Origin of the sequence: Candidatus Regiella endosymbiont of Tuberolachnus salignus, from assembly GCF_964020115.1 — a bacterium.
Classification (GTDB): Bacteria; Pseudomonadota; Gammaproteobacteria; order Enterobacterales; family Enterobacteriaceae; genus Regiella; species Regiella insecticola.
The window spans coordinates 343,363-458,705 of sequence record NZ_OZ026542.1 but is presented as its reverse complement, the minus strand read 5'-3'; the positions used below and the strand labels follow the sequence as shown (position 1 = coordinate 458,705).

At 43.7% G+C, this 115,343-nt stretch carries 99 protein-coding genes, 1 tRNA gene and 14 pseudogenes (2 of these 114 only partly in view); 64 read left to right on the top strand and 50 right to left on the bottom strand.

The features are described from left to right. Nucleotides 1-465: pseudogene (rcsB, locus tag AACL30_RS02410) on the bottom strand (response regulator transcription factor RcsB); its annotated part reaches 162 nt to the left of the window's first position; the annotation flags it as partial. A 222-nt stretch (nt 466-687) separates the two neighbouring features. After that, nucleotides 688-1,653: a lipopolysaccharide heptosyltransferase RfaC gene (rfaC, locus tag AACL30_RS02405; RefSeq protein ID WP_339057695.1), complete on the bottom strand. Its 966-nt coding sequence runs from the start codon at nt 1,651-1,653 to the stop codon at nt 688-690. A 1,482-nt stretch (nt 1,654-3,135) separates the two neighbouring features. On the opposite strand from rfaC, the gene AACL30_RS02400 reads away from it, so the two are divergent. The 4 genes from AACL30_RS02400 (at nt 3,136) to AACL30_RS02385 (ending at nt 7,296) form a co-directional block, all read left to right on the top strand. Continuing rightward, nucleotides 3,136-3,321 (top strand): hypothetical protein, encoded by a 186-nt coding sequence (locus tag AACL30_RS02400; RefSeq protein WP_339057694.1) that lies wholly within the window; start codon nt 3,136-3,138, stop codon nt 3,319-3,321. A gap of 15 nt (nt 3,322-3,336) precedes the next feature. Beyond that, nucleotides 3,337-3,723 (top strand): hypothetical protein, encoded by a 387-nt coding sequence (locus tag AACL30_RS02395; protein WP_339057693.1) that lies wholly within the window; start codon nt 3,337-3,339, stop codon nt 3,721-3,723. Between the two features lie 125 nt (nt 3,724-3,848). Beyond that, a complete protein-coding gene (locus tag AACL30_RS02390) occupies nt 3,849-6,605 on the top strand; it encodes an inverse autotransporter beta domain-containing protein (protein WP_339057692.1) in 2,757 nt (918 codons plus the stop codon). A gap of 271 nt (nt 6,606-6,876) precedes the next feature. Continuing rightward, the gene (locus AACL30_RS02385) at nt 6,877-7,296 is read left to right on the top strand and encodes a hypothetical protein (protein WP_339057691.1); all 420 of its coding nucleotides are present in this window, start codon (nt 6,877-6,879) and stop codon (nt 7,294-7,296) included. A gap of 351 nt (nt 7,297-7,647) precedes the next feature. Here AACL30_RS02385 and AACL30_RS02380 read toward each other — a convergent pair whose 3' ends face one another. After that, complete coding sequence (locus tag AACL30_RS02380) at nt 7,648-8,637, bottom strand: transposase (protein ID WP_339057690.1); 990 nt, start codon at nt 8,635-8,637, stop codon at nt 7,648-7,650. 545 nt (nt 8,638-9,182) lie between these two features. On the opposite strand from AACL30_RS02380, the pseudogene AACL30_RS16290 reads away from it, so the two are divergent. Continuing rightward, nucleotides 9,183-9,323: pseudogene (locus AACL30_RS16290) on the top strand (IS5/IS1182 family transposase); the annotation flags it as partial. Next, nucleotides 9,322-9,630, top strand: a complete 309-nt coding sequence (locus AACL30_RS02375; protein ID WP_339057689.1) for a hypothetical protein — start codon at nt 9,322-9,324, stop codon at nt 9,628-9,630. The pseudogene AACL30_RS16290 and the gene AACL30_RS02375, both read left to right, overlap by 2 nt. Here AACL30_RS02375 and AACL30_RS02370 read toward each other — a convergent pair. Further along, nucleotides 9,559-9,864 carry a hypothetical protein gene (locus tag AACL30_RS02370; protein WP_339057688.1) on the bottom strand — a complete coding sequence of 102 codons (306 nt, stop codon included), beginning with the start codon at nt 9,862-9,864 and terminating at the stop codon, nt 9,559-9,561. The two genes, AACL30_RS02375 and AACL30_RS02370, sit on opposite strands and share 72 nt — an antisense overlap. Before the next feature lie 278 nt (nt 9,865-10,142). Here AACL30_RS02370 and AACL30_RS02365 point away from each other — a divergent pair, with 278 nt between their 5' ends. Both AACL30_RS02365 and AACL30_RS02360 read left to right on the top strand, forming a co-directional pair. Continuing rightward, the gene (locus tag AACL30_RS02365) at nt 10,143-11,195 is read left to right on the top strand and encodes a hypothetical protein (RefSeq protein ID WP_339057687.1); all 1,053 of its coding nucleotides are present in this window, start codon (nt 10,143-10,145) and stop codon (nt 11,193-11,195) included. A 140-nt stretch (nt 11,196-11,335) separates the two neighbouring features. Continuing rightward, a complete protein-coding gene (locus tag AACL30_RS02360; RefSeq protein WP_339057686.1) occupies nt 11,336-11,497 on the top strand; it encodes a hypothetical protein in 162 nt (53 codons plus the stop codon). On the opposite strand, the gene tpiA is transcribed toward AACL30_RS02360, so the two are convergent. From tpiA to ptsH, 5 genes are all read right to left on the bottom strand, one after another. Then, nucleotides 11,463-12,242, bottom strand: coding sequence for a triose-phosphate isomerase (gene tpiA, locus AACL30_RS02355; RefSeq protein WP_339057685.1), 780 nt, complete (start codon nt 12,240-12,242; stop codon nt 11,463-11,465). The two genes, AACL30_RS02360 and tpiA, sit on opposite strands and share 35 nt — an antisense overlap. A 119-nt stretch (nt 12,243-12,361) precedes the next feature. Beyond that, nucleotides 12,362-13,105 carry a ferredoxin--NADP(+) reductase gene (gene fpr, locus AACL30_RS02350; protein ID WP_339057684.1) on the bottom strand — a complete coding sequence of 248 codons (744 nt, stop codon included), beginning with the start codon at nt 13,103-13,105 and terminating at the stop codon, nt 12,362-12,364. Nucleotides 13,106-13,546: 441 nt separating this feature from the next. After that, nucleotides 13,547-14,062, bottom strand: coding sequence for a PTS glucose transporter subunit IIA (crr, locus tag AACL30_RS02345; RefSeq protein WP_339057683.1), 516 nt, complete (start codon nt 14,060-14,062; stop codon nt 13,547-13,549). Between the two features lie 50 nt (nt 14,063-14,112). Continuing rightward, the gene (ptsI, locus tag AACL30_RS02340) at nt 14,113-15,831 is read right to left on the bottom strand and encodes a phosphoenolpyruvate-protein phosphotransferase PtsI (RefSeq protein ID WP_339057682.1); all 1,719 of its coding nucleotides are present in this window, start codon (nt 15,829-15,831) and stop codon (nt 14,113-14,115) included. Nucleotides 15,832-15,876: 45 nt separating this feature from the next. Continuing rightward, complete coding sequence (ptsH, locus tag AACL30_RS02335) at nt 15,877-16,134, bottom strand: phosphocarrier protein Hpr (protein WP_339057681.1); 258 nt, start codon at nt 16,132-16,134, stop codon at nt 15,877-15,879. A 788-nt stretch (nt 16,135-16,922) separates the two neighbouring features. Between ptsH and zipA the strand changes: the two genes are divergently transcribed. Both zipA and ligA read left to right on the top strand, forming a co-directional pair. Further along, a complete protein-coding gene (gene zipA, locus AACL30_RS02330; RefSeq protein WP_339057680.1) occupies nt 16,923-17,783 on the top strand; it encodes a cell division protein ZipA in 861 nt (286 codons plus the stop codon). Between the two features lie 181 nt (nt 17,784-17,964). Then, nucleotides 17,965-19,983 carry an NAD-dependent DNA ligase LigA gene (gene ligA, locus AACL30_RS02325; protein WP_339057679.1) on the top strand — a complete coding sequence of 673 codons (2,019 nt, stop codon included), beginning with the start codon at nt 17,965-17,967 and terminating at the stop codon, nt 19,981-19,983. 71 nt (nt 19,984-20,054) lie between these two features. Here ligA and ubiA read toward each other — a convergent pair whose 3' ends face one another. Further along, nucleotides 20,055-20,921: a 4-hydroxybenzoate octaprenyltransferase gene (gene ubiA, locus AACL30_RS02320; protein WP_339057678.1), complete on the bottom strand. Its 867-nt coding sequence runs from the start codon at nt 20,919-20,921 to the stop codon at nt 20,055-20,057. A gap of 237 nt (nt 20,922-21,158) precedes the next feature. Next, nucleotides 21,159-21,752, bottom strand: a complete 594-nt coding sequence (ubiC, locus tag AACL30_RS02315) for a chorismate lyase (RefSeq protein ID WP_339057677.1) — start codon at nt 21,750-21,752, stop codon at nt 21,159-21,161. Nucleotides 21,753-22,258: 506 nt separating this feature from the next. Here ubiC and AACL30_RS02310 point away from each other — a divergent pair. Beyond that, nucleotides 22,259-22,348, top strand: a tRNA-Ser gene (locus tag AACL30_RS02310). Nucleotides 22,349-22,724: 376 nt separating this feature from the next. On the opposite strand, the gene AACL30_RS02305 is transcribed toward AACL30_RS02310, so the two are convergent. Further along, entirely contained in the window at nt 22,725-23,918 is a 1,194-nt protein-coding gene (locus AACL30_RS02305) for a hypothetical protein (RefSeq protein ID WP_339057676.1), read from the bottom strand. Nucleotides 23,919-23,997: 79 nt separating this feature from the next. Between AACL30_RS02305 and murQ the strand changes: the two genes are divergently transcribed. Beyond that, nucleotides 23,998-24,915 (top strand): N-acetylmuramic acid 6-phosphate etherase, encoded by a 918-nt coding sequence (gene murQ, locus AACL30_RS02300; RefSeq protein ID WP_339057675.1) that lies wholly within the window; start codon nt 23,998-24,000, stop codon nt 24,913-24,915. Beyond that, nucleotides 24,908-26,362: a PTS N-acetylmuramic acid transporter subunit IIBC gene (gene murP, locus AACL30_RS02295; protein ID WP_339057674.1), complete on the top strand. Its 1,455-nt coding sequence runs from the start codon at nt 24,908-24,910 to the stop codon at nt 26,360-26,362. Before murQ ends, murP begins: the two co-directional genes overlap by 8 nt. 260 nt (nt 26,363-26,622) lie before the next feature. Here murP and AACL30_RS02290 read toward each other — a convergent pair whose 3' ends face one another. The 4 genes from AACL30_RS02290 to AACL30_RS02275 all read right to left on the bottom strand — a co-directional run bounded on the left by AACL30_RS02290 (nt 26,623) and on the right by AACL30_RS02275 (nt 33,567). After that, nucleotides 26,623-31,179, bottom strand: coding sequence for a calcium-binding protein (locus tag AACL30_RS02290; protein ID WP_339057673.1), 4,557 nt, complete (start codon nt 31,177-31,179; stop codon nt 26,623-26,625). Nucleotides 31,180-31,333: 154 nt separating this feature from the next. Next, nucleotides 31,334-32,131, bottom strand: coding sequence for an IS21-like element helper ATPase IstB (gene istB, locus AACL30_RS02285; protein WP_339058365.1), 798 nt, complete (start codon nt 32,129-32,131; stop codon nt 31,334-31,336). Beyond that, the gene (gene istA / locus AACL30_RS02280) at nt 32,128-33,306 is read right to left on the bottom strand and encodes an IS21 family transposase (RefSeq protein ID WP_339056344.1); all 1,179 of its coding nucleotides are present in this window, start codon (nt 33,304-33,306) and stop codon (nt 32,128-32,130) included. Before istA (AACL30_RS02280) ends, istB (AACL30_RS02285) begins: the two co-directional genes overlap by 4 nt. A 75-nt stretch (nt 33,307-33,381) precedes the next feature. Continuing rightward, the gene (locus AACL30_RS02275) at nt 33,382-33,567 is read right to left on the bottom strand and encodes a helix-turn-helix domain-containing protein (protein ID WP_339057672.1); all 186 of its coding nucleotides are present in this window, start codon (nt 33,565-33,567) and stop codon (nt 33,382-33,384) included. Nucleotides 33,568-34,216: 649 nt separating this feature from the next. Between AACL30_RS02275 and ltrA (AACL30_RS02270) the strand changes: the two genes are divergently transcribed. Beyond that, on the top strand, nt 34,217-35,521 hold the full coding sequence (gene ltrA / locus AACL30_RS02270) for a group II intron reverse transcriptase/maturase (protein ID WP_339057671.1): 1,305 nt from the start codon (nt 34,217-34,219) through the stop codon (nt 35,519-35,521). 659 nt (nt 35,522-36,180) lie between these two features. Here the strand turns inward: ltrA (AACL30_RS02270) and AACL30_RS02265 are convergent. Further along, the gene (locus AACL30_RS02265; protein ID WP_339057670.1) at nt 36,181-37,425 is read right to left on the bottom strand and encodes a hypothetical protein; all 1,245 of its coding nucleotides are present in this window, start codon (nt 37,423-37,425) and stop codon (nt 36,181-36,183) included. An 854-nt stretch (nt 37,426-38,279) separates the two neighbouring features. Here AACL30_RS02265 and AACL30_RS02260 point away from each other — a divergent pair. Next, nucleotides 38,280-38,834 carry a leucine-rich repeat domain-containing protein gene (locus tag AACL30_RS02260; RefSeq protein WP_339057669.1) on the top strand — a complete coding sequence of 185 codons (555 nt, stop codon included), beginning with the start codon at nt 38,280-38,282 and terminating at the stop codon, nt 38,832-38,834. An 83-nt stretch (nt 38,835-38,917) separates the two neighbouring features. Then, entirely contained in the window at nt 38,918-39,694 is a 777-nt protein-coding gene (locus AACL30_RS02255; RefSeq protein WP_339057668.1) for a hypothetical protein, read from the top strand. A gap of 332 nt (nt 39,695-40,026) precedes the next feature. Here the strand turns inward: AACL30_RS02255 and AACL30_RS16285 are convergent, their stop codons facing one another. Both AACL30_RS16285 and AACL30_RS02250 read right to left on the bottom strand, forming a co-directional pair. Next, nucleotides 40,027-40,131, bottom strand: coding sequence for a group II intron maturase-specific domain-containing protein (locus AACL30_RS16285; RefSeq protein ID WP_422389588.1), 105 nt, complete (start codon nt 40,129-40,131; stop codon nt 40,027-40,029). Beyond that, complete coding sequence (locus AACL30_RS02250) at nt 40,082-40,258, bottom strand: hypothetical protein (protein ID WP_339057667.1); 177 nt, start codon at nt 40,256-40,258, stop codon at nt 40,082-40,084. Before AACL30_RS02250 ends, AACL30_RS16285 begins: the two co-directional genes overlap by 50 nt. Before the next feature lie 54 nt (nt 40,259-40,312). On the opposite strand from AACL30_RS02250, the pseudogene AACL30_RS16280 reads away from it, so the two are divergent. Next, nucleotides 40,313-40,409, top strand: a pseudogene (locus AACL30_RS16280) (helix-turn-helix domain-containing protein); the annotation flags it as partial. A gap of 60 nt (nt 40,410-40,469) precedes the next feature. On the opposite strand, the gene AACL30_RS02245 reads toward AACL30_RS16280, so the two are convergent. Further along, entirely contained in the window at nt 40,470-40,616 is a 147-nt protein-coding gene (locus AACL30_RS02245; RefSeq protein ID WP_339057666.1) for a hypothetical protein, read from the bottom strand. Between AACL30_RS02245 and istA (AACL30_RS02240) the strand changes: the two genes are divergently transcribed. From istA (AACL30_RS02240) to istB (AACL30_RS02225), 4 genes are all read left to right on the top strand, one after another. After that, nucleotides 40,615-41,793, top strand: coding sequence for an IS21 family transposase (gene istA, locus AACL30_RS02240; protein WP_339056344.1), 1,179 nt, complete (start codon nt 40,615-40,617; stop codon nt 41,791-41,793). The genes AACL30_RS02245 and istA (AACL30_RS02240) overlap by 2 nt on opposite strands. Next, entirely contained in the window at nt 41,790-42,587 is a 798-nt protein-coding gene (istB, locus tag AACL30_RS02235) for an IS21-like element helper ATPase IstB (RefSeq protein ID WP_339058365.1), read from the top strand. The genes istA (AACL30_RS02240) and istB (AACL30_RS02235) overlap by 4 nt, the downstream gene beginning before the upstream one ends. Before the next feature lie 78 nt (nt 42,588-42,665). Further along, entirely contained in the window at nt 42,666-43,463 is a 798-nt protein-coding gene (gene istA, locus AACL30_RS02230; RefSeq protein ID WP_339057665.1) for an IS21 family transposase, read from the top strand. Further along, on the top strand, nt 43,460-44,233 hold the full coding sequence (gene istB, locus AACL30_RS02225) for an IS21-like element helper ATPase IstB (protein ID WP_339057054.1): 774 nt from the start codon (nt 43,460-43,462) through the stop codon (nt 44,231-44,233). Before istA (AACL30_RS02230) ends, istB (AACL30_RS02225) begins: the two co-directional genes overlap by 4 nt. Before the next feature lie 39 nt (nt 44,234-44,272). Here istB (AACL30_RS02225) and AACL30_RS02220 read toward each other — a convergent pair. Continuing rightward, nucleotides 44,273-44,776 (bottom strand): annotated as a pseudogene (locus AACL30_RS02220) (helix-turn-helix domain-containing protein); the annotation flags it as partial. A gap of 464 nt (nt 44,777-45,240) precedes the next feature. On the opposite strand from AACL30_RS02220, the gene AACL30_RS02215 reads away from it, so the two are divergent. The 12 genes from AACL30_RS02215 to AACL30_RS02160 all read left to right on the top strand — a co-directional run bounded on the left by AACL30_RS02215 (nt 45,241) and on the right by AACL30_RS02160 (nt 55,158). Further along, entirely contained in the window at nt 45,241-45,555 is a 315-nt protein-coding gene (locus AACL30_RS02215; RefSeq protein WP_006705547.1) for a type II toxin-antitoxin system RelE/ParE family toxin, read from the top strand. 5 nt (nt 45,556-45,560) lie between these two features. Beyond that, complete coding sequence (locus AACL30_RS02210) at nt 45,561-45,872, top strand: addiction module antidote protein (RefSeq protein ID WP_039908873.1); 312 nt, start codon at nt 45,561-45,563, stop codon at nt 45,870-45,872. Between the two features lie 170 nt (nt 45,873-46,042). Next, nucleotides 46,043-46,399 (top strand): plasmid pRiA4b ORF-3 family protein, encoded by a 357-nt coding sequence (locus AACL30_RS02205; protein WP_422389563.1) that lies wholly within the window; start codon nt 46,043-46,045, stop codon nt 46,397-46,399. After that, the gene (locus tag AACL30_RS02200; RefSeq protein WP_339058378.1) at nt 46,399-46,938 is read left to right on the top strand and encodes a DUF4158 domain-containing protein; all 540 of its coding nucleotides are present in this window, start codon (nt 46,399-46,401) and stop codon (nt 46,936-46,938) included. Before AACL30_RS02205 ends, AACL30_RS02200 begins: the two co-directional genes overlap by 1 nt. Before the next feature lie 251 nt (nt 46,939-47,189). Continuing rightward, nucleotides 47,190-47,429: a hypothetical protein gene (locus AACL30_RS02195; protein ID WP_339057664.1), complete on the top strand. Its 240-nt coding sequence runs from the start codon at nt 47,190-47,192 to the stop codon at nt 47,427-47,429. 167 nt (nt 47,430-47,596) lie between these two features. After that, a complete protein-coding gene (locus tag AACL30_RS02190; RefSeq protein WP_339057663.1) occupies nt 47,597-48,937 on the top strand; it encodes a Tn3 family transposase in 1,341 nt (446 codons plus the stop codon). 505 nt (nt 48,938-49,442) lie between these two features. Next, entirely contained in the window at nt 49,443-50,774 is a 1,332-nt protein-coding gene (gene ltrA, locus AACL30_RS02185; RefSeq protein ID WP_339057662.1) for a group II intron reverse transcriptase/maturase, read from the top strand. Between the two features lie 155 nt (nt 50,775-50,929). Beyond that, on the top strand, nt 50,930-51,427 hold the full coding sequence (locus AACL30_RS02180) for a type IV secretory system conjugative DNA transfer family protein (RefSeq protein WP_422389562.1): 498 nt from the start codon (nt 50,930-50,932) through the stop codon (nt 51,425-51,427). After that, nucleotides 51,424-52,296 (top strand): TcpQ domain-containing protein, encoded by an 873-nt coding sequence (locus AACL30_RS02175; protein ID WP_339057661.1) that lies wholly within the window; start codon nt 51,424-51,426, stop codon nt 52,294-52,296. Before AACL30_RS02180 ends, AACL30_RS02175 begins: the two co-directional genes overlap by 4 nt. A 1-nt stretch (nt 52,297) precedes the next feature. Then, on the top strand, nt 52,298-54,001 hold the full coding sequence (locus AACL30_RS02170; RefSeq protein ID WP_339057660.1) for a PilN family type IVB pilus formation outer membrane protein: 1,704 nt from the start codon (nt 52,298-52,300) through the stop codon (nt 53,999-54,001). A 41-nt stretch (nt 54,002-54,042) separates the two neighbouring features. Further along, a complete protein-coding gene (locus AACL30_RS02165; RefSeq protein ID WP_339057659.1) occupies nt 54,043-54,261 on the top strand; it encodes a hypothetical protein in 219 nt (72 codons plus the stop codon). Between the two features lie 12 nt (nt 54,262-54,273). After that, nucleotides 54,274-55,158, top strand: coding sequence for a hypothetical protein (locus AACL30_RS02160; RefSeq protein ID WP_339057658.1), 885 nt, complete (start codon nt 54,274-54,276; stop codon nt 55,156-55,158). 16 nt (nt 55,159-55,174) lie between these two features. Here the strand turns inward: AACL30_RS02160 and AACL30_RS02155 are convergent. From AACL30_RS02155 to AACL30_RS02145, 3 genes and pseudogenes are all read right to left on the bottom strand, one after another. After that, a pseudogene (locus AACL30_RS02155) lies at nt 55,175-55,273 on the bottom strand (PIN domain nuclease); the annotation flags it as partial. Between the two features lie 70 nt (nt 55,274-55,343). After that, nucleotides 55,344-55,646 carry a type II toxin-antitoxin system RelE/ParE family toxin gene (locus tag AACL30_RS02150; protein ID WP_339057657.1) on the bottom strand — a complete coding sequence of 101 codons (303 nt, stop codon included), beginning with the start codon at nt 55,644-55,646 and terminating at the stop codon, nt 55,344-55,346. Beyond that, nucleotides 55,643-56,095 (bottom strand): hypothetical protein, encoded by a 453-nt coding sequence (locus AACL30_RS02145; RefSeq protein WP_339057656.1) that lies wholly within the window; start codon nt 56,093-56,095, stop codon nt 55,643-55,645. The genes AACL30_RS02150 and AACL30_RS02145 overlap by 4 nt, the downstream gene beginning before the upstream one ends. Before the next feature lie 117 nt (nt 56,096-56,212). Between AACL30_RS02145 and pilO2 the strand changes: the two genes are divergently transcribed. Continuing rightward, on the top strand, nt 56,213-56,986 hold the full coding sequence (pilO2, locus tag AACL30_RS02140) for a type 4b pilus protein PilO2 (protein WP_339057655.1): 774 nt from the start codon (nt 56,213-56,215) through the stop codon (nt 56,984-56,986). Between the two features lie 34 nt (nt 56,987-57,020). Here pilO2 and istB (AACL30_RS02135) read toward each other — a convergent pair whose 3' ends face one another. Both istB (AACL30_RS02135) and istA (AACL30_RS02130) read right to left on the bottom strand, forming a co-directional pair. Further along, complete coding sequence (gene istB, locus AACL30_RS02135) at nt 57,021-57,818, bottom strand: IS21-like element helper ATPase IstB (RefSeq protein WP_339058365.1); 798 nt, start codon at nt 57,816-57,818, stop codon at nt 57,021-57,023. Beyond that, nucleotides 57,815-58,993 carry an IS21 family transposase gene (gene istA, locus AACL30_RS02130; protein ID WP_339056344.1) on the bottom strand — a complete coding sequence of 393 codons (1,179 nt, stop codon included), beginning with the start codon at nt 58,991-58,993 and terminating at the stop codon, nt 57,815-57,817. Before istA (AACL30_RS02130) ends, istB (AACL30_RS02135) begins: the two co-directional genes overlap by 4 nt. Between istA (AACL30_RS02130) and AACL30_RS02125 the strand changes: the two genes are divergently transcribed. Then, a complete protein-coding gene (locus tag AACL30_RS02125) occupies nt 58,992-59,171 on the top strand; it encodes a hypothetical protein (protein WP_339057654.1) in 180 nt (59 codons plus the stop codon). The genes istA (AACL30_RS02130) and AACL30_RS02125 overlap by 2 nt on opposite strands. Here the strand turns inward: AACL30_RS02125 and istB (AACL30_RS02120) are convergent. The 7 genes from istB (AACL30_RS02120) to AACL30_RS02090 all read right to left on the bottom strand — a co-directional run bounded on the left by istB (AACL30_RS02120) (nt 59,131) and on the right by AACL30_RS02090 (nt 65,692). Further along, nucleotides 59,131-59,928 carry an IS21-like element helper ATPase IstB gene (istB, locus tag AACL30_RS02120; protein WP_339058365.1) on the bottom strand — a complete coding sequence of 266 codons (798 nt, stop codon included), beginning with the start codon at nt 59,926-59,928 and terminating at the stop codon, nt 59,131-59,133. The two genes, AACL30_RS02125 and istB (AACL30_RS02120), sit on opposite strands and share 41 nt — an antisense overlap. Further along, a complete protein-coding gene (istA, locus tag AACL30_RS02115; protein WP_339056344.1) occupies nt 59,925-61,103 on the bottom strand; it encodes an IS21 family transposase in 1,179 nt (392 codons plus the stop codon). Before istA (AACL30_RS02115) ends, istB (AACL30_RS02120) begins: the two co-directional genes overlap by 4 nt. Nucleotides 61,104-61,436: 333 nt before the next feature. Next, the gene (locus AACL30_RS02110; RefSeq protein WP_339057653.1) at nt 61,437-61,667 is read right to left on the bottom strand and encodes an ogr/Delta-like zinc finger family protein; all 231 of its coding nucleotides are present in this window, start codon (nt 61,665-61,667) and stop codon (nt 61,437-61,439) included. Between the two features lie 83 nt (nt 61,668-61,750). Beyond that, nucleotides 61,751-62,827 (bottom strand): phage late control D family protein, encoded by a 1,077-nt coding sequence (locus tag AACL30_RS02105; RefSeq protein ID WP_339057652.1) that lies wholly within the window; start codon nt 62,825-62,827, stop codon nt 61,751-61,753. Further along, nucleotides 62,824-63,288 carry a phage tail protein gene (locus AACL30_RS02100; protein WP_339057651.1) on the bottom strand — a complete coding sequence of 155 codons (465 nt, stop codon included), beginning with the start codon at nt 63,286-63,288 and terminating at the stop codon, nt 62,824-62,826. The genes AACL30_RS02105 and AACL30_RS02100 overlap by 4 nt, the downstream gene beginning before the upstream one ends. Nucleotides 63,289-63,300: 12 nt before the next feature. Further along, a complete protein-coding gene (locus AACL30_RS02095; RefSeq protein WP_339057650.1) occupies nt 63,301-65,394 on the bottom strand; it encodes a phage tail tape measure protein in 2,094 nt (697 codons plus the stop codon). Continuing rightward, nucleotides 65,351-65,692 (bottom strand): hypothetical protein, encoded by a 342-nt coding sequence (locus tag AACL30_RS02090; RefSeq protein WP_339057649.1) that lies wholly within the window; start codon nt 65,690-65,692, stop codon nt 65,351-65,353. Before AACL30_RS02090 ends, AACL30_RS02095 begins: the two co-directional genes overlap by 44 nt. Between AACL30_RS02090 and istA (AACL30_RS02085) the strand changes: the two genes are divergently transcribed. Next, nucleotides 65,691-66,869, top strand: coding sequence for an IS21 family transposase (gene istA / locus AACL30_RS02085; RefSeq protein ID WP_339057648.1), 1,179 nt, complete (start codon nt 65,691-65,693; stop codon nt 66,867-66,869). The genes AACL30_RS02090 and istA (AACL30_RS02085) overlap by 2 nt on opposite strands. After that, a complete protein-coding gene (gene istB / locus AACL30_RS02080; protein ID WP_339058365.1) occupies nt 66,866-67,663 on the top strand; it encodes an IS21-like element helper ATPase IstB in 798 nt (265 codons plus the stop codon). Before istA (AACL30_RS02085) ends, istB (AACL30_RS02080) begins: the two co-directional genes overlap by 4 nt. A 39-nt stretch (nt 67,664-67,702) precedes the next feature. Here the strand turns inward: istB (AACL30_RS02080) and AACL30_RS02075 are convergent, their stop codons facing one another. Beyond that, nucleotides 67,703-74,236: a C80 family cysteine peptidase gene (locus AACL30_RS02075; RefSeq protein ID WP_339057647.1), complete on the bottom strand. Its 6,534-nt coding sequence runs from the start codon at nt 74,234-74,236 to the stop codon at nt 67,703-67,705. Nucleotides 74,237-75,202: 966 nt separating this feature from the next. Here AACL30_RS02075 and nadC point away from each other — a divergent pair. From nadC to AACL30_RS02060, 3 pseudogenes are all read left to right on the top strand, one after another. Further along, nucleotides 75,203-76,111, top strand: a pseudogene (nadC, locus tag AACL30_RS02070) (carboxylating nicotinate-nucleotide diphosphorylase); the annotation flags it as partial. A gap of 10 nt (nt 76,112-76,121) precedes the next feature. Further along, nucleotides 76,122-76,364 (top strand): annotated as a pseudogene (locus AACL30_RS02065) (transposase); the annotation flags it as partial. Nucleotides 76,365-76,415: 51 nt separating this feature from the next. After that, nucleotides 76,416-77,464 (top strand): annotated as a pseudogene (locus AACL30_RS02060) (IS481 family transposase). A gap of 109 nt (nt 77,465-77,573) precedes the next feature. Here AACL30_RS02060 and AACL30_RS02055 read toward each other — a convergent pair. From AACL30_RS02055 to AACL30_RS02040, 4 genes are all read right to left on the bottom strand, one after another. Further along, nucleotides 77,574-78,461 (bottom strand): tyrosine-type recombinase/integrase, encoded by an 888-nt coding sequence (locus AACL30_RS02055; protein WP_339057646.1) that lies wholly within the window; start codon nt 78,459-78,461, stop codon nt 77,574-77,576. A 332-nt stretch (nt 78,462-78,793) separates the two neighbouring features. Then, nucleotides 78,794-78,982 carry a hypothetical protein gene (locus tag AACL30_RS02050; protein ID WP_339057645.1) on the bottom strand — a complete coding sequence of 63 codons (189 nt, stop codon included), beginning with the start codon at nt 78,980-78,982 and terminating at the stop codon, nt 78,794-78,796. Between the two features lie 600 nt (nt 78,983-79,582). Then, on the bottom strand, nt 79,583-79,720 hold the full coding sequence (locus tag AACL30_RS02045; protein ID WP_339057644.1) for a hypothetical protein: 138 nt from the start codon (nt 79,718-79,720) through the stop codon (nt 79,583-79,585). Between the two features lie 288 nt (nt 79,721-80,008). Beyond that, nucleotides 80,009-80,941, bottom strand: coding sequence for an IS5 family transposase (locus tag AACL30_RS02040; protein ID WP_339057292.1), 933 nt, complete (start codon nt 80,939-80,941; stop codon nt 80,009-80,011). A gap of 210 nt (nt 80,942-81,151) precedes the next feature. Here AACL30_RS02040 and hldE point away from each other — a divergent pair, with 210 nt between their 5' ends. Further along, the gene (gene hldE / locus AACL30_RS02035; protein ID WP_339057643.1) at nt 81,152-82,594 is read left to right on the top strand and encodes a bifunctional D-glycero-beta-D-manno-heptose-7-phosphate kinase/D-glycero-beta-D-manno-heptose 1-phosphate adenylyltransferase HldE; all 1,443 of its coding nucleotides are present in this window, start codon (nt 81,152-81,154) and stop codon (nt 82,592-82,594) included. A gap of 40 nt (nt 82,595-82,634) precedes the next feature. Here hldE and dusA read toward each other — a convergent pair whose 3' ends face one another. Beyond that, nucleotides 82,635-83,666, bottom strand: a complete 1,032-nt coding sequence (dusA, locus tag AACL30_RS02030) for a tRNA dihydrouridine(20/20a) synthase DusA (protein ID WP_339057642.1) — start codon at nt 83,664-83,666, stop codon at nt 82,635-82,637. 95 nt (nt 83,667-83,761) lie between these two features. Here dusA and AACL30_RS02025 point away from each other — a divergent pair. The 4 genes and pseudogenes from AACL30_RS02025 to AACL30_RS02010 all read left to right on the top strand — a co-directional run. Further along, nucleotides 83,762-84,482, top strand: a pseudogene (locus AACL30_RS02025) (site-specific integrase); the annotation flags it as partial. A gap of 103 nt (nt 84,483-84,585) precedes the next feature. After that, the gene (gene istA / locus AACL30_RS02020; protein ID WP_339056344.1) at nt 84,586-85,764 is read left to right on the top strand and encodes an IS21 family transposase; all 1,179 of its coding nucleotides are present in this window, start codon (nt 84,586-84,588) and stop codon (nt 85,762-85,764) included. Then, nucleotides 85,761-86,558 (top strand): IS21-like element helper ATPase IstB, encoded by a 798-nt coding sequence (istB, locus tag AACL30_RS02015; RefSeq protein ID WP_339058365.1) that lies wholly within the window; start codon nt 85,761-85,763, stop codon nt 86,556-86,558. Before istA (AACL30_RS02020) ends, istB (AACL30_RS02015) begins: the two co-directional genes overlap by 4 nt. 57 nt (nt 86,559-86,615) lie before the next feature. After that, nucleotides 86,616-86,810 (top strand): annotated as a pseudogene (locus AACL30_RS02010) (site-specific integrase); the annotation flags it as partial. A 56-nt stretch (nt 86,811-86,866) separates the two neighbouring features. On the opposite strand, the gene istB (AACL30_RS02005) reads toward AACL30_RS02010, so the two are convergent. Beyond that, nucleotides 86,867-87,664 (bottom strand): IS21-like element helper ATPase IstB, encoded by a 798-nt coding sequence (istB, locus tag AACL30_RS02005; RefSeq protein ID WP_339058365.1) that lies wholly within the window; start codon nt 87,662-87,664, stop codon nt 86,867-86,869. After that, entirely contained in the window at nt 87,661-88,839 is a 1,179-nt protein-coding gene (gene istA, locus AACL30_RS02000; RefSeq protein WP_339056344.1) for an IS21 family transposase, read from the bottom strand. Before istA (AACL30_RS02000) ends, istB (AACL30_RS02005) begins: the two co-directional genes overlap by 4 nt. A 101-nt stretch (nt 88,840-88,940) precedes the next feature. Between istA (AACL30_RS02000) and AACL30_RS01995 the strand changes: the two are divergent. From AACL30_RS01995 to AACL30_RS01950, 10 genes and pseudogenes are all read left to right on the top strand, one after another. Next, a pseudogene (locus AACL30_RS01995) lies at nt 88,941-89,126 on the top strand (tyrosine-type recombinase/integrase); the annotation flags it as partial. A gap of 544 nt (nt 89,127-89,670) precedes the next feature. Further along, a complete protein-coding gene (locus AACL30_RS01990) occupies nt 89,671-89,937 on the top strand; it encodes a hypothetical protein (RefSeq protein WP_339057641.1) in 267 nt (88 codons plus the stop codon). Between the two features lie 267 nt (nt 89,938-90,204). Further along, on the top strand, nt 90,205-90,414 hold the full coding sequence (locus tag AACL30_RS01985) for a hypothetical protein (protein ID WP_339057640.1): 210 nt from the start codon (nt 90,205-90,207) through the stop codon (nt 90,412-90,414). 171 nt (nt 90,415-90,585) lie between these two features. Then, the gene (locus AACL30_RS01980; protein WP_039908350.1) at nt 90,586-90,789 is read left to right on the top strand and encodes a hypothetical protein; all 204 of its coding nucleotides are present in this window, start codon (nt 90,586-90,588) and stop codon (nt 90,787-90,789) included. A gap of 389 nt (nt 90,790-91,178) precedes the next feature. Beyond that, on the top strand, nt 91,179-91,493 hold the full coding sequence (locus tag AACL30_RS01975; RefSeq protein ID WP_339057639.1) for a phage tail protein: 315 nt from the start codon (nt 91,179-91,181) through the stop codon (nt 91,491-91,493). Between the two features lie 422 nt (nt 91,494-91,915). Next, entirely contained in the window at nt 91,916-93,280 is a 1,365-nt protein-coding gene (locus AACL30_RS01970; protein WP_339057638.1) for a hypothetical protein, read from the top strand. A gap of 86 nt (nt 93,281-93,366) precedes the next feature. After that, on the top strand, nt 93,367-94,821 hold the full coding sequence (locus AACL30_RS01965) for a hypothetical protein (protein ID WP_339057637.1): 1,455 nt from the start codon (nt 93,367-93,369) through the stop codon (nt 94,819-94,821). A gap of 54 nt (nt 94,822-94,875) precedes the next feature. Next, entirely contained in the window at nt 94,876-95,319 is a 444-nt protein-coding gene (locus tag AACL30_RS01960) for a hypothetical protein (protein ID WP_339057636.1), read from the top strand. Nucleotides 95,320-95,750: 431 nt separating this feature from the next. Further along, nucleotides 95,751-95,912: a TraY domain-containing protein gene (locus tag AACL30_RS01955; protein WP_235950074.1), complete on the top strand. Its 162-nt coding sequence runs from the start codon at nt 95,751-95,753 to the stop codon at nt 95,910-95,912. 566 nt (nt 95,913-96,478) lie between these two features. Continuing rightward, complete coding sequence (locus AACL30_RS01950) at nt 96,479-101,086, top strand: inverse autotransporter beta domain-containing protein (protein WP_339057635.1); 4,608 nt, start codon at nt 96,479-96,481, stop codon at nt 101,084-101,086. A gap of 155 nt (nt 101,087-101,241) precedes the next feature. Here the strand turns inward: AACL30_RS01950 and AACL30_RS01945 are convergent, their stop codons facing one another. Further along, nucleotides 101,242-101,493 (bottom strand): hypothetical protein, encoded by a 252-nt coding sequence (locus tag AACL30_RS01945; protein WP_339057634.1) that lies wholly within the window; start codon nt 101,491-101,493, stop codon nt 101,242-101,244. A 728-nt stretch (nt 101,494-102,221) separates the two neighbouring features. Then, nucleotides 102,222-102,437, bottom strand: a complete 216-nt coding sequence (locus AACL30_RS01940; RefSeq protein WP_339058377.1) for an IS1096 element passenger TnpR family protein — start codon at nt 102,435-102,437, stop codon at nt 102,222-102,224. Between the two features lie 129 nt (nt 102,438-102,566). Here AACL30_RS01940 and AACL30_RS01935 point away from each other — a divergent pair. From AACL30_RS01935 to AACL30_RS01920, 4 genes and pseudogenes are all read left to right on the top strand, one after another. After that, a pseudogene (locus AACL30_RS01935) lies at nt 102,567-102,905 on the top strand (LuxR family transcriptional regulator); the annotation flags it as partial. A gap of 35 nt (nt 102,906-102,940) precedes the next feature. Beyond that, nucleotides 102,941-103,171, top strand: a pseudogene (locus tag AACL30_RS01930) (reverse transcriptase domain-containing protein); the annotation flags it as partial. Nucleotides 103,172-103,243: 72 nt separating this feature from the next. Further along, entirely contained in the window at nt 103,244-103,570 is a 327-nt protein-coding gene (locus AACL30_RS01925; protein WP_339058376.1) for a group II intron maturase-specific domain-containing protein, read from the top strand. A gap of 988 nt (nt 103,571-104,558) precedes the next feature. Continuing rightward, nucleotides 104,559-104,813, top strand: coding sequence for a helix-turn-helix transcriptional regulator (locus AACL30_RS01920; protein ID WP_006704793.1), 255 nt, complete (start codon nt 104,559-104,561; stop codon nt 104,811-104,813). A 225-nt stretch (nt 104,814-105,038) separates the two neighbouring features. Here AACL30_RS01920 and AACL30_RS01915 read toward each other — a convergent pair whose 3' ends face one another. The 5 genes and pseudogenes from AACL30_RS01915 to AACL30_RS01895 all read right to left on the bottom strand — a co-directional run bounded on the left by AACL30_RS01915 (nt 105,039) and on the right by AACL30_RS01895 (nt 107,520). Continuing rightward, nucleotides 105,039-105,464: a DUF1640 domain-containing protein gene (locus tag AACL30_RS01915; protein WP_339057633.1), complete on the bottom strand. Its 426-nt coding sequence runs from the start codon at nt 105,462-105,464 to the stop codon at nt 105,039-105,041. A 2-nt stretch (nt 105,465-105,466) separates the two neighbouring features. Next, nucleotides 105,467-106,078, bottom strand: coding sequence for an IS3 family transposase (locus AACL30_RS01910; RefSeq protein WP_339057632.1), 612 nt, complete (start codon nt 106,076-106,078; stop codon nt 105,467-105,469). Nucleotides 106,079-106,093: 15 nt separating this feature from the next. After that, nucleotides 106,094-106,216, bottom strand: coding sequence for a hypothetical protein (locus tag AACL30_RS01905; RefSeq protein ID WP_339057048.1), 123 nt, complete (start codon nt 106,214-106,216; stop codon nt 106,094-106,096). Nucleotides 106,217-106,968: 752 nt separating this feature from the next. Continuing rightward, the gene (locus AACL30_RS01900) at nt 106,969-107,253 is read right to left on the bottom strand and encodes a HigA family addiction module antitoxin (protein WP_006704720.1); all 285 of its coding nucleotides are present in this window, start codon (nt 107,251-107,253) and stop codon (nt 106,969-106,971) included. Further along, nucleotides 107,253-107,520 (bottom strand): annotated as a pseudogene (locus AACL30_RS01895) (type II toxin-antitoxin system RelE/ParE family toxin). The gene AACL30_RS01900 and the pseudogene AACL30_RS01895 overlap by 1 nt, the downstream one beginning before the upstream one ends. 220 nt (nt 107,521-107,740) lie before the next feature. On the opposite strand from AACL30_RS01895, the gene AACL30_RS01890 reads away from it, so the two are divergent. The 5 genes from AACL30_RS01890 to AACL30_RS01870 all read left to right on the top strand — a co-directional run bounded on the left by AACL30_RS01890 (nt 107,741) and on the right by AACL30_RS01870 (nt 113,396). Further along, nucleotides 107,741-108,976, top strand: a complete 1,236-nt coding sequence (locus AACL30_RS01890) for an acetate kinase (protein WP_339057631.1) — start codon at nt 107,741-107,743, stop codon at nt 108,974-108,976. Then, nucleotides 108,961-111,126, top strand: a complete 2,166-nt coding sequence (gene pta / locus AACL30_RS01885) for a phosphate acetyltransferase (RefSeq protein ID WP_339057630.1) — start codon at nt 108,961-108,963, stop codon at nt 111,124-111,126. The genes AACL30_RS01890 and pta overlap by 16 nt, the downstream gene beginning before the upstream one ends. A gap of 93 nt (nt 111,127-111,219) precedes the next feature. Then, nucleotides 111,220-111,366: a hypothetical protein gene (locus tag AACL30_RS01880; RefSeq protein WP_339057629.1), complete on the top strand. Its 147-nt coding sequence runs from the start codon at nt 111,220-111,222 to the stop codon at nt 111,364-111,366. Between the two features lie 133 nt (nt 111,367-111,499). Beyond that, a complete protein-coding gene (locus AACL30_RS01875; protein WP_339057628.1) occupies nt 111,500-111,943 on the top strand; it encodes a PTS sugar transporter subunit IIA in 444 nt (147 codons plus the stop codon). Between the two features lie 196 nt (nt 111,944-112,139). Continuing rightward, nucleotides 112,140-113,396: a PTS ascorbate transporter subunit IIC gene (locus tag AACL30_RS01870; protein WP_339057627.1), complete on the top strand. Its 1,257-nt coding sequence runs from the start codon at nt 112,140-112,142 to the stop codon at nt 113,394-113,396. A gap of 154 nt (nt 113,397-113,550) precedes the next feature. On the opposite strand, the gene rlmB is transcribed toward AACL30_RS01870, so the two are convergent. Together rlmB and glmS are read right to left on the bottom strand one after the other, a co-directional pair. Beyond that, nucleotides 113,551-114,315 (bottom strand): 23S rRNA (guanosine(2251)-2'-O)-methyltransferase RlmB, encoded by a 765-nt coding sequence (rlmB, locus tag AACL30_RS01865; protein ID WP_339057626.1) that lies wholly within the window; start codon nt 114,313-114,315, stop codon nt 113,551-113,553. Nucleotides 114,316-114,319: 4 nt separating this feature from the next. Then, nucleotides 114,320-115,343, bottom strand: the 3' portion of a protein-coding gene (glmS, locus tag AACL30_RS01860) for a glutamine--fructose-6-phosphate transaminase (isomerizing) (protein ID WP_339057625.1). The gene runs 809 nt beyond the window's last position; 1,024 of the gene's 1,833 nt are visible here — the last part of the coding sequence; the start codon falls outside the window, past its right edge; it ends in the stop codon at nt 114,320-114,322.

Here is a 115,343-nt window from a genome sequence, read left to right as displayed (position 1 = left end):
TTTTGGTGATAACGGTTTATTGCTGTAATTATTCACATTCATACTGTCTATCAGTTTGATAACGGTTTTTGGAATATATCTTTGTCCTTTTTGTAAAGCAGCAAATAACTGAGCTAAATCTGTTGGGGCACCTTGTTTTAATACCATGCCAGCAATATCTAGTCCTAAAACATTATTTAGGATCGCTGGATTATTATTGAGAGTAAGGATGATGATCATTAGGTGTGGATAATGACGTTTGATGTATTTAATAAGTCTAATGCCATCACCATATTTCCCACCAGGCACCGAGAGATCCGTAATCAAAATATTGGCACTAAGTTTAGATAAATTATTGATTAATGTTGTTGATTCTTGAAATTCAGCGACTATATTCACTTGCTCAAGATCTTCAAGCGACTTGCGAATGCCGAATAATACGATGGGATCATCATCGACAATAATGACATTAATAATTTTATCCATGACATCCCTCAATAAAAACACAGCGAGCACTGCGCCGCCGTCGAGTATACTCTTTGTCTTTCAAGTTACGGCTTTGTTGTCTGCGGGTGTTCGCCTCATGGTATGTCTACGCTCATCGGTCGGTCGCCCTGGCCGCCTTGCCGTAACGCGAAATTCATTGGGTATAGATTTTGCAAAAAATCGAGTGATAACAATTTTAAACAGGCGCTACGATCAGTACTTTCATGAAATAATTTTTTCCAGTTCCGTTATGATAATAGAGGCGGTAAGCGTATGCATCTTTTTATGCTTGGAGGTAAGCGCGATCTGGTTTTTTCCATAACCACCGATTAAAGCCGGATCCGTTGGGCCAAATAACGTGATATTAGGACGATCTAATGCCGCAGTAAGATGACTTAGTCCAGTATCAACAGAAACCACCGCCGTGGCATTGAATAAAATTTCGGCTATTTGTTGCAATGGAAGTTTTGGCAACACCTCGACATGAGGGAAATCGCCTGCCAAACGTATCGCTCGCTGATGTTCATGCTCATTTCCCCAAGGTAGTTTGATCTTCAGGTCTGTTGCCTGTACCCATTGAATCAGTTGGATCCAATGCGCTTCTGGCCAATATTTATTGCTGCGGGTTGTCGCATGTAAAAATACTAAATAGGGCGCCGTCGTTGCCTCTGATCGATAGAGAAAATGTTGGGCAATGCCATAATCCCCCTTGCTTTGAGGTCGTTCATAATTAAAACTCTTAGCAAAGAGCTGGCGGGTACGCTCTACCGCATGCTGTTGATTATCGATGGCATGGCGACAGTGATAAAACCAGCTAGCAAATGACTCGCGGGCACTTTTATAATCCGGGCCATGTTTGTTCCCTTTAGCAAAACGTGTCACTAACGCAGCACTTTTCAATAACCCTTGTGCATCGATTATCAGGTCATAGTGCCGCTGCTGTATCTTGTTTATAAAGGCGTAACGCTCCTGACGAATATGACGAGCGAACCAGTTTTTGCGCCACCGACGGATGGCAACAGGAATGACTTGATCAACGATTGGGTGCCAACTTGGGATTTGAGAAAATTGCTCTTCGATGACCCAATCGATACGGAGATCGGGTATTGCTTTCATTGCATCGGTTACGGCGGGCAACGTATGTAACACATCCCCCATTGAGGAAGTTTTTACTAGCAAAACATGCATCAATCTGTCTCTCTTGCGGGCTATTTGGCGAATAGCTGTTCAAAAATAAAATAAATTAAATTATTTAAAACAAGTAGATGTATTATTTTAGATAAAATAACAGGCAACGAAAGGCAATGTTTTGGTCATTATTTATCAATTATCTCGTCTTTTCATTTTGACCTGTTATTTTTGTCATTGTACATCAATATTCTCGTTGCTTGTCTAATAAAATTCTTTTTTATTAGGCAACAGATATAAGGTTATTCTCTAAAAGTCAGTCATGTTATTTCGTGTCTTTTCCACAGCTATCTCCGTAAATACTGCCTGCCCATTTGAGGTAATCTAGAGACTGGTACTGAGTATAGCCAAATCAGTTTAATTTGATTTTGTGTTGTCGTCGCTTACCGTACTATACCCTTCGCCTTTGAATGGCCGCCTAGCGGCAACTTCAAGGGCTGTGGGTATATTTGTACTGTCTGTGCTCCTGTCGCCTTGAATCAAATTAGACTGATTCAGCTATATCGTCAATGAAAGAGCGGCGATTACCTAGAGATGGGGTCATATACCCAATGAATTTCGAGTTATGGCAAGGCGGCAATCAATCGAATCCCCGAAGTGTACAATACGCTTTCGGAAGTGCTCCTCATCAATTATCTTGCAATGAAAATGTTCACAATTAAAGTCGCGATTTGTATTTTCTTCATAGGATTTTCTCCCCACTTTTTTATGTTTTCCTTATATATTTTCCTGTCTGTTGACCCGTAGAAAGAAAGCTCAATACATTGTTAATGTAAAGAAATTCAAAACTACATAAAAATAATTGGAATAAAAATTTGTAACAATAATAAACTCAATCTATAGTAATTTCACAAGTTTCACTACGTATTATTATATAGAGATGGTGAATGACTTAGATATTGGTTTGGATAATCAGCCTAATGTTATAGCCGAGTCAGTTTAATTTGATTCAAGACGACAGGAGTACAGACAGTACAAATAGTACGGTAAGCGACGACAACACAGAATCAAATTAAAATGATTTAGTTATATCCGTCTGTAAAGGATAAGCAGGGTTAGGCATATAACTGAATATAAAAAGATACATCTTAGATAATTAGGAGGAAGGTATTATGACAATATCAATATGTAATCCAGTGATCTTAGTGGCAGTTGGTCAAATTCAAACAAAAAATTCAACCCATGTTAAATCTTAATGGACTTTATTAACCCGCGTTCGTCGAAAATTTCGGAAAGGTAACTTATAAAATTAAGGATTTTATTTTTAGAATTTTATAAATCATCGAAAAATCCGGTTTTAGAACGAATCATCTATAAACAGCAATAAGCAATAAAATAGCTGATTTGTCGAAAAAATAATGATTGGGACTAAGTGGCACAGGTCAGGACTAAAAATAAACTACCCATTCAGAGGTAGATTTACATGAAAATGTATACCCACTGTCCTTCAAGTTGCAGCGTCGCGGTCAGGGCGTGAGACCGATGAACGTCGGACGACTCCCCCGCAACCAACAACGCGGCGGCTTTAAAGGCAAAGGGTACAAATGCATTTCAGTATGTGTTGACATACGCCTTTCAGGGCGTCTAAAACGGGCAGCGTTGTTGCCGGCCACTATTACTCATTTTTTGCTCCAGGGAAATAGTTTTGTACTTTTTCACTTAACCTAATTTTGAGGAACATATATGCCGACATTACCGCAACGTTTTATTTCACTTTCCGTTTTGGCTCTCGTTACTATGACCATTCTTCCCGGTTGTGCCCCGAAAGCAAATAAAACTGTGCAACCTTCCCGTCCTACCACTGAAACGGGTAGCAGCAACCAATGCATGAACAATTTCACCCTACTCAAAAAGCTTAACCCGTCTGCCTATACTAAGTACAAGGCTCAGTTCGGCAAAATAGATGAGTCTTATACCTATTACCAAAAAAATCGGGGGCTGCTGGAGAAAGACCCCTCAGAGTTGATAGAGCTGAACCTGAACGACAAACTAAACATGATATGCGAGCGAGTGAAGAGTCAAACGTTTATCGAACATCATCAACGGATGAAAGTGATTTCAACCATCTGAAAAACATCACCTGCATTTCTGAAGTGATTTCAATCATCTGAAAAACATCATCTGTATTTCTTAGATGGAAGGCTTTTTTTCGCCTGACTGATTAAATATCCGATTGACTTTAAGGGAAAAGCATCATGAACTGGTTGTCCCCCCTTGTTAAAAAAAGAATATCTTTCTGGCTGCTTATTAACTGGTTTTTCACCTCTCTGATACTGCCTCTTTATATGCCGTTGGCACAGGCCGCAGAAACCAGTGAGATGAGGAAACTCATGGCAGAAAGCGCTCTCGACACAGACAGCAATATGTCTGTAACAGAAGGAAACAAACACCTGGCCAAGAAAAAGGCTATTCATCCCCGCCATGCTAAAAAGAGTAGCTCTCACTCTAAAAAGAGTAGCTCTTCGCGAAAAGTACATTCACTGCCTTCATTGGGTACTGATACGGCAAAATCTGAAGTGCCTAATACGACACGTAACCATGAAGAAACTGACGTGCAACGTTGGCAGGGAAACTTCGAGAATCTATGGGGCGTCATGTCTTCGCCTGATACTAACCGTGCAACCAGAGACTTCGCTACGAGTCAGGTGACGGGTATGGCGAACCGGATGGCTGAAGATGCTGTCCGTGACTGGTTATCCCATAAGGGTAATGCCCGAGTGTCTTTTAGCTATCCGGCGAAAGGCAGCGCAGATGTGCTGATCCCTGCATGGGATACCAAAAATCACCTTATCTTCGGGCAAGCAGGTGTTCGACTTGACAGAGAGCGAAATACCTGGAATGCCGGGTTAGGCTGGCGATATTACCCCAGCAAACAATGGATGCTAGGGGTGAATAGTTTCTACGACTATGACCACACCGGCGGGAACGCACGATGGGGCGCCGGTGTTGAAGCAAGAACTGACTACCTGAGCCTGTCAGCGAACCGCTACTTCCGCATAACGGACTGGCATCAGTCTCCACTGAAAAATATGGAAGACTATGATGAGCGTCCGGCAAACGGGTATGATCTGCGCGGGAAGTTCTGGCTTCCGTCCTTTCCGAAAATTGGCGGAGAGTTGGCATACGAGAAATATTTTGGCAAAAATGTCTCAATAAAAAGAGATGCCTCCCCTGACTCCCTGCACGATGCACCCTATGCTTTGACCAGTTCGGTGAATTATACGCCGTTCCCGCTTGTCACCATGAGTGTAGGACATAAATCGGGTTCGATCAGTGAAACCATAGCGAAGCTGCAGCTTAACTACCAGTTTGGGCAGCCACTGAGTGTGCAGTTTGACGGGGAAAATGTGAAGTTGATGCGCAGCCTTGCGGGCAGTCGCTATGATTTTGTCGATCGTAACTACAACATTGTGATGCAATACCGTAAGCAGCCGATGATTTCACTGACTTTGCCTGCCTCCTTGACCGGTCAAGCACGATCTATAGTACGGGTTAATGCGACCGTATGGGCTAAGCATGGTATCAAGAAAGTAGACTGGCAGTCACCGGACTTGCTAGCTGCCGGAGGCGCAGTTACGTCTGGCGACTCAGTGACACAGGCTAAGGTCAAGCTTCCAAAATGGAAGGCGGGAGGAAACAATACTTACCGTTTGACAGCGGTGGCAACTGACGTGAAAGGAAACAGTACAGAGCAGGCAGAGACGCTGCTGCATGTGGAAGAGAGTACTGCCAACATCTATGGTAATCTGACGGTGGACAAAGAAAGTGCCCCAGCAAGTGGCACTGACATCGTCACCTATACCGCGTCGGTAACAGATGCTAAGGGCAATCCGGTTGAGGGTCAGGATGTGAACTGGAAGACTGATCTGGGCAAGCTGAGTGGGTCTTCGAGCGTTACCGACAAAGACGGTAAGGCGACCATCCAGCTGACCTCAACGGTGATGGGCATTGCCAAGGTGAGCGCCAACACCAACGAAAAGCCAGCAGCGAACGCGCCTGAGGTGAAATTCACAGCAGACATCACATCTGCACATATAGCCAGCGGCGACCTGAAGGTGGACAAAAAAGAGGTTGTTGCCGACGGCACTGAGGTGGCGACCTACACGGCGAAGGTCACAGACGCCCGCGGCAATATTCTTCCCGACTATGAGGTTGTCTGGAGTACCGACGTAGGCACGCTGGAAAAGGGCACCAGTACAACGGACGAGAATGGTATCGCCACCATTGAGCTGAGCCACACGGTAGCGGAAAAAGCGACCGTGACGGCAACAGTCAGGAAGAAGGACAGGAAGGCGCCTGTGGTGCAGTTCATCGCCGATGTGAGCACTGCGGAGATAACGGTGGTGTCAGCCAAGCAGAAGATTACCGGCACGGGCGTGGAAACCACCAAGCTGACGGCAACGGTGATGGATATGAACAAAAACCCGATATCCAATTATTCCCTGAAATGGGAAACCTCACTGGGCACAGTAACTGTCGGCAAAGACCCCACGGACAGAAAGGGCAGAGCAACAGCCACGCTGAAGGCTCCGCTATTCGAGTCTCCCGAACACACCTCAAATGGTGAGGCATTAGTCACGGCAACAGGAAATGCAAAAGGAATCACAGTAAACGGGGAAACCACCGTCACCGTGCGTGCAGTCCTTAATGTAGGAGGGAAGCATTACTGGACGATGCTCACAGATCATCCAACAAACAATGAGAAAATCGCGATGAGTAACTGTAGTCGATTCGGCGGCGGTAGGGTGGCTAGCGAGAAGAATGTAAATGATGACTTCGTAAGTGTAAATGGTAAGGGTGATTTTAAGGACATGACTGTATCCGGTGAATTTGTAAACCAATGGTATTACCTTGCCGGCTTCAAGATGGGGGGAGATTTCCATTCAGATACGAATATGAATAAACCAGCAGTCGCCGTCTTCGGGACGTCAAATTATGTCTGCGTCAAATAAATTCAACTTGCTAAGGAGGCGATAGTAGAACGCACCGACAGAACACGGTAGCGTGCTTAAAAACCCCATGTTGATACATGGGGTTTTTTTATGTGTAGGCCGCCTAGCGACAACTTGAAGGACGATGAAATGTAAATGCATTTGTATGTGTTGACATACGCTTTTCAGGGCGCTTTAATTGGCGGCGTTATCGCCAGCCACGATTACTCATTTTTCGCTCCAGGGAAATAATTCCGTACTTTTTTCACTTAACCTATTTTGAGGAACATATATGCCGACGTTACCGCAACGTTTTATTTCACTTTCCGTTTTGGCTCTCGTTACCCTGATCACGCTTTCCGGTTGTGCCCCAAAAGCAAATAAAGTTGTGCAACCCCTTTCCCCTTCCAGCGCAGCAGTAGAGGGTGATAAGGGTACTACTGCCCCTAAAACTGATAGTAGCCAGTGCATGGACAACTTCACCCTACTCCAAAAACTTAACCCGTCTGCCTATTCTAAGTACAATGCTCAGTTCGATAAAATCCGTAATTCTTACTCCTATTACCAAAAGCACCGGGATCTGCTGGAAAAAGATCCGGCAGAATTGATGAGTCTGACGCTGAAAGACAAACTAAACCTGATATGTGAGCGAGTGAAGAGCCAGACGTTTATCGAACTCAGTCAACGGATGAAAGTGATTTCAACCATCTGAAAAAAACATCACCGGTATTTTTGAGATAAAAGGTGCTTTTTCGAGATTTGTCGCATTAAGCAGCAGGGGGTTAACATGTTGCTTTTTTTGCGGTGTTATTGGGTGATCGTTCTGATGATAATACGCACAGTTCGAGAGGATATAGCCGAATCAGCTTAATTTGATTTGATGCAAGGCAGTGGAGCACAGACAGTATAAATAGTACGGCAAGCGACGATAACACAGAATCAAATTAAGCTGATTCGGCTATTAATGTGGCTATTTTGCGAATAGCTACTGTATTTTATTTACAATAAAAATCAATCGAAATTAGGTCAAAATGCCGAGCAAAGTATTTCGTATCCTAACATCTTACTTGGTCAGTTTGCACCCTACATTAAGCGCCGGGCACAAAGTCAGTAACTTCTGGACAAATCGTTGAACCCATGTCGCCGCTCCGCTCTTGTCAAGATTTAAAGGAGAGGTCAGCCATTGCATAACCTGTTTTAGCCTTGGCATAGGCGGATACTGGAGTACTTCTGCCGAAGTATACCGCCACTGACTTACCAAGGAGCGGACTGTTGCGCTTCCCCCAACATAGCCTCGTGTTTTCAGTTTGCGGAACAGTAACGCAGCATTATGACAACCGCTATTCCCTTGTTCTCTGAGCCAGGTTTGCTCATTGAAGCCAATGACTTGACGTGGACGAGGTCGTTTACCGCATAATGGAGAGCCGCCTGTCTGTAGCCATCGGCGAACCGTCTTGTCACTGATACCGGCTGTTAACGCAATTTCTGTTTGTGCCATGCCTTTATTTTTCAGTACGCTGACATGCTCAAACAAGAGACGGCGTTGTTGCTGGGTGGCTGTCTCCTGCTGTGGAGAAACCGTGATGATAGGCGCTGATTGCAAAGCAGCCAGCGCCTGGGTTTTTATGGCGTGGTAGGTTTCCTTCACAGCGACCCAGTGACGTTTCAGAAAACGTTCAAAATGATCACTCGCATTGCGGATAAGATGCCAGCGGTCGGCAATCTGTATCGTCTGTGGAGCACCGGTTTTGGCGCCATCAGCATAAGCCACCGCCCTGTCACGAGTAATTATTTTTATTTCCGGTCTTGTTTTCAGCCATTCCGCCAGAGAGGTAGCTGAACGACCAGAAAGTAACGCAACCGGCCGGTGCGTGCTCTGAGCAACAATAATAGTCCCATAGTGATGCCCCTTCTTCCATGCCCAGTCATCCACACCAATATGGGTAAGTTGCTCAGGCTCCGAGAGCGGAAGTTGCATTATTCTGCGTATGAGGGTATCTCCACTGACTCTGACCCCGAATGAATAAGCCAGACGGGTTGTCAGTTCTACCAACTGCCTGGAACTTCGTTGCCATCGGGGTGCCAGTGTCGAGATTGATTCCTGAAACGTTCATTGCCGACATCTGCTGTTGGTGCAACAAAATCGCTGAAGACGAAAGCATAGTATCAGGGTCTTTCCTCCACAGGGTAAATGCTGAAGTCGTCGGTGAGTAAAGCCGTAACGACAGCGGCTTTTCATATTGCATTGGGGACAATACGCAGAATGTTTGCGATGTTGAAGCAACAGTTCAACCCGCCGATCACTTAAAGAATAATCGGCGATCCCCCACTTTCGAGGGAGAGCGAGTAATTTTTTGAGCATGATCATTTTCAATAGATAAAAAGTCAGAAAATGATTTATATCTCAGTTAGCTACGACGTTCAGCACCAACATTATTTGCGGAAGAGCCCATTTTAAAGTAGCAAAAAAATGGTCAATCTAAAGTATGGAAACCCTGAAAAACCGCTAAAAGTAGTCTATTCTGTTAGCAATAATTTTTTTAGGTTAATAGTGAAATGAAAACGAAATCGACGAGACGAGCCGACTTTTAAGCGCAAATGAATAGGATAGTTCCCTGGGAAAAGATTCTGGCCAAACTCAGTCGTCATTACCCCAAGGCAAGCTCTAAAGGCGGCAGACCGGCGAAACCGTTAGAAGTGATGCTGCGGATTTATTTTTTACAGAATGGATTTAATTATGCTGATTTATCGATGGAAGAAGCGTTATACGACATCCCCTTATTACGTCAATTTGCGGGGGGTATGTGTCGATGCCATTCCCTCCGATCCCACTATCCTGCATTTTCGTCATTGGCTGGAAAAACATCATTTAAGCGAAGCGCTGTTTGAAGAAATTAATACGCATTTAGCTTCGCTTCAGCTATTTATCAAACGGGGTAGCATTGTCGATGCTACGATTATTGATGCACCCAGTTCAACTCAAAACCGGCAAAATACTCGTGAGCCAGACATGAAAGCCACCCGTAAAGGTAATCAGTGCTACTAATACGGCGCAATTATTCAGCTTATTTGCTTTGACCAATCTCTTTCTCGCTAGAAAAATCCTGCTCTGTAACCCCTGATTTTCCATTGATACTGAAAAAAAGTGTATCCGCCGTCTCTTATACCCTTCGCCTTTCAAGTTACGGCTTTGTTGTCTGCGGGTGCTCGCCGAATCACGTAGTATGTCTACGCTCATCGGTCGGTCGCCCTTGCCACCTTGCCGTAACTCGAAATTCATTGGGTATATACCGTAAAAAAAGAGTGCATTAATTTCCTTTTTTATTACATGACGTTAAGAATTAACGCTATTAGCTCAAAATATAGCATTCATTATCGGTTCTTCAGGGTTTCCATATATCCCCCCAATCAATCGTCTCATGGACTATCAGGATCCGATTCACCATGCCCATTTTCATAAAAAGTCATTTTCTATTAGATATGAACAAGTAATTATTACTTATTACGGCTATCTACTACCCTTAAATATAACGAGGCTTTTTTGGGAAGGGGCTTATTATGATTAATATGTCAGTGAGTTTGCCTATATTATCCATTCCTCAAACCGGTGAAGGGGGTCATTCTAGCGAGTCAAATAAGATCTTACTTTGTATCGGTGATGAAGGATCTCGCACTTCAATAAGAGAGCCACATTTTTCAACAAGTAGCGTCACCGATTCCCTCGTTAACAAAGGGTTAATAAGAAATGAAATGATTGAACCAATACAATACACGCTAGAAGAATATAAAAAAAATAATAGACTGGCAGTAATCAAATGTCATGGCTCTACGAGTCCTTGCCTAGAGCTTTTTAGTCGTACTCGCGGAGAGTTTGGTGATACCACAACATTAGAAAAAAGTATTAATCTTAGTGATTATCAATTTCATCAGTCAATGGTAGATTATGATAATGAAGATTTTGTGAGTATCCACTTTGATGAAAATGCTAACACTACAGATACAGAGCATTTATTAACAAAAACAAACGCTAAAAATGGTATTGATGATTGTTATATTAAAAACGTTCTATTAAAAGAAGTGAATCGTTATGGCAAACCAGTGATCAGGTTAAAGCTTATCGCTTGGCTGGCTGAAAAATTATTTGGTATTTATGGTGTAGGACAAACTAACTCTGCCTCTTGTGCTAAATCAGTGGTTGATACCGTGCAAACAAAAATATTACACCGTGCCATGCCTAAGGCGAAAGGGGCTGACGCTACCGAGCTCGGAATAAAAAATATGGAGCTTAAGTGTTGTGGTTCTATTCAACAACTTGCTATCAAACTCGCAAAAAATAAAAAGAATATAAATGGCGTCCTAGTGATCCCACAGAACACAAGCTGGGGGCGTTCTTTTTTCCGCCCGACACGCGAGCATATCTGCAATGTTGTGACCATCAATAATCAAGCCTATTTGATTGATAGCCAAAGGCGAAAACATTGTAAAGTTGATCTTTCTGATCCACATGAAAAATTAATTCAAACACTCAAGGGGTTTATCGGCTCTATAGGAGAGGGGGATATTAGCCTATATGACGCGGGATTTGTTGCTAAAAAATCCACTTTCTCTTAACGCTTCTCGCAATCTCTTGTACTCATTACGAAGGTTGCTGTGTACCGTGCGCATTAACTTCACTCCCTCTCTACCCTTCGCCTTTAAAGCTGTCACGTTGTTGGCTCCGGGTGTTCGCCGAATCAGGTAGTCTATACCCAATGAATTTCGAGTTACGGCAAGGCGGCAAGGGCGACCGACCGATGAGCGTAGACCTACTACGTGATTCGGCGAGCACCCGCAGACAACAAAGCTGTAACTTGAAAGGCGAAGGGTATATAACAAACTTCATTGAGATTGCTGAGTATTTTCCGCCGCTTTAACAATGTCGATAAATTTATCTGCCTCGAGTGAAGCACCGCCAACCAAGGCACCATCAATATCCGGCTGCTTAAACAATTCTGCCGCATTATTAGCATTAACAGAACCACCATATTGAATAATTATTTTTTCAGCCACCTGAGCATTTTGTTGTGCAATGCAATCGCGAATAAATTTATGTGTCTTCTGCGCCTGTTGTGGCGTTGCTGATAGGCCAGTACCAATCGCCCAAACCGGCTCATAAGCGATGACGGCGTTTTCGAAGGCTTTGACACCGAGTGTCTCTAATACCGTATCCAATTGCCTCTTACAAACGGTTTCAGTTTGTCCAGCTTCATTTTCAGCCTGAGATTCGCCGATACAAAGCACAGGAATCAATCCCTCGCTCTTCAATACGGCAAACTTTTTAGCGATGATTTCATCATTTTCATGGTGATAAGTACGACGTTCAGAATGACCAATAATAACGTACTTTACCCCGATCTCTTTTAGCATTGAAGCCGCAATCTCTCCAGTAAAAGCCCCTTTGAGATTAACATCGACATTTTGTGCTGCCAGAGAAATATTGTCACCCCCATCCACCAGCTGAGCTCGAGCTTGAGCGAGATAAACCATTGGGGGCGCAATGGCAACACTACAATTCTGGATCCCACTCAATGTTGTACGTAATTCAGTAATTAATTTTGCAACCATTTGCTGACTACCGTTTAATTTCCAGTTCCCCATAACCAGTGGACGACGATACATGTTTATTTCTCCAGATTTTTTTGCTTCAAAGGCGAAGACTATAGTATGAGAGGCTGTTCAAAATTTTTTGTCAAAAAAGAACGCAAAAAAGATTTGGAACAGGCTATTGAAGCAGAAGATTACCAATATTGTTCACTGCTGATATGTCCGGGCTGACCGCGTAAATTTTTCTGCATTTGACGCGTGTCTTGCAGTATTTTTTGAGTATCACGTACCATCTGTGGATTACCGCATAACATGACATGGCTTTGATGATTAATATCAAGGCCTACTGTTTTTTCCAATAAATGATTTTCAATTAACGCGGGAATACGCCCATGTAGCGAAGTGGCCGTTTTTTCTCTGCTGACCACAGTTTGAATATGCAATCTACCGTTGAAACACTTTTTCAGCTGTTGCATCAGCGGTAAATAGTTAAGATCACAACTCAATCTAGCAGCATGTACCAGTACTACCTGTTTAAAACGTGCTAAATCTTCTCCTGCTTGTAAGATTGATAAATAAGGACCTATACCGGTACCTGTTGCTAGCATCCACAAAGTATCGCAACTGGGTATTTCAGATAAAACGAAAAACCCTCTGGCTTCCTCGCTGATCATAATTTCTTCATTGACAGATAATTGATGCAAGTGAGGACTAAGCTGACCTTTTGGGATTTTTACCAGATAAAATTCAAGATGATTATCACTTGGCGCATTGACATAAGAATAAGCGCGCGTGACTCGTTTACCATCAATCAGTAAAGCGAGTTTAGTGTATTGACCCGGGATAAAAGCAGCAATAGGCGCCTTGATTTTTACCCTAAACAAAGTGTCCGTCCAATGCTCTACATCAATCACTTTACCCTTAACCCATTGAGCCATAAACTCTCATTCCCCATTTATATTAATGAAGCGCTAAGAGCCTATTCGAAATCTCTTGTGCTGACATAACCTACTGCCTGGTATGAATTCCGCGTGACTCGGGTTCGCCATCTTCATGTACTCGTATTAACGAAGATTGCTGTGCGCCTTGACTTCATACAGCCGAATCAGTTTAATTTGATTCTGTGTCGTCGTCGCGTGCCGTACTATTTGTACTGTCTGTGCTCCTCCGTCTTGAATCAAATTAAACTGATTCGGCTATACCACTCATGATTACTTTTGCAAGAAGTCTTCAGTCAAAAAAGGGCTCAAAATGCTCATTTACGTTATGTAAACTGCACTTTTTCGCCCGTTTTTCCATCAATTGAGCGTCGCTAAAAAAGATTTTGAATAGGCTCTAAGACCCATTTTATTTAGCGGCTGTGTTTTTAGCACAGTATCTTATTTTTTAATATGAATAACCGGTGTTTCACCGACGGTAACAATCCCTGTCAGTTTAGTCATTTCTTTCATTTCTTCCAGATTGGAAATAATAACAGGTGTCAGAACAGATTCTGCTTTATCTTGTAAGAAAGCAAGATCGAACTCAATAATCACCGCTCCCTTTTTAACCCGTTGTCCTTCTTCAGCAATACGTTTAAAGCCTTCGCCCTTCAATTTAACAGTATCAATACCAAAATGGACGAACATCTCAATACCACAATCAGATTCAATGGAGAAAGCATGGTTAGTTTCAAAAATTTTGCCGATGGTACCATCAACTGGAGCCACCATCTTATTGTTATTGCCTGTTGGCCTAATCGCAACCCCATCACCTACAATTTTTTCTGCAAAAACAACATCTGGTACATCTTCGATGTTCACAATTTCACCAGATAACGGTGCGACAATTTCAACAGTAGCATCGTCTTTTTTATCGTCTGATACCAGAGACTTTAGCCTATCGAGCAACCCCATGAATGTCCTCCTACGTATTAATTTTTGGGTTATATTCCATAATTTTGTTGTCAACCAAGGTTTTTGTCTTCGATAAATTGTTCCACTAATCCTCTCACCTCTTGCGCCGTTGCTTGAGCCAAGGCGTTTTCTGCTAGCACCTTGGCATCCGAAAACCTAACGTTGCGAATAATTTTTTTGATACGGGGAATCGAAATAGCACTCATGCTGAACTCATCCAATCCCATTCCCAATAGCAGCAGTGTAGCATGTGCATCTCCTGCGAGTTCACCGCATATCCCCGTCCATTTGTTCTGAGCATGAGATGCATCAATCACTTGTTTTATAAGGCGTAACACTGCCGGCGACATGGGATCATAGAGAGAAGAAATAAGCTCGTTACCACGATCGACTGCCAGAGCATACTGAGTTAAATCATTGGTTCCAATACTAAAAAAATCCACTTCTTTTGCCAGATGATCCGCCATGATTGCTGCTGCTGGCGTTTCTACCATGATACCGATTTCAATGTCTTCATCGAAGGCCTTTTTTTCATCTCGTAATTGTTGTTTCAGTATGTCAAGTTCTTTTTTCAATTCGCGCACTTCATTGATTGATATAATCATTGGAAACATAATGCGCAATTTGCCAAATGCGGAAGCACGTAAGATAGCCCGCAGCTGAGCATGTAAAATTTCTTTACGATCTAAACAAATACGAATGGCTCGCCAACCTAAAAACGGATTATCCTCTTTCGGTAATCCCATATAAGGCAGGTCTTTATCACCGCCAATATCCATCGTCCGAATAATCACTGCCTGGTTATTCATCTTCTCAGCGACAGCTTTATAGTCTAGAAACTGTTTTTCTTCTGTAGGTAGCCTATCACTATCCATAAATAAAAATTCAGTACGATACAAACCAATACTTTCTGCGCCATTACGCTTAGCACTGCCGATATCTTGTACTGTACCAATGTTAGCTGCCAATTCAACCTGATGCCCATCTAGCGTCATCGCCGGCATATCTTTGAGTTTAGACAGTTCGACTTTCTCAGCAATATATTGTTTTTTTAAATTTTGAAGCTGCTCTATCTCCTCGGCTGTTGGATTAATATAAATTTTATTGTTAATCGCATCGAGGATTAAATTATCATCATTTTTTACTCGTTGGGTGATGTTATGGGCACCGACAATCGCCGGTAACTCTAAAGAGCGCGCCATAATAGAAGTGTGGGAAGTTCGTCCGCCCAAATCAGTAATAAAACCAAGCACTTTGTCAAGGTTAAGTTGTGCCGTCTCAGAGGGAGTTAAATCTGCAGCAACCAGGATCACTTCCTCTGAAATCGTGTTCAGATCAATAATATCTAAGCCCAATATATTCTTTAGCAAGCGTTTACCGACATCACGTGTGTCAGTCGCTCTTTCTCTTAGGTACTCGTCATCAAGTCCTGCTAGCTCTCGTGCTTGAGATTCAATCACTGAATGAGCCGCAGCCTCTGCTGTTACTAATTGCTCAGTAATCTGTTTAGTAATTTCCTGCTGAAGGTCTTCATCTTCTAGCAACATAATATGCGCTTCAAAAATTTCCGCCTTATCTTCTCCCAGCATTTTTGTAGCTTTGGTTTGTATTGCTGTTAGCTGTTGACAAGATTTTTTACACCCAGCTTCGAAACGTTCGATTTCTTGCGTGACTTCTTCAGCGGATATTTTTTTATCGTTGATAACAATATTATCTTCTAACAATAAACGCGCTTTACCAAAAGCAATACCTGGTGATACTGAAATCATAGCCTTACCTTACTCCTATTATCGGTTTAAAAAGACAAGGTTATCTTATTCAAGCTCATTCATCAGTTTTACCAAATGTTCGACTGCTTTTTGTTCATCATCTCCCTGCGCTTGGATAGTAACCTTGCTCCCTTGGGTCAGACCCAGCGTTTGCAATTTGAATAAACTTTTAGCATTCGCCTCTTTGCTACCTGAGGTGACAGTAATGTCAGAAGAAAATGTTTTTGCTTCTTTGACAAACTTTGCCGCAGGGCGAGTATGCAAACCATTTGGAGCGGTAATAGTAACTTCTTGTTTAAACATGATTTTCTCAACTTATTTTGGATTTATATTGCGGAGCTTAAGTGTAAAACTAGGCTCTTAGACTCAAGCCTATCTAACATAACGGTTTAGTTAATCACTAAACCAAAAAGGCAAAATCAATTATAATGTGGTCAAAATTTTGATCTAGCCCACAAAAAAAGTATTTAGATCAGTATTTTTTAAATTTTCAACATAATGCTGCCGCTTTTTATTGCTGTCTACGACAAAAATGTAAGTAATTTGGCGTATAATTAATCAAAATGAGACGAACCGCCTTTAATATAATTGAATAACAGCCGAAAATAACCGTAGGTGCTAAGCATCTATACCCAATGAATTTCGAGTTACGGCAAGGCGGCAATCAATCAAATCCCAGGAGTGTACAGGTAGTACATGACAGAGGATGAGTGATCACTGCCAACGCACCGTAACTTGAAAGACAAAGGGTATATTCCAAATTTTTTTAGTAGCCCGCAGAGATTTCGAACACGCTTTAATGCATACCATACTGTTTGATTCTCTATAAATATAAAATATTGGGCTATCATATCGGTAAGCTTTTTCACTGGCTAGCCATAAGTTGTGCGGTTAAGAGATTAAACGATAAGTATAATCACTTTTCTTGGTAGGAAATTGAGCACGGATCTGCACTGGCGTGCATTGAACGGTAGTATTTAAGAGCCTATTCGAAATCTTCTTGAGCTCAGCGATTTCGAATAGGCTCTAGAAGATATGTATACGCCTTTGTAGCAATCTATCGAAACCACAAAATTGTAGAGATTCTAACGATGCAGGATTTGCGTCTAATATTAATCATTGTTGGTGTCATCGCCATAATCGCTTTGTTATTTCATAGTCTGTGGATCGGCAATAAAGAACGCTCTGCGCTGTTTCGTGATCGCTCAATTCAACCTAAGCGACCTCAAGAAAACAATGAAACGTTATTTGACGAAGAAGGTGTGGGAGAAGTGCGAGTGGTTACCTCAGTTACTCCCAATAAAGTTTTTCCCCACCAAAGAGATAAAAAAAATAAGATCACACAGGTTCAATCGACTGATAAAACTAAGTCAACATTGGCAAAAAAAGTGTCGCGTCAAACCGAGGCCGTCCCACTTACGGCACAAAAAGCAAATGAAAATAACGATCAGCTAATTAAGGATAAATCTTGCACAGCCACCGATGAAAAAGATTTATTAAATGAAGCCAAGTCATCAGAGCCAGAAAGTGATAAACAGCGCTCAGAAAAGCTATTAGTGCTACATGTTGTTGCTCATCAAGGTGATGTTCTTTCAGGTGAACGACTATTACCCAGTATTTTTCAGGAGGGTTTTCACTTTGGTGAAATGAATATCTTCCATCGACATGTCAGCCCGGCAGGGGATGGACCGGTGTTATTTAGTCTAGCAAACATGATCAAGCCCGGATCTTTTAATCTTAGTACCATGCCCGATTTTACCACCCCGGGGATTTCAATATTTATGATGCTGCCTTCTGCCTATGGTAAAGCTAGCCAAAATTTTAAATTGATGCTGCAATCAGCTCAACGGATTGCAGATGATGTCGGAGGTGTGGTGCAAGACGATGAACACCGCATGATGACACCACAAAAACTGGCAGAATATAATAATTATGTCCGTTGTAGTATTTGATGCTAATCACAATATACCCTTCGTCTTTGAAGCCGCCGCGTTGTTGGCTACGAACCCTCGCCCTCATGGTATGTCCACGCTCATCGGTCAGTCGCGCCCTGGCAGTCGAAGGCAACTTCAAAGACGAAGGGTATAAAATTGCAGTGTTCATGACAGGAAATATCGGCAATAATAATGATCTATGAAATCAATAATTCAACAAATTAACCAACGACGAGCTACATTACAGCACCATGAATATCAATATCACGTGTTGGATAATCCTGAAATACCTGATGCTGAATATGATCGTTTAATGAATGAATTACGGGAATTAGAAACACAATACCCTGAACTAATTTGTGCAGACTCGCCCACTCAACGTGTAGGAGCAGTACCATTAAATATCTTCGAGCAAGTAAAACATGAATCTCCTATGTTGTCGTTGGACAACGTATTCGATGAAAAAAGTTACCTCGCATTTCACCAACGATTACATAATCGCTTAAATGTTACCGAAGAGCTCGCCTTCTGCTGTGAGCCGAAATTGGATGGCGTGGCGGTCAGTTTGCTGTATGAAAAGGGTGAATTGGTGAGAGCCGCTACCCGGGGTGATGGCAGTATTGGCGAAAATATCACCGCTAATGTACGTACTATTCGCACTATCCCCTTGCGCTTACGGGGCGATGATATTCCACAACAAATTGAAATACGCGGCGAAGTTTTTATGCCGTTGATAGGTTTTGCGCAATTTAACGAAGCAGCAAGACATAAGGCGGAAAAAATTTTTTCTAATCCACGTAATGCAGCCGCGGGATCGCTGCGCCAACTTGATTCACGCATTACGGCTAAACGGCCATTAGATTTTTTTTGTTATGGTATGGGGCTACTCAAGGGAGGCGCTCTACCGCAACATCATTTGCAACGTTTACTGCAATTTAAAGCTTGGGGTTTACCTGTGAGTGACCAAATAAAACGTTGCATTGGTAGTGATCAAATCATTGCTTTCTATCGTCATCTTGAACAACAACGTGACAGATTAGATTTTGATATTGATGGGGTAGTCATCAAAGTGGACGATCTCTCATTGCAAGAACGATTGGGCTTTAGTGCTCGAGCTCCTCGCTGGGCTACCGCGTTTAAATTTCCAGCACAGGAAAAAATGACTCAAGTCCGTCAGGTAGAATTTCAAGTTGGACGCACAGGGGCAATCACCCCGGTCGCGAGATTAGAGCCCATCCAGCTCGCCGGTGTAATGGTAAGTAATGCGACTTTACATAACGCTGATGAAATAAAACGCCTTGATCTACATATCGGCGATACCGTTATTATACGCCGAGCGGGGGATGTGATCCCTAAAATCGTTAGCGTGTTAATGGATGCACGGCCTTTAGAAGCGCAGGAAGTGAGTTTCCCATTGCATTGCCCAGTATGTGGTTCAGATATTGAACGCCTTGAAGGCGAAACTATTGCCCGTTGTAGTGGTGCGCTATTGTGTCCGGCACAACGTAAGAAAACACTGCAACATTTTGTCTCTCGTCGTGCGCTCGATGTCGATGGCATGGGTGATAAAATCATTGAGCAGCTGGTGACAAAAGAATACGTAAAACATCCTGCAGATTTATTTCATTTGACCGTCGAAAAATTGATGGGATTAAATCGAATGGGAGCCAAATCAGCGCATAATCTGATAACCGCGTTAGAAAAAGCGAAACAAACGACTTTTCCTCGTTTCTTGTATGCACTTGGGATCCGGGAGGTAGGTGAAACGACAGCTGCAAATTTAGCGGCGCATTTTCGTACTTTATCTCATTTACGTAGCGCCGATGTTGAGGCGTTAAAACAGGTAGCAGATGTCGGCGTGGTCGTCGCAACGCATGTCATTAACTTTTTAGCACAAGAACATAATCAGCATGTTATTAACGCGCTAGAAGCGGTAATTCATTGGCCGGAGCCAGAACAAATAATCGCTGTAGCGGAAGAGAGCAATAATATATTCACCAGTAAAACCATAGTACTCACTGGGTCATTAAATAGTCTCTCGCGGGAGAACGCTAAAGATCGGTTAGTTGCCTTAGGCGCTAAAGTCAGCAATAGTGTTTCGAAAAAAACCGATTTAGTTATTGCCGGTGAAGGCGCCGGGTCTAAGCTAATAAAAGCCCAGGAACTGGGGATAAAAGTGATCACCGAAGATGAAATGCTACGTTTATTGAGCGATTGACAGTTTTACAAGCCGTAATTCAGCGTCGCTCAAGAAAATTTCGAATCGGCGCTTAGAAAAAATGTGTTTATTCATATATAACTGAACAAAATTCCCAAGAATAATATTAATCCGACATAATTATTGTTTAAAAAAGCACGAAAACATCCATTCGGTTCACGGTTAGCTATTATTTTTTGTTGATAAAGAAATAAAACGCCTGCAATTAAAATTGAATAATAAAATACATTATCCAATTGCATCAGATAACCCACGGTTATCATCAAAAGTAAAGTAACCAGCTGTAAGGCACCAATAACCAATTTATCGTATTGACCAAATAGGATCGCCGTAGATTTCACGCCAATTTTCAAATCATCATCACGGTCTACCATGGCATACTGAGTATCATAGGTGATAGTCCAACAAATATTAGCCAACAATAATAGCCAGCAAACCAGTGGCAAGCTGCTGCTGACAGCAGAAAATCCCATCGGAATAGACCAACCAAATGCCACTCCCAATACCACTTGTGGTAAATGGGTAATACGTTTCATAAACGGATAAATCCAAGCCAACGCTAAGGCGACTAATGATAATTCGATCGTCATCCGATTTAGTGTTAACACTAAAGCAAAGGCAAACAGCAGTAATACGACAAACAAAATTTTACTTTCGTACGCACTGATCGCCCCACTGACCAATGGCCGATTTACCGTACGCTTCACATGGCCATCAATATCACGATCAACATAATCATTTATCACACAACCGGCAGCCCGCATCAGAAAAACACCCAAGACAAATACCATCAATATGGTTATATCAGGCATTCCTCGTTGTGCTAACCACAATGCCCACAATGTCGGCCACAGTAGTAGTAATGAACCAATGGGTTTGTCAAGACGCATCACATGGCAATAAGCCTTCCATTTACTCTGAATAACCTGCCTTTTCAATTCAGCGTTCTCCAATATAGGGTTAGAAAATTAAACTTCTAACATTAGATCTCTTTAAAACCTGCTGAGTGACGCGGATCCTACGTTGTCCGGTACGCACAATCCTCATCTATACCCTTCGTCTTCCAAGCCGCCGCGTTGTTGGCGGCGGGTGTTCGTCCGAATCACGTAATATATCTACGCGCATCGGTCTCACCCCTGGCCGCTTAGCGGCGACTTGAAAGACTGTGAGTATACTTATGTACATTTTGGTTGCTGTGCGCCGGGCGCCTTGACTTCGCATAACGAACTACGGTTTGGAAAGAGGTCTATTTGATAAACCGGCGAGGCGGGTAAAAAAACTTCGGTTAATAGTAATGGATTGCCGGATAAACGTAATAATGAACGGCGAGCCCATAGCTCTCCCTGACGTCCAATTTGGATATAATCACGGGTTAATCTGTTGTCTTTAAATAAATAGCGCCCAAGTGGAGTGGTATTCAAATCTAATAACCCACGATCGGATCCAGAAAGCGTTTGTTCAGGGATCACAGTACGTCCCTCTAACCAAGGCACACCATCACCAAACATCCGTACTTCGCGCAACCAATAGCGTTGACTGGCTGGCAACAACGCCTGCTCATCACCCAACGCTTGCTGGGTAATAAACTGCTGCCGTTGCGGCTCTACAGTCACAGTCTGGCAATACTGCTCAAAGCGCTGGGTCATCGAACCCCTTTCATCTAACCAATTGGCAATATTTTGAGGAAGATTATGTGGCTCCATCGCCCACCATTGGATCATGTTTAGCATCGAGAACGCTTTTGAACTCGATTTTGGGCTGTCAATCATTGCGACTACTCCCCAAGAATGGACAAATAACTATTGTAACGTAAAAAAACCGACCCATAACATTAGACTTCTTACACAACCTATTGTGGAACAGAAAATGCTACGTTCGGTAATTATCATTCTTCTGTATTATTACTGTGCTACCAGTCTCATTCGTAATGGTCTTCAAGAAATCCATCCTAGTTTTAGATAAGATTGATGATAAATTATCATCACAAAATATTGTGATTCAGTAAGCAAAAAAAATAAAATATAAAAAATATAGCCGATAGCTGATGTTTTTCTATGATTATTGACTTCTTTTTAAACAGTTAAACGCAATGATACTTTACAATCGAATGAGCACTGTTTATAGTTCACCTCCATTGCGGGGAGGGATGACCGAGAGGCTGAAAACAATGGTATTGAAGACCAGTGTAACAGGCTAAAACCCGTCGATTGATAAATATTTTTTTAATCAGCACAAGAGATTTCGAATAAGCTCTTAGAGCGGATTAACCAGTTTAGGAAGCGTGCCAGAGCGGTTGAATGGATCAGTCTTGAAAACTGACGAGGATGCAAGTCCTCCGTGAGTTCGAATCTCACCGCTTCCGCCAACAAAAAAAAGACCCCAGATCGGGGTCTTTTTCTTTTCAATCAGTGCCAGTACATCGGGTTAGGATCCCGAGACCCGAAGGAGGTAGCTTGAGCTAGGTATCCTGGCGGTTCCGTTGATCCAGCAGCCATTTCTGTACGCTAGCTTCAGCGAGTACAACTAGGCTTTCAGCGAGCCTTGCCGGAGCGCTAGGCTCATTCTCAATATTCTGGCCTCCGCACTAACAAATTATGCTGACCATGTTGGTACAGCAGGGATTGACTAGCTATCGGTTTGGCTTGCGCAGGTTGGAGTCAAAATCTGGGCATTGTTATACGAAAACCCCTATCGCCATTATTTCTCCGAAAGGGCACTCCCGCCGATATTTTGAAAACTCTTCAGCCATTGGGCTTATTGGATAAAATTGCGTATCCCAGAGCCCAACGTATATCGGTGTTATTGATCTTTTTCATCGCTTTTATATGTGAACTCGGTAGGTTAAGTACATTAAATAAAAGCTCGTTAGCAAACACGGCATTAGCACATTTATTGAATGTATTATATTTATCTCTATTCTCACTATATATGACTATATCAGAGTAATCTTTTTTGCAGAGATCTTTAATCTTATTGGTCAGCCCTGTTTTGTCTTCATCTTTCATCCCAAAAAAATTTAACGTTTGATATAACCCACTGATAGCAAAAAATTCGCTGTTATAAAATTCTTTATTCTGAGTTAATTTTTTTAAATTAGGAAATTGAGTTAATATTGAATCTACTATAGCGCTACATTTTTCCAAAGAGAAATTACCACTAATGTTATTCTCGTTGTATTCCTTCGGATAGCAAAAATCTTTTTCTGATTTTTCGGTAATTGAAAGATTGAAATCATTACTGCCTAAACCAAGAAAACTCACCGCATAAACATTATGATTTATATCATTTATCTTTATAGACATGATGTTATCATCTTGATGCTTAGTTTTATCCGTAGCAAAAGCGATTTGGGCAGATGATCCACCGATTTCGATAATTCCTTTTGTTTTCTTTTTCTCTAACGTACCATTCAAATAATTCACATCAACCCATGCATAAACACCTTCTTCTTGACCACTGATCGTTCTAAATTCGCCAGGTTTAAAATTATTATCACTTACCGCTTCTTTTGCACGTACATAAATCTCTTTTTGCTGTGATTCGGTAACCTTACGCATACCTGCTGTGCCTAATATACTGACAACAACTTCATCGGGTTTGATTTGATGTTCTTGTAATAAAAAAGTGGCTATCTCTCCTAGCATGGGATTAATAAGTTCTGTTTTTATATCATCCACTTTTTCCAGAGGAAGTTTTTTTTCTACATCAAAGAGTGGAGTAATTTTCATGACGTCTTTGTTTATTTGGTAGAGATAAGCCCGTGTTCCACTGCTCCCCGCATCGAAAACGACTTCATATCGAATATTTTTTTCTACGTTAGCATAAGAATGAAAGCTATAACTCGCAATGGCCATCAACACAAAGAATAAAAATATCTTACTGATTTTATTATTGAAATTTTTAATAAATTTATCTGCTATTTTAATAGTTAACATATCTCATACTCCCTATTTTTTCAGATAGCATCATATAATTTTTATATTTTTTTGCATTATTTTATTCAGCGAGGTTGGAATGAAAATGAATTTGTATGAGCTGACAACGGAAAATCGAAATCAGGCCAGTGAAAATATTGATATGCTTTCAACCATTGATATGTTGAAAATTATCAATAATGAAGACAAAAAAGTGGCTCTCGCCGTCGAAGCAGTGTTACCTGCGATTGCCCAGGCGGTTGATTGTATTGTAGAGGCTTTTCAGCAAGGCGGACGTCTGATTTATTGTGGTGCTGGGACTTCTGGACGCCTCGGGATCCTTGACGCCAGCGAATGCCCTCCAACCTATGGCACTTCTCATGAGCAGGTTATCGCATTGATTGCCGGTGGGCATGCCGCTATTTTTCAGGCTGTTGAAAATGCAGAAGACAATCAAGAATTGGCGGAGGAAGATGTTAAAAAAATACACTTCAATGCCAAGGACGTGTTAGTGGGGATTGCGGCCAGTGGTCGCACCACATACGTAATAGCCGCGCTAGGCTATGCGAAAAAGTTGCATGCAAAAACCATTGCACTGACCTGTAATGCAGGGAGTGAAGTGACGCAGGTAGCCGATATTGCTATTGTCCCGATCGTAGGTGCTGAGGTTGTCACGGGTTCATCAAGGATGAAAGCAGGGACGGCGCAGAAGTTGGTGCTTAACATGCTAAGCACGGGCGCGATGATCCGCACCGGCAAAGTATATGGCAACCTGATGGTGAATGTAGAAACTAAAAATTTAAAGCTGGTACAGCGTCAGATTGACATTGTGATGCAGGCCTGTAGCTGCAATCAAGATAGAGCTATTGAAGCCTTACAGGAGTGTAATGGCGATTGTAAGATCGCAATCGTGATAATTCTAACCGCGCTTTCCGTAGATGAAGCACGTGTCGCCCTCCAACAGAATAATGGATTTATTCGCCGAGTACTGAGCCAGCAAGAGATTAATCATGGTTAAAATTACGGAAAAATTCATAACCGATATTTTTCATCTAGTGGTAAATAAAGAAAATATCAAGATATGCGATCACTGTATGACCCGCTTGCGTTTGACCCTCAACGATAATCAATGCGTTGACTACGATAAGCTGAAAGCAATGGACGGTGTTTTAGGTGTTATCAACAGTGATGATCAGTTGCAGATTATTTTAGGGCCTGGTAAAGCACAAACCGCCGCAGAAATGATGAACAAGCTGCTAAATTCGGCAGATACCCCCACCCAAGCGACACCGTTAACCCCTGATAAGCTTGGCGATATTGTCAGCAGCAATAAAGAAAAGATGAAAGCCAAACAAAGCAGCGTAATTCATCAGTTTTTAGCAAAGTTTGCCACCATTTTTACACCGTTGATCCCAGGTTTTATTGCTGCTGGGATGTTGCTGGGGTTTGCCACGCTTCTGGAACAAAGCCTGTTAGCCAATGTGGCAGAGAAGAATGCTACCATGCGGTATATGGCGGGTTACATGAAAATTTTCGCCAAAGGGATGTTTACCTTTCTGCCAATTTTGATTGGCTATAATGCGCAAAAAACGTTTGGGGGTTCGGGGGTTAATGGAGCCATTATCGCTGCGCTGTTTCTTTTTAACTATAATCCGCAGGCCACTGTCGGTTATTTTTCCGGCATTGATAGTTTCTTTGGTATCACCATTGATCCTCGCGGCAATATTATTGGGGTACTGATCGCATCAATCCTAGGAGCAGGTATCGAGCGGCAGATCCGTAAAATCATTCCCGATAATCTAGATATGATCTTAACCTCGATGTTGACACTGCTGATTACAGGCGCACTGGCCTTTACCCTCATTATGCCTCTGGGAAAAGAACTGTTTAAGGGGATGTCATGGCTGTTTATGCATTTGAACGGTAATCCATTCGGTGCCGCGATTCTTGCTGGATTATTCCTGATTTCCGTCATATTTGGCATTCACCAAGGATTTATTCCCGTCTATTTTACTCTGATGGATACCCAAGGCTTCAACTCTCTGTTCCCGATCCTTGCCATGGCAGGCTGCGGGCAAGTTGGAGCTGCATTGGCGCTATACTTCCGCGCCAAAAAAAATTCATTGACCCGCAATCAGGTAAAAGGCGCTATCATCCCTGCTCTGTTAGGGGTGGGGGAACCCTTAATTTATGCGGTGACACTTCCACGAGTAAAACCCCTAGTGACCGCTTGTATCGGCGGCGCATGTGGCGGCTTTTTCATCGGATTGGTCGCCTGGTTTGGTTTACCCATCGGTCTGAATACCGTATTTGGACCTTCAGGTTTGCTGTCATTACCTTTAATGACGTCTGATCAGGGCACTTATACGGGCATGGCGATCTATGCCGCTGGTGTGACTATTTCCTATCTATCAGGTTTTGTTTTTACCTGGTTTTTTGGCAGCAAAAATGTCAATTTAACCTAGATAACCTGAATTCGAGATAAAAAATTTAGCGAAAAATGTGTCTTTGATTTTTCTTAATTAACTGGAATTCAAACGAACCGTCCCCCGTCAGGCAGGGCACGGAATGCCAACGAACCTTCATCGCTGATAACAATCTTACTAAAATAGCCGTTACAAGCGTTAGAGCCTGTTTTGGGCTGATATTGTTCATGGCCAATCTACTGGTATAAGTGCTTACCGCGCCATATCTCGGCGCTTCCCCTTTCGTTAAGCGCCCCGGATTAGTGCCTGGTCGCCGCTGCTACTAAAGATTTTCCTGTCGCATGTGCGCCGGCGATTAACCGACTTAATTTCACCGCTGCCGTTGATTGGGGTGTCTGATCGCGAAATGAAGACATCGCGGCAACCAATGTGGCCGTATCATAAGTATGACTGCCTACTTTAATTTTTTCGATGGCTTCAGAGAACTGAATACGACCCTGCGCATCGGGTGTCTTTCCCCCTGCGCTGGCAACGACAGTTAAGTGCAGGAGGTCGCCTTCTTTTTGCAATTGCAAATTATCTTCCGTAATACCGCCATAAAATTCAATCAGATCGGCGCCTTCGCCTTCTTTGTCAAAGATGATGTCCTCACCATCCCCCCAGGTGTAATGGTATTGATCGTCTCCTAAGCCCCCTTCGAGTCTATCGTTACCGGCGCCACCAATGAGTTTATCGTTTCCTAAACCCCCAGAGAGATGATCGTCGCCATTACCCCCATACAGCTGATCATCTCCGGTGTCGCCACTGAGTGTATCGTTGCCATCACCACCAAAGAGCCTATCGGCACCTGCGCCACCAAAGAGATAATCGTTGCCATTATCACCCGAGAGATCATCATTACCTTCATCACCATACAGGCTATCATCGCCCGCGCCGCCAAAAAGAATATCGTCTCCCAAGCCGCCATGCAGCCTGTCTATATCGCCATCCCCCCACATCCAGTCATCGTCGTCGTCACCAAAGAGGATATCCTCTCCCGATCCGCCATAAAGTTTGTCATTTCCGCTACCCCCTCTGAGGATATCCCTTCCCGCAAACCCAAACAGGGTATCCTGCCCCGCATAACCATTAAGCTGATCATCCCCGACACCGCCGGTAAGCTTATTGTCTCCTGCGTCGCCATCACGCTGTAGTGAAGAAAGTGCCCACAGCGCATCCAGGGTGTAGGATTTTCCCGCTATCTCAACCTGGTTCATCGCAAAAACAGGGCGCGGAGTGACGCTATGACGCGCGTTTTCTTGCCCTTTAATCGTGAGATAACGGCGTTCATCATCATTGCCATTGCTATCTAACCCGACAAAAATAAGGCGTAAATGATTATCTAACTGACGTAAACGTAGCTTATCTACCCTGATATCCCCCCATAACTTCAGGGTATTACGACCTTCTACATCGTCAATAACATCATTGCCATCCCCCAGGGTATATAAATAGGTATCATCACCCGCCCCGCCATAAAGGTGATCGTCTCCGCCGTTCCCCTTTAGCGTATCGTTACCGCTACCGCCAAAGAGCTGATCGCTCTCTTTGCCACCATAAAGCTGATCATTTCCCGCTTCACCGTAGAAGGTTTTTGCGCCGCGCTGATCCGCCCCGGCGAGTAAAATATCATTGCCGGCGCCACCGAAAATAGTACGATCGCCGTGACTCTTATCGGTGATCTCATCATCCCCTGCCAGCGCGTCAAAACGATTATTGGCCAATGCCATCGCACCGGTCAAGACGATGACATCCTTGCCCGACGTGCCTTGCGGGGTTTGCTGTTTTATACCACGCTTCAGATGCCCTTTTTCGTCAAGAGATAAACGATAAAAAACCGGTTTATTCTGTTCATCAGTCTCCAGGAGATAAGCCTCATCCTCTTTATCGATAATCGCGATATGACGATAACGGGCATGCTGAAAAAAATGACGGAGGCGAACAGTGCCCCTATTTTCAGGGCGGCTACGGGGAGCCGTCTCCTTTAAAACCAAATCGTCATTTTCCCTCTCCTGCGTTAATTGATCGAGAGAGAGCGAGTGGAGCATCACCACATCCAGCCGGGGAGCGCCATCGGTATCTTCATTATCGATCACGATATGTCTGACGCTATCAGCGTCATGATACAGGTTATAGACATCACTGCCGGCGCCCCCTTTGAGGTGATCATCACCGCCAAAACTGTAGAGCATATTTTCGGTGTGATCGCCGGTTATCCTGTCGTTAAAAGCCGTATCTATCAACAGGAGTCGCATAAAGTGTGGCAGCAGCCTGTCACGATCATTAACGCGGATTTTTCCTTTTTGCTCACCGTTATCTTGCAGCAACTGCACCCGCTTTTGCGACGAGCCGGATAAATCAGCACTTCTATCAGCGCTAGACAGGTAACGCACAGGAAGCGGGGAGGGCAACTGCCACCCCCCATCGGCTTGTTTTTCTATCACCGGTGGCCAACCATCCGCATTAAGGTAAACCCCGTCACGTGTTATCAGGTTATAGCGATTAGCCAAATGCAGTCGTTGATTATCGTCAGAAAGCACATAGGCATCCTGTAAAAAAAGATAGGTTTGGGTGCCATTGGCATTTTTTAACCGGATGGCTAACTGATATCGACTGCCGTCTGACGGGTTCACACACCGACGGAGTGTAATGGAATGAATATCCTTAACATCGTAATCCAGTATGACACTGCTGTCTTCCGAGGGCGTCTCTACCTCCCCGGCTTGACTGTCATTCAACGTGACCTGAACGTTTATCGAGCGTGAATTTTGCAAAATGGTGTAGCTATCATGCCCTATGCCACCATAAGCGAAACCGGCCTCTAAAAGTAAAATATCATCGCCGGCTTCGCCGTACAGGGTATCACTTCCCCCTCGACCATTGAGCCGATTGTTACCGCTATTACCTATTAGGACATCATTGCGTTCAGTATGTCCATTAATATGCTCAATATGACGAATATTCGCGGCCAGGATCCGCTCACCCTGCAAAGGCTGGTAGTAAATTTTTCCGCTATTCAAATCAACGTGATAACCACTTATCCCGGCGGGCGTCGCGTCAATAACCAGCGTATCTTCATCGGAATCCCCGCCATCAAAATAGCTGCTCAGGCTGGCATCCGGCAATACCGTGCCCTCGGCTGCTCGGCTGCCCAGGTAAAAAACATCGGCTAATGCCCCCCCAGTATAGTTTTTCCTGCCGGCACCGCCGAGAAAGATATTTTTTTTATGCTGATAACCGATAGCTGAATCATTACCCTCCCTAAAATCAAACACCACTTGGTTTGATTGACCCGATGCGGGGGCGCGCGCCACCATTTTCACACTGCCGGGGAACAGGGAGGTGATAACCGTGCGATACCGTTCCTGGTAGGCTTGGTTATAAATATGAAGGCGCGCTTCTTCGATTAACTGCCGGTAGGCTTCTGGCGCGCGCTTCAGTTCACGCTCGGCCGCTTGTATCAACTGTTGATAAATGCTGTTCTCAGCATTGACTTCAGCCCGGGCTTCGGCCTCGGCATCAGCCTTGTAGGAGTCCACGCTCCGAGGGGGGATAAGCCCATATAAATTAATTTGACTCCAGTCACTATAACGCGTCCTTGCCAGGGTGGGTGCCTGGGCTTTAGCCCGCGCCTTGGCTTGTGCTCTCGCATTGGGGTAGCCTAATCGTACGGCGATCGCGTTGGCTACTGCCGTTTTTTTATACTCCGTTTTTTCGGTTTCATTTTCAGCGTAAGCCTGAGCCTGGTTATGCGCCATCGTTTGTACGTAGTCGATATCCGGTCGATCAGCAATAAAGGTATCATTAACCCCCTTAATCGCCCCGGGGGTGTAATAATACTGACCGCTGTCACGCACCAACATCACCTCATCCAGGGCTAATGTTAATCGATGCTTTCCACTCTCTTTCGTGACCTGTTCTTTACGAAGCCCCGTAACCAGTAGTCTGCTACTGATGAGCTTGCCAAAAACATTTTTACGTTCAGCCACGATTTCCTGAAAAGAATGCCTTTCTAAATCAAAATCGCCAAGACTATAAAAATAACTATGCATAGTGGGATTTGTTAACAGCTGTTGATAACCATAGCTAAATAAAAATGCGTTATGACCGTCACGAAAGGCGGGTTTATCCGTGCGTTCTGCGACACGTCCCTGTACATCCTTCGTGGCGTACATTCCCCAAAAGACTCTCCAGCCATTTTCCCATTTTTCAGCGGTATTCAAGCGGATATATTTTTCTATTTCTTCAATTTGACGCACCGCGGAATAGATTGCCCCTGCCAGCATCAGGGCGGCACTCAGCACGATACCGACCGGACCTGCTATCGCCGCCGCGCTGGCGCCGGCCAGAAAGGCCAGGCTAGTCGCAATCCCGATCACCGCACTGACCGTCGAGAGGGCACCGCTGACGATAAGATCCTGCCGCGCTTCTGCGTTCGTTTCAGTACTTAGCTTGTTAAAGGCATGGTAAGCCTCATAAATATCAAAAACAGCACCGCCCAGGCTTAATCCCGCCCCGCCAAATTTGACCATAGAATATTTTAGCTTGAAACCTAACTTTGCCGCCCGGGAAGAAAAATGCGGCAATTTGCTACTGCGGTACATCGCTGCCTGGCGCGCCACCGACGGATAGGCTTTAGCCAATGCCACTTGTAATGGATCCGCGATGCCATTGTAAGTAAGAGAAGCCAATACCCGATTTCGCTCGGATCCAATCTCTTTTTTCTGTTCATCAGACAATCTAACATCGCGTAGCAGGCGGTTATATTTCGCTATCGTCACCACCCCCACGATGTAACCCAGGGTTTGCATCCCCATAGACAAACGATTCGTCGCGATATTGATACGCTCTGACAGGGGACGCGGGCGTAATAAAGACCACAGTGTCGGCGCTATTTGATAATTTTCGCCCCCCTTGTCAACGCTACTTTAGATTGACCACTTTTTGCTACTTTAAAATGTCCAGTTTTTGCTAATTTTCCTGTTGGGTTTCTATTCCAGGCGCCTGGATAATATCAGTCGTTTTTATAGGCAACATGCCTGCTTTGCGTTTATTTTTGAGTCGATAGCTTTCTCCTTTAATATTCAATGTGGTTGAATGATGTAAAAGCCTGTCTAAAATCGCAGTTGCTAAAATGTGATCACCGAATACGTCCCCCCAATCAGTAAAACTTTTATTTGATGTGAGAATGATGCTCGCCTTTTCATAACGACGGCTCAATAACCTGAAAAATAGGCTAGCTTCTTCGCGATTCATCGGTAAATACCCGATTTCATCCAGTATTAATACCCTGGCATAGCACAGTTGCTGAAGTTGGCGTTCCAGACGGTTTTCTTGCTTTGCCTTCATTAAGGTACAGCAGAGTCTATCCAGAGGCATAAACAATACCCGATGCCCAGCTGTAGCTGCCTTGACAGCCAGCGCTATCGCCAAATGCGTTTTCCCTACCCCAGGTGGGCCTAACAAAATGACGTTTTCATGATGTTCGACAAACCTCAGCCCCGCCAGCTCGCGGATAATTTTCCTGTCTATACTTGGTTGGAAAGTAAAGTCAAATTGCTCCAAGGTTTTTATCCACGGCAAACGTGCTTGTTTTAACCGCGATTCCAAGCCTTTTTGGTGACGCCCGTTCCATTCCTGGGCTAATGCCTGCTGGAGAAATTCACGGTAGTTCAGTGCTTTCTTGGTGGCTTCTTCACATAAACTCTCCAACGCATCGCCCAGGTAATCCATTTTTAACCGTATCAACAAGTTTTCCATTTCCATCAGAGTAGCTCCTCATACACACTGAGCGAACGAGACGCTACTCGATTGACCTGTTGCCAAAGGGCTTGATGATGTTCTGGCACCTTTTGCCAGCCCTGCGTTACCTCCTGCAAGAGATGCGTCGCGAGCAGTTGCTCATCGCCGTAAATACGTAGCGTATTATCTAAACCGATACGAATATTAACCGCACGACCACACCAGAATGAAGGCACGCTATAGCGATTACCTCTGACATCGATATAGCTGTCCCATGCCACTTGTCGTAGGTCGAAGTAGCTGGTATCGAAATCAGTCGCAGGGAGTGGCATCAAGGCTATTTTTTCCTCAGCAAAACGATTTTCCGGTGTCTGCTTGAATTGACGAAGATGACGCTGGTCTGCCACTTTCGCCAGCCACATCGCTAGCAGTTGATTAACATGAGCGAAACTCTCAAACTGACGGTAGCGAGTGAAAAAATTGTGTTTAACATAGCCCACCATCCGTTCGGTTTTGCCTTTCGTTTGCGGTCGATAAGGCTTACAGGCGCGAGGGCTAAACCCATAGTGATTAGCCAGTTGCAGGAAGCCCGCATTGAACTCGATGTGGCCATTTTGTCCATGTTTGATAACAGCGGCTTTTTGGTTATCTACCAAGACATTTTTTACGCTGCCACCGAAGTAATTGAAGCTGCGAACCAGCGATTCATACGTGTGCTCAGCATCTTGCTTAGGGGCAGCAAAGACATGAAAGCGACGCGAAAAACCGAGCGTATTAACGGCAAAATTAACCGTACAGGCAGAGCCTGCCACCTCAACGATGATTTCTCCCCAATCGTGTTGAAGTTGATAACCGGGGAGGGTTTCAAAGCGTACCGTGTTTTTCGAGGCCCTGAGCGGACGTTTGGGATGTATATAACGTCGGAGCATCGCACTCCCACCCCGGTAGCCTTTTTCACGGATTTCCTCAAAAATAACCGCCGCATTCCAAACCTGTTCACTCAACCTTGAATCGATGTAGTCTTTAAAGGGCTCGAGTTTAGCAACCTGTTTTTTACCGCGTTTTGCTGTTGGCGGCGCAGGATAGCTAATGTGCCGTCTCACCGTTTTTTCTGAACACCCTATCTGATGGGCAATATCAACAATAAATGCCCCCTGTTGATGGCGTTGTTTTATCATGTAGTGGTCCTCTCTTCTTAGCATGCTTATTTCCCTCATGGCTTTGTCACCACAAAGGAAACTGCATTCTGGCTTGAGTGGACAAATTAAATTAGCAATTTACGGTCTTTTATCATTAGCGCTGACAAACAGGCCATCACTCATTAACTCGTTTCTCCATCTTGAAACAACCGAAGGGCTCACGTCTAGCTTCTTCGCTATTTGCCGGTGAGACCAATTATACGGAGGTTGAAGCCAGAGCAACCCTTGTTGCTTGATATTGATAGGCACGGGGTTTGCCGGCATGGTGTTCTCCTTAATATTAACAGGCGACAACTATGCTGACACAGGGGGTTATTCAGTGATCTTCTTGATGATAATATGCAACAATAAAGCCTTTGAGAGGCTTGAGCGGAGTGCGGTGAAAATCGCACGCTCCGTTGTGCGTCCAGCAAAGGCTGGTACATTCAGCAGGAGATAGACCTGCCAGGGTAAAAGTCGGCGCCCTGTAGCTTGGGTAGCAGCATGGCGGGAAACCAAGATGTTGAAGCCTACCGACAACCTTACCGTTAGGGTAAGTGCGAGATATCAGGCCGTAATACAAATGAACACAGAGGTGGCCCCGAAAGTGCGTAACCTCGAAGGCTGAGCCCGCAACGTAGGGGGCGAAAGCAGCATTGCTGAGCGAAATCGACTGAAACACTGAGCAACTTCGGCGGGGTGGTAGTGACGGCATGATATCAAGGATGTACGAAGCAACTGGAGAAGCCCTCCTCGTCCCAGTGAGAAAGCCACTGGAGCAAGGTAGATTCTATAACCGGTGAACCGGGAAGTGAATCGAAGACGAGAGGGTGGCGGAGGGGTGTGTAGTAGTGATGAAGCAAGGTAACGCTTGTGGAGCAAAGGCACCCTACTGACAATAATGCTTCTAACAACAAGGGAGGCAAGGGTTGTCATGATAAAAACAACCATTAATTTGCAAGACCTGAGAAGGAAGATATACATCAAAGCGAAGGCTGATAAATCTTGGCGATTTTGGGGTATCTATGTTCATGTTGGTAAGATGGAAACGTTGCGTACCTCCTATAAGCTGGCGAAACAAAACAAGGGGGCACCAGGAGTAGATGGGGTGACCTTTGAAGAAATTGAGTCCGCAGGGGTAGACAACTTTCTTGAATCCATCAGGAAGGATTTACTCTCCAAGACCTACTACCCACTGAGGAATCGGAAACGGGCGATACCGAAAGCTGGAGGGCAATCCAGGATGTTAAGTATTCCCACTATTCGAGACCGCGTAGTGCAAGGTGCAGTCAAACTCATTCTAGAAGCGATATTCGAGGCAGATTTCCAGCCGGGCTCTTTTGGTTATCGCCCCAAGCGAACGGCTGCTGAAGCAGTAGAACAGGTAACAGTAGCAGCTATCAAGAATATGACGCGAGTCATCGATGTCGATCTCAAATCGTATTTTGACACCGTGCGCCACGATATTTTGTTAAGCAAAATAGCAACGCGCGTGAATGACAAAGAAGTCATGCGGCTACTCAAGCTGATACTGAAAGCAGGTGGGAAATGTGGGGTACCTCAAGGCGGTCCGTTGTCGCCATTACTGAGCAATATCTATCTCAATGAGGTAGATAAGATGCTTGAACGAGCAAAGGGGGTAACGGGTACGGATGGATATCAGCATATTGCATACGCGAGATGGGCTGATGATCTTATCATAATGATCGACAGCTATAGAAAATGGGATTGGCTGGCAGCGGGTGTCTACAAACGACTGAAAGAAGAACTCATGAAGTTGGGAGTAACACTTAATTTAGAAAAGACACGACAAGTTGATCTGAAGCAAGATGAATCCTTCAGTTTTCTAGGGTTTGTTTTTAGAAGAACGAAAACAAAGCAAGGGAAATGGGGAATCATGAAAACACCGAAGATGGACGCGAGAACACGGCTTTTACAGAAATTAAAAGCGGTGTTCAGAGGCCATCAGTCTCAACCGATTGATCGGGTCATTTATCTCATCAATCCGATACTCAGAGGCTGGGTGAATTATTATAGGATCGGTAATTCAAGTCGATGTTTTACCTACGTTAAAGATTGGGTAGAAAAGAAAGCGAGACGTCATTTAATGAAGGCACGTCGACGGCAAGGCTTCGGCTGGGGGAGATGGAGTAGGGAAGGGTTTTATCAAAAATTAGGTTTATATTCAGACTATAAGATTAGATATTACCCAGTACCGAAAGTGTCGCCAGCCAGATAGGTCACATAAGCTTTGGTATGAAGTTGTCAGGTAAGCGTAGTGCGGGAAAACCGCATGCTGCGTTTGACGAGGCGGGCGATGGAAACGGGAGCAATCAAGATAAGTCGTGATTTGATCACCGCGCCATTGTTCGACCCTACTGACGAGGCGGGCGATGGAAACGGGAGCAATCAAGATAAGTCGTGATTTGATCACCGCGCCATTGTTCGACCCTACCTTAGGCTTACTAGTTATGGGTAATAGTAAGGTTCTTAGGAGAGCGCAGTTTGGTAACAGGCTGCGCTTATCCGACACTAGCGTATGGCGTGCTGAAATCAGGTATTCCTTTTGATGCAAAAATAGCCCTTGCCAAGACATAAGCAAGACGGTATCTGACTTACCCCCTTTATAAAAAACCGGTGTTGACTAATCGGGGAAGCCCTTATAGTACTTTAATTTCCCTTTCGTCAAACGACCCCAAAAGAGTTAGTAAAAGAAAAACAACTCGATAATTTATTTAAACCATCGGACAGTCAGATTCATCTGACAAATTCGATGGCTTAGCTTGTGTCTGTCAGGTTAAGTTTGAGCTACTACAGGTAAAACTCTCCAAGCCCCCCGGGTGATTCACTGTCTATCTCAGCTCGTGCGCGACAACCCGCCAAGATTCCCGGGTCGGTTTAGTTCTTCTGCCGAACCATTTCCGCAATCTTCCGCAGCTCATCCATTGCATTAGAATAAGTAGGTATTCCATATTTCTTTCCAGCATCAATACAGGAGCCTCCTTTACGGACAAAGTCCCCTGCCGGACCGCTTACCGCAATCTTCCGCAGCTCATTCATTGCATTAGAATTAGTGGATATTCCATATTTCTTTCCAGCATCAATACAGGAGCCTCCTTTACGGACAAAGTCCCCTGCCGGACCGCTTACCGCAATCTTCCGCAGCTCATCCATTGCATTAGAATAAGTAGGTATTCCATACTTATCTGCAGCATCAATACAGGAGCCCCCTTCACGGACAAAGTCCCCTGCCGGACCCCTTACCGCAATCTTCCGCAGCTCATCCATTGCATTAGAATTAGTGGGTATTCCATATTTCTTTCCAGCATCAATACAGGAGCCTCCTTTACGGACAAAGTCCCCTGCCGGACCATGTACCGCTATCTTTAAAAGCGCATCCATGAATCTACCACAACTTGGTATCCCATGCGCCTTCGCAACAACAGAACAGGATTCTCCTTTACGGACACGGGCTCCTGCTGGACCCCTTACCGCAATATTTAGAAGCTCATTCATTGCATTAGAATTAATGGGTATTCCATATTTCTCTGCAGCATCAATACAGGAGCCTCCTTGACGGACAAATTTCCTTGCTGGACCCTCCCTTACCGCGATATCTAGAAGCTTATCCATGAACTTACCACTTGGTATCCCATGCGCCTTCGCAACAACAGAACAGGGTTCTCCTTTACGGACACGGGTTCCTGCTGGACCACTTACTGCGATATCTAGAAGCTTATCCATGAAATTACCACTTGGTATCTCATGCGCCTTCGCAACAACAGGACAGGGTTCGCTGTGCTGTACCCGAATAGATGCAATATCTATTGCAAGAGTAGGTGTTTTTTTAAAGGAAACTCCTTGTAATCGCTTAAATATTGCCCAGCTCAGAACTCTAGAAAAGTCCTCTGATAACTCGAACTGAATCCCTCCGGGGATCTTGGAGTTTTCTAGCAATTCCGATGCTTTATTTAGCTCAGAAAGCAATAAACTACTCTCTGTAGACCCTTTCCCTACACTTTCAGCGGCTAACGTATAAAGCGAAGGAACAATTTCGCCTTGCTGATTTGGAAGAACAAAAGCTTGATTGGAATTACGTACATCAATAACTTTGCCAATAAATGCTCGTTGATTTTCATTCAATTGCAACGGTTCGGTTTGTTTGCTGTTTGCTGTTTGCTGTTTGCTGTTTGCTGTTGAATGCTATATTGATCACCTTTAGTACTTACGTTTTTAAACATTTGAATTAATCTTTCTTTGTAATCTAAAAATACCAGCTAGATTACAATAAATGTTTCGCTAAAATCTTATAAAAAACGCCTCTGAACGTCACACCGCTTATTCCGCCACACAACAGGGTATCAGCGATAAGATACTCGCTTCTAGAAATCCTCCCTTGGCATCATTTTTCTTTTATACCCTTCGCCTTTGAAGCTGCCGTGTTGTTGGCTGCAGGTGTTGGAGAGCATAAAAAAGTGGGGGGCAATGATCCAAATCATCCTCATTGAGGATAAAATCACTGACACTATTTTATGCTCTCCCATTTATTGCGCGTGAGCGGGATCATCATTGTGCGTCGCTACAATTAGAGCTGGTAGATACAGGGCGTTTTCATGAACGTTTTTTGTACAGTAAAAGTGGCGTAATTAATTCACTTAATAAACAAGGCTTACGCATGAAATCTCACTTTTTGATTGAGCCACGTGATCAACAAATGTGCATAAAAATGCACTAAGCAGCTTGAAAAGACCGCTATTTAATCAATATAAGGTCGTTATTTAATCGGCTTTAGTGCAAAAAACGTTCATGAAAACGCCCTGGGGTGGAGGCGGGTAATGAATATGTTTCACTGATTTACCAACATTATTTGCGGCAAGAGACTAATATTAAGTATAGGCGACACTCTAGGTAGGAATTCTATTGCGCTGTCCTTGTTTTCGTGAGCATTTTATGAAAATTTTTTAATAAGATTAATTATAAAATTAGGAAAAACCATTATGCTTATCAAATCAAACCTGTACAGTAGTAATTTAACACAATTGATAGATGACTTGACTGAATATCTCAACGGATTGAAAAGCAGTCTTATATCAACCTCTAATTCAGGCTCCTTATCTATAGAAGCAAAGAGTAATACAATATCAACTCCGACTACTTCGTCAATGTTTTCTAATATTTCTACAGAAACTACTCAAAAAAAAGCGGCGCTTGATAAAATCAACAAATTGGCGTCTTACTCAAAATGTCTTTCTTTAGAAAACATAGGGTCTGGCATAGCCAGCATAAAGGATGATGATGTAAAAAACAAATTAGACATTTTAAAACAATTAGAATCTGTATATCTTGCTAATAATCAGTTAACTGTGGAAAACTTTGCATATCTGAAAAACACATTACTAAGTGGTAAGAAATTGTCGATTCTTGATTTAAGAAATAATGCATTAAAAGATTTACCTGACATAAATGATTTTACTCAATTACGAAAACTTGATCTTAGGGGAAACTCGTTAAAAAGCTTTAATGCATCTTACTTACCTCCCTCGTATCATTAATATTAGACGAGTCACAACTACAAACCTTCTCTCTCGATACGATTAAACAACAACTGCAAAAAACAGGATTTTCGGTAACAGAGGTGCAAGACGGAACTATTCTTTTCAATCCTGATGAACATAAACAAAGAAGAGAATTGACCAACACTCAAAATGAATATATTAATAACATTCAACAGTACTTTGAAAAAATACCCCCCTTGATAAAAGAATTTACAGAAGAAACCATTTTTTTGAATCCAGGAAGACAACAGCAATTTCAGGCCAATTTATCTGAATCCGCGTCCTTTGTATCTGAAAGTTATCTAAACAGTTCTTTAACAAGTGACTCTATCATACCCCCAGAAGACCTTAAAGAGCTTGTTTTAAATAAGGATTATGTTCTTTTGGTTCATTATGCAAATAAAGGTTATGGAAAGGCAAAAGAATTTCTTAAGAAAGATGGGCTAAGATCGCTTGAAGATATTTATCTTCAAGGTAAGGCATCACCTGAGGAAGTAGAACGCTATACAATAAGAAAATCTATCTCTGGTATAAAGAATGATCCAGGTTTAATTTATTTCAGGCTCGTCGGAAATAACTCTATTTCTAATGATGGAATACTTATAGCTGTAAAAATAGAAAATGTTTTTGTTTATGATCAAGAACATAGATCTCATGGAAATTATGATTCATACGTCAATTCAGAAATACCTATAATTGATTTTATAAAAAATTATTCCCGATTCAAGTCTATTTACTACGACAAAGCAGCAAATAAAGAGTATGGTTACATGCCCGAAGTAACCGTCCGTACAAAACATATTGACCCTCGGCTTTTTATAGAACCTGAAAAAATAGGTATAAATTCTCTAAATTAAAGAAGATAGAAAAATCTCTAAAAACCCGATATCAGTCAGTACAAAAAATCATCTTAACGTACAATATTTTCCCGTTTCTCAAACGGTGGGGTTATCGGGTCGCGCAAGGGAACTTCCCCCCTGCGCTCCCTCGGAACCGGACGTGACAGTCTCCCGTCATCCGGCTCTTGTCGTTGACCGTTAGCGCCGCGTACAAATTTCCCAGTGTGCAAACAGACTGGGCTTAACGCTCCATATCCTGTCTAACCATTCATACGCCTGAACCAGACTACCGTGTACCCGCTTGTATTTGCGGGTAACCCATTTAGCAAGGTGCAGATCGACATGTCTGGCTACACAGTCCAGGAAAAGCGCCCATAGTACTTAAACCAGCCTCGTAACATGGGATTAAGCCATCGTGCCATTGCTTCCAGCGATAGCGGTGTCTTGTGGCTCAAATCCCAGCCCCGCACTGTCTGACGGATTGCCCTGGCTGCACTGCCACTCATCGCTGGCAGGAAATTCACCGAAAGTGTTACCAACAATGCAAAACTGAGCCACTCCAACAATTGAAATCTGAGCCACTTGTTTTCACCATCGTGCCTTTTCGGAGGCACTTTGATTTCAAAAGAAGAACTCATGAAAATTCAGATTTTGCATAAACAAGGGCTGTCGCAAAGAGCTATCGCCAAAGAATTGGGCATCTCGCGTAATACCGTCAAGCGGTACTTACACAGCAAGATGAATGAGCCGGTTTATAAATCACGTGATAAGTCGTCTTCATTGCTTGCTCCATTTAAGTTGTTTCTGCACTCACGTATTGCACAAGCGAAACCGGTGTCAGCGCTAATGATAAAAGACCGTAAATTGCTAATTTAATTTGTCCACTCAAGCCAGAATGCAGTTTCCTTTGTGGTGACAAAGCCATGAGGGAAATAAGCATGCTAAGAAGAGAGGACCACTACATGATAAAACAACGCCATCAACAGGGGGCATTTATTGTTGATATTGCCCATCAGATAGGGTGTTCAGAAAAAACGGTGAGACGGCACATTAGCTATCCTGCGCCGCCAACAGCAAAACGCGGTAAAAAACAGGTTGCTAAACTCGAGCCCTTTAAAGACTACATCGATTCAAGGTTGAGTGAACAGGTTTGGAATGCGGCGGTTATTTTTGAGGAAATCCGTGAAAAAGGCTACCGGGGTGGGAGTGCGATGCTCCGACGTTATATACATCCCAAACGTCCGCTCAGGGCCTCGAAAAACACGGTACGCTTTGAAACCCTCCCCGGTTATCAACTTCAACACGATTGGGGAGAAATCATCGTTGAGGTGGCAGGCTCTGCCTGTACGGTTAATTTTGCCGTTAATACGCTCGGTTTTTCGCGTCGCTTTCATGTCTTTGCTGCCCCTAAGCAAGATGCTGAGCACACGTATGAATCGCTGGTTCGCAGCTTCAATTACTTCGGTGGCAGCGTAAAAAATGTCTTGGTAGATAACCAAAAAGCCGCTGTTATCAAACATGGACAAAATGGCCACATCGAGTTCAATGCGGGCTTCCTGCAACTGGCTAATCACTATGGGTTTAGCCCTCGCGCCTGTAAGCCTTATCGACCGCAAACGAAAGGCAAAACCGAACGGATGGTGGGCTATGTTAAACACAATTTTTTCACTCGCTACCGTCAGTTTGAGAGTTTCGCTCATGTTAATCAACTGCTAGCGATGTGGCTGGCGAAAGTGGCAGACCAGCGTCATCTTCGTCAATTCAAGCAGACACCGGAAAATCGTTTTGCTGAGGAAAAAATAGCCTTGATGCCACTCCCTGCGACTGATTTCGATACCAGCTACTTCGACCTACGACAAGTGGCATGGGACAGCTATATCGATGTCAGAGGTAATCGCTATAGCGTGCCTTCATTCTGGTGTGGTCGTGCGGTTAATATTCGTATCGGTTTAGATAATACGCTACGTATTTACGGCGATGAGCAACTGCTCGCGACGCATCTCTTGCAGGAGGTAACGCAGGGCTGGCAAAAGGTGCCAGAACATCATCAAGCCCTTTGGCAACAGGTCAATCGAGTAGCGTCTCGTTCGCTCAGTGTGTATGAGGAGCTACTCTGATGGAAATGGAAAACTTGTTGATACGGTTAAAAATGGATTACCTGGGCGATGCGTTGGAGAGTTTATGTGAAGAAGCCACCAAGAAAGCACTGAACTACCGTGAATTTCTCCAGCAGGCATTAGCCCAGGAATGGAACGGGCGTCACCAAAAAGGCTTGGAATCGCGGTTAAAACAAGCACGTTTGCCGTGGATAAAAACCTTGGAGCAATTTGACTTTACTTTCCAACCAAGTATAGACAGGAAAATTATCCGCGAGCTGGCGGGGCTGAGGTTTGTCGAACATCATGAAAACGTCATTTTGTTAGGCCCACCTGGGGTAGGGAAAACGCATTTGGCGATAGCGCTGGCTGTCAAGGCAGCTACAGCTGGGCATCGGGTATTGTTTATGCCTCTGGATAGACTCTGCTGTACCTTAATGAAGGCAAAGCAAGAAAACCGTCTGGAACGCCAACTTCAGCAACTGTGCTATGCCAGGGTATTAATACTGGATGAAATCGGGTATTTACCGATGAATCGCGAAGAAGCTAGCCTATTTTTCAGGTTATTGAGCCGTCGTTATGAAAAGGCGAGCATCATTCTCACATCAAATAAAAGTTTTACTGATTGGGGGGACGTATTCGGTGATCACATTTTAGCAACTGCGATTTTAGACAGGCTTTTACATCATTCAACCACATTGAATATTAAAGGAGAAAGCTATCGACTCAAAAATAAACGCAAAGCAGGCATGTTGCCTATAAAAACGACTGATATTATCCAGGCGCCTGGAATAGAAACCCAACAGGAAAATTAGCAAAAACTGGACATTTTAAAGTAGCAAAAAGTGGTCAATCTAAAGTAGCGTTGACAACCGGCGCCTCTCTCCGGTGTCGTGTTATTCAGAGAACTCAAAGAGTTAGGCTATACAGGTAGCCTGTCGTTGTTACGTCAGTATTTGTATCTGTACCGTGGCAAACCTACGCCAGAGCCCATCGTGCGTTTTGAAACCGAAGCCGGCAAGCAAATGCAAGTCGACTGGGGTCAAATGCGGGGGGGTAAATCTCCCCTTCATGTCTTTATCGCTGTCTTGGGGTATAGCCGGGCGATGATGGTGATATTCACTGATAACATGCGATACGACACACTTGAGCACTGTCATCGACTCACCTTGGATTACTTCCAGGGCGTGCCACGCGAAGTCTGGTACGACAATATGAAAACGGTGGTGGTGGAGCGTGATGCTTATGGTGAAGGCAAACATAAGCTTAATCAGGCGTTTTACCCGTTTGCCAAAAGTATGGGGTTTATCCCGAAGCTTTGCCATACCTATCGACCACAAACCAAAGGCAAGGTTGAACGAATGGTACGCTATGTCAGGGATAATTTCTTTCGTCCGCTCAATACCAAGTTATTGGCGTTGGGCCTGACGCTCGATACTGACACTGCCAATGAGCACGTCACGCTATGGCTGGAAACGGTGGCACACCAACGGATCCATGACACCACTAAAGAAAAACCTGCACTGCGGCTTATCGATGAACGTAAAGCACTACAGGCATTACCTCCCGAAATAGTACCGATAAGCTCTTCTCTGGCCAGCGAGCGCTCATTACCTTCGGTCAATGAGTTGAGTCAGCAACCACTGCATCATGCTCTTAGCGTGTATGACCAACTGATGGAGGCGATATGAACCTGCAATTATCCCGTATTGGCGAACTTACCTCAGCGCTGCAACTGCCGGGGATTGATGCAAATGCCTGCGATTTAGCCCAGCAGGCGGCGCAACAAGAGTGGGATTATCTGACCTTCCTGGAGCAGATTCTGCAGTGTGAGAAACGTTCACGTCATCAGCGGAAGCAGCATATATTCACCCGAATGGCTGGATTCCCTGGCCTAAAAACGCTGGAAAACTTTGATTTTACCTTCGCCGCGGGGGTGCCCAAAAAACAGGTCATCGAGTTAGCGTCGTTGTCATTTATTGAGCGCCAGGAGAATGTGGTGATGCTGGGGCCGTCAGGGGTGGGCAAGACCCATATCGCAATAGCCCTAGGTTACAAGGCCGTGCAGGCAGGAATCAAAACCCGTTTTATCAGTGCATCTGACTTAATTCTGCAACTAGCCACAGCGCAGCGACAAGACAACTATAAACAGGTCATGCAGCGCGCCGTACAGGCACCCAGGTTGCTAATTATTGATGAAATCGGCTATCTGCCCTTTACCGTACATGAGGCAAAATTGCTGTTTGATGTTATTGCCAAACGCTATGAAAAAGCTTCAGTGATATTAACAAGCAACTTGCCTTTTGGTCAGTGGGGACAAGTCTTTGCAAACGATACAGCACTCACCTCGGCCATGTTAGACCGGGTACTACACCACTCACATATCTTGCAAATCAAAGGAGAAAGCTATCGGATCAAAGAAAAAAAACAAGCCGGATTAATGGACAAACCCAAAGTGTAGTGGATCACTTTTAGATTGTTGCTGTGGATCAGTTTTAGGCTGTTGTTGACAATAGCCCGGGTGTTGCGTTTCAATTTCACCCTGTGCTTCCCGTTTATCTTGCACTTTTTCCAGTGCTTGCAGCTGGGCTTCGGTGAGTAAATATCCCTCCTGCGCTACCTTAGCTTCCAAGGCAGAAAGGCGTTTCTTGATATTTTCTAGGTCATGGCGCAACCAAACCGAGCGAACACCACTGCCCGAAATCATTATCCCCTGTCGGTTGAGTTCATTCGCTACGCGGTGTTGTCCATAAGCAGGATAGTCGTAAGCCATATTCACCACCGCTTGTTCTATATGCGGTTCTACCCGGTTTTTTTCGAGTGGTTTTTTACGACTTATCTCTACTAGCGCTGGTTCACCTCCCTGCTCATACAACTTTTTAAACCGGTAATAGCTGTCCCTACTGTAGCCCATGACTTTACACGCTGATTGAACATTACCCAATTGTTTCGCCAGTTCCAGTAAGCCTAATTTCGGTTTGATTATTTTTGCTGTTTGATTCATCTCTAACACTCCTTTATCTCATACTAAACATACTTAGAATGTCAGATTAAATTCAAACTTTTACACTATAGCATTCCTTCATTTTGTAAACCGCCTCTACACGCCTTTCATCGGGCGCCCATTTTCTTTCCACTGCTCCCATTCAGCGTAAAGGGCTTCTTTATTTGAGTTTGTTATCGGAGAGCATAATTACATCGCCATCGCTTTACACCGAAAAAATTTTAGTGATTTGTGATGACATGATCGAATATTACCGATTCAACGTGCCGGTTGTCTCAATCTCTGCTGATCAATACTGTTAAAATCATCGATGAGTGAACCAAAGTTGCCGTCTTTAATTTTTGCCTTAATGGCTGCCACAGATTGAATGTGATACCTTTTTTTAACGACTTCATTTTTTTATCCCCATTTTTATTAGAATTAATCTTGATAGCTAAAAAATAGCTTATAAGCTACAATGTAGTATGAAGATAAAAAACTACCTGACGCCAGACGGTCATGATCTATTCTCCGTTTTTCTGAAAAAGGTCAGAGATCCTATTGCCAAGGCAAAAATAGCGATGAGAGTGAACAGGATGTCAGCCGGTAACTTCGGTGACTGTAAACCTCTTAGAGAGGGAGTCTGGGAAATCCGTATCGATCAAGGATCGGGTTATCGCGTGTACTACAGCCTGGTTAACAAGCAAATTATTTTATTGTTGTTAGGCGGCGATAAAAGAACACAAAGCGCAGATATTGATCATGCGGTAGCGTGTTTGCAAGATTACTTAAAGAGGTAAGGCGGATGACCAAATCAAGAAATTACGATGATGCAATGGTTGAAATGTTGAAAAATGACACTGAATTCGCCATTGCTTATCTTCATCAGGCTTTCGCCGAACTTGATGAAGAAGGAGGGCAGGAAGCGTTTCTTATAGCTCTGCGCCATATTGTTGAAGCGCGCGGCGGGATGGCAGTGATTGCAGATAAAGCAAAAGTATCTCGCGAAACTTTATACAGAACGCTATCAGCGAAAGGAAATCCAACATTAAGTACGATGCGTCAGATCATCCATGCAGCCGGCTTCAATTTTTCAAACATTGCTGCTCATGCTTAGCTAGATCGTGCCGGTTGTCGCGATCTCTGCTGATCAATACTGTTAAAATCATCAATGAGTGAACCAAAGTTGGAGAGCATAAAAAAGTGTGGGGCAATCGTTTAAATCATTCCCATTGACGATAAAATCATTAACACTATTTGAACGCTTTCCTCATCAATAGCCTTGCAATGAAAACATTCACCATTAAGGTCGCGATTCGTGGTGTCAGTCCCATGGTCTGGCGTCGGTTTAGGATTGCTGCTCATACCTCACTGGCCGCTCTTCACTACATTATCCAGATAGCACAAGGCTGGGATGATGAGCATCTTTATCAATTTCACATTTATGGCAAAGACTACGGAATAGCCTACGAAGGTGGGATGGGTTTTTCGGATGATCCCTATTTGGTAACACTTGATGACTTTGGCTTTGATGTCGGTGATCGTTTCACCTATGAATACAATTTCTTTGAAAACTGGCTTCATGACATTCGCATCGAAACCATCCATGATAACTCAACCCAAAAGTCTCCATTTTGTCTGTAATGATTCCCCTAAAACGTATTTATCTTTTGCCTGAAGCTGAAATTACCGATCTCTATGCAAGACCCCTTTTTAATCAAGATGAACAACGGCTTTATTTTGAAATGAGCCAAGGTGAATTAGATAAACTCAGTCAATTTGGTACGCTCAAAACAAAAATATATTTCATTTTGCAGCTTGCCTACTTCAAAACCAAAAACCAATTTTTCACTTTTGTATTTGAGGATGTTCTGGCTGATGTTGCCTATGTGCTTGCCAAATTTTTCAAAAAAACCGACCCGATATTTCAGGGAAGCATCACACGTCAACGCATCCGTCAGCAAAAACAAATTATTCTCAGTCTGTTTAATTATCAAGATTGGTCAGTAAAACAAGCCATCCTGATTGAGGAACACCTGTGTGAATTGTTGCGGTATTATCCTAAAGGCCATGACACCTTCCGCCAGTTACTGGTCTACCTTGATAATCAAAAAATCGTTATCCCGACCTATCGGTGTTTGCAGGATATGTTTACCCGGGCATTTGCTAAAGAAAGCGACTGACTTAATCAATTAATCGTGTTGATACCCGAGATCAAACAAAAGCAATTATCAGGATTAATTAATAGGGATGAAGGAATCAGCAGGCTAAACACCCTACGTGCTGATCAAAAAAACTTTACCTATACTGCGATAAAGAGCAATTCCCCGTTCTAGCGCAATTTTTACAGGGAAGCACCTTTGATACAAAAGCAGCAATGCGTGAATTTTATTTAAAATCATCACGCTTATTCGCACTTTATCTGAGGCCAATCGTGCTAACCGTTCCATTTGTATTTTATAAAGAAAAAAATGAGGTTATCGCGCTGATTGATTTAATAAAAAAGCACTATGGTAGCGGAAAGGATCCATCAACATTGATATTACCAGAAGCGCTTAAAGACGCTATATCCAGAACACAGCTCGCTTATTTGAAGAAAAAATCCAGTGAGGAACAGGTCGATCCCCATTTATTTGAATGCTTTGTTTACCATAAGATGATGTTGAAAAAATAGCGCAATAATTTGGTTATCCAAAAATCCCAAATTATTGCGACCAACGCTTGGATGATGCCCTTTTGATGCTGGACACCACATGGGATAAAACGACAAAACGGATAAACCATCGAGAAAATACAGGGTTCAGTATAAAAGAAACCAAAACGGGCAGACAAGACTGGCGCTTGGATTATGATAGCAAGACGCCTCTTGATGACGCTTTTTTCAGCACCCTGCCTCAGGTAGAAATACCCGACCTCATGCTGTATATGGGGGAGCGGATTAACATGTGGAGTTCTTTTACCCACATAAGAACACGCTACAATAAAAAAAAGGAACCCCCGCCGCTGGCCATTATCGCCTGTATTCTATCGGAGGCCTTTGGCATTAGCATAGAAAAGATGGCAGAAATGTCTGATCTAAACCCTAACCTAATGCGCTCAACTCAAGAAGATTTTATACGCACAGGAACGGTATGCGCAGCGAATGACACAGTGGCTAACTTTATCCACTCACTGCCTATTTTTAAGCAATGGAATTTATTAGATGAAAAATTGTTAGCAGATGCGGATGGGCAAAAACTTCCGACCAGTGAAAGTACTATCCAGTCACGGTATTCAAAAAAACATCTTGGGAAATCTCCTGGGCTATCCATTTATACATTGATAGCCAATTTTGTTGCCGTTAATGCCAAGAACATTGGGCTTAATGAATATGAAGGGCATTCTCTTTATGACGTCATTCATGGTAATAAAACAGACATTACTATCGACAGGGTAACGGGTGATAATCACTCTCTGAATAAGCTCAATTTTGTTATATTGGATTCTATTGACGTTGATTATGTGCCTGGCATTAAAGATATAAGAGAAGCAGCGAATGACCTGTATTCCGTCAAAACACCGGATAATTACACAGGGATTATTCGCCCCAAAGGGAGTATCGATAAAAATCTGATTAAAGCACAAAAGAGAGGAATATTACGGGTATTACTGTCTTTATTACTGCAAGAAAATACGCAAAGTCACATTGTTAGAAAACTAAATTCCTTTGCGCGTTACGCTGGATTAAAAAGAGCACTGATTGAATATAATACCCTCTTTAAAAGCACACATGTATTGAATTTAATCGATAATATGACGCTTCGAAAGGCTATCCGAACGGCCAGAAATCGAACAGAGGCCTATCACCAGTTACAAGGTCTCATCAGGAAAATTTATCACGGGGTTTTTAAAGGAAAAAAGAGAATAACTAATCAGGTCAGCGCGCATGCAGTAAGACTGGTTGCAAATTCTATCATTGCCTACAACGCTATTATTTTAAATACCCTTTATGAAAAAATGCAAGCAGAGGGAGTTAGCCAGACAATTATTGATGAGTTTGTCAGGATTTCTCCTATTGCCTGGGCGCACATTGCCTTTACTGGTAAGTACAATTTTAAAAAGAGCAAGAGTGATTTTAATCTGGATACGATGATCAATGAGCTTGAAAAACATTTAAAACGATGCTTCTGGAAAGCCGCTTAACTCAGAACGAACACTTTTGGGGGTTCCTCCAGTGCGCTGGGCAAAGCTGCACTGTTCTTGCAGGTGGAAGTCCTGCCGTAGAAGGTTAGCTAGATCACTACGTAGCGAGTCTTGCGCTACCAGAGGTAACGAAGGTGGTGAAGCGTAGACAGTGAAACATTCGAGCCGAAATCAACAGATGAACGCGATAACTCCGAAATCCCCGAGTGGTGCTGTGCCGATGGCCTTGGAGGGTCAGCAGGCCAAGGTTTCTCGATGGTTACACTAGCGAAATCCATCATGAAACACACACCGGAGTCGCAGGCGTCGGCGAGTTTGTAGAGAACAGTGTGGAACCCCGGAGATCCAGAAGGTTCTCAATGGAATGAGTATTTTAAGCACAAGTGCCAAACACGAGGCTTAAAAGAAGGCCTTCTGGAAGTCGGAGCCAGCCATAGTAGCGAAGAAGCGAGTAATGATCGTGGAGCGAAGGGCGGGCAGATAGATCGCGCGTAAGAGGGAAACAATGACCGTACTCAGCAACGACGGAACAACATGGTTAACTAAACTTGAGCGCATAGGTGAGAGAGCAGCATGTGATAAACAGCTCGTGTTCAACAACTTAGGACATTTGCTAAACAACAACATGCTGTGTGGACAATTCTATCGGCTAGATGGGAATAAAGCCGTAGGGATTGATCGCGTGACAAAGGCGGCATACGGAGAAAACCTCGACGAGAATGTTATGAATCTCGTCAAGCGGATACGCAAGGGGACATACCAACCCAAGCCAGCCAGAATAACGGAGATCCCAAAAGAAGACGGCAGTAAACGGCCATTAGCGATTTCCTGTGTGGAAGATAAGCTGGTACAGCGTGCTGTCAGCGATATTTTGAGCAGGATATACGAACCGCTATTTCTGCCCTGTTCTTACGGTTTTCGCCCGAAATTAAATTGTCATGATGCATTAAAGGCGCTACAACAACAAACCTTCCGTAACTGGAACGGGGCTATTGTAGAAATCGATATCCGTAAGTATTTCAACAGAATACCTCATAGGGAATTAATGGAATTACTGCGGAGAAAGATATCAGATAGGCGCTTCCTAAGATTGATCGAGGTGCTGATAACTGCGCCAGTAATAGCAGGTAAACAATTATCCAGCAACGAGCAAGGCTGTCCGCAAGGGTCAATTCTGTCGCCCATTCTTGCCAATATATACCTACACCATGTGCTCGATAAATGGTTTGATGAAATCAGCCGTTCATCTCTTCCTGGACGTGTGGAGATGGTGAGATATGCTGACGACATGATATTTACCTTTCAGATTCAAAGAGAAGCGGAACGCTTCTACAGAGTCTTGCCGAAACGATTGAATAAATATGGTTTGGCACTGCATGATGATAAATCGCAACTATTACCTGCGGGGCATATTGCAGCGCTAAAAGCCAGCCAGTCCGGAGAACGTCTACCGACGTTCAACTTTCTGGGATTTACCTGCTATTGGGGGAAAACGCGAAAGGGATATTGGCGGCTGAAATTTACCAGTCGAAAAGACCGCTTTGCGGCCAAACTTAAAGGACTAAGAGACTTTCTCTGGAAGAATCTGACCTCAAATAAAAGGCAAACCCTGAATACCGTCATTAGCGTTGTCCGAGGCTGGGTAAACTATCACGGCATTTCGGACAATCAAAGACGGGTTGGCCAGTTTATACACCAGAGTCGCCGTATTATCTTCAGGTGGTTTAACCGCAAAGGTGGGCGACGTCGCCTGACATGGGAAAAGCTCGCTCTGATCCTGAAAATGCTGGGTTATCCAACAAAATGGAGAACCCGATCACTGTTTCAATCTCACTAAATAGGTGTGGGGACACTGATCTATCGGGAGCCGGATGCGGTAGTTCCGCAAGTCCGGTTCTGAGGAGGGTTCGGCTGGAGTGATCTAGCCGTTCTACTCACCCACGACCCCTAAAAGATTCAGCAGGGTATATAGCGGGTTACAAATTACAGTTGTTGACTATTTTTCAAAACCAATCTCAATTAAATGAAATTTACGGTTATGAAGGCACGAAAACGCTGTTAGCTAACCACTCCTGTAAAGTGAACTATGCCATCAGCGAACAAGCGGATGCAGAACGGGTATCCAATGAGTTGGGTTTCAGAACGGAGAGATCAAGATCAGAAAGTAAAAACCGTTCTAAAGGGATCTTATCTAAAGGTGAATCTGCCAGTGAAGCAAAACGCCCTTTAATGTTGCCACAAGAACTCAAGACATTAGGTTTTGACGAAGAAATTATTATCTTAAAAGGCGAACACCCCATTAAATGCAAAAAGGCATTTTATTTTAATGACAGTGACTTTATGGACAAACTCATTGTGCTTTCCCCCACCCTTAAAAAAGCCGCTGAGAAATTAAAAAAAGGACAATTCCCCAGTAAAGCGGATTTGGCACAGGCTTTATTTCATCATGAGCTTGAAGCGGATAATTTTAATAAGGTGATGACAGGATGAAAAAAATAACATTAATGCTATTGAGTGCATTTTTATCGGCCTGTTCCTCTCCCCCCAAACCTCTCCCTGTCCATTGGCATAAAGCAACCAAAGAAGTTAACAATAAGATACCGCGTTGGAAAGGAAACAAGGGTGTTATTCTCTCGCCAACGGTGACAGAAAATTGGGCAGTAGATTGGCCTAATTTTACAGGGGATAAAGGACAATACACGCCTGCTTTTTATTATGCGCTCGCCCATGCAAAACGGATTATTGTTAAATCAAAAAATGAAGATGAAAGAATTAACGCGAAACGTTGGCTGCAATCTCATGGCGCTCGTGCCGTTATCGATTATCAAAACGAGGCATATTGTTTACTTTGCAAAAATACGGCAATAACATTCATTCACGACAATAACGAGACGGTTAAATCAAACGAAGCTAGCCAAAAAACACCTTCGCCTGTCATTAAGACGGGAATCACTAATCGGGGTTTAATGAATAAACCCGCCCCAAAGGAAATAGGTAAAGGTGATCTTTTTTCTGAAACAAAAAATACGGCGATAAAGACAACCCCAGTGAAACCCATCGTTAAGTTAGCACTTCCTGTCTGGCGTGCAGAGGTCAGATCAACACTGCATGGCGTATTAGTGAAATGGAGCAATAAAGCAACCTGTAATAATACAGATAAATGGCGAATACAATGGAATAGCAAAAAAGATTATTCCATTGACTCCGCTTTATCTTTCCGTGGCGCGTATTTGGATGTTGTCGTGCAGCTTTTCAATTTATACCAAAAGGCAGCGTCTCCCTTGTACGCTGACGTTTATAAAACACAGTGCTTAATCATTATTAATGATTTTGATAAAGACAAAAACAAAGGACGCTAACATGAAGATTCAATTTTTAGTCATTTGCATCAGCATTGCTCTTTCTCTTTCGGGTTGTTCGGTGAATCGCCGCGTGAATAATCTGATGGAGGGAGCTAAAACGGATTCCGATAAAGTCAGCTTGATGCTTCAAGAGACCTCAACGGCGCGTCCCGTGGTTCAATTTCATGAAGAGCAGCAATGGGTTAATCCTGTCCCCATTAAGCCCGTCACTGCGGCGCTGCCGCCTGAAGTGATGCACTGCCATATCATCTACAAGTCGGCTAAACCGCAAACGATTTACCAGTTTAGTCAGGATGTGACCCAGCAATGCGGTATTCGTGTAAAAATTTCGCCTGATGCTGCCGCGATGCTCAGCAGAGGCGCTTCTGGCAGTGGCGGGAGCGGTCACACTCAGCAGATGGATAAGGTGCCTGCGCCCCTGCCTTCGGTTGATAGCAACGGCATGATGCCGCTGCAAGCGATGGGATCCTCGATGGGTCGCCCACCTTCACCCTCAACGCCGGCAAGTAATACCATTACCGATGTGGCTTATTCGGGGCATGTCTCACATTTGCTGGATTTAGTGACCGCCCGTTTAGGGATTTCCTGGCGTTATGAAAGGGGCGCTATCACGCTTTTCTATCTGGAAACCCAGCGCTTTACTATTGATCCCACCAATGCCAAATATTGGATTAAGAATAATCAAAAGAGTGGGCTATCAACCCAAAGTGGTAGCAGTAGTGGTAGTTCGGGGGCGGGGATGTCCGGTAATAGTGGTTCCAGCACCTCGCAACAAACTGAAATGGCGAATGATCTGTATGGTGATATCCAAAAAACGGCAGAAAGTATGTTAACGCCCGGCGTGGGACGAGTGACGATGAATCAAACCTCGGGCGTGGTGGTAGTAACGGATGTGCCCGAAGTGGTAAGAAGTATTGGTGACTACCTGCGGGATGAAAACACCAAATTGTCAAAACAGGTGTTGCTGAAAGTGGTGGTTTACACGGTGCATACCGATATCTCGGACAAGTTAGGCATTGACTGGGATATCGTCTTCCAATCCTTGTCAGGAAAATACGGCATTCATTTGGCTAATGCTTTTAATGCCGGGTCTGGTTTATCCCAGGGTGGCTTTGAAATTTTGCAAACCGCCACGGGCAGAGCATCACAATTTGCTGGTTCGAAATTTTTATTGCAGGCGCTGTCTGAGCAAGTCAATGTCTCGGATGTGAAAACGCTGTCCATCATGACCACCAATTTAGCCACGGCGGGGATGCAAATCGGTAAGCAGACGACTTATCTGCGTAAAACGTCGGTGACCACGGGCAATGCAGCCACCGGATCGGAGCCGGTTCAATCACTCGAGCCGGGAGAAATTACCACCGGTACCAGTATCCACATCATGCCGAAAATATTAGCGGACAATGAAAAAATGATGCTAACGATGATGATGGACATTTCCTCGCTCAATAAACTGAGGAAAATAGAAAACAAAAATAAAACCGAAAGTATCGAAGCGCCTGATACCGATTCACGCTCGATCCCACAACGTGTGTGGCTTAAGCCTGGCGATACGGTGATCATGAGTGGTTTTGAACAGAATGTTCAGGATGGCAGCAAGCAAGGTGTCGGTTCCCTGGGCAATTTTTTATTCGGCGGCGGCATGTCGGGTAAGAGCAAGAAAGAGTCCTTTGTGATCACCATCACGCCTTTGTTGCGTTAACGCAAAATGCGCTTCCCTTAACCACGAATGAGTGAAAAGCCATGAAAAATCATTGCATTAATTCAATAAATAAAAATGTGGACTATAGCAGTTGTGACAGCCCGGCGGTGTTTATTCTCGATAATGGGGAGGATACCTTCGCGGTTCACCTAGAAACCCTGCTGGATTGCCTGAGGATGGCGGAAGATCACGGTCATGTGCCTGCCATCGATGCGGCATGGTGGCAACAGGTGATAAATTATGCCGATAGCCACCTGTAATGGAGGAGATGTGTGGATATATTTAAATTGACGACGGGGAAACAACAGGTATGGAAAATTAACCGCGACAATTTTGAGCTGGCAACCAAGAAACAACAACCTTGGTACCAGAGCATCAATGGCCATGACGGTTTTTTTGCTGTCTGTCCTGCCTGTGACAATCCAGTGCAGCTGGTCGGTATGTTGGCGCGGGGCAAGACAAAGCCGTACGGAAAACACTTTTTTCCTCAACCTGGTACCCTTCAATACCCCTTACATGGACGGGTTGATCGTGATGAATATCTGTGGTGCCCCTATGCACAACAGATCAGGAAAATAACAAAAGAGAATCGCCGACCGGTCACTAATCCGTTAGCCATAACGATACGAGAAACCCTGATCAACCAGTTCGATCGTGTGATTTATCTGCTTGAAAAAACAACTGGCCTGGGTATTTCAACTGCACTGGCAATGGCTATGCTGGAAGATTATCGTGCTGCCCAGGGTTGGCTCTATCAGGGAGCAACGCTCCAAAATATACCCTGGACTTTTGCCTATATGATAGCGGCAAAACGCCTTTTCGGGCGGCGTCTGTTGGATACTGAATTTGCGGCAGAATTATGCCGGCAATGTCCTTATCTGAATTATACGGAGAGGCAACAAATCCTCAGTCGTGATCAGAGTAATCCTACTTTTTGCGATCTGACTTTTTGCTTTATTCTTCACCGTCGGCGGGTGATAGAGAATGTGCTGGAGGAATCCATCGTATTTGATGTGGCTGATACAAGCCGTAAAACGATCTGCAAAAAGGTAGTTCAGTTTGACCATCAATGGTTTGCAAAACTCACTGCCCCTTCACGAAATACGTGTCATCGTAATCAGGAGTTGATTGAACTGGCTAGAAAGATTCTCGCCTGACTTGCTTTCCCTTTAGTCAAAATGCTTCAGAACAAAAATTTGCGGGCGTGACAATGCGGGTGCGATTGATATGGCCACGTTGCAGTAATCCAGCACGGCGATCTCCTGTCACTAATTCGAATGCCAATTTTGCGCAAAAGAAAAATTGGCAATACTTTTTTGGTAGGCTGCATGACAATGATCAATCACGGCACCTGTTGCGCAGCATGTTTTACTCTCAAAATTTGCACAGTACGTGTCTCAGTGAACACACGGTAAAAAACGATGTAGTTCGAATGCACGACCAGTTCACGCAGCCATTCTGGCAAGCCAGGTCGCCCTGTACGACCCAATTCAGGATGCTGTGCAAGCAGAGCGGTTTTGTCGATCAGTGTTTTGCCGAAACTTTTAGCCCGCGCGGGATTGTCTTTGCCAATGTATCGAACAATTTTGTGCAAATCGTCACGCGCCATCGGTCGCCACTCAATGTGATAAGAATTGTCTGTCACGTGGATTTTCTCTTAGCCTCTGGCATGGCAGCAATATGTTCGTTCATCTCAGCCATAACAGCATCGTGAGAGATAGTCATGTGTGGATCGTCAATGGATGCCTGAATTTCATCAGCAAGCCATTGATTATAGGCTGCGGCTTCATGCGCTCCACGCAGCGCTTCTGCGCGGTTTTTCCGGCTTTTGCTCATATCTTTTTGATCGGGCTCCCAATTAGTGGCATCGATCTGTGCTACAGCAATACCCACGTTACGTAAGACAACCAGCGCTGAAGAGGGATTACCAAAACGGCGTGGATCTGTGCTGCGTGCTTTTACCAAAAAGGCATTTTTACCGCTACGGGTAGCTATTTCAACGAAGAAGCCACCGCCCTGACCTTTCAAGGTGACCCCTGTCACCCCACCTGAACGGGCGGTAGCACTGAGCTGCTCTAAAGTCATGCTGTGCATGTCGATCTCCTTTATCAATTAAGGCTATTTTTTAGCATTGATTGTGCATTATTGATAGAACTTGTGCAAGCGCCTATGTAAGTAGTGTTGCCTAAAAATGCAAAAATGAGAAAAACAATGACTTCTAATGAAAAAAAACCAATACGTCTCGTCACCTACAACAACAAAGTCTTTGTGGTGGGGCTGGAATGGCGCGCCATTAAAGGCGGCCTGCATTATATGAAAGAGGTGAAAGCCATTGGGAAAAGAGAAAATTTGGATGTGGTTGCCATCCGGCAAAATGACTCCATCCAGGCAGGCTTTGCCCCTAAGTTTTCCGTTCCGTTAAAAGGAAAATATTCGCTGGCGGTGTCGTTGGTGTCGTTGATCCCGGGTAAATGGCTGGCCGTCATTCGGTTAGATAAAGACGACCTGAATACGGATTACATTGTGATGGCGTCTACCGGCGGGCTGGTGATGCCCTGGACGGACAAAATCGTTTCGCCAGCAGTATTAGAGCAAGAGGTTGTCGATATTACCTCGCGTTTAGCCAAAGGTGAGGGAGAGTTTAAGGTTTTTGGTGATAAGCGGTTTTTATGGGTGACGGATGACCTTTCACTGACAGCGTTGTTAACGGTTAAAAACCTTAAAAAAGAATTTAAGCTTAAACCCTTAACCTGGGGACTCACCAAAAAAGAAAGGGTTTCCTGGGCGGTTTTTCTTGTTTTTCTGCTGATAGCGTTCTCTTTTTTTAACCGCTATCAACAGAATAAAGAACATAAAGCCCGTTTATTGGCGATAGAAAAACAAAAGTTAGCCGACGATATCAATAAAGCGGCACGTTATAAAGCGGCGCTCCTTAGCTTAAAACACCCTTGGGTGGATAAACCTGTCAACGCTACTTTAGATTGACCACTTTTTGCTACTTTAAAATGTCCAGTTTTTGCTAATTTTCCTGTTGGGTTTCTATTCCAGGCGCCTGGATAATATCAGTCGTTTTTATAGGCAACATGCCTGCTTTGCGTTTATTTTTGAGTCGATAGCTTTCTCCTTTAATATTCAATGTGGTTGAATGATGTAAAAGCCTGTCTAAAATCGCAGTTGCTAAAATGTGATCACCGAATACGTCCCCCCAATCAGTAAAACTTTTATTTGATGTGAGAATGATGCTCGCCTTTTCATAACGACGGCTCAATAACCTGAAAAATAGGCTAGCTTCTTCGCGATTCATCGGTAAATACCCGATTTCATCCAGTATTAATACCCTGGCATAGCACAGTTGCTGAAGTTGGCGTTCCAGACGGTTTTCTTGCTTTGCCTTCATTAAGGTACAGCAGAGTCTATCCAGAGGCATAAACAATACCCGATGCCCAGCTGTAGCTGCCTTGACAGCCAGCGCTATCGCCAAATGCGTTTTCCCTACCCCAGGTGGGCCTAACAAAATGACGTTTTCATGATGTTCGACAAACCTCAGCCCCGCCAGCTCGCGGATAATTTTCCTGTCTATACTTGGTTGGAAAGTAAAGTCAAATTGCTCCAAGGTTTTTATCCACGGCAAACGTGCTTGTTTTAACCGCGATTCCAAGCCTTTTTGGTGACGCCCGTTCCATTCCTGGGCTAATGCCTGCTGGAGAAATTCACGGTAGTTCAGTGCTTTCTTGGTGGCTTCTTCACATAAACTCTCCAACGCATCGCCCAGGTAATCCATTTTTAACCGTATCAACAAGTTTTCCATTTCCATCAGAGTAGCTCCTCATACACACTGAGCGAACGAGACGCTACTCGATTGACCTGTTGCCAAAGGGCTTGATGATGTTCTGGCACCTTTTGCCAGCCCTGCGTTACCTCCTGCAAGAGATGCGTCGCGAGCAGTTGCTCATCGCCGTAAATACGTAGCGTATTATCTAAACCGATACGAATATTAACCGCACGACCACACCAGAATGAAGGCACGCTATAGCGATTACCTCTGACATCGATATAGCTGTCCCATGCCACTTGTCGTAGGTCGAAGTAGCTGGTATCGAAATCAGTCGCAGGGAGTGGCATCAAGGCTATTTTTTCCTCAGCAAAACGATTTTCCGGTGTCTGCTTGAATTGACGAAGATGACGCTGGTCTGCCACTTTCGCCAGCCACATCGCTAGCAGTTGATTAACATGAGCGAAACTCTCAAACTGACGGTAGCGAGTGAAAAAATTGTGTTTAACATAGCCCACCATCCGTTCGGTTTTGCCTTTCGTTTGCGGTCGATAAGGCTTACAGGCGCGAGGGCTAAACCCATAGTGATTAGCCAGTTGCAGGAAGCCCGCATTGAACTCGATGTGGCCATTTTGTCCATGTTTGATAACAGCGGCTTTTTGGTTATCTACCAAGACATTTTTTACGCTGCCACCGAAGTAATTGAAGCTGCGAACCAGCGATTCATACGTGTGCTCAGCATCTTGCTTAGGGGCAGCAAAGACATGAAAGCGACGCGAAAAACCGAGCGTATTAACGGCAAAATTAACCGTACAGGCAGAGCCTGCCACCTCAACGATGATTTCTCCCCAATCGTGTTGAAGTTGATAACCGGGGAGGGTTTCAAAGCGTACCGTGTTTTTCGAGGCCCTGAGCGGACGTTTGGGATGTATATAACGTCGGAGCATCGCACTCCCACCCCGGTAGCCTTTTTCACGGATTTCCTCAAAAATAACCGCCGCATTCCAAACCTGTTCACTCAACCTTGAATCGATGTAGTCTTTAAAGGGCTCGAGTTTAGCAACCTGTTTTTTACCGCGTTTTGCTGTTGGCGGCGCAGGATAGCTAATGTGCCGTCTCACCGTTTTTTCTGAACACCCTATCTGATGGGCAATATCAACAATAAATGCCCCCTGTTGATGGCGTTGTTTTATCATGTAGTGGTCCTCTCTTCTTAGCATGCTTATTTCCCTCATGGCTTTGTCACCACAAAGGAAACTGCATTCTGGCTTGAGTGGACAAATTAAATTAGCAATTTACGGTCTTTTATCATTAGCGCTGACACCACTTTTTGCTACTTTAAAATGTCCAGTTTTTGCTAATTTTCCTGTTGGGTTTCTATTCCAGGCGCCTGGATAATATCAGTCGTTTTTATAGGCAACATGCCTGCTTTGCGTTTATTTTTGAGTCGATAGCTTTCTCCTTTAATATTCAATGTGGTTGAATGATGTAAAAGCCTGTCTAAAATCGCAGTTGCTAAAATGTGATCACCGAATACGTCCCCCCAATCAGTAAAACTTTTATTTGATGTGAGAATGATGCTCGCCTTTTCATAACGACGGCTCAATAACCTGAAAAATAGGCTAGCTTCTTCGCGATTCATCGGTAAATACCCGATTTCATCCAGTATTAATACCCTGGCATAGCACAGTTGCTGAAGTTGGCGTTCCAGACGGTTTTCTTGCTTTGCCTTCATTAAGGTACAGCAGAGTCTATCCAGAGGCATAAACAATACCCGATGCCCAGCTGTAGCTGCCTTGACAGCCAGCGCTATCGCCAAATGCGTTTTCCCTACCCCAGGTGGGCCTAACAAAATGACGTTTTCATGATGTTCGACAAACCTCAGCCCCGCCAGCTCGCGGATAATTTTCCTGTCTATACTTGGTTGGAAAGTAAAGTCAAATTGCTCCAAGGTTTTTATCCACGGCAAACGTGCTTGTTTTAACCGCGATTCCAAGCCTTTTTGGTGACGCCCGTTCCATTCCTGGGCTAATGCCTGCTGGAGAAATTCACGGTAGTTCAGTGCTTTCTTGGTGGCTTCTTCACATAAACTCTCCAACGCATCGCCCAGGTAATCCATTTTTAACCGTATCAACAAGTTTTCCATTTCCATCAGAGTAGCTCCTCATACACACTGAGCGAACGAGACGCTACTCGATTGACCTGTTGCCAAAGGGCTTGATGATGTTCTGGCACCTTTTGCCAGCCCTGCGTTACCTCCTGCAAGAGATGCGTCGCGAGCAGTTGCTCATCGCCGTAAATACGTAGCGTATTATCTAAACCGATACGAATATTAACCGCACGACCACACCAGAATGAAGGCACGCTATAGCGATTACCTCTGACATCGATATAGCTGTCCCATGCCACTTGTCGTAGGTCGAAGTAGCTGGTATCGAAATCAGTCGCAGGGAGTGGCATCAAGGCTATTTTTTCCTCAGCAAAACGATTTTCCGGTGTCTGCTTGAATTGACGAAGATGACGCTGGTCTGCCACTTTCGCCAGCCACATCGCTAGCAGTTGATTAACATGAGCGAAACTCTCAAACTGACGGTAGCGAGTGAAAAAATTGTGTTTAACATAGCCCACCATCCGTTCGGTTTTGCCTTTCGTTTGCGGTCGATAAGGCTTACAGGCGCGAGGGCTAAACCCATAGTGATTAGCCAGTTGCAGGAAGCCCGCATTGAACTCGATGTGGCCATTTTGTCCATGTTTGATAACAGCGGCTTTTTGGTTATCTACCAAGACATTTTTTACGCTGCCACCGAAGTAATTGAAGCTGCGAACCAGCGATTCATACGTGTGCTCAGCATCTTGCTTAGGGGCAGCAAAGACATGAAAGCGACGCGAAAAACCGAGCGTATTAACGGCAAAATTAACCGTACAGGCAGAGCCTGCCACCTCAACGATGATTTCTCCCCAATCGTGTTGAAGTTGATAACCGGGGAGGGTTTCAAAGCGTACCGTGTTTTTCGAGGCCCTGAGCGGACGTTTGGGATGTATATAACGTCGGAGCATCGCACTCCCACCCCGGTAGCCTTTTTCACGGATTTCCTCAAAAATAACCGCCGCATTCCAAACCTGTTCACTCAACCTTGAATCGATGTAGTCTTTAAAGGGCTCGAGTTTAGCAACCTGTTTTTTACCGCGTTTTGCTGTTGGCGGCGCAGGATAGCTAATGTGCCGTCTCACCGTTTTTTCTGAACACCCTATCTGATGGGCAATATCAACAATAAATGCCCCCTGTTGATGGCGTTGTTTTATCATGTAGTGGTCCTCTCTTCTTAGCATGCTTATTTCCCTCATGGCTTTGTCACCACAAAGGAAACTGCATTCTGGCTTGAGTGGACAAATTAAATTAGCAATTTACGGTCTTTTATCATTAGCGCTGACAAACATGCCTTCACCGTCCGTGAGCTTATACGCTTTCTCTGCGGGTTTGGCTGAACGTACTTTCACATCAGTAAGCGCCATGATAGGGGTTCCTTTATATTCTTCTCCTTCAGTGTATTTGAGGGTACATGATTTTATCGAACTGCAATATAGTCCCAGCTGTAGTCCCATAGAACCGAGTCACTTTACTTTGGCTCATGAATCAATTCCATCTGTATTCATCACCATTAATCACCCCCCTCCCTCAAAACAAAACCCCACCTGCGCGTTTTTTGCCGGGTGGGGCGGCGCTGATTGCACATTCTGTGGTTTTACAATGGAGCGCACAAAAGTTTCCATGGTGATAAAGGTATGACCGCAATTGATGTTGGTGCATTGCTGATAGCGTTCTTTGGTGGTGCTGGAGACGTAGAAGCTGGTGCGGGTGTGGGCGGCTTGTTGGCAAAGAGGACAATTCATCATGATCGGGGTCTTCGGTCACTCATCCTGACTCGGGTCAGTGTTACCCTAATACTATGTTATTGTTGATAAAAAGTCATCCGCTGTCAGGCGCTATCGAGGGCATCTATTTTGACTTCCAGGGTGAGCGCGGTGGTAAAACCCTGGTCATTTAAGGTGTGCGTGGCAGTCGTGAGTATCCAGTTGGCCTGATCGATTTCCGCTTTAAATCCGCTGACGTTGATCGGGGTTTCGGGGATGAGGTCAGCCCGACCTTGGGCAAGCTGAAGAGAGAATTTCGCCACGCCCCGTTGCAGTTGTTGCCATTTTGCCTGTGCCGCCCGCTCTGCATTGGTTTTTGTCGCATAGGTATGACGCAGCAGGTAAACATTGTCATCGGTGCCGATCAGCGTGCGGCCTTTTTTTTCTCTCTGGTTATCTTTTTTCCGTCTGACGTTCACGCTTTCTTTTTTTGTGCCGCGAGTGTTGAGCCAATGCGCCACCACCCCACTGTACGCCTCGCGGTCAGCGACACTGAAGTGATGGCTGTCCCCCTGATTGCGCGTGAGGGTGATGGCAGGGATCGGTTTGCCACGCGCTGTTTTTCCTTGGCCTGGCCGCATAAAGAGCAATTTACCGTTTTTTATCGCCGCTATCACGCCCTGCTGCTCAGCTAAGCGGGTGATAAAATGGCCATCGGATTCATTCGTTTGGTCGATGTGTTCAATCGTTATCGCGGCCAACGTGCTATTTAGCGCTGTGGTGAGTTTATTACGCTGGGCAATCAGGGTGAGGATGTCGCCGAGGGTGACTTGATGGTAGGACTGTTCACGACGAAGGGTTAAGCTGTCCCTAAAATCGGCACTGCGCCCCCGCAGGGTTAATTTATCCGGGGCGCCGCTGTGTTCAATGTCATCGACGGTAAAGCTGCCTTTGTGGATCAGAGCTTCGCCTTGCCAACCTAATGACACCGAGAGTCTCACCCCTCTGCGGGGTAAGGTGAGTTGGCCATCACTGTCATCGAGTTCCAGATCGAGTTGATCGGCTTCAAAGCCGCGGTTATCCGTCAGGGTGAGTGACATGAGACGGGGTTGCAGGGTCGAGGTGATATCCTTTCCCTCCACATCAATGCGATAAGCGGGGTGTAGGCGACCTGAGCACGGTAGAGTGTCGAAAGGGATCATGATAATAACGACCTGGCGCTGCTGGCTATCTTCTCAGGCAACGCCTCAATCTGCTCTGCCAGATCGCCCAATAAGTCTTGCCGCGTTTCATCGGACCGTTTTAATGTCAGGGTAAACTCTATTTTTCGCGCGCTGCCATCACTGAAAAAAATACTTTTGTTGCAACTGAGGCTTTCAATAACAAACAGGCCATAAAGGGTGCCATTGCCTTCGACAAGCGACCAGGCTTTGCCGGTGTTGGCCATCTGTTGCAGTCCCAGCAAGGAAAGGCGTCCCCCGGTCAGTTCAGGGTAGAGCACCCCACTTAAGGTGATAATTTCATCGTCAGCCCCTAGAAATTGGCTTTGTGGCCGTTGGCCTACGCGACTGTTGCTCGGGTGTCGCCAGGCCATCTGATGTTTAAATTCTTGATAGGGGAGCGTGGTTAACATAAAAACAAATAATCCTAGTGCCATCATCATGTGCGGGCTCCTTTAATCACTGTCTTGATAACGGCTGTTTATTTTGGCGAGCGCCTGCCGTTCTCGTTGGTCTAACTGGCGTGCCACTTCCCGCGCGATATCCTGAGGGCGGTGGTGGGCGTGCGCAATAATCTGTATCGGCGCATGAATCGACACCGGAGTGACGTGACGGTAAGGTGACGGTGTGACTGCACGAGGGCGATACGCTGCTGCCGGTAAGCTCTGGGGGTGTAAGGGTGCCGCGCTGGCCTGATAGCCGGTTAACATCATGCCTGCGGTGGCTGCCAGTGCCGCGGTTTTTTTGCGGCTGAGGATATGCGCCGAGCCGGTGACGATTTCGGGACCCTTTTCCCCAACGACCCCCCATTTTCCCCGCGGGATCGCCCCGCCCTGATCGTATTGCCCGAAGTAAGTTTGTTTATAAGCATGATAGAGGGGATCGGTGTAATGCTTTGGGCGGGAGAGCGCGGGTTGTGCTGCGCTAACCGCGGGCAATCGCGCCGATTTGGCTTCAAGCACGCCTAATTTTGCTAATAACCACGATACCCCGTCCATTAACCGTTTAAGTGGCGTCAGTGCCGAGGTGATCCCGGCGGATAACCCCTCCCCAAGCTGCTTTCCCTTTTCGGCTAGCCAGCCTGAGAGGGAGGATAACGCTGCCTTGATCGACGCGGCGGCTTGCTTACATTCTTCGACCCCGCGCCGCAAAAATGCGGTTATCGGCTGCCAGTAAAGCGTTAAGGCGATTGCGGTACCCGCCAGTGCTGCTATGGCCAGTCCTATCGGCGTCAGTAACCCCATCAGCGCTGCTCCCATCACGCGCAGACCGGTTGTCAGTAAGGGGAGCGAGGCACGTGCTAACCCCGCAATCACTTGACCGATTTTGCTAACACCCTGAGATAACGCCGGTAACAGACTGATTCCCAGCAGGGAAAAAGTGAATTTTAATACCGCCAGCGGGGCTAACACCGCCGCCAGCGATAAGGCGAGCGCCGCTACACCTGCGGTGACAACCGTCAGCCCCACCGCCACTTTCATCAAGGTGGCCGCCAGTTTGGGGTTTTCTTCTACCCAATGGCGTATTTTGTCAGTGACGGCTTTCATTTTTTCAATACTATCCAGCAGCGGCCTGCGCAAGGTTTCACCGAGACTGGATAAGGTGTTGTTGACCCCGGCTTTGAATAATAACCATTGGGCAGAAAGGGAGTCTTTGTCGATATCGGATTCGCGTTGCATGGAGCCGGTGGCTTTTTGACTGCGTGTCAAGGCGAGTTGGCGGCTCAATTCTTCACTATTGAGTCCCAATTTGGTGGCATCATCGCCAAACTGTTTGCCAAAAATCAGTGTCATGTTAACCAGTTGCTGGTCTTTGGGCAGTTTTTTGATTTTAGCCAGGACGGTTTGCAGGGTACCGATGGCGTCATGCGCAATGCCCCGTTGCAGGGCTTTTGCATTGAGACCCAGACGCTGTATCGCCGCTTGAAAGTCCTTGGTTTTTAGGGTGGCGATCCCCAGTTCCCGCACCATCGCTTTGCTGGCACTGGCGGCAATTTCGGGCGCAGCCCCCAGCGACAGGAAGGCGGAGCCCAAGGCCGCGGCTTGCCTGAAGTCCATTTTATCGGCCACATCACCCATGCGTTTGAGCACCTCAATGATATCAGCGCCTTTGGATTGGGTGTTATCATCCAAAAAATTGAGGGTATCGCCCAAAGCTTCGATATTTTTAATCGGGATTTTATACAAGCCGGCGATGGTGCCTAAGTCTTCTGCCAGTTCCCCCGCCGGTAATTCAAACGCTTTAGCCGCTTTGGCCGCGGTGTGAGCAAAATTAAGCAGGTTCTCTTTTTGTTCTTGCCAGGTGCTGCTGCCTTGGGTAACGCCCATGCGGGCACCCCCTTCCACTAAGGCAGCAAAATCCACCGCCCCGTTTTCGAGCGGTTGCTGCTCGGCGGCGTCTTTGATGGCTTTTTGCAGTTCATAAAATGGCGCGGTACGCTGGCCGTTGTCGTCACGTAAGCCACTCACCTGTTTGGCCACCCCTTTCATGGCCTCTTCAATATCACTATAGCGTTTTACTGCGGTGAGCACCGGCAGCCCCATCGCCATGCTTGCCCCCGTGGCCGAAACCCCCGTCCCCGCCACGCGATGGCGGGTCTCTTTGATGTGCTGGTAACGGGTTTTCGCCGCCGTCAGCCGCTGTTGCTGGTCTGTGGCGTGTTTTAAGCGACGGGTTTGTTGCGCTAAGCGCTGCGTGTAACGATCCGTTTCTCGGCGCAGGCGCGCAGTGGCGCCCGCACTGTGTCAGCGCTAATGATAAAAGACCGTAAATTGCTAATTTAATTTGTCCACTCAAGCCAGAATGCAGTTTCCTTTGTGGTGACAAAGCCATGAGGGAAATAAGCATGCTAAGAAGAGAGGACCACTACATGATAAAACAACGCCATCAACAGGGGGCATTTATTGTTGATATTGCCCATCAGATAGGGTGTTCAGAAAAAACGGTGAGACGGCACATTAGCTATCCTGCGCCGCCAACAGCAAAACGCGGTAAAAAACAGGTTGCTAAACTCGAGCCCTTTAAAGACTACATCGATTCAAGGTTGAGTGAACAGGTTTGGAATGCGGCGGTTATTTTTGAGGAAATCCGTGAAAAAGGCTACCGGGGTGGGAGTGCGATGCTCCGACGTTATATACATCCCAAACGTCCGCTCAGGGCCTCGAAAAACACGGTACGCTTTGAAACCCTCCCCGGTTATCAACTTCAACACGATTGGGGAGAAATCATCGTTGAGGTGGCAGGCTCTGCCTGTACGGTTAATTTTGCCGTTAATACGCTCGGTTTTTCGCGTCGCTTTCATGTCTTTGCTGCCCCTAAGCAAGATGCTGAGCACACGTATGAATCGCTGGTTCGCAGCTTCAATTACTTCGGTGGCAGCGTAAAAAATGTCTTGGTAGATAACCAAAAAGCCGCTGTTATCAAACATGGACAAAATGGCCACATCGAGTTCAATGCGGGCTTCCTGCAACTGGCTAATCACTATGGGTTTAGCCCTCGCGCCTGTAAGCCTTATCGACCGCAAACGAAAGGCAAAACCGAACGGATGGTGGGCTATGTTAAACACAATTTTTTCACTCGCTACCGTCAGTTTGAGAGTTTCGCTCATGTTAATCAACTGCTAGCGATGTGGCTGGCGAAAGTGGCAGACCAGCGTCATCTTCGTCAATTCAAGCAGACACCGGAAAATCGTTTTGCTGAGGAAAAAATAGCCTTGATGCCACTCCCTGCGACTGATTTCGATACCAGCTACTTCGACCTACGACAAGTGGCATGGGACAGCTATATCGATGTCAGAGGTAATCACTATAGCGTGCCTTCATTCTGGTGTGGTCGTGCGGTTAATATTCGTATCGGTTTAGATAATACGCTACGTATTTACGGCGATGAGCAACTGCTCGCGACGCATCTCTTGCAGGAGGTAACGCAGGGCTGGCAAAAGGTGCCAGAACATCATCAAGCCCTTTGGCAACAGGTCAATCGAGTAGCGTCTCGTTCGCTCAGTGTGTATGAGGAGCTACTCTGATGGAAATGGAAAACTTGTTGATACGGTTAAAAATGGATTACCTGGGCGATGCGTTGGAGAGTTTATGTGAAGAAGCCACCAAGAAAGCACTGAACTACCGTGAATTTCTCCAGCAGGCATTAGCCCAGGAATGGAACGGGCGTCACCAAAAAGGCTTGGAATCGCGGTTAAAACAAGCACGTTTGCCGTGGATAAAAACCTTGGAGCAATTTGACTTTACTTTCCAACCAAGTATAGACAGGAAAATTATCCGCGAGCTGGCGGGGCTGAGGTTTGTCGAACATCATGAAAACGTCATTTTGTTAGGCCCACCTGGGGTAGGGAAAACGCATTTGGCGATAGCGCTGGCTGTCAAGGCAGCTACAGCTGGGCATCGGGTATTGTTTATGCCTCTGGATAGACTCTGCTGTACCTTAATGAAGGCAAAGCAAGAAAACCGTCTGGAACGCCAACTTCAGCAACTGTGCTATGCCAGGGTATTAATACTGGATGAAATCGGGTATTTACCGATGAATCGCGAAGAAGCTAGCCTATTTTTCAGGTTATTGAGCCGTCGTTATGAAAAGGCGAGCATCATTCTCACATCAAATAAAAGTTTTACTGATTGGGGGGACGTATTCGGTGATCACATTTTAGCAACTGCGATTTTAGACAGGCTTTTACATCATTCAACCACATTGAATATTAAAGGAGAAAGCTATCGACTCAAAAATAAACGCAAAGCAGGCATGTTGCCTATAAAAACGACTGATATTATCCAGGCGCCTGGAATAGAAACCCAACAGGAAAATTAGCAAAAACTGGACATTTTAAAGTAGCAAAAAGTGGTCAATCTAAAGTAGCGTTGACACCTTGTCCAGCACTAACGGTAACCTGGTGTCGTTTCCATCTTGTAATGCTATATGACGATAACGCACATCCTGCATAAAATTAACAATACGCACAATGGGGTGTAATGCCGGGGCGTCACGATGACTTAGTACAATATCATTCTTCTTTTTACTTAGGCCGATATCCTTAATTAACAGCGGTAATACCAATGTATCTTGAGCTAACTGCTCCAATGAAGTGCTGTCATCATGATTGTTAATAGTGATATGGCGGCCTTTATCGCTGGGCGCTATCACATAGTGATCGGCACCGGCCTTCCCTATCAGAATGTCATTGCCTTGCGTACTTAATAATTGGTTATTTTCATTATCGCCTTCTAATCGATCACTAAACGGGGTTTCTGCCACCATCAGCCGTATGAAGGGCGGTAACAACGTAGTCCTCACCTCACGCCCTTCAATAGTAATATTGACTTTCCCTCGTCTACTCTGATTAGTCAGAGAAATCTGTACCTCTTCTGGCCGTGCTCCTTGGATCAGTTTTTGCCAATCTCGATCCCATTCAGGTTTATACTGCGCTGTTAGCGTGGAGTTTAATTGTTCGCTACCGTCTGGATCTAACGCCAAGTATTTTGGCCAGCCCGTTATCATCAACCCGTCACGGGTATATAAAAGATAATTATGTTGCAGTATGGCTTGTGTGTCGGTTAATGGGTTATCGGTGAATGCCATATCAGTGAGGGAGCGGTACATATCGGATAGTCCTAATATGGTGCGAGTACCATTATCGTTGCGCAGTGTGATCAGGATAAACCCTTCTTTTTGCGAGATGGAGATGATTTGCTCAGCGGTGTGATCCAACAAAATATTACTGACTTCTTGTCTATTGGGTGCCTCATACAGGGTTACCATGACATTATCAGCAAGATCATTTTGCAAAATACGATAGCTATCTGTCCCTTCTCCTCCGTGAGCAATCCCTGCCTGTAATATCAGAATGTCATTACCACCTTCACCGTACAGACTATCTTTGCCACCAACACCGTTTAGCAGATTTTTCTCATCATTACCTTGCAGTATGTCATTGGTTTCACGGTGCCCTTGTGCATGTTCAATATGACGCAATATTGCAATGGTTTTTTTTTCATCAAGTGTATAGCTGACGATACCCGTATCAAGATCAATGATATATCCGCCCCCGACCAGCGGCTTGACGGCAGCAATGATGGTATCATTATCGTCATTGTCTTTTAATAAAGACAGGCTATCTCCTCCATCAAGGATACTCGGCCTACTCGGCGCAGAATGCCCCATCAACAAAAAGCGATCGGCATACCACCCGCCAGTAAATGTCTTACTTCCTTCTCCTATTTCAAAGCTGTTTTTTTGATTCTGATGACCGATGACCACATCATTGCCACCGCCCAGCCTAAAATCTGCGATAGTTTCTGATACTGGGGTGGTGCCAACAGTATGGGCATTCACTTCGCCGTCTTGATTGAGTGATAATAAGGCTGGCTTACCATCCAAACCCGGAATAATACCGAGAATACAGTGTTTGCCACGTACCGCTAACCGATTAGATCGGTAATTCATGACCTTACCCTTTTCTAGCTTCCTAGTATCATCCACGACGGAACCCAGTTTGTTATCCGACCCTCCGTAAGAGAGGGCGTAACTACCATCATCTTGGATCACAACCAGATCGGCACAACCATCATTATCAATGTCATTAAGCTGGAGCTGTGCTGGATTAAAGTCAGTCAATAGTGCAGTCAATGCGGTATAGGATAGCTGAGATCCCTTTTTAAAAGGCTCGCCATCGAACCAATTTTCGTGATTGCCCAGTAAGGTATGTAAACGCCCGGCCTTGGTCATTGAGACGATATCGTCGCAGCTATCTCCATTGATATCCCCGGCCAGGTGATAGAGATATTCAGATGCAGAGTACTGATGTAATCGCGATAACGATACCGAAATCCCTGAGTTAAATTCCCCCGCAGGACTACCATAATTGACGTTAATATCTCCGTGAATAAATGACACCCAATCAACGTAGCCATCACCATTAATATCCGCCAACAGGGGCGGTGCATGTGATAAAGCGGGCGCTTTCAGCTGGCCTTGATCTTTTACCTTAACAGGCTGCCGAATAAAATCGCCATTGGCTTGCGCGAACAAAATATCAATATGCTGATCACTGATCAGCATAATATCGTCCAGACCATCACTATTAATATCACCCACTTGATGGTGTGAAAGTATCGGATCGCCTTCTGAAGCATAATTAATCTGCTGGCTATCGTAATATCCCCCTTTTTTGTTGGCCAGTAATAGGTAAAGGGATGAGTGTAAAAAATAGCCGATATCCTGCCAGCCATCACCGTTAAAGTCTCCCATCACCCGGTGATGCGCCTTCGGGTGTAATGTCAAATCAACACTGATCGGTTTTTTTTGTTGATCGACAAACTGGCCTACCGGTTGACGTTGGCCAGTAAAATAGGTGGGGATCACCTGCCAAGAAAAATTATCGTGGGCAATAACGCTATCATCAGTATTAGTAAGTAGCTTAGCGGTATAGTAGGCGTACTCACTGGGAACGACTGAGGGCGCTTGGAATTCTATCGGTAACAGCCATCTTTTGCGGAATTCAGCCATCTCTAGGGGTAGCATAGTCTGCACATTTTCATTAGGGGTAATATAATCTCGTACCAGGTGCTCTTTGCCTGCACGATCCTTTACCACTATTTTCCTGTAATAGTGCTCTTGCAGCTCAATCTCACCACGGCTGGTATAAAGGACATCAATCTGACTATTCGACATCAGTATTTTCTGAGTGTGCTCTGCATGTAAGCGATCATATTCTTGGCGAGCCGCTACCACTACCTTATTGGCTGCCGCCTGATTTTCTATTTCAGGACTTATCCCTTGTCCGGTAAAAATGCGCCAACCATTAATCAGTGTCTCCATTGACGTTAAATAAACGTATTGCTGGATATCTTCTATCTCTCGGACAGCAGAATAAATTCCCCCACTTAACAGTAATCCCCCTCCCAGGATCAGCCCCATCGGCCCCGCCACAGTGGCAGCGGTGCCACCCAAGGCAAAGGCGATGGCCGTACCGATACTGATCGCTGCGCCCGCCATTGCCAGTGAGCCACTCACGATGAGATCCTGCCGTGCTTTACGATGAGGGGTCGAGCCTAATGCACTGAATGACCGATAAGCATGGTAAATATCAAAACCACTGGATAACCCTCCTAATAGCGGGCCACCAAATTTGGCCAACTTCAAGCCAGCCAAGACACCTATTTGTCCAATACGCGAGCCGGGAACCGCCACCTTAACCAGATAATTCCCCAATTTATCCAGGCTATATTGGATCGCATCAATCGCGATATTGGAGGAAAAAGAAGCAATAGCCAGCTGTTTTTCAAATTCCAGATCACTTTTTTGTTGTTGGGGAAGGCTATTATTGTTGAGTAGATCACTGTAGTGCTTAAGATCACGCAGCCCACGTAGGTAACCGTACCCCTGCATACCGTTACTCAGGTGCTGACTAAGCCGCGTCACGTGTTGCCAGCGACGTGGCACTTTTTCTAGCGTTGACCACAATTCTGGATTAATTTGATCGCCGTCTACCTGCTGATTAATTTCATTGAGCAGTTGAGCCGCAATGAGCGTTGCCGAGGGATCAGCGCTAGCTACCAACAAGTGTTCAACATTTTCCAGGTCGGTGAATTGGTGTTTCAGAAATTGTACTGCCTGTGTAACGATGATTTTGTTTGCCTGGGTTAAGTAACGACAGAGTTGTTCAGGATTGAACTGCAGTGTGGAAATTAAGGTTGCGTCAGCAAGCTGCTTGGCCGAAACCGGTTTACCTGCCAGCGTCGCCCCCATCCGGCTCAGGGTACGAGCGGGTAGCGTCGCCCCATTTAAGGTAATATTCGATGCTTCTGCTAGCCGCTGCCGCTCACTCTTAAAATCTTTTAATGACGCCTGAAATACCTCCAAAGTAGGGTAGTATTTTCTTGCCTCAGCAATATTCACCTGATAGGTGGCTTCGAAACCGTATTGCCCCTCTTGAAATAGCATTCCGTAGTATTCGCCCCGGGTTTGGCTACTCTGTGGGTGATAAGGCTCTGCCAGATAGGTTTGCAGTGTTGCATTCAAGGTATCTCCGTTTTTCGTAGCATCCGAGCCTGTCACGCTAATTTCACCCACATAAGAGTCGTACAAAGCATAGCGGTGTTGCCTACCTTGATAACGGCTGGACAGCATCAGTACATGATTGCCGGCTTTTAATAGATACTCCCCCTCATTGCTAATTTCTATCTGCTGCACAGGGGTAAAAATGGCCTGATTAAGGATATTAATTGATTTTAATTTACCAAATTGCTGACCGAACTCATGAAGTTGCTTGACGTCCGCATCGGGTAGCGCGCCCTCTGCTTTTTGTTCGTTAATCATAGCGTGCGTCACTATGGCATTAAGAAAATTCTGTGTTTGGCTTTCTCCCGCTGCACGCGCATTCAGCCAAGCCATGCCCATCCCGGTGGCGGTAACAAAAGCGTAAGTGCTGCTATCGCCGATAAACAGCCCTTGTGGCGCAATACGGATATCAATTTCTACCCCCTGGGTTCTATTTTCCATGCCCGCACGCCGCCAGCTCACAATACTATTTGATTGGCAGGCGCTCCAATAATTACTGTATTGCCGTGCTGTTTGCCCCGTCATCCCACGTAATTGAGCGTAGGAATCCTGCAATTGCAACAACTGATGCATGTCATTACGCCACGCCTGATAATACCTGTGCTCAAAAGCGGTCAGAATTAATTTTTCTACGTCCAGAATGCCCTCAGCCCGATGAAAAGAATCTGCCAGGTCACGCCGTTGTTGCACATCCAATGCAGAATATTTCACTTCACCTGATGACAACTGATCAACCAAGGTGATAGCACGTACCAAGCGCATCGTTAGATCGCTGGCCGAGACTAATTGACCTTGTATATTCCAGGTCAACACTAACTTGTTTTCACTGATTTTATGGTACAAGAAACCGTCATCGCTCAAGGTGATTTTATGACCCAGTTCATTGACCGCCATCTGCGTACGGCGGGCGGCAATATCCGCTCTGATCCCTTGTTTATCCAGCGCTATGCCAAACTGGTAGGCATAACCACCGGTTTGCAGGTCATAGTCGGTCAGTGAGCAGCCTACTAGGCTGACGTAATGAGGGGTGCTGTTAACTTGATAGGTTGAGTAAAGGATCGTACTCAATTGTTTAATTTTTTCTGCCAGCTTGGTAGGGCTATATCCACCCAGTGTTTGGTGGTTGATCTCATTTTCACCCCCGCTACCATGGCCGACTACCTGCCAGCGTAGCTTGCCACTCAGTACATTCACATTGCCATAAACTAAATGAAGGCGACCTTCTGAATCGAATTTAAACTGGACGGAACGATCAGGGTGCTTACTGGTTAATTTTTCTGCAGCAATCACGACTGCAAGGTCATCCTCAAGCTGAAGAATAAGTTGACTGTTAAAGCGAGTATTGGCGCTGTAGTTGGCACCACTGACCGCTAATTTATTTGATTGAGGTATAGCTGGGCTGGTAACCCTATCATCTAGCAGATTTGTCGCGTAACGAACAGTCTGTTTGGCGTCTTTCCTGGTCATTTCACTAATATTCAACACCGTTATCTTTTTTTCCCTTGCCAGATCAAATAACCTGTCGTAGCGATCTGACGAAGAGCCAGCCAAGGTGTCGTTTTCTAAAAAACTGAGTTCCCACGGAAAATACTGATATAAATCGTCAATTTTGACCGCTTCTGTACCAGTGGAATTGACTAACCAGATGCGATGAGAGGGGATCCCATTTTTTTCAGGCACTGAAATATGTACCTCAGAACTGATGACAACCCCTCCTGCCATTGAATCGACTGGATTAAGCACCACATTATCTGCCAGTGGCACAACTTCCAGACCCTGTGTATCAATAAGGTAAACAAACCCTTCAGTTTGCCTTGCGCGTCGCCGTATTGGGCGCTCGTCATCACTAACTCTATCCGCATCACCAGATTCTGGACTCGGGATAGGTGAAGTATCATATTGAGAGTTGTATTTAAGTTGATTCTCTCCACTGAGGTTTTTAGCGTATTTGGCCGCATCTTGATAAAGTGTACTGGCACAGAGTGTCAAGCCAGTGGTCGAAGCATGTGTATGCCCGTCCGAAAATGCCAGTATTTCTTTGTTGATGGCTAATTCATGTGGTGTACGGTGGTCGCCACGAAAAGCACCCGCAAGATCAGTTCTGAAAAGAGCACCGGTTGTATTGGTGCGATATCCACGCCATTCGGCATAGGCTTTAAGACGTTCAAAACTAAATTGAGAAATAACTTTTCTATCGCTCTCAGTAAACTGGCCATTTTCCTGGCTCTGCAATTTGGCGATCATGGGATCGGCTATTTGTCGGATACTATCAAATTGATTCGGATTGATTGGCACCATTAATTCACTTCCATGTTGTAGCAGCATGATCACCGCCCATTGCGTTTTTTATCCATGTGATGCGCTGCATTTTTTATTTGCCGAGATCAAAATATCACCCTTTAACAAGGTGAATAAGCTTAACAAAATTCTTATTTTGCCATCCATACAGAGAATATGCGCCATGATGCGATAAACCGATTGCTAACGACAAGCGACGACAACACAGAATCAAGCTAAAATAATTTGGCTATATGTAATTCTATCCCCCTTTGTGATGATAACTATCTCACATTCGACGATACTCTCGTCGATAAAAATTTCCAGTACTACTGTTTTAGCAGTAAGCCAGAATTAGCAAACCAGATGTTGGCACGGTTATTTGATGAAGGATACCCGCCTGTTGGATCACGGCAGACTGTGTGGTTGATGATCAAGATATCAGGGAAAACCTGACCCTATGGGGGATGTGGCCTAACTACGACTGTAGTAATTAGAGCCTATTCGAAATCTCTTGTGCTTGCTGATACTTTAGACTACTTACATCACCTACTTCGTGGTGTGAATTCCGCGTTGCGCGGTGCACACAGTCCTCATGTACTCATATTAACGAAAATTGCTTTGCGCCGGGCGATTTGACTTCATAGAGCTACGGTTTTGCACAGGGCGGGATCTAACTCATTAATTAATCAATTTTAGATTATAAAACACACAATTTGTGTATATTAATTAAACATATGAGAAAATTTCGTCTGCGAAATGCTTAAATATTGATCTTATTGATGACAAAAAATACAAAGTGGAATCCCGCCCTGCAGTTTTGCAAGAGATTTTATCAAAAAGGACTCAGAATGCGCATCTACGTCCTTAGTTTTTGTACAAATAAGGCTTCTACGCTTTTTCATCCATTTTTTCATACATTGAGTATCGCTCAAAAAAAATTTCGAATAAGCTCTTGGGACGAAGAAAATATCAAGGAAATTTTACCTGCTATTGATCACTTAGGAATTTTTTATGCTAATACACAAACACTGTTCAGATAGCCGTCGTACCACATTGTTAAAGGCTATTGAACATGATATTCCCATTATTGTTGCCCTTGCATTAAGTGAAGATCTTGGCGGTGAAGTCGATGCTACTTGTGATGTCACTGCACAATTGCTTCCAGCAGATAAACAAGCGCATGCTGTCATTATTACCCGCGAAGCTGGAATTTTCTGTGGTAGCAGGTGGTTAGATGAAGTATTCAAGCAACTCGGTAGTACAGTTAAAATAGAATGGCAGGTTGAGGATAAAAAAACATTAAAAGCCAATGATACTCTTTGCCATTTGTACGGACCCGCCCGTACTTTGCTTACTGGTGAACGTACTGCGCTCAATTTTCTACAAACTTTGTCGGGTATCGCAACCCATGTTAGCCACTACGTGGCGAAATTAGATAAGCTTAATACAAAATTACTTGATACCCGTAAAACCATACCAGGCCTGCGTACAGCACAAAAATATGCCGTACTTTGTGGCGGAGGTGAAAATCATCGATTATGTTTATCAGATGCTTTTTTGATCAAAGAAAATCACATTACTGCTGCCGGATCGATCAAACAGGCTGTAGAACAGGCTCTGTTACTACAAAAAAAATTGCCGAAAGCGCGCGGCTCCATCGAGATTGAAGTTGAATCCTTAGATCAGTTAAAGGAAGCCTTGGCGACGGATGCAGATATTATTATGTTAGATAACTTTACTAGATCCGATATAATCGAAGCGGTCTCAATAAGAAATTCAATTAAAGAATCGGCTCTGTTAGAAGTCTCTGGTAACGTTACTTTAGATAATCTGCGTAGCTATGCTAAAACTGGTATTGATTACATTTCTGTTGGTGCATTAACCAAACATCTTCATGCATTAGATCTCTCCTTAAGTTTCCTCTCTCCTGTGGCAATATCGAATGAGCAGCTATCAAAAGACATTAAAAGATCACGGTATCACACAGAGTATGTCAAGGAAGGGTAACTGCCTGGATAACGCGGTTGCAGAATGCTTCTTCGGAACACTGAAATCTGAATGTTTTTATCTGGAGAAGTTCGGTAGCATAGACGAACTAAAAAATGGCATCGATGAATATATCGACTATTACAACAGCAAAAGAATCAGTTTGAAATTAAATGTAAAAGTTTGAATTTAATCTGACATTCTAATATGTTTAGTATGAGATAAAGGAGTGTTAGAGATGAATCAAACAGCAAAAATAATCAAACTGAAATTAGGCTTATTGGAACTGGCGAAACAATTGGGTAATGTTCAGTCAGCGTGTAAAGTCATGGGCTACAGTAGGGACAGCTATTACCGGTTTAAAAAGCTGTTGAGCAGGGAGGTGAACCAGCGCTGGTAGAGATAAGTCGTAAAAAACCTATCGAAAAAAACCGGGTAGAACCGCATATAGAACAAGCGGTGGTGAATATGGCTTACGACTATCCTGCTTATGGACAACACCGCGTAGCGAATGAACTCAACCGACAGGGGATAATGATTTCGGGCAGTGGTGTTCGCTCGGTTTGGTTGCGCCATGACCTAGAAAATATCAAGAAACGCCTTTCTGCCTTGGAAGCTAAGGTAGCGCAGGAGGGATATTTACTCACCGAAGCCCAGCTGCAAGCACTGGAAAAAGTGCAAGATAAACGGGAAGCACAGGGTGAAATTGAAACGCAACACCCGGGCTATCTCGGCTCTCAGGATACTTACTACGTGGGGCACATTAAAGGCGTCGGTAAAATTTATCAGCAGACCTTTATTGATACCTATTCCAGAGTCGCCTTTGCTAAGGTCTATACAGAGAAAAATGCCTTGGTTGCAGCAGATGTGTTAAACGACCAGGTGCTGCCATTCTATGATGAGCAAGCGGTTCCCTTATTGCGTATCCTGACTGACAGAGGCTCAAAATACTCGGGTAAAAAGGAAACCCATGCCTATCAGCTTTACTTGGAGCGAGAAGATATCGAACATACGCGGACAAAAGCGTACAGCCCGCAGACCAATGGGTTCTGTGAGCGGTTTCATAAAACGATGAAAAATGAATGTTATGACGTCATGTTTCCGCGTAAAATTTATTCATCATTGGAAGACATTCAGCAAGACATCGATAAATGGCTCACATTCTACAACACAGAGCGACCTCATTCAGGCAGGTATTGTTATGGCAAAACCCCCTGGGAAACTTGGATTGCATCAACAGAGCTTGTGTCTGTCAGGTTAAGTTTGAGCTACTACAATTTATTATAAAAATCAATAAATTAAAATACATAAATCACAATCAATCGAAATCAGGTCAAAATGCCGAGCAAAGTATTTCGTATATCTTACTTGATAAGCTAAAAATCATGAATTGATATCAGATTTCGTCCCACTCACTCCCTCTGCTATCACGATATTTATCTGTCATGGCAGAGGATTTATGCCCCAGCAATTTTTGTGCAAAATCCTTACCTCTGGCTTCACTGTGTAGCCTCGCGGATAAACTTCTGATTTCGTGAAATGAGGGCGGTGTACCCTGCCATTGCAAACCAGATTTTTCTCTTGATCCTGTAAAACCTTGAGACAAGCTTCTAGGATTGAAGTGAGTTTTTTTCTTCCCTATAAATACGTACTCTTCATCCCTTATTTGTTGCCGACAATCATTGAGAATACCTTCAAGGTTCTTATCAATCACTTCCAGACTCAAGGTTAAGGGTATCGCCAATTTCATTCCTGTTTTCTGTTGCTTTACCCACCATTTACCATCATAAATATCGTGCCACCGCATCCGTTGGATATCTCCCACTCTTTGACCTGTGAGCAAGGCTAAATCCATACTCAGCGCTACCCATGGCTGCCGTTTGTTTGCCACCCCTCTAATTACCAGAAAATCTTCCAGTGATAAGCGTTCACGCTGTACCTGTACACGAGGGCTTTTTGTCGCTGTAGCCGGATTGGTCGCCAAATGCCCTTCTGCAATGGCTTCGTTAAACATATCGATCAACAAACTGCGGATTAATTTGGCGGTGGTGGTTTTATCTTGATTGCTGTAACTGTTTATAAATTCAGCAATCTCTTTGGTGGTAAGGGTATTCAGCGTTTTATCAGCAAAAGCATGGGTAATGGCTGCTAATCTTGATTGGCAGTCTGCGAGTGTCTTATAGCATAGGTGGTATATGACACCAGAGCGTACCCATCGGCGTACTTGTTCCATGCAACGCGGGCGGGGTTGGTTTCCATTCCATTGCTTAAGGCTGACTTCCATTGTCGTTTTCTCTTTGTTAAGGTTAAAAATGTCATCACGTCGTCCGTGTTTTAAACGGAAAAGTTACAGAAGGTAATTTGAATAAATTTATTTCAACAATAAAAAATAATGACGGCTCCTCTTTAATAAAAAGAAGTCCGTCAGTGATGAAAAAATAAGAGGGTGAATGACGATCAATCAACAAAAATAATAGTATTGACAATTTTCAGGTATTATTACTCTTCATCCTCCTCCTTATTTTTAGCAAAAAAATGGCGTTAAATATCTATCCGATAAAAATAACCGAAATCAAAAGAGCGATTATTTTTCTTTTATTCTTTCATGATATTTTTTTAATTTTCCAGCGCAGCAATAATATTATCGCTAGCGCTTTCAGCATAATGCTGGATCAGGTAATGAATAAAATTATCTGGTGTGACCGTACATTCACAATGAACGCTCACCGAAGCGGCGTATTTTTCCAGTGTTTGGTAGAGTGGGGTGGAAATAGTTATTTTCTTTTCAGTCTCAGTAGATAACATGCGTTTTCTCCTGCTTAAATAAACACATTAATCGAGTAAACCAGGTTTTATTTTTTTCTCTCTTTTGAGCGGCGAATACTTTATTTCTCAATGCGCGTTTCCGCGCTCTGCTTTGTCTATTACTCATTACAATCTCTCCTCTCTTCAATACACCGTATTTCACACGGGATAACGTCTGGGAAAAATAACGATCAAAACCGGTTTGATGACAAAAGGTTTTAAATTTCCGCAATGAATTTACTTTTGCCTTTGGGTCGATAATACGTATTCTGTTTTTTATTATCGTGATTTCCCTGGTGCTCAAACACGGGATAAGATACTGCACGTAATAAAGAAATTTCTTTTTGTGGCACGCCCAAGGAAAACAGCATCGCTGTTAGCGCTAAGGTTAATTGGTGTAAACGGTGATTGCGTCACCGTTATTGTTGTGTGAATATTTATGTTTTCATGATGTAGGACTCCGTGGGTTGATGATGCGATATTAAATTCTTTGTCGTGAGTGAAATGCTCGTCCCAAGGGTAAATTTTGCATGCAGAAATTCTTCACAAATATATTGTGATTAATAAATCCCCCAAAATAGTTATCTGGGAAGAGATCAATTAATAACTAGAATGATGAGCTACACGATTGTGGCTACGTTGAGCGAATAAGTTAATTTCACGTTCTTCCCACTGTGCCAGTGTTGAGTTGAGCGTAGAAACGTTCGATTGTGCTGCCTCCTCGAGTGATTGCTGCATTTCGCTGATGACCCTTTCTGCATTCTCACGCTTGCGGAGGCAACGCCGGATAACCTTATATCTTGATCATTAACTTTCAAAGGTTGATGATCCCCAATTGATCATTGGGATGTCACCGGTGAGTTTGTGGATAACCTTAGGGAAGCCCTGAAAAACCGATAATGAATGCTATATTTTGAGCTAATAGCGTTAATTCTTAAAGTCATGTAATAAAAAAGAAAATCAATGCACTCTTTTTTTACGGTATAAGAGACGGCGGATACACTTTTTTTCAGTATCAATGGAAAATCAGGGGTTACAGAGCAGGATTTTTCTAGCGAGAAAGAGATTGGTCAAAGCAAATAAGCTGAATAACTGCGCGGTATTTTTTGCCAAGCCCTTGTAGCGCACTTTTCTAAAGTTGAACTGACATTTTAACACCCGAAAGGGATGTTCAACCTTAGCCCGGATTTTCGCAATAAGACTTTGCCGATGCCGATGTTTCTCCCATACCTGCTGCTCCTGCCCGGGCAAGGCCAATACCCTCCGTCGGGGGATGTGCCAGATGACCGCACGATGTTGATGTTCACTGCGTCGCATCACGCCTTTATAACCGGCATCACCATGGACAACCTCTTCTTGGCCGTGAAGAAGGTGATGAACTTGCGTTACCTCGGCTACATTCGCCGAGGTTCCTACCAGGGAATGCACCAGACCCGTCTGTGCATCCACACCAATATGCGCTTTCATACCAAAGTAACACTGATTGCCTTTACGGGTGGCTTTCATTTCAGGATCGCGGCCATTTTGCCGGTTTTTAGTTGAACTGGGTGCATGAATGATCGTAGCATCAACAATACTACCCCGTTTGATAAACAGCCCACACGAAGCTAAATGCGCATTGACCTCTTCAAACAATGATTCGCTTAAATGATGTTTTTCCAGCCAGTGTCGAAAATGCAGAATGGTGGGATCGGAGGGAATCGCATCGACGGAGACACCGGTAAATTGACGTAGTAAGGGGATGTCATATAACGCTTCTTCCATCGATAAATCAGCGTAATTAAACCCATTTTGTAAAAAATAAATCCGCAGCATCACCTCTAAAGGTTTTGCCGGTCTTCCCCCTTTGGCTGTTGGCTTAGGATAATTGATACTGAGTTTAGACAGAATTTTTTCCCAGGGAACTATCCTATTCATCTGCGCTAAAAAGTCGCCTCGTCTCGTCGATTTCGTTTTCATTTCACTATTAACCTAAAAAAATTATTAATGACAGAATAGACTACTTTTAGCGGTTTTTCAGGGCTTCCATACGTTATTTGGCGAACACCCGCAGCCAACAACGCGGCGGCTTCAAAGGCGAAGGGTATAAAGTCCTTTTGTGATAATATCCGCTCCCTATTAATCATTTCATTTTGGGGCTAAATGAATGTGGGTTTCAGGAGTTAATCGATGAAAATGACACTGCCTTTTTTCGAACGCGCCAAGGTATTGGTAGTGGGTGATCTTATGTTAGATCGCTATTGGTATGGCTCGACTAACCGTATTTCACCAGAAGCACCGGTGCCTATCGTGAAAGTGGATACCAATAGCATTGAAGAGCGACCAGGTGGTGCGGCTAACGTGGCTATGAATATTGCCGCTCTTGGTGCCAGCTGTTATGTCATTGGTCTGACCGGGGTAGATCTCGCAGCTAACATACTAAAAGAGAAATTGAAGCAAGCGAAGGTTGTTTGTCAGTGTATTGAATTACCTCATCATCCTACTAATACTAAACTGCGGGTTATTTCACGTCATCAGCAGTTAATTCGCTTAGATTTTGAAGAAGGAGACAGCTTTACCGAATTTGATCCGCAACCGCTTTTAATCTGTGTTAAAGAACGGTTACCAGAGATTAGTGTATTGGTGCTGTCTGATTATGCTAAGGGGGCGCTTAACAATGTTCAAGAATTAATACAATTAGCGCGGATGAATAATATTCCAGTGTTAGTCGATCCTAAAGGGCGCGATTTTGAACGCTATCGGGGTGCAACGCTGTTAACGCCGAATCTGTCTGAATTTGAAACGCTCGTGGGACATTGTAGCAATGAAGATGAACTGGTGACGCGCGGCATGCAACTCATGGCCTCTTTTGAATTAACTGCTTTATTGGTAACCCGTTCTGAAAAAGGGATGACATTATTGCAATGTAACAAGCAACCGTTACATTTCCCCACACAGGCAAAAGATGTTTTTGATGTGACCGGTGCCGGAGATACGGTGATTGGTGTATTAGCCGCCGCTTTAGCCGCAGGAGACACGCTGGAAGAATCCTGTTTTTTAGCCAATGCTGCCGCAGGGGTGGTTGTAGGCAAATTGGGAACCTCGACAGTGTCACCGATCGAATTAGAAAGGGTGATCCACGGTGAAAGTAACACCGGTTATGGCGTGGTTACAGAGCAACAGTTACAACTTGCTATTCAAGCAGCGCGGCGGGGAGGAGAAAAAATCGTTATGACCAATGGGTGCTTTGATATTCTCCACGCCGGACATGTTTCCTATTTAGCCAATGCGCGTAAATTAGGGGATCGCCTGATTGTGGCTGTTAATGATGATGCTTCCGTGGGGCGCTTAAAAGGCAAAAATCGGCCAATCAATCCATTGAATCAACGCATGCAAGTATTGGCTGCTCTGGAAGCGGTTGACTGGGTTGTGCCTTTTTCTGAAGATACTCCCGCGCGATTAATCGCTGAAATTTTGCCCGATGTGTTAGTGAAAGGGGGCGATTATCAACTGCAAGATGTCGCAGGAAGAAAAGAAGTACAGGCGGCGGGGGGAGAAGTAAAAATACTTAATTTTGAAGAAGGCTTATCAACCAGCAAACTCATCTCAAAGATACAAAATTCACTAGAATAGTCTGAGAGATTATAAAGTTAACCAAATTCTTATAAGGCTCTCAGCCCTGAACAAAAGATAATGCACGCTCAACTACAGCAGCATCCGCCCGAGGTTGATGAGCGTGCTCGCTTAAATAACGTCGCCACTGACGCGCTCCGGGCATCCCCTGAAATAGACCGAGAATATGTCGAGTAATATGCCCAAGGTGGGCTCCGCGAGACAATTCTTGCTCAATATAAGGATATAACGCTTTTATTACTGCTACTTTATCTGTTATTGCCGCTTGAGGATCAAAAAGTTTACGGTCAACCTCAGCCAAAATCGCCGGATTTTGATAGGCTTCGCGCCCAATCATCACACCGTCAACATACTTGAGATGATCAGCGGCATCCTCTAATGTTGTGATCCCACCATTAATAACAATGGTGAGTTGTGGAAAATCACGTTTAAGCTGATAGACACGAGGATAATTTAGCGGTGGAACCTCTCTATTTTCTTTGGGACTAAGCCCCGATAGCCAAGCTTTGCGAGCATGAATAATGAAAATATGACAGCCCCCTTTGTTGGCTATGGTATCTACAAAGTCACATAAAAATTCGTAGCTATCATGACTATCGATACCAATGCGCGTTTTCACCGTGACAGGAATGGAAACAGCATCATTCATTGCTTTAATACAATCAGCAACTAAATCCGCTTCACCCATTAAACAGGCGCCAAAACGACCATTTTGTACGCGATCCGAAGGGCAACCAATATTGAGATTAATTTCGTTATAACCTCTCTGTTGACCCAGTTTGGCACAATCCGCTAGTGTTTTTGGATCACTGCCACCCAATTGCAAAACCACAGGGTGATCTTGTTCGCTATAAGCCAGATAATCTGCTTTTCCATGGATAATGGCGCCAGTGGTCACCATTTCGCTATACAGCAAGGTTTGTTTAGTGAGTAAACGATGAAAATAACGGCAATGGCGATCAGTCCAATCGAGCATCGGCGCGACGGAAAAACGATGGGCAGGGTATTTTAGCTCAGTGCCGCTGTTATCAATGGTTGGTGGGGGAGGGAGGGTTGCTTTATTTTCGTGCATTTTTTGTCTTTATGTCTTATTTTTGTATTCTTGGTACACCACAGGGTACACCATTAAAATGGTGTACCCGGATACGGATACAGGAAATGGAAAGTATGGCTTACTATAACATAGTAAAACGTCCACGTGCTGACGGTACGGTACCGCTGCACAGCTGGCGTTAAGGAAGGCGGCAAACATCTGCACCGCGAAACAAGAACCTTCGGAAAATTAGCTCAGGCCAAAACATGGGGGACAAAACGGGCAGCTGAACTAGAAGAAAACGGCGTACCCAACAGCAGCGACATCGAGAAAATAACCGTTGGCGAACTACTAAAACGTTATATTAACGATCCAAATCTTGGCGGCAAAGCAGGTCGTACAAAACGCTATGTACTGGACATGCTGTTGGATTGCGACATAGCCGATACCTTACTTGCAGACCTTTCCACAAGCCACGTTATCGAATACTGTCGCCACAGAAACGGCGCAGGTGCTGGCTCATCCACTGTTAACCACGATGTGAGTTACCTCTCTTCTGTACTAGCTTCTGCCAAACCTGTTTACGGTATTGACTACATAGCCAACCCCGCCACCGATGCCAGGCCGCTTTTGCTGCAAATGGGGCTGATTGGAAAATCTAAACGCCGTAGCCACCGTCCGGTAAGTGATGAGTTAGATAGATTGCTTGTGGGACTGGAAGCTAGAAGCGGTCATGTTGCTGCAAAAATTCCGTTTGTCGATATTTTGAATTTCTCAATACTCAGTTGTATGAGGGTCGGTGAGGTGTGCAAAATCAGGTGGGAAGATATTGATGAGAAGCAAAAAGCGGTACTGTGTCAGCGCTAATGATAAAAGACCGTAAATTGCTAATTTAATTTGTCCACTCAAGCCAGAATGCAGTTTCCTTTGTGGTGACAAAGCCATGAGGGAAATAAGCATGCTAAGAAGAGAGGACCACTACATGATAAAACAACGCCATCAACAGGGGGCATTTATTGTTGATATTGCCCATCAGATAGGGTGTTCAGAAAAAACGGTGAGACGGCACATTAGCTATCCTGCGCCGCCAACAGCAAAACGCGGTAAAAAACAGGTTGCTAAACTCGAGCCCTTTAAAGACTACATCGATTCAAGGTTGAGTGAACAGGTTTGGAATGCGGCGGTTATTTTTGAGGAAATCCGTGAAAAAGGCTACCGGGGTGGGAGTGCGATGCTCCGACGTTATATACATCCCAAACGTCCGCTCAGGGCCTCGAAAAACACGGTACGCTTTGAAACCCTCCCCGGTTATCAACTTCAACACGATTGGGGAGAAATCATCGTTGAGGTGGCAGGCTCTGCCTGTACGGTTAATTTTGCCGTTAATACGCTCGGTTTTTCGCGTCGCTTTCATGTCTTTGCTGCCCCTAAGCAAGATGCTGAGCACACGTATGAATCGCTGGTTCGCAGCTTCAATTACTTCGGTGGCAGCGTAAAAAATGTCTTGGTAGATAACCAAAAAGCCGCTGTTATCAAACATGGACAAAATGGCCACATCGAGTTCAATGCGGGCTTCCTGCAACTGGCTAATCACTATGGGTTTAGCCCTCGCGCCTGTAAGCCTTATCGACCGCAAACGAAAGGCAAAACCGAACGGATGGTGGGCTATGTTAAACACAATTTTTTCACTCGCTACCGTCAGTTTGAGAGTTTCGCTCATGTTAATCAACTGCTAGCGATGTGGCTGGCGAAAGTGGCAGACCAGCGTCATCTTCGTCAATTCAAGCAGACACCGGAAAATCGTTTTGCTGAGGAAAAAATAGCCTTGATGCCACTCCCTGCGACTGATTTCGATACCAGCTACTTCGACCTACGACAAGTGGCATGGGACAGCTATATCGATGTCAGAGGTAATCGCTATAGCGTGCCTTCATTCTGGTGTGGTCGTGCGGTTAATATTCGTATCGGTTTAGATAATACGCTACGTATTTACGGCGATGAGCAACTGCTCGCGACGCATCTCTTGCAGGAGGTAACGCAGGGCTGGCAAAAGGTGCCAGAACATCATCAAGCCCTTTGGCAACAGGTCAATCGAGTAGCGTCTCGTTCGCTCAGTGTGTATGAGGAGCTACTCTGATGGAAATGGAAAACTTGTTGATACGGTTAAAAATGGATTACCTGGGCGATGCGTTGGAGAGTTTATGTGAAGAAGCCACCAAGAAAGCACTGAACTACCGTGAATTTCTCCAGCAGGCATTAGCCCAGGAATGGAACGGGCGTCACCAAAAAGGCTTGGAATCGCGGTTAAAACAAGCACGTTTGCCGTGGATAAAAACCTTGGAGCAATTTGACTTTACTTTCCAACCAAGTATAGACAGGAAAATTATCCGCGAGCTGGCGGGGCTGAGGTTTGTCGAACATCATGAAAACGTCATTTTGTTAGGCCCACCTGGGGTAGGGAAAACGCATTTGGCGATAGCGCTGGCTGTCAAGGCAGCTACAGCTGGGCATCGGGTATTGTTTATGCCTCTGGATAGACTCTGCTGTACCTTAATGAAGGCAAAGCAAGAAAACCGTCTGGAACGCCAACTTCAGCAACTGTGCTATGCCAGGGTATTAATACTGGATGAAATCGGGTATTTACCGATGAATCGCGAAGAAGCTAGCCTATTTTTCAGGTTATTGAGCCGTCGTTATGAAAAGGCGAGCATCATTCTCACATCAAATAAAAGTTTTACTGATTGGGGGGACGTATTCGGTGATCACATTTTAGCAACTGCGATTTTAGACAGGCTTTTACATCATTCAACCACATTGAATATTAAAGGAGAAAGCTATCGACTCAAAAATAAACGCAAAGCAGGCATGTTGCCTATAAAAACGACTGATATTATCCAGGCGCCTGGAATAGAAACCCAACAGGAAAATTAGCAAAAACTGGACATTTTAAAGTAGCAAAAAGTGGTCAATCTAAAGTAGCGTTGACAACTGGTCAGGGACAGGAAGGATCCTCGTAAAAAATCAGGTAATCATATGCTGGTACCGTTGCTTGGCGACGCATGGACTATCGTGCAGCACCAGCCGAAAACTAGTGAGTTAATTTTCCCGTATAATTTTCGTTCTGTCACTGCCGGTTTTCAACGTGTCCGAAATGCCTTGGGTATTAAAGATCTGCGTTACCATTGTCAACGCTACTTTAGATTGACCACTTTTTGCTACTTTAAAATGTCCAGTTTTTGCTAATTTTCCTGTTGGGTTTCTATTCCAGGCGCCTGGATAATATCAGTCGTTTTTATAGGCAACATGCCTGCTTTGCGTTTATTTTTGAGTCGATAGCTTTCTCCTTTAATATTCAATGTGGTTGAATGATGTAAAAGCCTGTCTAAAATCGCAGTTGCTAAAATGTGATCACCGAATACGTCCCCCCAATCAGTAAAACTTTTATTTGATGTGAGAATGATGCTCGCCTTTTCATAACGACGGCTCAATAACCTGAAAAATAGGCTAGCTTCTTCGCGATTCATCGGTAAATACCCGATTTCATCCAGTATTAATACCCTGGCATAGCACAGTTGCTGAAGTTGGCGTTCCAGACGGTTTTCTTGCTTTGCCTTCATTAAGGTACAGCAGAGTCTATCCAGAGGCATAAACAATACCCGATGCCCAGCTGTAGCTGCCTTGACAGCCAGCGCTATCGCCAAATGCGTTTTCCCTACCCCAGGTGGGCCTAACAAAATGACGTTTTCATGATGTTCGACAAACCTCAGCCCCGCCAGCTCGCGGATAATTTTCCTGTCTATACTTGGTTGGAAAGTAAAGTCAAATTGCTCCAAGGTTTTTATCCACGGCAAACGTGCTTGTTTTAACCGCGATTCCAAGCCTTTTTGGTGACGCCCGTTCCATTCCTGGGCTAATGCCTGCTGGAGAAATTCACGGTAGTTCAGTGCTTTCTTGGTGGCTTCTTCACATAAACTCTCCAACGCATCGCCCAGGTAATCCATTTTTAACCGTATCAACAAGTTTTCCATTTCCATCAGAGTAGCTCCTCATACACACTGAGCGAACGAGACGCTACTCGATTGACCTGTTGCCAAAGGGCTTGATGATGTTCTGGCACCTTTTGCCAGCCCTGCGTTACCTCCTGCAAGAGATGCGTCGCGAGCAGTTGCTCATCGCCGTAAATACGTAGCGTATTATCTAAACCGATACGAATATTAACCGCACGACCACACCAGAATGAAGGCACGCTATAGCGATTACCTCTGACATCGATATAGCTGTCCCATGCCACTTGTCGTAGGTCGAAGTAGCTGGTATCGAAATCAGTCGCAGGGAGTGGCATCAAGGCTATTTTTTCCTCAGCAAAACGATTTTCCGGTGTCTGCTTGAATTGACGAAGATGACGCTGGTCTGCCACTTTCGCCAGCCACATCGCTAGCAGTTGATTAACATGAGCGAAACTCTCAAACTGACGGTAGCGAGTGAAAAAATTGTGTTTAACATAGCCCACCATCCGTTCGGTTTTGCCTTTCGTTTGCGGTCGATAAGGCTTACAGGCGCGAGGGCTAAACCCATAGTGATTAGCCAGTTGCAGGAAGCCCGCATTGAACTCGATGTGGCCATTTTGTCCATGTTTGATAACAGCGGCTTTTTGGTTATCTACCAAGACATTTTTTACGCTGCCACCGAAGTAATTGAAGCTGCGAACCAGCGATTCATACGTGTGCTCAGCATCTTGCTTAGGGGCAGCAAAGACATGAAAGCGACGCGAAAAACCGAGCGTATTAACGGCAAAATTAACCGTACAGGCAGAGCCTGCCACCTCAACGATGATTTCTCCCCAATCGTGTTGAAGTTGATAACCGGGGAGGGTTTCAAAGCGTACCGTGTTTTTCGAGGCCCTGAGCGGACGTTTGGGATGTATATAACGTCGGAGCATCGCACTCCCACCCCGGTAGCCTTTTTCACGGATTTCCTCAAAAATAACCGCCGCATTCCAAACCTGTTCACTCAACCTTGAATCGATGTAGTCTTTAAAGGGCTCGAGTTTAGCAACCTGTTTTTTACCGCGTTTTGCTGTTGGCGGCGCAGGATAGCTAATGTGCCGTCTCACCGTTTTTTCTGAACACCCTATCTGATGGGCAATATCAACAATAAATGCCCCCTGTTGATGGCGTTGTTTTATCATGTAGTGGTCCTCTCTTCTTAGCATGCTTATTTCCCTCATGGCTTTGTCACCACAAAGGAAACTGCATTCTGGCTTGAGTGGACAAATTAAATTAGCAATTTACGGTCTTTTATCATTAGCGCTGACACCATGATCTGCGCCGCGAAGGGGCTAGCCGTCTATTTGAGGCCGGATTCAGTATCGAAGAAGTAGCTCAGATAACAGGTCACCGCTCATTAAACGTTTTATGGCAAGTTTATACCGAATTATATCCAAAATCCCTCCATGAGAAATTTTATGCTTTGCAGGGAACAAACCGTACTGGCAAATAACCTTGTACCTTGAATTTTGTGTAGCTTGTTATAACCTTGACACGAGTTTCACTCTGTAGGAAAAAAGATAAGAATGGTAATGAGATGTCAGATTATAGATGTACGAAAGACCTACAGTGATTTCTTTACTTTAAATGCAATTATTTAACTTTAAACATCATAAATCGTTGTACAGGTTGTTAGTCAAAATCATTAGCATGAGATTTATCCAGAAATCTATTTTTACCTCCCGCCTGAATCAGGCTACATTAAGAGACATTACCTATGACGACCCTTCCTGGATACGTAAGCCTGAATATACTGTATTTCCTCGTCGATTTGAACCGAGCGAATTGACAGGATGGACGCTCAATTTTAATGCAGGATTCCTGTCAATTTCATGCCGCACCAAAGAAAGCGAATGCGACTTATGGATATCGTCATCATGAATACCAATAATTTTACTCGTTATCTCTAAAATCGTTTGTACCAATGGGCTGAATGGTATAGCAGAGGGAATTTTTCGGGTTTAGGTTATCCCTCTTGCTCCATTGAATACCGCATTATGACGGAGGGTAATGTTTTTCGTCTCCCAGGCTCTAAACCGCTGCCCATCCATGCCGCCGCTGAAGAGATAGAACGCTTGGTCAACACGATGACCCAACAGAATCCTGTGATGGCACAGGCATTACGATGTCACTATTTCAACCGAGGCTCCTTACGCTACAAAGCCAAAAAATTGGCGATTTCTCACACTCAGTTCAAAAATTATGTGGATATGGCTCACCAATGGTTATTAGGTCGCTTAAGTAGCCGTCTTGAAATAGTCTGATGTTTTTTAATTTTTTATTTATGTTGTCAATACAAATCGGGTATAAATTACCTAGGCTGTTGCTACTGTATTTGAAATGCCTGCTTAGGCGGGCTTTTTCGTTCAATTTAACTCAAAAAACGTTTCCCCATTACTGCTAAATCATGCCTACATGAACGACTCACTGATATTGTGCATCAGCACGCCAATCAAATAACGGCAGCAGTCCGCCAGATTAATGCGTTGCACACTGATCTACAAGCGATGGAGCGACAAGAACCCGGACAAATGAAGCTAGCTGAACTGACAGAAGCGCATCTAAAAATGCTATCTGATATCACTGCTCTCCAAAAAAACATCATGTCCAGTCAGGCTCAGATAGAGACGACCCTTTGGCAAAAAAAAGGTAGAAGAGGTGAGGCGCTCACAGTTGTTGGCCTTGCTGAGAAAGTACTTGCTCATTTTATGTGGATTGGGCACCGTCCTGTTTATTTTTAGTACAAAGATTGATGTGATAAAAATTATCGCTCAAATTTTGGTGTGATCGATGTAAGCCACATTTATTGGCACGACGATTTTCGTTATAACAAATCAATATCAAATCTTGAAGGGAGACATGGTGGGTAAAAACAGGGCTATATCAATGCAGGTTATAAAGGTGGGTTACGTATGAGCCTAGAAGCATTAGGACAAGTAGTAGCAAAAGCCGCGCCATTATGGGGGAGCGCCTTGGGGGGATCTGCGAGTGCCACAATGATTGATAGCTCAGAAGAGTTAATACAGCGGGTAGAGTCTGATCCGCAGGCTCACTTGAAATTAATCGAAATACAATCGAACCATGAAATCGAACTGCAACGTATTCAACTCGTTTAATCTTTACGTCATCGCCAACCTTTTATTGACGATACCTTTTATGCTTCTCAGCACCGGTCTCTGGAATTTCTATCTCAGAATGGCTTGAAATTCAATTCATTACTAAAACAGGCTGCTTATTTTACTATTAGGTAACAAGTCTACTGAAGCAGAATCAGCAATGGTTTATTTCTTCCGGTACTTTTTATAAAACAACATAAAAGCGTTATGTATTTATAGGATTCCCCCATTGTCGTTAGTAATACTAACCGCCAATGGGTGGCGCTATTCTTTTTTTTCTAAAGCAATCTAAATAAAGTTCAGTCAAAAAATGCACAGTCATTAACTGATCGTAATGAGGTTAATGGATTTCTTTTAACTCATTTCCTACGACACAAGATGACGACTGTATGAGCACAACCCTATTTTCTCTTACGATGACTCAAAAAGGTGATACACGTTTGAGCGAAGCGAGTGCCCCCGCTGGTACCAAACTGCAATTAACGCATATAGTGTTAGGCGATAATCGCACACCTATAGCGGATCTTAAACAGACGAGTCAGATAAGAAACGAAATTTATCGCGCGACATTAGATCGCGCAACGGTTGATACAACAAAAAAAACCGTCGTCTGCGTGCTGCTCATGCCTGAGAACAAAAAGGACTTGGAGGTTCGTGAAATTGGCGTTTTTGAGCATTCGTACGACAGGAAAATGATGCACTGAAAGCCTGTTATTATGGCAATAATTCGATTTTTAACGTAACCGGACTAGATTTGGAACGAAAAGCGCTCAGCATGACCCCTTAACGTATGAAGAAATATGCTGTCATTCCTCACCAGGACAGCTAATAAGACTTAACCTATAGATATACACATATTCCATTCAAGAATTGCCTCGCCATTGTGCGGGGCAATTGCGTTTTTGCATGTATGTAAATATTTTTTTGATAAGAAAGTATCATCAATAAAAATATTTTAGCTATTAAAAATAACCCGCTTTTGATGAGTATTTTCACTTATTCTCCCTTAACCGAACAAAACTGCCTCTAGCTGTTATGAAATAACCATCACCAGCATACGGAGCATACGCTTACGCTTCATAAAAATACAAATCTACATCCAGAGAAAAATAATCGAGGAACAAAAATGACTGAAACAACCAAAATTGATAATTCAAATCATATGGAAAATACATTAAACACAGAATCAATCGAGGCTTCCATAGAAGAGATTTCTGAAAATCAAGATAATAAAATACAATACGATATAACATACCAAAAGGCTAAAAAATACCTTAAAGAGGTCGGGTTTTTATCAGAAGAAAGTTTTGTTTATCCTGAACAAGTGGTGGATGATATTTATCGTGCTCTTGCAGCAGATAAGAAAAATTTAACAGGATTAGCATCAAAATTAACTGATATTACAGAAGTCCCTCAAGAAAATGATAAAAAATCAATATTAAAAGACTTATCAACGAAAAAAATTCAAAACTTTTTCATTCAAACTATCTTTAAAAAAGACAGTTTCCTTGAGTTTGTTGCTGATTTGGTAAAATCCAAGGACGATGACAAGAAAACAGTAAAATATGTTTGGCAGGATATTTTAGATAAAATAGCACACTTGAAGCCAGAAACCATAAAAAAAATAGAAAAAGACATTATCTTTCCTTGTATGCCAGTATTCGAATATTACGCAGATATTCCTAACATGGGAAGGTTTAGAATATTTAATAGACTTGAATATTTAGTCATTGGCTCTATCCCCTGGGTATATATTCATGCTGCTCTACATTTTTTAAATGACAATAGCATCGATTTTAATCCGTATATTGAAGAATATCTCCTACAAATAGGAGCCTTCTTAGAACATGTAATAAAAAAAGGCAGTATCCCTGAGAAAGTAAGATACTTTTTAATTCCTGTAGCCTTATCTTATGCGATAAAAAATACTGATGTATTAGTAGAGGAAATTCTTAATTCGCCCGTTCTAAGGGAAAAAGTCGTTACGGAGTTTTTTAACTCGGTAGATAAAGAAAATGAAGAAATTAAAGCAATACTTCCAATCAATAAATTTATAAAAGCAATGGATGGATATAAAACTCGTACAGAATTAGCTAAAGAGAAACTAGCTAGTATAGGTATTATTGATAATGAAGGCGCGATTGCAGCTTACAAAGCTGCACCTGATTCTTTTCCTTCGACTATCGATGCTAGACTACCAAACCTCACTGAGATCTTTGCAAAGCAAAATGAAGAGATTGCTAAAAAATTTAGCATATGGCAGAAGATTGCCCTTACAGATGCCATTGATAGACTGTCATTACAAGAAGACAAGGATTTTTTTAATCTTGGGAAAGTATCTTATGCTAAATTTGTTTTCACAGAAAAAGAATGTTATTACGGGATGAAGGAAACGTATATAGAAGATAATGCCCCTAAGGTTATGGAGTTATCTCTTCCTTATCCGCATTGTTCAGATATTACAGTATTAAAAATCATTGAATATATATAGTGTTATTTGTATAGAATATTTTCACACGACTCGATGGTTTATTCTCTCTCCTGATGACGACATGCGATATAGATTTCACGAGATTGATGATCCTAGAAGTAAATACTCGTATTTATCTTTTTTTAAAAAAAAACACCGCAATACCACATGAAATTATAGAGAAAATAGAAACTAAACCATTTATAGTTGAGCTTGATAAATACGAAACTTTAAAACAAGAAAACGACTCAGTAACCAAGCTAGTAGAAGAACTTACTAGAATCCGAAAAGATTCTTTTTATGACAATCTACATCAATCAGGGTATGAAGCAACCATTATTGAAAAGATTGCTGATTTCTTGAAGCATCTAATTCCTTTTTACGATGCAATAAAAAATCTACAAGATGGCAAAAAACTTGAGGCAGCTGGTTATTTTGTTCTAGATCTTCTGATGTTCTTGCCTTTAATTGGTGAAGTAGGCAAACTTAGCGTAGGCATGAGTGAAGTATTAATATCCGCCGCTAATATTTCTAGACTCAGAATGACAAGATATTTAGCGACGGGATCGTTGAAATTTGCTATAAAAAATACTGCACCGTGCTTCTTTAAAGAAGGTATCTTTGGCACATCTAATTTACTGACAAAGCAAACATTAATTTATGTCCTGAAAGCGACAGTGCGTTCTGTCGATCCTGGTTTTGAGTTAGTTTATATGGGAGGAAAATATATCTATAAACAGTCTAATCAGCTCACGAATAAAATACTTAAAGAACTAAATACCTATAATGATTATTCTCTTGCTTATAAGGATATGCTGATTAACATGCTGTCGAAACCTAGAGTTGAAATCCCGTTGCAGAAAAAATATATTACTAATGAAATGCTTTCTACAGCTATCCAACTAGCACAGCAGAATAGATACGAAAGAATTATTGAAGAGTTAACTTCATTGAAAAACATAATGCCAAAAGTTCCTGAAGTGCAAACCTACCCACTCACTACTACATGTATTGCATCAGTATGTACTGCATCATTAAGAGAAGTGAATCTTTCTTTTGAAAACATAAGGACGGTAACAAGTGAGATGATCGATGGTGTATCTCATTTAAATATATCTTCTAACCCTATTAATTCATTACCTCCAACACTACCTAATACATTAACTTATTTAAATCTTTCTAACACGCGAATCTTGTCATTACCAAAACTACCTGATACATTAACTTATTTAAATATTTCGCATACATTAATGAGGGTTTTACCTGAAGATCTTCCTAGCGATCTACAAGAATTGAATATTTCTAAAACCCGGATAGATATGTTGGTAGCTGTATGCCCTAAACAATTAAAAATATTTAATATTTTTGATACCCCCGTATCAATGGCCAATAAGCTACCTGACTCATACTTGCATTCTAATTGTAGAGTAATCAACGAGCTCGGGTCAGAGGTAATAAGACAGGTACAAGCTCGCCACGAACATCTATCACGCCAGCAAATCACGGAGCGAACAATAAAGCAGTGGATAGAAAAAGAAGGAATTGAATTTAAAATAACCTAATTTTTACCAAAAGAGGATATTATAAGTTCTCATGTAACCAGAAGCGAAGTAATCATGAATCAAGTTGCTCAATGTTATAATATAAACGTTAATTTAGTTAATGACACTCATTTCCACCATTATGGTAGTCAAAAGAAAGTTACTGATAAGTTTACAAATATGTATACTCACTTTAATGAGCTTTATAGTGAAGTAGAAGATGCAAAACAATATATCACAATCGTAAAAAATAAAATATTAAGTGAGTATAGAGAAATTTATGATGATCAATCTAGAGTTATATTAGTACCAAAAATGCTTAATGTTGGGACACTTCAGCATAGCGACGTGAGAAAGTATTTTTGCAATCTGTTACGTACTAAAGATGAACTTATCATTCATGAGACTATGAATAGATTTTATTTTTATGTGACACGTATAGAGGATTACTTTAATAGATATAGTGATAGGATTGTTTTCATATCAAGCCAAAACAGGTCTTTTTGCTCGATCATATAAAAAATTATTAATACAAGTATAAAATTTTTACACTATACGGTAATAGTATTTTTTGCAAAAATTTGAAGCTTGTTAATACACGGATATTTAAATGTTTTTCATTGTGAAGATGAAATATTGAGAGTAGGAACATTATTTATTTTATCTTTGAGCAAGAGTAAAATTCACTCTAACAATAATTAATGTAGATAGTACTGTGTATCACAACAAGTCATGAGTAAATCATAACTATGGCTTACTTAATTAAGCACTATTAATTGTGTGTAAATAATGAAGACCAGGAGGCAATACTAATCAATAATTTTTATGCAATTTTATATCTATCAATAATGGAAGCGGCATGTATTTGTAAATATAAACTAAAAATACACGGTTGAGCTTTAAGGAATGGGAGAGTGAAAGTAAATATTGAGTCAACCGAGACAGAAACAATGGTCACTGTTAAAATATCAGCAACCGCGAATAGTTTATTAACTATCAGTGCACTGAAATCTAAAAGAAGCAAAAAATGTGAATCTGAATTGAGGCTAGAAGATCACTTACGAAAATTTTCATCTATATCTTCAATTGGTGTCACAGAAAAGAGAGAGTGATGAAATAGTTATTATTTTTATTCTAAATCTCATGAAACGGTAATGTTTTTATCAGGGAAAACCATTCTTTTTTATTGAGAGAGTTAATTTTTATTTTGTGACATAAATTATCAATAAAATAATTACTAATACACTGCTGGATACCATCAGCAACGGGCAAAGAGTGACGCTCATTCCCATTTTTTTGGTCGAGAGCAAAAATTCAACCTTAACTTGTATGAAAAGTTTCCGCTCTATTATGTTTGCCAGAAAACCGCTATTTGCTCAGTATAAAATAAAACGCCTTTCCTAGATTAGGATTATTGAATAATTAGCCTTATGAGAAAAATCATAAATTGCTTAAAAAGCAGGCAGTATTCATCTAAAACTTTACGTCTATCTCTGTTCAACAAAGAGATAATTTCTTTATTGCTGAGTCATTTTCGTTTAAAAACACGCATTTTCTGAACATTAGGCGCAACTTGCCTGTAAAGGTTAAATCCCCTCCATTTTTTCCAGAGATTTTATGCTTCAAATGACATATCAAGAATAGCGATGTGTTTTATCGAATTCTATGAGGAATATCTATGCTATTTTTTATAGATTTTTTAATATCTAGTTTGCCTAAGTTTCGGTTGTCTAACTATCGATATAAAAAACTAAAAATACTTTTGTACCGGCTCCTAAGTATACTTCTTTTTACCCCTGTCATGATCGTAGCTAATTCACAGCCAGTGAGCGATAAAATAGGTGCTCCTTCTCGTCAATCATCATTTTTTAGTAAAAACTCTAATAACACTGAAAAAACCGTGACGGCGGAAGATAAGATAATACAAGGAATAATGACCACCGGATCATTGTTGTCCAATACTGATAATCCTACTCATGCGGCAATCAATATGGCTCGCTCAGCAGTGGTATCTGAAGCCAATGCTAGCATTGGGCAGTGGCTAAATCAGTTTGGTACTGCTCGGGTACAACTTAATATCGATAACGATTTTCATCTGGACGGTAGCGCCCTAGATTTCATGCTCCCCTTGTACGATAACTCAAAGTCGTTATTATTTACCCAGCTCGGTGCCCGTAATAAAAATGGCCGCAATACCTTTAATATCGGTGCGGGGGCGCGTATTTTCCAAAATAATTGGATGTTTGATGTTAATACGTTTTTTGATCATGATTTAACAGCTAAAAATCGGAGGATTGGGCTAGGTGCTGAAGTGTGGGCTGATTACCTGAAATTATCGGCTAATAGTTATTTTTCCTTAAATAACTGGCATCAATCACAAGACTTTATTGATTACAACGCGCGTCCGGCTAACGGCTACGATCTGCGTGTCGAGGCCTATTTGCCGTCTTATCCGCAATTAGGCGGTAAGTTAATGTTTGAACAATACTATGGTGATGAAGTGGCTTTATTCGCTACAAACCATCGACAAAAAAATCCCAACGCTATCACTGTGGGGCTCAATTATACCCCTATTCCCTTATTGACCTTGGGTGTAGAACGCCGAAAAAACGACACCTTTTTTAATTTTCAGATGAATTATCGCCTGGGTGAATCTTGGCAAGCACAGATAAATCCCTCAGCAGTCACCACAATGCGAACACGGGTCGGCAACCGTTATGATTTAGTGGAACGTAATAACCATATCGTGCTGGAGCATCAAAAACAGCAAGTTATTCGTTTAACCTTACCTCAGAAATTGAGCAATGTAGCAGGAAATACCTTTCGGTTAACTGCATTGGTCACGGCGAAACATGGCCTTGGACGCATTGACTGGGATAGAACCAGTCTACTTGCTGCGGGAGGAACGGTCACACAGATATCTCAAGACACACTAAAGATCAAACTGCCCTCTTACCATGCTGACAGCAATAATGTTTATACACTAAGCGCTGTGGCTTATGACAGCAAAGGTAATGCCTCTAACCGCGCGGTGACACAACTGACAGTGACGGCTCCGCATGTTAGTGTGACCCACTCACCTCCCATAATTGTTGATGCGCAGAACTCCACCTTTACGGTTTCACCCGATAGCATCATCGCGAATGGTAAGATCACCTCCAGCCTGACTTTTACCGCTAAGGATGCCAGCAACCAGCCTATTCGCAATTTAAACGTCAGTTTTAAACGTGACGATGAAGCGGGCACCAGGCTAAGTGCCGTCACGGAGAATAAGGGGGTTTACAGCGCCACCCTAACAGGTAACGATACCAAAGCGGTGACGATTACCCCGCACGTCGGAGGTCAGGCCGTTATGGGGAAGAATATGAAGAAAGTCGTAACATTGTTGAAAGCGAAACGCTTTGCGCCGGTTGTTCCCAACCACTATGACTTTACTGTTTCAACAAATGAAATTATTGCCGACGGTCAGGATGAGGCGGCCTTAACCTTTACCGCCAGGGATGCCAGCAATCAGCCTCTGCGCAATTTAAAGGTCAGCTTTAACCGTGACGATGAAGCCGGCATCACGTTGAGTGACATCACGGAAGAAAAGGGCGTCTACCGCGCCAAGTTGAAAGCGGTGAAAGGTACCCTTGCCAAAGCGGTGACGATCACCCCGTATATCGATGGTAAGGCCACTGACCAGGTCAGGGCGCAAACCGTGACGTTGATGGCACCCCCTGCACCGGTTGCTCCTCGTCACTATGACTTTACTGTTTCAAAAGAGCGCATTACTGCCGACGGTGAAGATGAATCTGTTTTAACTTTTACTGCCAAGGATGCCAGCAACCAGCCTCTGCACAATTTAAACGTCAGCTTTAACTGTGACCATGAGGCGGACGCTACGCTGACTGCAGTTACGGAAGAAAAGGGCGTCTACAGCGCCAAGCTGAAAGCAGTGAAAGGCACCCTTGCCAAAGCGGTGACGATCACCCCGTATATCGATGGTAAGGCCATTGACCAGGTTAGAGCGCAAAGCGTGATCTTGATGGCACCCCCTGCTGCATTGGTTGCTCCTCGTCACTATGACTTTACTGTTTCAAAAGAGCGCATTACTGCCGACGGTGAAGATGAATCTGTTTTAACTTTTACTGCCAAGGATGCCAGCAACCAGCCTCTGCACAATTTAAACGTCAGCTTTAACCGTGACCATGAGGCGGACACCACGCTGACTGCAGTTACGGAAGAAAAGGGCGTCTACAGCGCCAAGCTGAAAGCAGTGAAAGGCACCCTTGCCAAAGCGGTGACGATCACCCCGTATATCGACGGTAAAGCCACTGACCAGGTCAGGGCGCAAACCGTGACGTTGATGGCACCCCCTGCACCGGTTGCTCCTCGTCACTATGACTTTACTGTTTCAAAAGAGAGCATTATTGCTGACGGTGAAGATGAAGCCGTTTTAACTTTTACCGCCAGGGATGCCAGCAATCAGCCTCTGTGCAATTTAAAGGTCAGCTTTAACCGTGACGATGAAACGGGTACCAGGCTAAGTGACATCACGGAAGAAAAGGGCGTCTACAGCGCCAAGTTGAAAGCAGTGAAAGGCATCCTTGCCAAAGCGGTGACGATCACCCCGCACGTCGAAGGTCAGGCCGTTGTGGGGAACAACATGGAGAAGGCCGTGACGATCACTATTACCACGGGAGCCATCACACCTGCTCTTCACTTTGCAAATGCGAAGCAGAGTATCATCTATACCAAAAACTTTACTCGTTCACAGGAGGTAAGCGGTATGCCTGATAATGTGGAGCAGATATGGTCAAGTTCAGACAATAGCGTGGCGACGGTTGACAATAACGGTAAGGTCACCTTAATAAAATCCGGTGAAGTCAAGATCACGGTTTATACATCAGGTAATGCACAATACAATCCGGCAAAGGCCAGTTATGTGCTGACCATTGATAAAGCCGATCCGAAACTGCAGGCTGGTGATGGTAACCCGATTACAGCTACGTGGGCAGACGGTAAGTCCTACAGCATTGCAGCGACTTTCGGTAATGCGGATGTGGGAAGCAGCCTTACTCCTGTTTATACCAGTCAAAATACCGGGATCGTGACCGTAAACGGCAGTGGTACTCTCAACGCAATCAAACCGGGAAGAAGTACGGTGAGCGTCAGTACGCGGGAAACAGACCAGTTTAAAGCTGCCTCTGCTGATGTACTTTATCTACTTAACAAAGGCACGGTAAATATCAGCTTTGATGTGACCGAAGTGAAAACAACCGACGAAGAAACTTTCACGCTACAAAAAACCAAAAATAAGGTGCCGTCAGATGCTGATGTTCACTGGGGATCCAGTGATTCCAACGTGGTTAACCTGTCCAGCTCGGGGAGTGTTCAGGGTAAAGTAGGTAAGGGTCGCGCACGTCTGACACTTAATGTTGCTGAGAATGATTTTTATAGTGCCAGCTCAGGACACTATGATGTGCTTATTTACAGTCAACCTATTTTTGAACTCGAGGAAATAAGATATAGCAGTCACGGTAATTATAGCAATAATGGTGACTGGATACCTGTATACGCTGATGACGACATCATCTTACCCTTGCGTATAGATACCTCTAACGAATTTAATCAGGCAGGAAGTGTTACTGTTTATTTATTCGATGATGGCGGACAATCTTTAGGGGAAAAAGAGGTACCTAAATCATCAGGAATCCATGAGATTCATTTTAGTCCGCAATATTATTTTTGGGGAAGACAGCTTTACCTTAAAGTGATAGCCAAAGGCCAATATGGTAACTTGATCACAGCAAATAAATCGAAATTTGTTTCTGTAAAAGCACCTGATATAAATGATATCGGTTCAATAAAAACGACTGCGACTGCAAGTGCTATAATAACTTCAAAAGGAGAGTTAGATAATGCGTGTCAGATGTCGTTGGCAGGTAGAATGCATCATTTCATAGTATGGCCTAAAACCGAATTGAATATACCAGATAATAAAAAACTCATAACGAAATTGTTCATTTCTCACAAAATCGTCGATCCTACTGAAGACAGCAGAGAAGTTAATTATAATGATCGTGATTGGCTCACTTCTAGTGGTGTAGTAGGTTATAAAGGTAAATCAGCCCGGTACGCTATAAAAGAAGAATGTTGGGATGATCATAAAGGAAGTTTCACGTTACAAACGATGCTACAATTTGGTGAAAAAGAATATAATATGTCTCATACATTTTCATGGTTTGGATCTTCTGGGAATATCTATCGATGGCTCAACGTAAGAAAGCCACCTTCTCGTTGAGTGTGGATTATGAGCTGATGCAGGTTAATTCCACGCATGTAGCCAAACTCAAAAAATGCGGGTTATCCGTTACCGGTGGATAGGCAGGGTCTAAATGACTTCACCTTTCTGGTTATGGGATTCACTGGCAATAAGACCTTAGTATGCAAAGAAGCTTACATTTCGCGTTTTAATTGCATGGAAGCTGCAAGGAAAGGAGGAGTTGGCATCGATTCGTAGGGCACACTGTTTTCTGGTCTGGATGGTTTAGCTTTCTGTACAGTAAGCTTTTGTGGTGTGCAAGCTTTGATGGGAAAAAGTCTACCCGGCCATGCTTTACAAACTGGCGTTTCTTTTTGAGCAGCTAAGACAGGTATAGACGATAGTAGAATAGGCAATATCTTTAAATAAGTCTTTATTTTGTTCATGTAATACCCCCACAATCCATCTTGATGTGACCATACCCCAGCGGTTTATTAATCATAGTTACAATAGAATTGCTTGCCAATATTATTTAACACTGATTGCCCATAAAAAAGCCCTCGCTCAACCCCTAACGCAGACGCCAGTTCGGCGGCGGATGGGTTACAACTAGCGCTAGCTCCTCTTTACTTTTTCAGAGATGTAGCCTTACCCAATTTGTCGTTATCAGGAGGACACGCTTCTCACGATTTGTTATTCCCGCGTATACTCAGTGTGAGGTTCTTCCGCAAATAATGTTGGTGCTAAAGACAGTTCAACGCACCGGTCACTGAAGAAATAACAGGCGATCCCCTATTAGAGGTATCAATCGTGAGATGTTCTGACTCCCACGGGTCATAATTCCGCTCAAGGAGAGCATAAAAAAGTGTGGGCAATCCTATCCCGCTAATCCAGTGCTTTCATCGGTCTTTTCTCCGATATGCCCATCGATTTTTAGATCCGAATAATTCTCTTAGCTCACAATGAAACTGTATTTGGAGTAGATCAAGAGTATCTTGAGATGCATTAAAATAATGTCAGTGATTTTATCGTCAATTGGGAATGATTTGGATGATTGCCTCACACTTTTTTATGCTCTCCAATTACTTCAATAAAGTCACGAATATCTCCGACCCTTGTCGATTCATCTGCGTTAATAACCACATGTAGCAGTGCCAGGGTCTTGTCCCTCTCATCAGCTAAGATGGCACCAGGCATTCCATTGGCCACTCAGACAAAATGGAGACTTTTGGGTTGAGTTATCATGGATGGTTTCAATACGAATGTTATGAAGCCAGTTTTCAAAAAAATTGTGTTCATAGGTGAAACGATCACCCACATCAAAACCAAAATCATCCAGTGTTACCAAATGGGGATCATCCGAAAAACCTATTCCACCTTCGTAGGCTATTCCGTAGTCTTTGCCATTATGATGAAGATGATCATCATCCCAAATTTGATAGAATTCTATTTATATTAAAAGATAATAAGATTAGTGTTGATATAGAAATAATAATTTTACTTATTACTAAAATTAAATATGGATGCAATTTTGAAAAAAATGCCAGAAATTTCTACAGAACAGCTCAATTCTCTTATTTTTTCTATAGATAGTTTTAATGAAGCTTGGGGAATAAAAAATTTACAATCACAGCATCTGCACATGAATCAGGCTGCCTTAAATTTCACAGGTATACCCTCTAACTTTAATATTGAAGGGAAATTGGATCATGAATGTCCTGTCCCCTGGGCGGAATTAGCGCCAGAATTACAAGACCACGATAGACGTGCTGAAAAGACTGGAAGAAGTGTCAGTATTATTGAAACCCATTTTTGGAATAATGGAGAATCCATTCAGCCTTATTTTTGTGAAAAATTTCCAGTCTACAATAAGCCAATCTTTTCCTGCACTATGTGTTTGATAGATGGTTGGAAAAACACCATCCTACTGTGCCATGGTGTCGGTATGCCGATGATGGTCTGGTTCATTGCCGCAGTCAACAACAAGCCCAGCAGATGCTCGATATGTTGCGACAGTGTTTTATGGCATGTGGTCTACAGCTCCATCCAGAGAAGACAAAGATTGTTTACTGCAAAGACGGCAGCAGACAGGAGCGACATGTACACACTGAATTCGATTTTCTGGGCTATACGTTCAGAAGACGAGTAGTAAAGAACAGTAAACGCAATAGCTTATTCGTTAGCTTTACACCGGCTGTGAGCAAAATTGCCCTCAAAGCGATGCGAAAGAAAATCAGAAAATTATGTGTACGTAGCCAAACAGCGCTGAACATAGTGCAATTAGCCGAATGGTTAAATCCAGTGCTGAACGGCTGGATAAATTATTATGGTCGTTATACGCGGTCAGCGCTGTATGGGGTAATCAGACATGTAAATAAAGCCCTGGTGAGGTGGGCGAGGAGAAAGTATAAATCACTTCGTCACCATAAAACTCGAGCAATGCAATTTTTGGAAAGAATAGCAAAGCAGAGTCCGCGTTTGTTTGTCCACTGGCGAGCAGGAATGGTAGGTGCATTTGCCTGATGGGAGCGGTATGAATTGAGAGATTCACGTACCGTTCTACGAGAGGCTGTGGGGGAGGCTTCCACGGTCTACTCACCACACATTACAAAAAATATATCGAAAAGCAGGAATAAATTGTCTAAATCAATTAATAACATTTTGCAAAACAAAAGGATTAGATAACTACATCCCACCTCAACGTCTCCCTGTAGGCAGTCAACTGATTGGCTTGGGTGTTAAATTTCTATTCTAAAGGTGGGTACTGGATATTCTCGATAAGAAGTGGGTAACCCCCAATTCAACCTAAAGCCGAACTACTCGGCAACAACGGTGTGAGCAATCTCTCGAGGATGAGTAACAGCTTCAAAAATACCTTAATCGCCTATACATATTTGATTTTACCGACCAAGACCTTTCAATTTTATGGTGTTCTTTTGTGTTATCTCATAGCGTAAACTGATATTTCTCTGTCATACCGTAATAGATACCCTAGCAGGTGTTGTCAACGCTACTTTATATTGGGGCTCTTCCGTAAATAATGTTGGATTAAAGAAACAGTTCAACTCGCCGGTCACTGAAAAATAATGGGCGCTCTTCGAGGTAGAGCAAGTAATTTTTTAGAATGATCATTTTCAATAGATAAAAAGTCAGAAAATGATTTATATCTCAGTTAGCTACAGTGTTCAGTAACAACATTATTTACGGAAGAGCCCTTTTAATCATTAGCGCTGATACAGAAACTGACTCTGTTGAACGTCCCTTTGGCTTCAGGGGCGATTCTCGTGGATAGCCCATATCACCGTAACTAAATAAAACAATAAGTCAACTACCAAAGCGGCCAATCAAAAAAACCGCTGTATCGCATCATAACTCAATGGAGAAATGAGCTGAGAATAGCTCAATGAGCAGTGGTGACACAACCTCAGCCTGTGTGGATATCAATAAATGTTAATTAGCACTACAAACCACCCCTATCAGCTAACTACCATAACCTTCACGGGAGGCTGCCATGGCTGCTTTCGATATGACTCAATTTTCTGAATTCCGGGAAATCTTTCCTGAACTCACCCCCGCCCAGTTTGAAACCGCGATGCTTTTTGCTTTGGGAATATCCCAGAAAGACATTGCAGCGTTGCGGTCAGTGTCATACTCGGCAGTAAAAAAGACGCTTTTTCAGGCAAAGAATAAATTTGAGCCGCATTCGCTCTATCGTCTTTCTACTGTGTTCCATGTACGTTTTGTACTTTTCGTATTACAGGGGTAAGACCGCGCCAATAGGAACGACAGCACTTTTATCACGAAATACACATCACTCACTTTGGGAGACATTGTGATGAATGAATCCATTGTTGTTGATATAATATTATGGGTAGTTGACTTATTGTTTTATTTAGTTATGGTAATATGGGTTATCCACGAAAATCACCCCTGAAGCACCTTAAGTCAAAGGGACATTCAACAGAGTCAGTTTCTGTATCAGCGCTAGTGATTAAAAGGGGATTTTAAGGACGGCAAGAATCACACCAACAGCAACCACTAACATGCCACAGAGCTTGATGGTTGTTTGCATGCCGCTCTTTTCGATATCCTTACGCATCAGGGACATTTCAGTCATGAAATCTTTGCGTACATCGGCTATCTTGGCATCAGTCTTCTCGAAACGCGCCGTCATATCTTTACGGACATCGGCTATCTCAGCAGACAACTCTTTATGGACTGAGACTATTTTAGCATCAGTTTTTCCAAAGTTATCATCAACTTTTTGGAAACGAGCTTCCATGTCTTTTCGAACATCAGCTATCTGAGCATCGGTCTTCTCGAAACGGACTTCCATGTCTTTACGGATACCAACAATTTCAGCCGACAGGTTTCTGTGGCTATCGGTTATGTAGTGGTCAAGTAAACCCAGACACATTTTTAAGACAAATTGATTACAGGTATAAGCTCAAATTCGATGGGTGAAAAATAAGCGAGTAGACTATGTGGTCTTCTACTATTGTAATAGGCTAAATAATCCAGCCCCCCTAACTTGGCATCATTACGGGTTTTAAGTATTTCATAATTCAAGTATTCATATTTCAAGCTCCGAAAAAAACGTTCTGTTGGTGCGTTATGCCAACCTTGCCCTTTACCACTCATACTGGCTTGCACACCCATCACTTGCAAATGGGCACGATACTGATGGCGGGTATATTGGCTGCCTCTATCTGAGTGATGGAGCAACCCTTTTGGAGGTTTTCTGCGCCAGTAAGCCATCTGGAGAGCTTGTACACACAGTGCTGTCTTCATGTGGGCTGCCATTGCCCAACCGATTATTTGGCGCGAGTATAAGTCCATCACCACCGCTAAATACATCCAGCCTTCATAAGTCCAAACATAGGTGATATCCGTTGTCCATACCTCCTCTCTCTGAGTAACGGTAAATTCCCGCGCCAACAGGTTGGGTACGATAGAATGATTATGAGCGCTGTCCGTTGTTATCTTATGGCGTTTTGGATAACGGGCAAAGGTAGGTCTTCTTTTGCTCACGAATAAACTGAAATCTTATCCGTTTTCTTTCGCAAAGAAGACCGCCGCTTTTTTTAATATTTCACGCTCCATTAACAAGTTATTGCGCTCTTTGCGCAGACGAAGTAATTCTTCACGCTCGGCCAAACTAAGACTCACCTGTTCAGAGCCTACCGGGGAAACTCCCCCCCTTTCAGCCTTGACCCAGCTTTTTATCGCACTTAATGAAACCCCTAAACTCTCTGACGCTTGTTTGCACGTATACGCTTTTTACAGGACTCACTTTGCTGCGTCTTGTTTAAACTCCAGCGTAAATGTCAATGGCTTCTTTTTACTTTTCATTTTATACACCTCTGATTTGCAGTTTATTACAGCTCTTCAAAAGTGGCCGGAAACATTAGACCATTACACCCAGAATGGTACACGTTAATGACTTAGCCGCTTTTATTGACAAACGCAGAAAAGAAGCTAAAAAAGAATTTGAACACTGTAAATAACATAACAATGTGATTTTTAACACCCATCAGTACACCAATAGTACACCATTACCATTCAATATATTGATTTTATTACTAATAAGTCCAATCGAGCATCGGCGCGACGGAAAAACGATGGGCAGGGTATTTTGGCTCAGTGCCGCTGTTATCGCGGGTTGGGGGCGGGTTAATGAATTCTTTATTTTCGTGCATTTTTTGTCTTTATGTCGTATTTTTTCTTTATGAGCACCCCATGCAGCACCCCTAATACCCTTTCGAATTGACGTTTCTACTGACTCACTAGCCCCGTTATAGCCAAATCAGTTTAATTTGATTCTGTGTTGTCGTCGCTTACCGTACTATTTGTACTGTCTGCGCTCCTCCGCCTTGAATCAAATTAAACTGATTCGGCTATAACGTCCCAGGGCAGTGATATCAGGCAAAAGCCAATTTGTGCAAATGACTGATGTCTATCTTTTGTCTGGCTTCATGCAAACTGTAATTTGTCTGTATTTTTAACCAGGTTTCAGGGGTACTGCCAACAACGGCTGACAGTCTCAATGCCATTTCCGGCGTGACTGTGGTTTGACCAGATAGCAACCGACTGGCCGTTGATGGTGCTATATCCATTGCTTTTGCGAACTGTCGGAGACTCACATGCATGTCTTTCAGTGTTTCTGCAATAATTTCGCCAGGGTAGGCAGGGTTAGCCATTCTCATTAGTGATAATCCTCCAAGTTGAGAATTTCTGCATCACCATCAATAAATCTGAAAGTAATACGCCAGTTACCGGAAACACTAATTGACCAGATGTCTTTACGATCACCTTTAAGCTGATGCAGATCGTAGCCAGGCATGTCGATTCCGTCTATGCAGTCATACGGTAAGCCGTGTTTTTATACGGTTAACCAATTGCTGCTCAATGCCACTGCTATCGTATTTGAGGAAAAACTTTTTCAACCCTTTATGCTTAAAGCTTTTTATCATGACATCATCCATGCTCCTCAATATGGAACAGCATAGCATGTGTTCCATATCGTGCAGCACTCTTTGAATTTTGTGGTGCTAATTTTCATCAATTAAGCGCAGCTCAATGAAGATTTCGAATATATTTTGTTTTTAACGCAGGCTATCGGTATTCTAGCTAATCGACAATCTTTAAGCTTGTCATTTTTTTGGTCTATTAAAAAACGTATAGGTACTTTGCATGTCAACAAGTCAATTGGTACTGGTTCTTAACTGCGGTAGCTCCTCGCTCAAATTCGCTATTATCGACCCCACCGACGGCACAGAACATCTGTCTGGTTTAGCCGAATGTCTTCATCTTTCTGATGCGCGGATTAAATGGAAGATCGAGGGTAATAAAGAAGAAGAAAAGTTAAACGCCAATGCCACCCACAAAGATGCGCTCAATTTTATGGTTAATACTATTTTGAAGGGAAAAGAAGCGCTACTTAGCCAAATAAAGGCCATTGGTCACCGGGTAGTCCACGGCGGTGAAAAATTTACCCGCTCGGTAATTATTAACAAGGATGTCATCAAAGGTATTGAAGAGGCTATCCCTTTTGCGCCTTTACATAATCCTGCGCATTTGATCGGTATCGATGAAGCGTTAAAAGCGTTCCCTGATTTAGAAGAAAAAAACGTGGCGGTATTTGATACCGCTTTTCATCAAACCATGCCAGAAGCCTCTTACCTTTATGCCCTGCCTTATTCTCTATATGAAAAGCATGGCATCCGCCGTTACGGCGCTCACGGCACCAGCCATGATTATGTTAGTAAGCAAGCGGCTAAAAAATTAAACAAAAAGATCAATGAACTCAATGTTATCACTTGCCATTTAGGTAATGGTGGATCAGTGGCCGCAATATGTAACGGTCAATGTGTCGATACCTCGATGGGACTCACCCCCTTGGAAGGGTTGGTGATGGGGACACGTTGTGGTGATATCGATCCTGCGATTATTTTTTATCTCTATAATTCTCTCGGAATGAGCATGGATCAAATTAATACCTTACTCACCAAAGAATCAGGGTTATTAGGCTTAACCGAAAAGACCAGTGACTGCCGTTATGTTGAAGACCACTGTGCAACTCACGATAATGCTAAACGGGCGATGGATGTTTTTTGCCACCGCTTGGCAAAATATATTGCGTCTTATACCACACTTATGGAAGGCCGTTTAGATGCGGTTATCTTCACCGGAGGCATTGGCGAAAATTCAGCCCCAATCCGTAAACGCACGCTAGATAAATTGGCGCTGTTAGGTTTTAAAATTGATGACGAAAAAAATATCAAAGCCTGCTTTGGCAAATCAGGGGACATTACTAAAGAGGGTAGCCGCTTAGCGATGGTCATTCCAACCAATGAAGAGCTCTCCATTGCACAAGATACGGCACGTTTGACTGGAATAGCGGAGGAGACACCATGTCCCGTAAAGTGATGTTAATTCCCATCAGTTCAGGGGTTGGCTTAACCAGTGTTAGTTTGGGTATTATCCGGGCGATGGAGCAAAAAGGGGTCGATTTAAACGTCTTCAAACCTATTGCCCAGCCCTGTGTAGATGACAATGATAAGCTCGATAATACCATCGCCATCATTCGTGCCAATTCCAATATCAATGTTGTCGAGCCATTAAAAATACGTGATGTTGAAAAATGCTTAAGTGCTAATCAGCAAGACCGGTTAATGGAAAAGATTGTGGCTCGTTACCACAAACATACCCAAAAAGCAGGGGTGGTATTGATAGAAGGTTTAATGCCAACGCCTAAACATCCTTTTGCTAACACCCTGAATTACCAAATTGCCAAAACGTTAAACGCTGAAATTGTTTTCGTTTTAGCACTGGGTAATCATTCACACGATCAACTAAAACAACAAATTGAAATCGCCTGTTCCAGCTTTGGAGGTAAAAAAAATAAAAATATTACCGGGGTGATTATTAATAAATTGAACGCGCCTGTTGATAAGCAAGGACGTACTCGCCCTGATTTATATGAAATTTTTGATGATTCAAGCAAAAATAATACGACGGTAATTGATCCGACTAAATTATTTGGCAATGACACCCTGCCGATATACGGGTGCATCCCCTGGAATGTTGATCTTATTGCGACCCGTGCTATCGATATATGCCGACATCTGAATGCCAGCATTATTAATAAAGGTGAAATTGATACCCGTCGGGTTAAATCTATTACCTTTTGCGCCCGTAGCCTGCCTAATATGTTGTCACTGTTTCGCCCCAATTCGTTACTGGTGACCTCAGCTGATCGCCCTGATGTATTGGTTGCAGCCTGTTTAGCCGCCATGAATGGTGTTGAAATTGGCGCTATTCTATTGACCGGCGGGTACCAAATGGATGAATCCATTAAGCAACTTTGTCAACGTGCTTTCCAGACTGGCTTACCGATATTTATGGTCGAGACGAATAGCTGGCAAACTTCCCTCAATTTGCAGAATTTCAGTCTAGCCGTGCCCGCAGATGATAATGATCGTGTTGAAAAAATACAAAACTATGTGGCTAGTCACATTAGCAATACTTGGATCGATTCACTAAGCGTTGCATCTAAGCGTTCTTACCGTCTGTCGCCCCCCGCTTTCCGTTATGAATTGACTGAATTGGCGCGAAAAGCGGCTAAAAGTATCGTACTACCTGAAGGAGAAGAAAGACGTACCGTGAAAGCAGCAGCCATTTGTGCCGAACTCGGCATCGCTGAATGTGTATTGCTCGGTGATCCCGCCGAAATACAGCGAATAGCCGCCGCTCAAGGGGTGGTATTAGGCAAGAACATTCATTTAATCGATCCAAAACTGGTGCGGGAAGAGTATGTTTCACGGTTAGTTGAATTACGTAAAAGTAAAGGCATGACTGAAGTTATCGCGCGTAGTCAGTTGGAAGATAATGTTATTTTAGCGACCTTGATGCTTGAACGTGGCGAAACATTTAATCAGATAAAAATTGATGGTTTGGTTTCTGGCGCCGTGCACACTACAGCTAACACCATCCGTCCTGCATTACAATTGATTAAAACATCGCCAGGTTGTTCATTGGTTTCATCTGTATTTTTTATGTTACTGCCGGATCAAGTGTTAGTGTACGGTGATTGTGCTATCAACCCCGATCCGACAGCAGAACAACTTGCAGAAATTGCGATTCAGTCCGCGGATTCAGCTGCTTCATTTGGTATTAAGCCCCGTGTTGCCATGATATCCTACTCCACAAAAGATTCAGGGGCAGGGAGCGATGTAGAAAAGGTACGTGAAGCGACGCTTTTAGCACAAAAGAAACGGCCGGATCTGATAATTGATGGCCCACTACAGTACGATGCAGCAATTATGGCTGATGTCGCTAAATCTAAAGCACCTGATTCAAAGGTAGCGGGTCGAGCTACTGTATTTATTTTCCCTGACTTAAATACCGGTAACACCACTTATAAAGCCGTACAACGTTCTGCTGATTTAGTTTCTATCGGCCCCATGTTGCAAGGGATGCGTAAACCGGTAAACGATTTATCGCGTGGCGCATCGGTCGACGACATTGTTTACACCATAGCGTTAACGGCTATCCAATCTCACCAAGCAACCCGTTGAGAAAAACAAAAACGCCACGCTATTACCCTTACGCCTTTGAAGCTGCCGTGTTGTTGGCTGCGAGTGCTCGCCGAATCACGTAGTCTATACCCAATGAATTTCGAGTTACGGCAAGGCAGCAAGGGCGACCGACCGATGAGCGTAGACATACTACGTGATTCGGCGAGCACTCGCAGACAACAAAGCCGTAACTTGAAAGGCGAAGGGGATATCATGCGGGTGTTCTCTACCCTCTGCTGATCACCTTCACTCCACAATCTAAACTAAAATAAATAATATCGGGTAAAAACCCCACTTATTGAGACGAACATCACATTAATAATTCTATAAAATATTTATTCTCGGGCTAATGGTCACGAGGAGTAATACTTACATGTTAAAAGAGCTACTAACGTCAGATGTTATCCAGATCGTGCCACAGGCTAGTAATTGGCGTGATGCCATTGCTATCGCTTGCCGTCCGTTGATTGATAATGATGCTATTGAACCACGTTATGTCAATGCGATTTATCGAGCACATGAAGCTATTGGTCCTTATTATGTGGTTGGACCCGGTATTGCTATGCCGCATGCACGACCAGAAGAAGGGGTCAATAAATTATCACTGGCACTGACTATTATTCCTAATGGTGTCACATTTTATGCACGGGAAAAGGATCCGGTAAAATTATTAATCGTTTTAGCCGCCACCGATATTCATAGCCATATTAACGCGCTCTCCCAACTTGCCAAATTATTCACCGATCAAGCTGATATTAATGCGATATTAAACGCAAAAAACTCAAATGATATTTTATCAATTATCGCACGGCATTAATTAATGCTGTCTCTGGTTTAAAAATAAACCGCATTACGTAGTAAATTATGCTATCAATTTAATAAGAGCATAGCTATAGCCGAATCACGTAGTATGTCTACGCTCATCGGTCTCACACTCTGGCCGCCTAGCGGCAACTTCAAAGGCGAAGAGTATATCGGTAAGCATTTAAGTTTTTTATTAACGGAGGTATGAAATGGATTTTTTCCGGTTTCTAATGGATGATGTATTTGCTGAGCCTGCCATATTGGTCGGTTTGATCGCATTAATTGGATTGATAGTTCAAAAATCCTCTCTCACCACATGTATTCAAGGCACTGTTAAAACAATTATGGGTTTTGTTATTTTAGGTGCAGGGGCAAGTTTGGTTGTTTCCTCTCTTAGCGATTTTGCCGCTATTTTTCAACAGGCATTTGGTATTCAAGGTGTGGTACCTAATAATGAAGCCACTACGGCGGTTGCCCAAAAAATATTTGGTAAAGAAATGGCTATGATTATGTTCTTTGCTATGTTGATTAATATTTTCATCGCACGTTTAACACCTTGGAAATTTATTTTTTTAACCGGTCATCACACTCTTTTTATGTCGATGATGGTTGCTGTTATTTTAGCGAGCTCAGGCATGAAAGGGCTAACGTTAATTACCGTCGGCGCTATCGTGGTAGGTATATCAATGGTTTTTTTCCCCGCGATTGTACATCCCTATATGAAAAAGGTGACGGGAGAAAATAATATAGCCATGGGGCATTTTTCTACTTTATCTTATGTCTTAGCAGGGTTTATTGGCAGTCAGTTCGGTAATAAAAAAAATTCTACCGAAGATTTGAATTTGCCTAAAAGTCTCTTTTTTCTACGTGATACACCCGTGGCTATTGCTTTCACGATGAGCATTATTTTTCTCATCACCTGTTTATTCGCGGGTAATGATTTAGTAAAAGAACTCAGTGGGGGGAAAAATTGGTTTATGTTTTCCCTTATGCAATCCATCATTTTTGCAGCCGGTGTCTACATTATTTTACAAGGTGTGCAAATGGTCATCGCTGAAATTGTTCCCGCATTTAAAGGAATTTCTGAAAAATTAGTGCCTAATGCTAAACCCGCGCTAGATTGCCCGGTGGTTTTTCCTTACGCGCCTAATGCGGTATTAGTCGGTTTTTTAAGTAGCTTTGCCGCGGGTATTCTCGTGATGTTTACGCTGTACTTAATGAATATGACCGTTATTATTCCTGGTGTTGTCTCTCATTTTTTTTCAGGAGGCAGTGCGGGAGTCTTTGGCAATGCCACCGGGGGGAGACGTGGTGCCGTTCTTGGTGCTTTTACTCAAGGGTTGTTACTGAGCTTTTTGCCCGTCTTTTTGTTGCCTGTATTAGGTGATTTCAGCTCTGCCAATACCACTTTCGGTGATGCCGACTACGGTGTTGTGGGAATTTTACTCGGTACCATCGTTCGGTGAACTACTCGCCACTAAAGTAGCGAGTTGCTAAGAATCTATTCGAAATCTTCTTGAGCGACGATCAATTGAGAAAAAACGGGCGAAAAAGCGCAATTTCTTTTTATACTTAATGAAGAGCGCAAATGAACATTTTGCGCTCGTTTTTGACGGAGTATCAGCGAGCACAAGAGATTTCGAGATTACGCTGACGGGTTATCTCAAACAAACAAACGCCGGTAGCAACAGACACGTTCAGCGACGAGACACTACCCGCTAGCGGAATATGGATTAATTCATCACAATACTCACGTGTTAAACGACGCATGCCTTTCCCTTCACTTCCCATCACTAAGGCCATTGATTGTTGCGTTTTCCATTGATACAAATTTTGTTTAGCGTCGCCCGCTGTGCCAACAATCCAGATATTATGCTCTTTTAATAATCGCAGCGTGCGAGCCAAATTGGTTACCACAATCAGCGGTACCGTTTCGGCAGCACCACTGGCCACTTTTTTCACTGTTGCATTAAGAGGAGCTGAATGATCTTTCGGCACAATGACCGCGTGCACCCCAGCAGCATCAGCGCTACGCAAACAAGCGCCTAAATTATGCGGATCGGTAACACCATCGAGAATTAACAGCAAGGGATCCTTCTTATCGGCTAATAATTTTTCTACTAATTGCAGCAAATCATTTTCTTGATACTGACGCCCTTGACGTATTTTCGCTACGATGCCCTGGTGAACCTCATGGTTAACTTGATTATCTAACCATTGGCGTTTAGCCATCTGCACTTGTAATCCTTCGGCTTCTATCTCCGAGATTAGTGACCGTAGCCGACGATCATGACGATCTTTTTGAAGAAAAATTTCGAGAAGGCGGTGTGGCTCTTTCTCTAATAAGGCCTTGACGGCATGAATGCCGTAAATCATTTCATCCATAAATTTATTCCACCGTTACCGATTTAGCGAGATTACGGGGTTGATCGACATCGGTTTTTTTGATCAAGGCAACATGGTATGACAGCAGCTGTAATGCCACGGTATAAAAAATAGGGGCGATAATATCGTCTACTTGTGGTAATTGAATCGTTTTTATCCCTTTACTTTCGTTAAAAGCCGCTGCTTTATCGGTGAAAATAGACAATTCACCCCCTCGAGCACGGATCTCTTCAATATTCGATTTTAATTTCTCTAGCAATGAATTCTTTGGCGCAATAACAATCACTGGCATGTTTTCATCAATCAGCGCTAAGGGGCCATGTTTTAATTCACCCGCCGCATAAGCTTCCGCATGAATATAGGAAATTTCTTTTAGCTTCAAGGCTCCTTCCATGGCAATCGGATATAACTCACCTCGGCCAATAAACAAGGCATGCTTTTTATCATAAAAATTGTTTGCCAAGTTGGCGATGCTGTTATCCCAGGTTAATATTTCTGTAATTTTTATTGGCAGTGTTTGTAACGCATGCACAATTTTGTGCTCTACCGCTTCTGGCCTGCCTTTTTTCTTACCCATAAAAGCCACTAACATCAACAATACAGCCAATTGGGTCGTAAAGGCTTTCGTCGAAGCAACACCAATCTCAATACCCGCTTTGGTCATCAATGCCATATCAGATTCACGTACTAACGAGGATCCCGCTACATTACAGATAGCCAACGAAGCTAAGTAGCCTAGTGTTTTTGATAAACGTAATGCCGCGAGCGTATCGGCGGTTTCACCCGATTGCGATAAGGTAATTAACAAACTGTTGGCGCGAACCACCGGTTGGCGATAACGAAATTCAGAGGAAATTTCTACATCGCAAGGGATCCCCGCTAAAGATTCAAACCAATAACGAGCAACCAGGCCAGCATGGTAAGAGGTACCACAGGCGACGATTTGAATATGTTGCACATTGGTTAGTCGATCAGCGATATCACTGCCTAATTCAGAGAAATCGATTTTGCCATTATTGATACGATCC

Bases quoted from the DNA above. Each gene is read 5' to 3' on its own strand.
- AACL30_RS02100 (WP_339057651.1), bottom strand. From the start codon at position 63,288: ATGATGATGGCACTAGGATTATTTGTTTTTATGTTAACCACGCTCCCC.
- AACL30_RS02105 (WP_339057652.1), bottom strand. From the start codon at position 62,827: ATGATCCCTTTCGACACTCTACCGTGCTCAGGTCGCCTACACCCCGCT.
- AACL30_RS02215 (WP_006705547.1), top strand. From the start codon at position 45,241: ATGAAGATAAAAAACTACCTGACGCCAGACGGTCATGATCTATTCTCC.
- AACL30_RS02365 (WP_339057687.1), top strand. From the start codon at position 10,143: ATGATTAATATGTCAGTGAGTTTGCCTATATTATCCATTCCTCAAACC.
- fpr (WP_339057684.1), bottom strand. From the start codon at position 13,105: ATGGCTCAATGGGTTAAGGGTAAAGTGATTGATGTAGAGCATTGGACG.
- ptsI (WP_339057682.1), bottom strand. From the start codon at position 15,831: ATGATTTCAGTATCACCAGGTATTGCTTTTGGTAAAGCGCGTTTATTG.
- AACL30_RS01870 (WP_339057627.1), top strand. From the start codon at position 112,140: ATGGATTTTTTCCGGTTTCTAATGGATGATGTATTTGCTGAGCCTGCC.
- AACL30_RS01970 (WP_339057638.1), top strand. From the start codon at position 91,916: ATGACTGAAACAACCAAAATTGATAATTCAAATCATATGGAAAATACA.
- ptsH (WP_339057681.1), bottom strand. From the start codon at position 16,134: ATGTTTAAACAAGAAGTTACTATTACCGCTCCAAATGGTTTGCATACT.
- AACL30_RS02205 (WP_422389563.1), top strand. From the start codon at position 46,043: ATGAAAACATTCACCATTAAGGTCGCGATTCGTGGTGTCAGTCCCATG.
- pilO2 (WP_339057655.1), top strand. From the start codon at position 56,213: ATGACTTCTAATGAAAAAAAACCAATACGTCTCGTCACCTACAACAAC.
- AACL30_RS02370 (WP_339057688.1), bottom strand. From the start codon at position 9,864: ATGAATTTCGAGTTACGGCAAGGTGGCAAGGGCGACCGACCGATGAGC.
- istA (WP_339056344.1), bottom strand. From the start codon at position 33,306: ATGCTAAGAAGAGAGGACCACTACATGATAAAACAACGCCATCAACAG.
- AACL30_RS02200 (WP_339058378.1), top strand. From the start codon at position 46,399: ATGATTCCCCTAAAACGTATTTATCTTTTGCCTGAAGCTGAAATTACC.
- AACL30_RS01990 (WP_339057641.1), top strand. From the start codon at position 89,671: ATGACGGAGGGTAATGTTTTTCGTCTCCCAGGCTCTAAACCGCTGCCC.
- murQ (WP_339057675.1), top strand. From the start codon at position 23,998: ATGAAAATGAATTTGTATGAGCTGACAACGGAAAATCGAAATCAGGCC.
- AACL30_RS02050 (WP_339057645.1), bottom strand. From the start codon at position 78,982: ATGTTATCTACTGAGACTGAAAAGAAAATAACTATTTCCACCCCACTC.
- ligA (WP_339057679.1), top strand. From the start codon at position 17,965: ATGAAATCAATAATTCAACAAATTAACCAACGACGAGCTACATTACAG.
- AACL30_RS02170 (WP_339057660.1), top strand. From the start codon at position 52,298: ATGAAGATTCAATTTTTAGTCATTTGCATCAGCATTGCTCTTTCTCTT.
- AACL30_RS01890 (WP_339057631.1), top strand. From the start codon at position 107,741: ATGTCAACAAGTCAATTGGTACTGGTTCTTAACTGCGGTAGCTCCTCG.
- AACL30_RS01875 (WP_339057628.1), top strand. From the start codon at position 111,500: ATGTTAAAAGAGCTACTAACGTCAGATGTTATCCAGATCGTGCCACAG.
- AACL30_RS02395 (WP_339057693.1), top strand. From the start codon at position 3,337: ATGCCGACATTACCGCAACGTTTTATTTCACTTTCCGTTTTGGCTCTC.
- AACL30_RS02090 (WP_339057649.1), bottom strand. From the start codon at position 65,692: ATGCTTATTTCCCTCATGGCTTTGTCACCACAAAGGAAACTGCATTCT.
- ubiC (WP_339057677.1), bottom strand. From the start codon at position 21,752: ATGATTGACAGCCCAAAATCGAGTTCAAAAGCGTTCTCGATGCTAAAC.
- pta (WP_339057630.1), top strand. From the start codon at position 108,961: ATGTCCCGTAAAGTGATGTTAATTCCCATCAGTTCAGGGGTTGGCTTA.
- dusA (WP_339057642.1), bottom strand. From the start codon at position 83,666: ATGCACGAAAATAAAGCAACCCTCCCTCCCCCACCAACCATTGATAAC.
- AACL30_RS02385 (WP_339057691.1), top strand. From the start codon at position 6,877: ATGCCGACGTTACCGCAACGTTTTATTTCACTTTCCGTTTTGGCTCTC.
- crr (WP_339057683.1), bottom strand. From the start codon at position 14,062: ATGGGGTTGCTCGATAGGCTAAAGTCTCTGGTATCAGACGATAAAAAA.
- AACL30_RS02125 (WP_339057654.1), top strand. From the start codon at position 58,992: ATGCTTATTTCCCTCATGGCTTTGTCACCACAAAGGAAACTGCATTCT.
- AACL30_RS01920 (WP_006704793.1), top strand. From the start codon at position 104,559: ATGGCTGCTTTCGATATGACTCAATTTTCTGAATTCCGGGAAATCTTT.
- istA (WP_339056344.1), top strand. From the start codon at position 40,615: ATGCTAAGAAGAGAGGACCACTACATGATAAAACAACGCCATCAACAG.
- istB (WP_339057054.1), top strand. From the start codon at position 43,460: ATGAACCTGCAATTATCCCGTATTGGCGAACTTACCTCAGCGCTGCAA.
- istA (WP_339057648.1), top strand. From the start codon at position 65,691: ATGCTAAGAAGAGAGGACCACTACATGATAAAACAACGCCATCAACAG.
- AACL30_RS01965 (WP_339057637.1), top strand. From the start codon at position 93,367: ATGATCCTAGAAGTAAATACTCGTATTTATCTTTTTTTAAAAAAAAAC.
- ltrA (WP_339057662.1), top strand. From the start codon at position 49,443: ATGACCGTACTCAGCAACGACGGAACAACATGGTTAACTAAACTTGAG.
- AACL30_RS02290 (WP_339057673.1), bottom strand. From the start codon at position 31,179: ATGGGGATGCAAACCCTGGGTTACATCGTGGGGGTGGTGACGATAGCG.
- AACL30_RS02260 (WP_339057669.1), top strand. From the start codon at position 38,280: ATGCTTATCAAATCAAACCTGTACAGTAGTAATTTAACACAATTGATA.
- AACL30_RS01950 (WP_339057635.1), top strand. From the start codon at position 96,479: ATGCTATTTTTTATAGATTTTTTAATATCTAGTTTGCCTAAGTTTCGG.
- AACL30_RS02175 (WP_339057661.1), top strand. From the start codon at position 51,424: ATGAAAAAAATAACATTAATGCTATTGAGTGCATTTTTATCGGCCTGT.
- AACL30_RS02360 (WP_339057686.1), top strand. From the start codon at position 11,336: ATGAATTTCGAGTTACGGCAAGGCGGCAAGGGCGACCGACCGATGAGC.
- AACL30_RS01945 (WP_339057634.1), bottom strand. From the start codon at position 101,493: ATGAACAAAATAAAGACTTATTTAAAGATATTGCCTATTCTACTATCG.
- AACL30_RS02165 (WP_339057659.1), top strand. From the start codon at position 54,043: ATGAAAAATCATTGCATTAATTCAATAAATAAAAATGTGGACTATAGC.
- istA (WP_339056344.1), bottom strand. From the start codon at position 61,103: ATGCTAAGAAGAGAGGACCACTACATGATAAAACAACGCCATCAACAG.
- AACL30_RS02305 (WP_339057676.1), bottom strand. From the start codon at position 23,918: ATGTTAACTATTAAAATAGCAGATAAATTTATTAAAAATTTCAATAAT.
- murP (WP_339057674.1), top strand. From the start codon at position 24,908: ATGGTTAAAATTACGGAAAAATTCATAACCGATATTTTTCATCTAGTG.
- AACL30_RS01975 (WP_339057639.1), top strand. From the start codon at position 91,179: ATGAGCACAACCCTATTTTCTCTTACGATGACTCAAAAAGGTGATACA.
- AACL30_RS02245 (WP_339057666.1), bottom strand. From the start codon at position 40,616: ATGCTTATTTCCCTCATGGCTTTGTCACCACAAAGGAAACTGCATTCT.
- AACL30_RS01900 (WP_006704720.1), bottom strand. From the start codon at position 107,253: ATGAGAATGGCTAACCCTGCCTACCCTGGCGAAATTATTGCAGAAACA.
- istA (WP_339056344.1), top strand. From the start codon at position 84,586: ATGCTAAGAAGAGAGGACCACTACATGATAAAACAACGCCATCAACAG.
- AACL30_RS02375 (WP_339057689.1), top strand. From the start codon at position 9,322: ATGCTGATTTATCGATGGAAGAAGCGTTATACGACATCCCCTTATTAC.
- AACL30_RS02390 (WP_339057692.1), top strand. From the start codon at position 3,849: ATGAACTGGTTGTCCCCCCTTGTTAAAAAAAGAATATCTTTCTGGCTG.
- AACL30_RS02210 (WP_039908873.1), top strand. From the start codon at position 45,561: ATGACCAAATCAAGAAATTACGATGATGCAATGGTTGAAATGTTGAAA.
- AACL30_RS02400 (WP_339057694.1), top strand. From the start codon at position 3,136: ATGAACGTCGGACGACTCCCCCGCAACCAACAACGCGGCGGCTTTAAA.
- AACL30_RS02095 (WP_339057650.1), bottom strand. From the start codon at position 65,394: ATGGCGATGGGGCTGCCGGTGCTCACCGCAGTAAAACGCTATAGTGAT.
- tpiA (WP_339057685.1), bottom strand. From the start codon at position 12,242: ATGTATCGTCGTCCACTGGTTATGGGGAACTGGAAATTAAACGGTAGT.
- AACL30_RS01960 (WP_339057636.1), top strand. From the start codon at position 94,876: ATGAATCAAGTTGCTCAATGTTATAATATAAACGTTAATTTAGTTAAT.
- rlmB (WP_339057626.1), bottom strand. From the start codon at position 114,315: ATGGATGAAATGATTTACGGCATTCATGCCGTCAAGGCCTTATTAGAG.
- AACL30_RS02045 (WP_339057644.1), bottom strand. From the start codon at position 79,720: ATGCAGCAATCACTCGAGGAGGCAGCACAATCGAACGTTTCTACGCTC.
- AACL30_RS02040 (WP_339057292.1), bottom strand. From the start codon at position 80,941: ATGAAAACGAAATCGACGAGACGAGGCGACTTTTTAGCGCAGATGAAT.
- AACL30_RS02110 (WP_339057653.1), bottom strand. From the start codon at position 61,667: ATGATGAATTGTCCTCTTTGCCAACAAGCCGCCCACACCCGCACCAGC.
- AACL30_RS02075 (WP_339057647.1), bottom strand. From the start codon at position 74,236: ATGCTGCTACAACATGGAAGTGAATTAATGGTGCCAATCAATCCGAAT.
- AACL30_RS02275 (WP_339057672.1), bottom strand. From the start codon at position 33,567: ATGCCGGCAAACCCCGTGCCTATCAATATCAAGCAACAAGGGTTGCTC.
- AACL30_RS01880 (WP_339057629.1), top strand. From the start codon at position 111,220: ATGAATTTCGAGTTACGGCAAGGCAGCAAGGGCGACCGACCGATGAGC.
- AACL30_RS02145 (WP_339057656.1), bottom strand. From the start codon at position 56,095: ATGCACAGCATGACTTTAGAGCAGCTCAGTGCTACCGCCCGTTCAGGT.
- istA (WP_339056344.1), bottom strand. From the start codon at position 88,839: ATGCTAAGAAGAGAGGACCACTACATGATAAAACAACGCCATCAACAG.
- AACL30_RS01915 (WP_339057633.1), bottom strand. From the start codon at position 105,464: ATGTGTCTGGGTTTACTTGACCACTACATAACCGATAGCCACAGAAAC.
- ltrA (WP_339057671.1), top strand. From the start codon at position 34,217: ATGATAAAAACAACCATTAATTTGCAAGACCTGAGAAGGAAGATATAC.
- hldE (WP_339057643.1), top strand. From the start codon at position 81,152: ATGAAAATGACACTGCCTTTTTTCGAACGCGCCAAGGTATTGGTAGTG.
- AACL30_RS01955 (WP_235950074.1), top strand. From the start codon at position 95,751: ATGGTCACTGTTAAAATATCAGCAACCGCGAATAGTTTATTAACTATC.
- AACL30_RS01985 (WP_339057640.1), top strand. From the start codon at position 90,205: ATGAAGCTAGCTGAACTGACAGAAGCGCATCTAAAAATGCTATCTGAT.
- rfaC (WP_339057695.1), bottom strand. From the start codon at position 1,653: ATGCATGTTTTGCTAGTAAAAACTTCCTCAATGGGGGATGTGTTACAT.
- istA (WP_339056344.1), bottom strand. From the start codon at position 58,993: ATGCTAAGAAGAGAGGACCACTACATGATAAAACAACGCCATCAACAG.
- AACL30_RS01980 (WP_039908350.1), top strand. From the start codon at position 90,586: ATGAGCCTAGAAGCATTAGGACAAGTAGTAGCAAAAGCCGCGCCATTA.
- zipA (WP_339057680.1), top strand. From the start codon at position 16,923: ATGCAGGATTTGCGTCTAATATTAATCATTGTTGGTGTCATCGCCATA.
- AACL30_RS02055 (WP_339057646.1), bottom strand. From the start codon at position 78,461: ATGGAAGTCAGCCTTAAGCAATGGAATGGAAACCAACCCCGCCCGCGT.